The sequence below is a fragment of the Streptomyces sp. NPDC044064 genome (assembly GCF_056434245.1).
Window position 1 is genome coordinate 390,585 of sequence record NZ_JBWKFN010000003.1, and the last position, 91,565, is coordinate 482,149.

The window sequence follows — 91,565 nt, forward strand, 5'->3', positions numbered from 1 at the left end:
CGGCGACCACGGCAGGGTTGTCGAGGCGGTGCGGGCGGCGCTGAAGCCGATCCACGACGAGGCGGTGGGACGCGAGCTCGACGCCATCCCCGTCGCCCGGCTGCAGGACGTCACCGAGGGACGGCTGCGGCTGGGCAACGTCGAGAAGAGCGGACTGCGCACGGTCGGGCAGGTCCTGGAAGCAGGCCCGTACCGGTTGCGGCAGATCCCCGGGGTCGGCCAGCGGACCGTCGACCAGATGCTCGCCGCCGCCCGCCGGCTCTCCGACGCCGCACACGAGACCGTCGCCGTCCACATCGACGTGGACCGGCCGGAGCCGAGGACCACCGCCCTCGTCCTGGCTCTGCACGTGCTGGTGGAGGCCGGCCCGGACGCCCGGCGCGCGGTCGACGCGGCCGCGGGACTGTCGAGACGCCTCGGGCCGCTGCTGGCCGACGCCCGGCCCGCCGCCGGACGGTTCCGGATGCTGCTGGCCGGCCGGGACAAGAAGGACCGTGCGCTGGCGGCGGTCGCGGAGATCCGGACGCTGGTACAGGAGGCGGAGCGGGCAGGCCTGCCCGGCCTGTTCGCCCAGGCGTCGGTGGATCTGCTGCGCGGGCCGGCCACCGATGTCGCGGCCTGGGTCGACTTCGAGCTTCGCTCCGCCGAGTACTACAGCCTGCTCGCCGAGATCTCCGGAGGTGTGCCCGACGCGGCGAAGGCCGAGGGGTTCCTGCCGGACGAGATCGCCGAGCACGTCCGGAGCCAGCATCTGGACGACTCCCACCGACGGGTCTCCCTGCGCGGCTACCAGGAGTTCGGCGCGCGGTTCGCCCTCGCCAGGCGCAAGGTGATCCTCGGCGACGAGATGGGCCTGGGCAAGACGATTCAGGCGATAGCCGTGCTGACGCACCTGGCCGCCGAGGGCCACAGCCATTTCATGGTGGTGTGCCCGGCCAGCGTCCTGGTGAACTGGACACGGGAGATCGAGGCCCGCAGCACCCTGCGCGGCACGCTGCTCCACGGACCCGACCGGCACGACGCGTTCGCCGACTGGAAGGGGCGGGGCGGGGTCGGTGTGACCACGTTCGACGCGCTGCGTGGCTTCCCCGCGCCGGGCGGCGGCGAAGTCGGGATGCTCGTGGTCGACGAAGCGCACTCCGTGAAGAACCCGAAGGCCAAGCGTTCCCAGGCGGTCGCCGTGTGGGCGGAGCGTTGCGAGCGCGCCCTCTTCATGACCGGTACCCCGATGGAGAACCGGGTCGCCGAGTTCCGCAACCTGGTCGGGATGCTCGACGGCGGCCTCGCTCAGTCCCTCGGCGAACGGGACGCGCTCGCCGGACCGGTCGCTTTCCGCAAGGCCGTCGCCCCGGTGTATCTGCGGCGCAACCAGGAGGACGTGCTGACGGAGCTGCCCAGCCTCCAGCGGATCGACGAGTGGGAGGAACTGAGCGCCTCGGACGAGGAGGCCTACCGCGAAGCCGTCCGCTCGGGCAACTTCATGGCGATGCGCAGGGCCGCGTACCTGCGCCCCGAGAAGTCGGCCAAGCTGAACCGCCTGCGGGAGATCGTCCAGGAGGCCGGCGAGAACGGCCAGAAGACGGTGGTGTTCTCCAACTTCAAGGACGTGCTGGGCGCGGTGCGAGAGGCGCTCGCAGCGGATCCCGGCGGCGCCCCCGTGTTCGGTCCGCTCACGGGGAGCGTCCCGGCCGGGCAACGGCAGCGTGTCGTCGACGACTTCACGGCGGTCACGGGCCCCGCGGTGCTGCTGGCGCAGATCCAGGCCGCGGGCGTCGGCCTCAACATGCAGGCCGCCTCCGTCGTGGTCATCTGCGAGCCCCAGATCAAGCCGACCATCGAGCACCAGGCGGTGGCCCGGGCCCACCGCATGGGCCAGGTCAGGTCGGTCCGGGTGCACCGCCTCCTGGCCACCGGCGGGGTGGACGAACGTCTGGTGAAGATGCTGGAGAACAAGACCCGCCTGTTCGACGCCTACGCCCGCCGCAGCGCCGTGGCGGAAGCCACCCCGGACGCGGTCGACGTGTCGGACACCGAGATCGCCCGCCGGATCGTCGAGGAGGAACAGGCCCGCCTGGACACCCATTTCCGGGAGTGAACCCCCGCGCGGCGTGTCGTGGAACTTGCGCCGGGGGTCGGCACGTTCGCACAATGAGTCGAAACGGGGGAGGCCTTGACATGCGAATTCGCATTCCTGAAATGCGTGCTCTCCGCAAGTAAAAGAGGAATCTCAGATTTCGCGGTGACGTAACCGGTAAAAGGTGCGCCCGGTGAAATCGATGAGGGGCAAGTTCACTTTCTCGGGTATTCTCGTCCGTTGGGCCACCTGGCGGGACGTTGGGATGGAAGTTCTGGGGGAACATCCGTGGGCGAGCGGCTCAGGTTCGAGGTACTCGGGCCCGTGACGGTGACGTCACAAGGCCGGAGTCTGCCGATCGGCGGTGCGCGTCAGCGAACGGTGCTCGCTCTGCTGCTGCTCAATTCGGGCCGGATCGTCCCGGTGGACACCCTTGTGGACGCCGTGTGGAACGACCACCCGCCCGCCACCGCCCGCACCCAGATCGCGATCGTGATCGCAGCACTACGCAAGACGTTCAAGAACCAGGGCGCGGCCGAGGACACCATCGTCACCGCCCACCCCGGCTATGTGCTCAGACCCGACGGCCACTCGGTGGACATGCTGGAGTTCACCCGGCTGGTGAAGACCGCCGAGACCGCGGTGCAGCAGGGCCGGCTCCCCGAGGCCGCGGGATCCTACGCCCAGGCCCTCGCGCTGTGGCGGGGTCCCGCCTTCGCCGGTATCTCCAGCTCCCTGGTCGAGGACGAGGCCGCCCGGCTGGAGGGCCACCGGCTCAACGCCTACGACGACGCCACCGCAGTCCAGCTGGAACTGGGCAACCACCACGACCTGGTGCCCGAACTCACCTCCGTGGTCCGTGAACAGCCGCTGCGGGAGCGGACCCGGCACCATCTGATGCTCGCCCAGTACCGGTCCGGCCGGCGCGCCGAGGCGATGGCCACCTTCCGGGAGGCGCGCACCCAGTTCATCGAGGAACTGGGCATGGAGCCGGGCCCGGACCTGCAGGGACTGCACGACGCGATCCTGCGTGACGACCCGTCGCTGGCGCCCGCACCGGCCGTACCGGCGAGCGACGCGCTGCGCGCCGACACCCTCGTCGTCCCCTCCGAACTCCCGCCGGACGTCCCGGGCTTCACCGGACGCCAGGTGGAACTCGCGTTATTGGACGCGCTGGTCGCGAGCCGCGACCGGCAGCACGGGCCGGCCATCGGGCTGATCACCGGTATCGCCGGGGTCGGCAAGACCGGTCTGGCCGTGCGCTGGTCGCACCGCGCCGCCCAGCACTTCCCGGACGGTCGCCTCTTCGCCGACCTGCGCGGCTACGACGAACACCACGAGCCGACCCCGGCCCGTGACGCGATGAGCAGGTTCCTGCGCTCGCTCGGGGTGCCCAGCGACCAGATCCCCACCGAGCCCGAGGACCTCGTCGCGCTCTACCGCAGCGTGCTCGCCGAGCGGCAGGTGCTGCTGGTGCTCGACAACGTCCGCTCCTTCGCCCAGATCCAGCCCCTGCTGCCGGGCAGCGGCGGCTGTGCCGTGCTGGTGACCAGCAGGGAGCAGCTGGAGGAGCTGGTCACCTGGCCGCAGGACGCCCGGGTGCACCTCGGGGTGCTGCCCGGGGACGACGCCGTGGAGCTGCTCGGGCGGATCGTCGGCGAGGAGCGCATCGACTCCGCGCGCGCCGACACCCGGCGTCTCGCCGACCTGTGCGACCGGCTGCCGCTGGCGCTGCGCATCGCCGCAGCCCGGCTCGCCTCCAAACCGCACTGGACCGTACGGCACCTGGTGACCCGGCTGGGCGACGAGCGGCGCCGGCTGGACGAGCTGAGCCAGGGCGCGGCGCAGGTACGGGCCAGCTTCGAGCTGTCGTACCGCTATCTCCCGGACGACACGGCGCGGCTCTACCGGCGCCTCGGCCTGCTGGACGTACCGGACTTCGCCGCCTGGGTGGGCGGCGCACTGCTCGACGTCGACGTGCTGGACGCCGAGCGGCTCATGGAGGATCTGGTCGACGCGCAGTTCCTGGAGGTCGTCGGCGTCGACGCGACCGGCCGGCTGCGCTACCGGCTGCAGAACCTGATGCGGCTGTACGCCCGGGAGCGGGCCCAGGCCGAGGAACCCGGGCCGGAGCAGCGGATCGCCCGGGAGCGGGCCTTCCGCACCTGGCTGGCCCTCGCCGAGGAGGCCCACCGGCGCGAGTACGGCGGCCACTTCAGCGTGGTGCACAGCCCCGCGTCCCGCCGCCCCCTCGACCGTATCCACACCGACGAGCTGCTCTCCTCGCCGCTGGAGTGGCTGGAGGCCGAGCGGCTTTCGCTGGTGGCCGCTGTGACGCAGGCGGCGCAGCTGGAGATGGACGACCTCGCCTGGGACCTGACGGTGTCCGCCGCCGTGCTGTTCGAGACCCGGCACTATCTGGAGGACTGGCGGGAGTGCGCCGAGGTCGCGCTGGAGGCGGCCCGGCGCGGCGGCAACCTGCTCGGCCAGGCGGCGATGCTGCACCAGCTCGGCGGGGTCGCCCAGTCCTACCGGCGGCTGGCGGAGGCGCACGCCCGGTACACCGAGGCGATGGAGCTGTTCGAGGAGGCCGGGGAGCCGCACGGGCAGGCGCTGAACCTGCGGAACCTGTCGATCCTGGAGCGGTTCAGCGGCGATCTCGACCTCGCCATGACCCGGCTGGAGCGCGCGGGCGACATCTTCCGCACGGTCGGCGACGTCTCCTCCGAGGCGCACGCGCTGGACAACATGGCCCAGATCGAGCTGGAGCGGGGCAACACCGAGCTGGCGATGAAGCTGGGGGTCGAGGCCGTGCGGATCATGGAGTCGATCGACCGGGGCAGCAAGCGGGGCGTTGCGCAGACCATCCACCGGCTCGGTCGTGTCCATCTGGCCCGGTCCGATTTCCCGAAAGCAGAAGAAGCGTTTCTGCAGGTGATCGAGCTGGTCCAGGCCAAATCGGATCTGGTCGGTCTCGCCTACGCCCTGCTCGGTCTCGGCGAGGCCCGGCTCGGCGCGGGTGACGTGGACGCCGCCGAGGCGACCCTCTCGGAGGCCCTGGAAGTCGTCGAACGCATCGACAGCCCGCTCGTCGACGGGCAGATCAATCTCGTTCTCGGCGAGGCCCGCAGCCGCCAGGGCCGGCTCGACTCCGCCCGGGAGCGGGCGAGCGCGGCCCACGCCGTGTTCCTGCGCACGGGTTCGCCCCGGTGGCGCGCGCAGGCCGAGCGGCTGCTGTCCCGGCTGGACGAGCAGCCGGGCCGGAGAGCCTCCGGCTGACGGCCGTCCCCCGCACGTCCCGTACCGCGCACCGCAGCACGCCCTGCCCCACAGCACGTCCTGTTCCGCAGCACGCCCTGCCCGACAGCACGTCCCGTACCGCAGCACGTGATGTAGACGCCCAATAATCAGCCGATAAGCGACGTGCCTACTTTCGGCTGGGACAGACGTCAGCCGAAGTGTGGAGTACAAGATGCCGCCCGTTGCCAAGGCGCCTTCCTTCGCGGTGATTTCCGGGGCCCAGGTCCACCGGGTACTCGACGGCCGGTACCAGGAGGTGGTGGGCCTGATCGAGACGGCGTACCGCGTCCACGGCGCCGGTGACACCGTCAATCCGCCGTCCTACTTCCTGCGCTTTCCCGACCGTCCGGCCTCCCGCATCATCGCCCTGCCCGCGTCCATCGGCGGCGAGGTCCGCGTCGACGGGCTGAAGTGGATCTCCAGCTTCCCCGAGAACGTGGCCGCCGGACTGCCGCGCGCCTCCGCCGTGCTGATCCTCAACGACCACGACACCGGCTATCCGCTGGCCTGTCTGGAGAGCTCCATCATCAGCGCGGCCCGTACGGCGGCCTCGGCGGCGCTGGCCGCGGACGCGCTGAGCCGGGGGCGGGGCGAGCGGCCCCGGCGGGTCGGGTTCGTCGGCACCGGACTCATCGCCCGTTACGTCCACCAGTACCTGGCCGGCACCGGCTGGCGGTTCGACGAGATCGGCGTGCACGACCTGTCGGCCGAGCACGCGGCCGGATTCGCCGGCTACCTGGAGGGAGCTGCGGACGGCGGCCGGGTCACCGTGCACGAGAAGGCCGAGGACCTGGTCCGGAGCAGCGACCTGGTCGTCTTCGCCACCATCGTCGGCACCCCCCACATCGCCGACCCCGGCTGGTTCGGCCACCACCCGCTGGTGCTGCACGTGTCGCTGCGCGACCTCGCGCCCGAGGTGATCCTCACCGGCGCCAACTTCGTCGACGACGTCGAGCACTGCCTGAAGGCCGGCACCTCCCCGCACCTGGCCGAACAGCTCACCGGTGGCAGGGACTTCATCGACGGCACCCTCTACGACGTCCTCACCGGCGAGCGGGCCGTACCCGCCGACCGGCCGGTGTTCTTCTCCCCGTTCGGCCTCGGCGTGCTGGACCTCGCGCTCGGCAAGCACGTGTACGACACCCTGCACGCCTCCGGCGAACTCTCCGTCCAGCCCGACTTCTTCCACGAGCTGCGCCGCTACGGCTGAGCGCACTCCTGACCGGACCACCCCGAGGAAGGGGCCCCACCCGTGACCACCCTGCTCGACCCACCGCCCCACGCGGCCGGCGCCCGGCGCCGGCCCGTTGCCGTCCGCGTCGACGAGACCCCGCTGCCCCCGCACGACCCGCTCGCCCTGTACGACACCCTGCGCGCACGCCTCGGTGACGGCGAGGTGTTCCTCCTGGAGAGCCTGGAGGCGCCCGAACAGGAGGGCGGGGACTCCCTCGTCGGCCACGGCCGGCTCGCCGAACTCCAGGTGCACGCCGACCGGGTCACCGTCGAAGGCATCGCCCCGGTCGTGGACGCGCTGCTCGCCGCCGCCGACGCCCTGGACCTCGCCCCGCTGCCGGGCGGGGCCCGGGCGCTCGCCTCCGACGACCAGGTGTGGGAGCTGCTGCGGGCCACCGAGCGCGCCTTCGCCGTCGAGACCGCGGTTCCCGCGGACACCTACGCCTTCGGGTTCCTCGCCACCGTCGGCTACGGTGCCGCCTGGCACATGGAGCGGCTGCCGCGGCGCACCGCCGACGGCGGACCCGACCTCGTGCTCACCCTGTTCCGCGAGGTCGTGCACTACGACGGCGCAGCCGGCACCGTCGCACTGCGCACCGCGCACAGCGAGGACTTCCCGCCCGCCGGTCCCGGCACGGTCGCGGCGGCCGTCGCCCGGCTGCGGCCGGTCCCCGGCGCCGTACCCGAAGCGCCCGCGCCGCACGCGGTGCACGACAGCATCGACGAGGAAACGTTTCTGGAGAACGTCGAACGCTGCCTCGGGCACATCCGGGTCGGGGACATCTACCAGATCCAGATCGGCCACCGCATCGACGTCACCACCGACCTGGCCCCGCTCGACGTCTACCGGCGGCTGAGGCACCGCAACCCGTCCCCGCACATGTACCTCGTGCCGCGCGGCGGGACCACCCTCGTCGGCGCCAGCCCCGAGGTGCTGTTCGCCACCCGCGGCGACCGGATCGTGATGCGGCCCATCGCCGGCACCACCCCGCGCAGCGGCGACCCGGCGGTCGACGGCCCCCGCATCGCCGCCCTGCGGGCCAGCGAGAAGGAGCGCGCCGAGCACGTGATGCTGGTCGACCTGTGCCGCAACGACATCGGCCGGGTGTCCCGGCCGGGCACGCTGGCCGTCGAGCGGCTGATGACGGTCGAGACGTACTCGCACGTCTTCCACCTGGTCTCCAGCGTCGAGGGGCGGCTCGCGCCCGGCGAGGACACCTGGTCCGCGCTGCGCGCCACCTTCCCGGCCGGCACGGTCACCGGCGCGCCGAAGATCCGCGCCATGGAGATCATCGAGGAGCTGGAGAGCGAGCCGCGGCGCATGTACGCCGGTGCCGTCGGCCTGGTCGACGTGCGCGGCTGGTCCCGGCTCGCGCTGTGCATCCGTACCGTCGCCCACGACGGGACGACGTACTCCACGCAGGCGTGCGCGGGCATCGTCGCCGACTCCGACCCGCGCGCGGAGTGGCGCGAGACGCTGCACAAGATGGGCGCCGCCTACTGGGCGCTGACCGGTGAGGAGCTGCTGCCGTGAACGTGCTGCTCGTGGACGCCTACGACAGTTTCACCCACATCATCGACCAGTACCTGCGCACCCTCGGCGCACGCACCGAGGTGGTGCGCTCCGGCACCCGCACGCCGGAGCAGCTGCTGTCCGGGGCGCCCGACGCGGTGGTTCTCGGACCGGGTCCCGGGCATCCGGCCGACTCCGGGCACGTGGAACTCGTGCACGCCTTCGCCGGGCGTGTGCCGCTGCTCGGCATCTGCCTGGGCCACCAGGCCATCGGGCTCGCCTACGGGGCCGAGGTGGCCGTCGCCGAGCGGCTCAAGCACGGCAAGACCAGCCCGGTCACCCATGACGGGGCCGGGGTGTTCACCGGGCTCGGCACCGAGGTCACCGCGACCCGGTACCACTCGCTGATCGTCGCCGAGCCGCTGCCCGAGGAGCTGACGGTGACCGCACGCGCCGTGGACGACGGATATGTCATGGGGCTCAGACACCGGCAACTGCCCGTCGAGGGCGTCCAGTTCCATCCCGAGTCGGTGACCACCCTCGGCGGGCTGCGGCTGCTGGAGAACTTCCTGAGGAGCGCGTCGACGGTGGAGCGGGTCGCTTGACGAGCGGAATTAACGGCACCGCGTGCGGAATTACCCGTACCGGTGCCGATTCCACTTCCGGGGTATCGGAATTTAATGGTCCGTATTCTCGGGGACCGCCTCTGACCTGCATGTATATCGTCGTTATCGCCGGGCGTGCGGGGGCGAAGCTCGGCCGATAATAAAGCGAAGCGGCACCCCCATAGCTTTCTTGCTGTCGGAACGAACCGCAGCAACGAAAACCCAACGGGAGACGAAATGCAGCTCGTCAAGACCGCTCGGAAGAACAAGCTCCAGGCTCTCGTCCTTGCCGCGCTGACCGCGGGCGCCGTTCTCACCGCGGTGGCGGGCGCCGACCACGCCGAGGCGCAGGAGCGGCCGGCCGCGGTCACCACCGCGGACGGGGTTCAGGCCGGCGTCGTGGTCTCCGGTGCCGGGGTCACCGTGACGCTGGGCACCGACGGCGTGGACCCCTGGAGCTAGGCCGGGGCGACGGGCCGAACCACGGACCGAAGGAGAGTACCTGTGAGCACAGGCACCGAGACGGAGCGGACGGAACGCTCCTGGCCCGCACTGCTCGGGTCCGTTCTGAACGGCCGTGACCTGTCCGGCGCGGACACCGCGTGGGTCATGGACCAGGTGATGCGGGGCAAGGCCCCGGACGCCCTGATCGCCGGCTTCCTGGTCGCCCTGCGCGCCAAGGGGGAGACGGTCGGCGAACTGGAAGGGCTCGTACGAGGGATGATGGCGCACGCCGTGCGCATCGACGTGCCGGGGAGGACCGTCGATGTGGTCGGTACCGGGGGAGACGGGGCGAACACCGTCAACATCTCCACCATGGCCGCGATCGTGGCGGCGGGCGCCGGGGTACGGGTCGTCAAGCACGGCAACCGGGCCGCGAGTTCGGCCTCGGGGTCGGCGGACGTACTGGAGCGGCTCGGCGTGAGTCTCAGGATTCCGCCGGGGCAGGTCGCAGCGGTGGCGGAGGAGGCCGGGATCACTTTCTGCTTCGCCCCCGACTTCCATCCGGCGATGCGGCACGCGGCCGGGGCACGGCGGGCGCTGGGTATTCCGACCGTTTTCAACGCCCTGGGGCCGCTGACCAATCCGGCGGCTCCCGCGGCACACGCGGTGGGAGTCTCCGACCCGCGGCTGCTGCCGCTGGTCGCCGGGGTGCTGGCGCGGCGGGGGGCCACCGCGCTGGTGTTCCGGGGCGACGACGGGCTGGACGAGCTGACGGTCACGACCACGTCCACCGTCTTCTCGGTGGCCGGGGGCCAGCTGCGGCAGGAGACCTTCGATCCGCGGGACGTCGGTGTCGCGCTCGCGCCGGTCGAGGCGCTGCGGGGTGGCGACGCCGTGCACAACGCGGAGGTTGCGCTGCGGGTGCTGGACGGTGAGCCCGGTCCCGTGCGGGACGCGGTGCTGCTGTCGGCGGCGGCTGCGCTTGCCGCCTCCGCGGAGGGTGGCGGTCGTACGGTGACCGAACGGATCGGGGCTGCACTGGGCCGGGCTGCCGAGGCTGTGGACTCAGGGGCGGCTCGGGCGACGCTGGAGCGGTGGATCGCGGCCACAGGAGACAGGGCGCTGGCGCCGGCCGCATGAGTGGGCCCCCGGGGTCGGTGTGACCGCCCCGGGGGCTTCGCTCCCAGACCCCCCTGTCGGCCCTGAACGGGCCTCGTCCTCAATCTCCCCCAGAGGGGGCACCCCCAGACGGGCTGGATCGTGCCGGCCGGTGCTGAGGGGCTCGGCCGTCACGCCGAAGGCACCGGCTCCGGCTTGGGGGTCGACTGGGCCGGCACGGGCATGCGACGGAACCAGGTGAGCGCAGGAGAAGTGATCGCCGTGGTGAGGAGGGCCATCAGGACCAGGATCGTGAACAGGGCAGGGCCGATCACGCCCAGCTGGAGGCCGAGGTTGAGGGCCACCAGCTCGGTCAGGCCGCGGCAGTTCATCAGCGCGCCGATGGACATCGCGTCCCGCCAGGTCTCGCCGGCCAGCCGGGCCGCGGCCGTGCTGCCGCCCCACTTGCCGAGAGCGGCCACCGCCAGCACCGCCGCCGCCCACAGCCACTGGGCGGAGTCACCGGTGAGCAGGGCGACGTCGGTCTTCAGGCCCGTGCTCACGAAGAACAGCGGCAGCAGCACCGGGACGGTGAACGCCCGCAGCCGGGCCGCGGAGATCTCGACGGTGCGCGAGCCGCGCGGGGTGACCACGCCGAACAGGAACGCGCCGAACAGGGCGTGGATGCCGATCCGGTCGGTGACGAAGGCCGACAGGCACAGGCCGCTGAACAGCACCACCAGGACGGTGGACTCCACCGCCCGCGAGGCCCGTTCGGCGGCCCTCGCCAGCAGCGGCCGTACGACCAGCAGCATCACCGCGAGGAACACCACCGACCACAGCGCCGTCATGGCCGCGTCCTGCAGGGAGCCGCTCGCGCCGACCGCCGCCACCACCGCCAGCAGGCACCAGGCGGTCACGTCGTCGACGGCCGCGCAGGCCATCGCCAGCGAGCCCAGCCGGGTGGTGTACATGCCGCGGTCGGTGAGGATGCGGGCCAGCACCGGGAACGCGGTGATGCTCATCGACACCGCGATGAACAGGACGAACGGCAGCCGGCCCACGCCCTCGGGGGCGAAGGTCCCGTACATGCCGAGCGCGAGGAGCGAACCGAGCGCCAGCGGCAGCGCGATGCTGGCCTGAGAGACGACCACCGCGGAGCGGCCGTGGCCGCGCAGCGCCGAGAGGTCCAGCTCCAGGCCGACCAGGAACATGAAGGCCAGCAGCCCCAGATTCCCCAGCGCGCCGACGTACGGCAGCACTTCGGGCGGGAAGAGCCAGTGCTGGACCGACGGTGAGAGCCAGCCGAGCAGGGACGGGCCGAGCAGGATGCCCAGCGTGATCTCGCCGATCACCGGGGGCTGGCCCAGCCGCCGGAACAGGCTCGCGCCGGCCCGGCAGGCGGCGATGACCACCGGTACCGCGATCAGCAGGTCCGGCAGCGGGTCAAAGACGGGTGCCGACACGGGCTTCTCCTTCGAGTGGGACCGACACCTCGGCCAGCGGGCTCGTCGCCACCGACCAGCGGGCGTACCGGCGGCGGCCGTACAGCAGGGGCTCGCCCGCGTCCGCGAGCGTGACTCCGGTGACCCGGCCGAAGACGGCCGTGTGGTCGCCGACCTCGACCGCCTGCGTGATCTCGCAGTCCGCGACGGCCAGCGCCGCACCGGTCAGATGGGGGCCGCCGGCGCCCAGGGGCAGCCGCCACTCGGCGCGTTCGAAGCGGTCGGCGTTGCCGGAGCCGAACAGGTCGGAGACGTCGCGGGCCCGCTCGTCCAGGAGGTTGACGGCGAACCGGCCGCTCTCCAGGGCAGCCTGCAGGGTCGGCCCCGCGGTGCGCAGGCAGACCACCAGGGTCGCCGGGTCGAGGGCCACGCTCGCCAGTGAGCTGCAGGTCATCCCGCGCGGGACGGAGTCGGCGCCGAGCGCCGTGACGACGGAGACCCCGGACGGGAAGCAGGACATCAGCGGGCGTATGTCGGTGTTGCCGGACGACGTGCTCAGGGATGTGCTCATGCAGGAGGACTCCTGTCCGTGAGAGGCCGGCGGTGCCGCGCCGCCGGGAGCGACGGGCACCGCCGTGCGGTGCTGGACCTGGGCCTACTTGCCGTGCAGCTGGCGCAGGTAGTCGTAGGTGCTGGGGAGGGTCTGCAGCAGGTGCTCCTGCTGCTGCCGTACCTGCTCGAACAGCGGCTCGGCGCCCGCCACGGACTCCGGCTTGTGGGCGAGGGCCGGCAGCGGGGTGTCGGGTTCCAGGCCGAGGCCGGCGAAGATGCAGTAGTAGCTGCCGTTGGTCCAGAAGTTCCGGAACTCCGCCTCGAAATTGCCGTAGTACGTGGACTCGTCGGCGATGGGCGAATTGATCGGCAGGCCCGCCTTGTAGGCCTCGATCTTCTTCTGGATGTTCTCCGGCAGCGTCAGCTCCTTCTGGGCCCGCCAGAACGGGCTGTCGTTGCGCGGGGCGTAGTAGAAGTGGGCCTGGATGAAGTCGCGGGTGTCGTCGAACATCACCTCGATCTCGTTGTTGAAACTGTCGACGAGCGCCGGGTTGAAGGTGCGGTCCGGGAAATGCTTCGCGAGCTGGTAGATGGCGGCGGTGATGAAGTAGATGCCGGTCGACTCCAGCGGCTCGAGGAAGCAGGAGGCGAGGCCGATGCTCACCACGTTGTTGACCCAGGCGCGACGGTTGCGGCCGACCCGGAAACGGACGTGGTTGAACTTGGTCTCGGCCGGGTCCAGATTCCACATTTCGCAGAATTCCTGGGTCGCCTCGTCCTGCGAGGTGAACTTGCTGGAGTAGACGTAGCCGGAGCCGAAGCGGCCCAGCATCGGGATCTTCCAGGCCCAGCCGGAGGACATCGCGATGGCGGAGGTGTACGGCTCCACGCCGTTCGCCTCGTCGTCGTGCGGGACGGCGGTGGCGACCGCGCTGTCGCACATGAGGTGGTCGCTCATGTCCAGGAACGGCTCGCCCAGGGCCTTGTTGATCAGCAGCCCGCGGAAGCCCGAGCAGTCCACGAACAGGTCCGCGTCCAGCACCCGCCCGGACTTGCAGTGCAGCGCGGTGACGTACCCGCGCTCGTCCTGCTCGACCCGCACCATCTCGTCCTGGACGTGCTCGACGCCCTGCTTGTCGGTGGCGAACCGGCGCAGGAAGTCGGCGACCAGCGCCGCGTCGAAGTGCCAGGCGTAGCGGGTGGAGGGGGTGCCGTCGAGCCACTTCGGGGAGAGATTGGCGTCCATCACCGGGGGTTCGCGGAAGCACGAGTAGTCGAACGGCTCGTCCGTGCGGCCCTCGTGCTTGTTCTTGAACCAGTAGTGCGACAACGGCGTGCTGTCGTGGTCCGGCAGGATGCCGAACGGGTGGTAGAAGTGGTCCGGCCGGCCGTCGTCCAGCGTGCGGGCCCCGGGCTCACCGCGGCCCGGCGTGCGCCAGTTGACGAAGCGCACCGCCATCTTGAAACTGGCGTTGCACTCCCGCATCCACTCCTCCTCGGGTATCCCGAGATAGTCGAAGAGCACGCGGTGCAGATTGGGAACGGTGGCCTCGCCCACGCCGATCCGGGGAATGGCGGGAGCCTCCAGCACCTGGATGTCCACGGTGCCCTGCAGCGCCTTGCCCAGATAGGCAGCGGTCATCCAGCCGGCCGTACCGCCGCCGAGAATGACGACCTTACGGATACGCGAGTCGGTATCGGTCATATGCGGGGCTCTCTCTCCTGGTCGGGTGGGTCGGGAGCACATTCGTCCCGACGCTGTCGAGCGATTCCACGCCAGATTCGGAGGGCCGGCTATGCCACTTCTATAGATGGCTGGAATCTCTGCTTGAGCAGCCTTGTATGGGTGAGGTATAGGCAGCCCGGCGATTGTCGGTTGGCATAGAAAACCGCCCCGCAACTCCCAGCAGAGGATGGCTGCATCAGATGCCGTACGAAGACGGGAATGCCGTTGCCCCGGGGCCGGGCGGACTCCCCGGCACTCCGCCGGCCGGACTCAAGGGAATCCTTTCCGCGGTGGGGGGAACCCCGCTGATCGAGCTGGAACGGCTCGTCCCGGGATTCCCCGGCAGGCTGTTGGCCAAAGCCGAACGGTTCAACCCCGGCGGCAGTGTCAAGGACCGCTCCGCGCTCGGCATGGTGCTGGGCCGGATCCGCTCCGGGGAGCTCGTGCCCGGCCGCTCCACGGTGATCGAGTCCAGCTCCGGCAACCTCGCGATCGGACTCGCCCAGATCTGCGGGTACTTCGGACTGCGCCTCGTCTGCGTGGTCGACGCCCGCACCACCCAGCAGAACATCGCGATCCTGCGCGCCTACGGCGCCGAGGTCGAAGTGGTCCGCGATCCGGACCCGGTCACCGGTGAACTGCTGCCCGCGCGGCTGCGCCGGGTGGCCGAACTGCTGGCCGAAACCCCCGACTCGTACTGGCCCGACCAGTACGCCAACCCCCTCAACCGGCAGGCGCACCTGACCACCATGCGGGAGATCGCCGAGGCGCTCGACGGACAGGTGGACCACCTGGTCCTGGCCGCCGGCACCGGCGGCACCCTGGGCGGCTGCGCCGAATACATCCGGCAGGCGGGACTCGCCACCACCGTGCACGCCGTCGACGCCGTCGGCAGTGTGCTGTTCGGGCCGACCGCGAGCTGCAAGCGGCTGGTGCCCGGGCACGGTGCCTCGGTACGGCCCAAGCTGCTGCGCACCGCGGACGCCGACCACGTCATCCACGTCACCGACCTGGACTGCGTGGTGGGCTGCCGACGGCTGGTGCGGCGCGAGGCGATCCTCGCCGGCGGCTCCTCCGGTGCGGTCGTGGCCGCGCTGGAGAGCGTCCTGCCCCACGTCGAACCGGGCGCGAACGTCGTGCTGATCCTGCCCGACGGCGGCGACCGCTACCTGGACACGATCTACGACGACGCCTGGGTACGGCGTCACTTCGGCGCGGTCTCCCACCTCTGGGACGACGGCACCGTGTTCCCCCAACCCGCCGGGAACACTAGCGAGTTGGCCGATATAGGGCATCGATAGCCGGCCCGCCCAGCATGGTCGGCATCGACCACGGAACCCCCTTTCATCCCGTTTACGGAGGCATCCCATGACCACGCAGATCCCCGCCCTGGACGAGACCGAGCAGAGCCAGATCAAGGACATCGTCTGCGACATCCTCGAGCTGGAGCTCGACGAGGTCACCGACACCAGCCTGTTCAAGGAGGAGCACGACGCCGACTCGCTGCGCACCATCGAGATCCTGGCCTCCCTGGAGCGCACCTTCGGCATCACCCTGAAGCAGTCCGAGCTGAGCCGCATGGTCAACCTCGCCGGCGTCTACGCCGTGGTCGCCGAGGCCAAGGCCCAGTGACCGGCGCCCGGCACCGGGTGGTCGTCACCGGCCTCGGGGTGGTGACCAGCATCGGCACCGGAGTGGACGCGTTCGCCGCGGGCCTGCGGGCCGGGCGCAGCGGCGCGAAGCCCATCACCGCCTTCGACACCACCGGCTTCGCCTACTCCAACGCCTGCGAGATCACCGACTTCGACCCCGAGGCCTGGATCACCGAGCAGTCCCCGGACGACCTCGGCCGCGCCGCCCAGTTCGCGGTCGCCGCGAGCCGGATGGCGGTGGCCGACGCCGGTCTCACCGAGGAGCAGGTGCGCGAGGTCCGGTCGCTGGTCTCCGTCGGCACCACCGACGGCGAGTCCCGCGACCTGGACCACCTCACCGGGCTGCAGGTCAACGGCGGCGACGACGTGCTCGACGCCGTGGTGGCCCGCCGGGTGTGGCCCGGCCGGCTGTCCGCCGGGATCGTGCGCGAACTCGGCCTGGAGGACGTGGAGACGGTCACCGTCCCCACCGCCTGCGCCGCCGGCAACTACGCCGTCGGATACGGCTACGACGCGATCAGCTCCGGCGACGTCGAGATGGCGCTGTGCGGGGGCGCGGACGCGCTGTGCCGCAAGACCTTCACCGGCTTCTACCGCCTCGGCACCATCGCACCCGACGTGTGCCGCCCCTTCGACGCCGACCGGCAGGGCATCCTGACCGGCGAGGGCGCCGGCATCCTGCTCATGGAGTCGCTGGAGTCCGCGCTGGCCCGCGGTGCCCGCATCTACGCCGAGGTGCTCGGCTACGGGCTGTCCTGCGACGCCAGCCACCCCGTCGCCCCGGACCGCGACTCGATCGCCCGCTGCATCACGGCCGCGCACCGCAACGCCGGAATCGAGGCGGCCGACGTCGACTTCATCTCGGCGCACGGCACCGGCACCAAGGCCAACGACGTCACCGAGGTCGGCGCGATCCGGCAGGTGTTCGGCGCGGAACTGCCGCGCACCGTCTCCATCAAGTCGATGATCGGGCACACCATGGGCGCCGCCAGCGCCCTCGCCTCGGCGGCCTGTGCACTCGCCCTGCGCGACGGCTTCATCCCGCCCACCGTCAACCACCGCACCACCGACCCCGAGTGCGCGGTCGACTGCGTGCCCAACGAGGCCGTAGCGGCGGACCTGAGGGTCGTGCAGAACAACGGCCTCGCCTTCGGCGGCAACAACGCGGTGCTGGTGCTCGGCCGGTGGGACACACCCGCGCCGGCCGCGGCCTGAGACGGACGGTCCGAGACAGACCTCCGGAGACAGACGGGCTGAGACAGACCGCCTGAGACAGACCGCCTGAGACAGACGCAGCACACCGACACACGACGACAGAGGGGAGTGGGACGCCATGGCAGCCGAAACGGGCGCGCCGCCGGCGGAGCTGGTGATATCGGGCTGGGCCGTGTCCTCGCCGTACGGACTGGGCAGGACCGCCTTCGCCGGGGGCCTCGCGTCCGGACGGCGTGCGATCGCCCCGCTGGACGGCGCCGACTGGCCGGTGCCGTACGAGGAGGCCGGGCTGATCCCCGGCTTCGACATCAAGGCGGTACTGGGCCGCAAGGGCACCCGTTCCATGGACCGGGTCACCGGCATCGCGGCCGCCACGGTCGGGATGCTCCTCGCGGAGTACGGGACCGGGCTCGCCGCCGACCCGGAGTCGACCGGGCTGGTCCTCGGCACCTCCGGCAGCGTGCAGTCGATCATGGACTTCACGCGGGACGCCCTCACCGGTGACAAGCCCTACCTCGTCGACCCGGCACGCTTCCCCAACACCGTCATGAACTGCCCCACCGGGCAGAGCGCCATCCGGCACACCCTCAAGGGCCCCAACGTCACCGTCTCCGGCGGCGCGGCGACCGCGCTGCTCTCGCTGCAGTACGCCTCCCGGCTGCTGCGCGGCGGGCACGGCAGGGCGCTGCTGGCGGGCGCGGCCGAGGAGTTCTCCGTGCAGCGCGCCCGCCTGGAGCGGGTCGCCGACCACGGGGGCGCCGCACCGCAGCCGCTCGGCGAGGGCGCCGCGCTGTTCCTGCTGGAGGACGCGGCGGACGCCCGGGAGTCCGGCCGTCCGGTCCTCGCCGCCGTCCTCGGCTCCCGCTTCCGCGCCTTCCAGGACACCTCGCGGGCCGGTACGGCACTGGAGCGCTGTGTCGCCGACGTGCTGGCCGCCGCGGGCGCCGCCCCGGACGACGTGGAGCTGATCGCGCCCGGCACCCCGCCCGGACTGCTCGGCAAGCAGGAGGAGTCCGCCCTGGACGGCCTCACCGGCAACCGGCTGCCCGTCCGCTCCCTGGTCGGTGACGCCGGCGCCGCCTCCGCCGCCTTCCAGCTCGCCGCCGTCCTCGCCGAGGCGGAGGCCGACCCGCGCCTGGTGGACCGGCTGACGCTGGTCACCGCCGTCGACCGCGACGGCACCGCGGGCGCGGTGCTGCTGCGCCTGGCCTGACGGCCGTAACCCCCGGCACTTCCGTAACCAACGGTCCGAACTTCCTAGGAGAGAGGCAAGTCCATGTCCGACACACCGAGGCCGGTGGCGCTCGTCACCGGTGGATCGCGCGGTATCGGGCGGGCCGTCGTGGAGACGCTGGCCCGGGACGGCTACGACGTGGCGCTGTGTTTCCAGTCCAACGAACAGGCGGGCGAGCTGGCCGCGAAGGCGGCCGAAGCGCACGGCGCGCGGACCCTGGCGCGCCGGGTCGACGTGACCGACCGGGCCGCCGTGGCGGACTTCGTGCAGCAGACCGAGGACCGGCTCGGCCCGGTCGACGTCCTGGTCACCGCGGCCGGCATCGTCCGGGACGGCCATCTGGCGATGATGGCCGACGAGGACTGGGACGCCGTCCTGCGCACCAACCTCGACGGCACGTACCACTTCGTCAAGGCGCTCGCCTTCCCCATGATGAAGCGCCGCCGCGGCACGGTGATCACGCTCTCCTCGGTCGCGGCGGAGGGCCATGCCACCCAGGCCAACTACTCCGCGTCCAAGGCCGGGATCATCGGCCTCACCAAGGCCTTCGCCAAGGAGGCCGGCCGGTCCGGCATCCGCGCCAACGTGGTCGCCCCCGGCTTCATCGGCACCGACATGACCGGCGGGCTCTCCGAGAAACACGTCAAGGAGATGACCCGCCGCATCCCGCTGGGCCGCTTCGGCGAGCCGCAGGAGGTCGCCGAACTGGTGTCGTTCCTGGCGGGCGAGCGCGCCTCGTACATCACCGGACAGGTCTTCGCCATCGACGGCGGCCTGGTCGTCTGACCACGGCACCACGGAAGGAATCAGCCATGCCACGCGCCGCCCGGCCGCCGCGGTTCTACTTCAACCTGCGCAGCCCCTACAACTTCTTCGCCCTGCGCGCGCTGCGCGCCCACCGCCCCGACCTGCTCGACCGGCTGGAGTGGCGGCCCTTCTGGGAGCCCGACGAGACCAGCCAGAAGCTGCTCGCCGAGGCCGGGGCCGAGTTCCCGTACACGCCCATGTCCCGGGCCAAGCAGTTCTACATCCTGCGTGACGTGCGCCGCCTGGCCACCGCGCGCGGACTGGAGCTGACCTGGCCGGTGGACGCCGAGCCGTGGTGGGAGCCCGCGCACCTGACCTGGTTCGTCGCCGAGCGGCACGGCCTCGGCCAGGCCTGGGTCGAGCGGGCCGGCCGGGCCCGCTGGCTGGAGGGCCGCGACCTGTGCGACCCGGCCACGGTCGCCGAACTCGCCGCCGAACTCGGCTTCGAGGCCGCCGACACCGACGACCCCGAGCTGCGCGCCCAGGGCGCCGAGGCGCTGCTGGACGTCGTACGCGACGGCGTGTTCGGGGTGCCGTACTTCATCAACGGCTCGGAGCCCTACTGGGGTCTGGACCGGGTGGCCGACTTCGTCGCCTCCTTCGACCGGCCGGGGGAGGAGACCGACCCCGACGCCGCCGACCTGTCCGTCGTCGCGGGCCGCGCCTCCGACCTGAGCCACGCGGGAGGCTGCGGATGAGCACCGCCGTACGCGCGCTGCCGCTCACCACGATCCAGGAGTCGATGTGGACGGCGTACCGCATCGCCCCGGACAGCGCCGCCTACAACATCGTGATGCCGCTCAGGCTGCGCGGCCGGGTCGACCCCGCCGCCATGGACGCGGCCGTCGCCTCGGTCGGCGAGCGGCAGGAACTGCTGCGCTCCGTCTTCGCCGAGCAGGACGGCCGCCCGGTCCGGGTCGTCGCCGAACAGCCCATGATCCGGCTGGAGTTCCGTGACCTGGAGGGCGCCGACGAGACCCTGCTGTTCCAGGCCGCCGAGGAGGCCGGAGCCCGCCCCTTCCGGCTGGAGGCGGGCACCTTCCGGGTCGTCCTGCTGCGGCGCACCGACGACGACTGGGCGCTGGTCACCTCCGCCCACCACATCGTCAGCGACTTCACCTCGCGCTGGCTGCTGGTCCGTGACGTGCTGGACGCCTACGCGGCGCACGCCACCGGCACCGCACCCGCCTGGCGCCCGCTGACCTCCTCCTACAGCGAGTACGCGGCCGAGGAACTGCGCTTCACCGCCTCCGAAGCGGGCGTGCGGGCCGCCGAGGAGTGGCGGGCCGCGGTGAGCGGTTCGGCCCCCGCCGAACTGCCCCTGGACCGGCCCCGGCCGCGGGTGCGGTCCCTGCGCGGCGGCACGGTCGTACGACGGCTCGCGCCGGAGTCGGCCGACGGGCTCGGCCCGGCCGCCAACGCGGCGGGCGTGACCCCGTTCGCGTATCTGCTCTCCGTGTTCCAGGCCCTCACCCACCGCTGGAGCGGCCAGGACGACTTCCTGCTCGGCGTGCCCGCCTCGGCGCGCTCCGGACGTGGTCAGCGGGACCTGATCGGCTGCTTCCTCAACACCATGCCGGTGCGGGCCGAGTTCGGCCCCGACACCACGTTCCGGTCCGCGGCCGGGCAGGCGGGGGAGCGGATCATGCGGGGCATGCTCGGGGTGCGCTACCCCTGCGGGCTCGCCTTCCCGGACACGGTGCTGTTCCGGGCCGCGCTGTTCCTGGTCCAGATGGACCGCATGCAGCCGCCCGTGCCCAACGTCCCGCCGGGCGAGGCCGTCGGCCCGGCCATCTCCTGCGCAGGCCTCGACATCGCCCTCATCGACGTACCGCAGCAGGAGGGCCAGCTCGACCTGCTGCTGCGCATCGAGCAGACCCCCGACGGCGTCACCGTCGTCTTCTCCTACGACACCGACGTGCTGGACCGGACGAGCGTGGAGCGGCTCGCGGACGGCTACGAGCGGCTGCTCGCGGCCGCCGTGCAGGACCCGGACACGCGGATCTCGGACGTGGAACTGGCCGGCGCCGCCGACCTGGACGCCCTCCTCGCGCTGGGCGACTCCGGCACCTACGACGACTTCGCCTTCGACGAGTCGTACGACTCCTTCGACTCCTTCGACTCCTTCGAGAACGCCTGGGACCACCGATGATGACGACCACCACGATCGCGGTGACCGGTGCCGGAATCGGCGGACTCGCCGCCGCCGCGGCCCTGCACCAGCGGGGCATCGACGTGCACGTCTACGAGCGCGGCGACACCCTGCGCGAGCAGGGCGTCGGCATGCACCTGGGACCCAACGGCACCCGGCTGCTGCACCGGCTCGGACTGGCCGGTGAACTGGAGCGGGCCGCGGTACGGCCCGAGGCACTTCAGGTGCGGGCCTTCCACGACGGCTCCGTCGTGGCCCGGCAGGAGATGGGCGCGGCCTGGGAGCGTGCGTTCGGCGCGCCCTATCTCACCGTGCACCGCGGCGACCTGCACCGGATGCTGGCCTCCCTGCTGCCCGCCTCGCGGGTGCACACCGGGCGCGAGCTGGTGGCGTACGAGGAGAGCCGCAAGGGCGTCACCCTGCGCTTCGCCGACGGCACCGCGACCCGGGCCTCCGCGCTGGTGGGCGCGGACGGGGTGCACTCGGTGGTGCGGCGCTCGCTCGCCGGGGACGAACAGCCCCTCTACTCGGGCAACAGCGCGCTGCGCGGTCTGGTGGACGCGGCCGACGTGCCCGGGCTCGACCCCACGCAGATGTACATGTTCGCGGGGCCGACGGCACGCGTGCTGGTCTACCCGGTCGGCGGCGGGCGGCAGTTCACCTACGTCGTGGTCGCGCCGGCACCGGAGGGCCACGCCGAGTCCTGGACCAGCGCAGCGGAGCGCGCCGACCTCGACGCCGCGCTCGCCGGATGGGCGCCGCAGGTGCGCGGGATCGTCGCGGCGGCACGGGACGTGCGGCGCTGGGCGCTGTACGACCGGGAGCCGCTGCGGCGCTGGAGCACCGCCCGCACCACGCTCCTCGGCGACGCGGCCCACCCGATGCTGCCGCACCACGGGCAGGGCGCCAACCAGGCCGTGGAGGACGGCGTCGCGCTCGCCGTCTGCCTCGCCGAGGCGGAGCCCGGCGGCGACGGGATCGCCGCCGCGCTGGCCCGCTACGAGGCCGTGCGCCGTCCGCACACCACCCGCGTGCAACTGGGCTCGCGGGACGGTGCGGGACGCGGCCCCGGCAAGGGCGTGCGGGACCAGGCCGCCGACGTGTCCTGGATCCTGGCGCACGACGTGGAGCGGAGCCTGTACGAGGAGGTGTCCGGGGAGAACGCCGCCTGACTGTTCCTCTTCAGGACGTGTCGCCGCTCGTCACCTGAGAGCAGGAGGCCCCGTCCGTCTGCCACGCGGGAAGCAGACGGACGGGGCCGCTTGCGGATGGGGCAACGGGGCGGTGGATCGGCGGGACGGTCACCGCTCTTGGATGCAGATCGGCAGCTGCCGCGCGAGCGACGACGCCCGGCCGCGAGAGGCTGATCGGCCAGAATCATCTGCTATCCGGCCATCAAAACAGATGGCGACTGGGCTACAGGTTGCCTCGGATATCTTCTCGGCGAGGGTCCGTACGCGAGGAGGTCTGATGGCTGAGCAGGTCGGGCGACTGGTTGTGCCGGTGCGCGTAGAGTTCTACGGTTGGGCGCTTCAAGACTGGGACGACGATTACGTACCCGACACTTTCCCGGACGGATTTGACGCCGGTGAGTTCCTCGTGGCCCGTCCAGGACGTCTGGATTTCACGAGTGCCGGCCACACCCACAAGGCGGATGTCACTGTCGAGGAGTGGGATGCTGAGCCTCCTGCCCCAAGTTCCCCCGCACCATCCGGTGAATGGGACGAGGTTGCCGAGGCTACGATCCGGTGCGAATCCGGGAAACTTCGCGCCTGGAGCATGGGCGGCCCGATGATCGACGACGATGAAATCGAGTTGTCGAAGAAGCCTGTCACCTGGGCGGTTCGAGCCGCGTGCGCGGGCCGCAAAGAAGTGGCTGAGCTCGCGCAACACAGCGTTCCGCATGACGTCGAGCGCTACGTCATCCAGTTCTGGCCGGTGGCGCCCTAGAGCCGTGGAGGATCCCTCTACGACGTGATCTTGACCATGAACCCGTCGTCAGGGCCATCGATGATGCGGTTCAACTTGTAGTACTGGCTGAGAAGGATGCCGGCGGCGCCGTTACTGTCCCTTGGGACTGGCATGACGCTGAAGTTGAGTGGATCCTGGCGTGGGTTGTACACGGATCCGGCTGCACCCTCGTACGTGGACGCGAAGGGGAACTCGTCGCATTCCTTCTTCCCGCCCTGAGAGTAGTTCCGCCCCCAGTACTTGGTGCAGTTGTAGACCGCTCGGTTGCGGTTCTTCTCCCGTCGCTTGTCATCCCAGTAGAGACGGGTCAGAGGGGCGCTGGGCGTCTCCCCGGGGAGCTTCTTCCTGCTGAACGGGGGTTTGGTCTGTCCGGGCTTCGTGTAGGCCTTCTTGATGTGCGAGGCAACTTCTCGTTCGGGAGCACTCCTGGCAGTGCTGTACTTCAGCGACGTGAGCACGCTGAATACAGCTGCGCCGGATGACTTCGGCAGGTAGGTGGCCTGGTCCCAGCGGGGCGGCAGCATGAAGATGTCGCCGCCGGCGCCAGGGCTGATGACCCATCCGGGCGGGGCCGCCAGCTTGATGTTGGGCTGGTAGACGGCCGTGATCATCCGGGTCTTGGGGCCCAGCGTCCCCGCCTGTCCGGAAGGAACGTTGACTGTCTGGTGGTTCGTCCGCCCGTCCAGCAGCTGCTGCCACGTCTGCGCTTTGGGGAAACGGTCACCCCCCTTGGTGATCCGAACCCTGGACGGCCAGGTCTTGGGTATCGACGCGTTGGTGGTGATACCCAGCCCCCGCGCATCGTTCACACCCGCAGCCACGAAACCGGCGTAGTAGTACGTAGCGGTCATGGCTCGGCTGTCCTTGGGGATGGTGCCGACCACGTACACGGTGAACTGGCTGGTCCCTGCTGGATCCCCGTCCACGATCCACACCTGGTTGAACGTGTGGCCCGAGCAGACGGCGAACCGGGACTTGACGTAGAACGGCGACGCGCCCAGGTGGCTGATGCACTCCTGCAGCCCCATGCTGTGGGAAGGCTCCGGGAGGGAGGCGGCGGATGTTTTCCCGCGCCCGGTGTCCGCCGGCTGAGCAGATTCCACTTTTGCTCGCGGCGCGAAGGATCGAGCCTTGCCGATCGTCTCGCGCGGAAGAACTGGAAGCGAGGACTCCTTGTGCTGTACAGCCTGAAGTCGACGCATTCCATCGGGACCCTGCAGCTGGGAGAGTGTCAGGGGTGCAGTCCCGACGGGCTGTACGTATGTTTCCATTCGCTGGGTGTGCTGACCCTCCTCCGCTTGTGCAGAAGATAGAGGGGTCAGCAGTGATATGGCCGCTGCGACTGAAAGGCCCGTCGCCATACGGCGTTTCGAACCCAGGGTGAACCGTCTCACGCAAAAGCCCCCGCTTCATTTGGATCCGGATGTCGCCTGGTCGAGGCCAGGACTACCTGTATGAGCATCGTCAAGGCAATGCTCGAACACCTGAACTGGCGAATCAGTGACGGAGTTTGGCCAGGAATCTGCTTTGTCGGGCTTCTGTCGGTTTGCGCCTCACTGAACCCGATATGCGAGTCTTCGCCGTTGCATTGAATTGAGATCTTCAACGGTTGGAGGCCGAAGCCTGCCGCGACCGGTTCGCCGACATCCGGGGCGCCCGAATGTGCCGTAGGGCTTTCGCGTTGTCGAGGTCTCGGGCAACGACAGCGCCGACGGGCCCGGAGGGGGTGCGGCGGGGGACGCCGATCCAGTCCGCCCAGCAGTGGTCGTCCCTGGTGAGCGTCTCGCCGATGTCGAACGCGATGGTCTCGATCAGTGGGGAAGCCTACGGCTCTCGAGGGCGGGCACCAGTGGCTGCTCAACCCCGGAAGGGGACGTGCCGGGTCGCATATAGACGCTCAATACGCCCCTGATAGCGCCGAGTTCAACCATGGGCCACACCTGACGACACAGAAGGGACGTCCCATGGCCGAACAGACGACCGACGACGCCGTGTACCGCGTGGTGCTCAACGACGAGGAGCAGTACTCGATCTGGTGGGCCGACCGTCCGCTGCCGGCCGGCTGGCACGCCGAGGGCACCGAGGGCTCCCGTGAGGAGTGCCTGGCGCGCATCGACACCGTGTGGACCGACATGCGCCCCCTGAGCCTGCGCCGCCGTATGGCCGAGGCCGAGTCGACGGCGGCCTGAGCCGCCGCACTCCACGCCGAGCCCCTTCCGGTGCCGACCCCGAAGATCCCGATGGAGGAGAGATCGTGAACGAGCCTGCGAAGTCGGGACGTGTCCCCGGCCGTCTGCTGCTCCCCGCACTGTTCGCGGCCCAGGCCGCGCGCACGCCGGATGCGCCCGCCGTTCTGCGCGCCGATGGAAGCGCCGTCCGTTACGCCGAACTTGCCGAGCTGGCCGGGCGCGTCGCCGCCCGGCTGCGGACGGCCGGGGTGCGGCCCGGCGACTTCGTCGGCGTGTGCCTGCGGCGCGGCCCGGAGCTGCTCGCCGCGCTGCTCGGGGTGTGGCAGGCGGGCGGCGCGTACGTGCCGCTGGACCCGCAGCACCCGGCGGCCCGACTGGAGGCCGTGCTGGAGGACACCGCCCACCCGGTCGTGCTCACCGAGCGCGCCACCGAGGACCGGCTGCCCGCCTCCGCCCGGCACCGGATCTCCGTGGAGTCCGTGGACCGCGAAGCGCCCTACGAGAGCGTGGAGTTCGCCGCCGACGGCGACCGGCCCGCCTATGTGCTGCACACTTCAGGCTCCACCGGCCGGCCCAAGGGCGTTCTGGTGCCGCACGGCGGTATCGCCAACCGGGTGCGCTGGCTGGCCCACCGGCACAAGCTGGGTGCCGGCGACCGGATGCTGCTGAAGACCACGATCGGATTCGACGCGGCCGGACTTGAGCTGTACGCCCCGCTCGTCTCCGGCGGTGCGGTCGTGCTCGCCTCCGAGGGCGCCGAGCGCGACCCGGCGGCGCTGCTGCGGACGGTGGCCGACAGGGGCGTAACGATCCTGCAGGGGGTGCCGTCCCTGTACCGGCGGCTCGTCGAGGAGCCGGGCTGGGAACGGGCCGGCAGCCTGCGCCTGCTGTTCAGCGCGGGTGAGCCGCTGCACGCCGAGCTGTGCCGGGCGATCGCCGAGCGGGCCCCCGGCGCCGAGATCTGGAACACCTACGGACCCACCGAGGCGTCCGTCGACATCACCGAGCACCGCTGGGACCAGGCTCAGGACACCGGCGCGGTGCCGATCGGGCGGCCCATCGGCAACATGCGGGTGGTCGTGCTCGACCCGGCGGGCCGTCCCGTCCCGGTCGGCGTCCCCGGCGAGCTGCACGCCGGTGGCGTCGGCCTCGCCCTCGGCTACCTCGGCCGCCCCGGCCAGAGCGCCGAACGCTTCGTGCCCGACCCGCACCGCCCCGGCGAGCGCCTCTACCGCACCGGCGACCGGGTGCGCTGGCGGGCCGACGGCACGCTGGAGTACCTCGGGCGCCTCGACCACCAGGTCAAGGTCAACGGCGTGCGCATCGAGCCCGGCGAGGTCGAGGCCGCGCTCGCCGCCCACCCCTGGGTGCGGGCCGCCGTCGCCGCCGCAGTGCCGGACGGCACCGGCGGCCACCGGCTCGTCGCCTGGGTGCAGTCCCGAGGCGAGGCGCTGCGCCCGCAGGAGCTGCGCGCCTTCCTGCGCGGCTCGCTGCCCGACCCGCTGGTGCCGACCGCCTACGTCCCGGTCACCGAGTTCCCGCTCACCCCCAACGGCAAGGTCGACCGGTCCGCGCTGCCCGACCCCGCCGACACCCCCGCCGACACCGCGCACGTGCCGGTGCGCAACCCCGCCGAGCGGGCGGTGGCCGAGGAGTGGGCGCGGCTGATCGGCACCCCGGCCGACGAGATCGGCGCGCTGCACGACTTCTTCCAGCTCGGCGGCTCCTCGCTGATGCTCAACAAGCTCGCTGCCGGACTCTCCCAGGCCGCGGGCCGCACCATCCCGGCGACGGCCCTGCTCACCGCGACCACCGTGGAGCAGCAGGCCGGCCTGCTCACGGCCCGTTCCGAGGGCGCGGCACCGGCCGCCGACGAGCCCGTGGGACCCGTGCCGCGCGACCCGCAGGGGCTGCCGCTCTCCCCGGGTCAGCAGGGCATGTGGCTGCTGGACCGGCTCCGCCCGGGCAGCGCCGAGTGGAACGCGCCCGTCTTCCTCACCCTGCCCGCCGTCTACGACGACAGCACCCTGAGCAGGGCGCTGACCGCCCTCGCCGAGCGGCACGAGATCCTGCGCACCCGGTACGCCCTGCGCGGCGCCGAGCCGGTGCAGATCGCCGACCTGCCCGCCGAGTGGGAGCTGCGCACCGTCCGCGCCGACACCCCCGAGGAACTGAACGCCCTGGTCGCCGAGGAGTTCACGCTCCCCTTCGACCTCGCCCGCGGACCGGTGCGCCGGGCCCTCGCGGTGCGCGGGCGCGGCACCCTCGCCGTCGTCCTGAGCATCCACCACATCGCCTGCGACGGCTGGTCCTCCGTCGTCCTGGAACGCGACCTCAGAGCGCTCGCCGAGGCCGCCCACACCGGCACCGACGCCCGGCTGCCCGAGCTGCCCGTGCAGTACGCCGACCACGCCGTGCACCGGCGCCGCCGCCTCACCGAGGACTTCGTCGCCGCCGAACTGGATTACTGGAAGGACCGGTTGGACGGCATCCTGCCGGTCGAGCTGCCCACCGACCGGCCCCGCCCGGCCACCCGGGACGCGGCGGGCAGAGCCCACGTGTTCACCGTGCCCGCCCTGCTCGCCGAGCGGGCCGCCGCCCTCGGCCGCAGCTGCGGGGCCACCCTGCAGCAGACGCTGCTCACCGCCTTCGCCGCGCTGGTCGCCCGGTACACCGGCAGCTGGGACATCCCGGTCGGGGTGCCCGTCGCCGGCCGGAGCGGCCCCGAGGTCGCCGACGTGGCCGGCTACTTCCTCAACACGCTGGTGCTGCGCTGCGACGCGGACGCCGACACACCGTTCCGGGACGCGCTGGTGCGGGTGCGGGACACCGCCCGGGAGGCCTTCGCCCACTCGGAGCTGCCCTTCGACCGGCTCGTGGAGGAACTCGACGACACCCGCGACCCGGCCCGCACCCCGCTCTACCAGGTGATGTTCGACCTGCACGAGGAGGGCCGCACCGGCACCGCCGTCGGTGCCGCCGACGCCGAGGCCTTCCGCGGAGCCTGGAGCACCGCGCGCACCGACCTCACCCTGGTGCTCCAGCGCCAGGCCGACGGTTCGCTGCTCGGCCTCGCCGAGTACGCCACCTCGCTGTTCGACGCTGCCACGGTCGAGCGCCTCACGGACTGCTGGGTCCGGCTGCTGGAGTCCGTCACGGACGACCCGGCGCGCCGCCTGCGCGAGGCCGACATCCTGCCGGCGCCGCTGCGCGCCGAACTGCTCGCGAGCGGCCGCGGCAGGCCGGAACCCGGCGCGGACACCGTCGCCGGCACCACCGTGCACGCGGCGATCGCCGCCTCGGCCCGCCGGGCGCCCCAGGACACCGCGCTGGTGTGCGGCGGCGAGAGCTGGACGTACGCGCGACTGGAGCGCCGAGCGGAGGAGTTCGCCGCCCGGCTGCGGGGGCTGGGTGGCGGACCCGACACGGTCGTCGCCGTCATGCTGGGCCGCAGCCCGGACCTGGTGGCCGCGTTCCTGGGCGCCTGGAAGGCGGGCGCCGCCTACGTCCCGCTGGACCCGGCCGCCCCCGACGAGCGCACCCTCCACGTCCTCGCCGACTCCGGCGCACAGGTGCTCGTCACCGACGCCGCGGGCGCGGAGCGGCTGGCGGGGCGCCACGAGGTGGCCGTACTCGCCGTGGACGTGGGTTTCGCCGACGCCGCCGTGGCCGCCGTACCCGAGGCGTACGACGACCCCGACCGCCTCGCCTACGTCATGTACACCTCGGGCTCCACCGGCCGCCCCAAGGGCGTCGCCGTCGCCCACCGCTCGCTGCTCGCCATGCTGCGCGCCTCCCAGGCCCACCTCGACTTCGGGCAGGGGCCGGACGACGCCTGGCTGGCGCTCGCCCAGGTGACCTTCGACATCTCCTGCACCGAGCTGTTCATGCCGCTGGTCGCCGGCGGCCGGGTCGTCCTGGCCCGGGAGCGGGAGCAGCAGGACCACGCGGCCCAGCTGCGGCTCATGGACCGGCACGAGGTCAGCCACCTCCAGGTGGCCCCGCCGCACTGGCAGATGCTGATCGACGCGGGCCTCGGCCACCGCCCGGTCGTGGGCCAGACCGGCGGCGAGCCCTGCCCGCCCGTGCTCGCCCGCGAGCTGTCCCGCCGTCTGATGCGGTTCATCAACGAGTACGGGCTCACCGAGACCACCATCGCCGCGACCCGCTGGGACGCCGACGACACCGCCACCGCGGTCCCCGTCGGCCACCCCTACCCGCATGTCACCGCCCGCGTCCTGGACGCGGACCTGCGGCCCGTGCCGTACGGCGTCACCGGCGAACTGTGCGTCGGCGGCACCGGACTGGCCCTCGGCTACCACGCCCGGCCCGCACTGACCGCGGCCGCTTTCGTGCCCGACCCGTACGGCGCACCCGGCGCGCGCCTCTACCGCACCGGCGACCGGGCGCGGATGCGGCCCGACGGCACCCTGGAGTTCGCCGGCCGCGCCGACGGCCAGGTCAAGATCCGCGGCCGGCGGGTGGAGACCGGAGAGGTGCAGGCGGTGCTCGCCGAGCACCCGGCCGTCGCCCAGGCCTTTGTCACCGTCCACACCGGTGGCTCCGAGGCGGCGCTGGTCGGCTACTTCACGCCCGCCCCCGGCACCGGGGCGCCCGCCGAGAGCGAGCTGCTCGACCACTGCGCGCTGCGGCTGCCCGACTACATGCTGCCCGCGCTGCTGGTCCGCATGGAGCGGCTGCCGCTCACCCGCCACAACAAGGTGGACACCGCCGCGCTGCCCGTGCCGGACCTGGCCGCGGCCCTCGCCGACGAGCCCTACAGCCCGCCCGAGGGCCCGGTCGAGGAGGCGCTCGCCGAGATCTGGGCCGAGGAGCTGTACGGGCCCGGCTCCACCCGCCGGGTCGGCGCCCGCCAGGGCTTCTTCCGGATCGGCGGCAACTCCGTGAAGGCGGCCCGGGTCATCGCCCGCATCCAGGAGGAGTTCGACGTGGAGCTGCCCCTGCGGGCCGTGTTCGAGCGGCCCACCGTACAAGGCCTCGCCACCGCCGTCGAAGAGGCCGTACGCGCCGAGATCGAATCGCTCACCGAGGCCGAACTGGCCCACGCCCACCGGGAGTTCCAGCCGTGACCGCACCCACCGCGCCCACCCAGGAAGAGCTGCGGGCCGAACTGCTGCGCCGCCGGCTCGCCGCCCGCAGGGGCACCGCCCGGCCGCAGCAGGCCGCGATCCCGCCCGCCGACCGCACCCGCCCGCTCGCCCTGTCCGCGGGCCAGCGCCAGCTGTGGTTCCTGCACCAGCTCGACCCGGACAGCCCGGAGTACCTGCTCCCCATGGCGTACCGGCTGCGCGGCACCCTCGACGCGGACGCCCTGCGCCGCGCCGTCGACGCCCTCGCCGCCCGCCACGAGATCCTCCGCACCCGCTACGCCCTCGACGGCACAGAGCCCTGCCAGGTGATCGACCCGGCGGGTCCGGCGGACTTCGCCGTGACCGAGGCGGGCGGCGCCGACCCCGACGCGGCGGCCGTCGCCTTCACCGAGGCCGAGGCGGCGCGGCCCATCGACCTCGCCACCGAACACCCCCTGCGGGTACGGCTGCTGCGGCTCGCCGCGGACGACCACGTGCTGGTCGCGGTCGTCCACCACATCGCCTGCGACGCGATGACCCGTCCGCTGCTGCTGGCGGACCTGTCGGCCCTGTACACGGCCGCCGCGGCCGGGCGCGACCCCGGCGCCGAGCTGCCCGCGCCGCCCGTGCAGTACGCCGACTACGCGGCCTGGCTGGCCGGACGGCACTCCGGGGCCGCCGCCGAGCGCGGCCTGGACTGGTGGCGGGAGCGGCTGGCCGGCACCGGCCCGCTCGGGCTGCCCACCGACCGGCCCCGGCCCGCCGTACGGGACGGGGGCGGCGCCGCCGTCGGCTTCGACGTCGACGCCGCCGTCGCCGACCGGGTGCGGGCCCTGGCCCGGGAGACCGGCGCGACCCCCTTCATGGCCCTGCTCGGCGCCTGGCAGCTGCTCCTCGGCCGGTACGCCGGGAAGAGCGACGTGTGCGTCGGCAGCGCGGCCAGCGCCCGCACCCGGCCCGAGCTGCGGCGGATGGCCGGATACGCCTACAACACCCTGGCCCTGCGGGCGAGCTGGCGTCCCGAGGTGCCGTTCCGGGACTTCCTCACCGCCGGCCGCGGTGCCGTCCTGGACGCCTTCGACCACCAGGACACCCCGTTCGACCGGATCGCCGACGCGCTGGAGCCCGACCGGGACCTGTCCACCACCCCCGTCTTCCAGGTGATGTTCGACCTGGTCGACGGAGAGGGCGCCGACGGTCCCGAACTGCCCGGCGTGGTCACGGCCCCCGTCCCGGCATCCGGCCGGATCGCCCGCTTCGACCTCACCCTGCACCTGGCCGAGCGCGCCGACGGCTCCCTGCACGGCAGCCTGGAGTACGCCACCGCCCTCTTTGACACCGCCACCGCCGAGCGCATCACCGCCCACTACGGCGCGCTGCTCGCCGCGATCGCCGAGGCCCCCGACACCCCGGTGGCCGACCTGGACTTCCTCTCCGCCGCAGAGCGCGCCCTGCTCCTCGACGGCCCGGCCGAGCCCGTCGGCACCGGCCGGCCCCTCGACCTCACCGGCCTGCGCTCCGTGATCGAGACCATCGGCGACCAGATGGCGGCCACCCCGGACGCGGTGGCGATCCGGTACGCGGACACCGTCGTCGGCTACGCCGAACTCGACGCCCGCGCCGACCGGTTCGCCCGCCGGCTGGCCGCGCTCGGCGCCGGCCCCGAGGCCACCGTCGGCGTCCTGCTCGACCGCGGCCCCGACCTGGTCGCCGTGCTCCTCGGCATCTGGCGGGCCGGAGCGGCCTATGTGCCGATCGACCCGGCGTACCCGGACGACCGCATCGCCTACATGCTCGACCAGACCGCCGGCACGCTCGTGGTCACCGAGTCCCGGTACGCCGACCGCTTCCAGGGCGTGCGCCGGATCGTCGTCGACGACCCCGCCGAGCGGGCCGCGATCGAGACCGCCGACGCCGAACTCCCCGCCTCCCACGACCTCGACCGGCTCGCCTACGTCATCTACACCTCCGGCTCCACCGGCAGACCCAAGGGCGTGCAGATCACCCACCGCGGGCTCGCCAACTACCTGGGCTGGACCGTGCAGGCCTACGCGAGCGCCGGCACCGGGGGAGCACCGCTGTTCTCCTCGGTCGCCTTCGACCTCGGCGTGCCCGACCTGTACGCGCCGCTGATGACCGGGCAGTCCGTCCACCTGCTGCCGCAGGACCTCGACACCGCCGACCTCGGCGCCGCGCTCGCGGCGGGCGGCCCGTACGCCTTCATCAAGCTCACCCCGGGCCATCTGCACCTGCTCACCCAGCAGTTGACCGACGAGCAGATCGAGGCGCTGGCCGGTCTCGTCATCGCGGCCGGCGACTCCTTCACCGCACGGCTCGCCGAGCGGTGGGCGCAGGCCGCCGGACCGCACGGCACCCGGCTCGGTGCCGAGTACGGGCCCACCGAGATCACCGTCGGCAACTCGGCGTACTTCCTCGACGGACCCGTGGCCACCGAACTGGTCTCCATCGGGCGCGCCATCCCGCACACCACCATGTACGTCCTCGACGAGCGGCTGCGCCCGCTGCCGGTCGGCGTGCCCGGCGAGGTGTGGATCGGCGGCGTCGGGCTCGCCCGTGGCTACGCGGGCCGCCCCGGCCTCACCGCCGAGCGCTTCCTGCCCGACCCCTACGGCCCGCCCGGCGCCCGCCTCTACCGCACCGGCGACGTCGCCCGGGTGCTGCCCGACGGCAACCTCGACTTCCTCGCCCGCGTCGACCACCAGGTCAAGCTGCGCGGCTACCGCATCGAACTCGGCGAGATCGAGACCGCCCTCACCGCGCACCCCGCCGTCGCCGAGGCCGTCGCCCTGGTCCGCGAGGACACCCCGGGCGACCAGCAGCTCGTCGCCTACCTGGTGCCCGCCGAGGACGCCGACGAGGAGGCGCTCGCCCCGGCAGCGCTGCGCGACCGGCTCGGCGAGACCCTGCCGCCCTACATGGCGCCCACCGCCTACCTGCGGCTGGACGCGCTGCCGCTGACCGGCAACGGCAAGCTCGACCGGCGCGCCCTGCCCGCCCCGGGCCGGGCCGCGACCGCCGTCGGCGAACACGTCGAGGCCCGCGACGCCGACGAGCGGGCGATGGCCGCCGTCTGGGCCGAGGTGCTCGGCCTCGACACGGTCGGGGTGCACGACAACTTCTTCGACCTCGGCGGGGACTCGCTGCGCGCGGTCGCCCTGGTCGGGGCGCTCCGGGCGGCCGGCTGGGAGACCAGCGTGCGGGACGTCTTCGAGCACCGCACCGTGGCCCGGCTGCGTGCCGCGGTGCCCCGCGACGGCTCCGCCGGCCAGGGCGGCTTCGTGCCCGTCGAGCCGTTCGCGATGACCGGCGCCGCCGACCGGGCCGCGCTGCCCGCCGACGTCACCGACGCCTATCCGATCTCCCGCATCCAGGCCGGCATGCTGATCGAGATGCACGGCGGCAGCGGCGAGAACCGCTACCACAACATCACCTCCTTCCGGATCCGCGACGACCTGCCCTTCGACCCGGACGCCTTCCGCCGCGCCACCGATCTGATCACCGGGCGGCACGAGGTGATGCGCACCTCCTTCGCCCTGTCCGGCTACTCCGAGCCCCTCCAACTGGTGCACGCCGCCGCGACCATGCCGGTCGTCCACGAGGACCTGCGCCACCTGCCCGAGCAGCAACGCCAGACCGCGCTCTGGGAGTTCGCCGACCGCGACCGGGCCGAGCTGTTCGACCTGGCCCGGGCGCCGCTGATGCGGATGGCGGTGCACCTGCTCGACGACGAGAGCTGGTGGCTGTCGATCACCGAGTGCCACCCCGTCATCGAGGGCTGGAGCTACCACTCCCAGCTGATGGAACTCCTGCGCGCCTACAACGAACTGCGCCAGGGCCGCGAACCCGCCCCGGCGCCGCCGAGGCCGGCCGTCCGCTACGCCGACTTCATCGCCGCCGAGCTGCACTCCCTCTCCGACCCCGCCGACCAGGAGCACTGGCGCGGGATCGTCGAGGGGTACGAGAAGTTCACCGTGCCCGCGGGCTGGGCCGGCGACCCCGAGGGCCCCGACGAGCGCTACCGCCTCGACCTGCCGCTCGACGAACTGGAGCCGGGACTGCGGGCGCTGGCGACCGCGGCCGAGGTGCCGTACAAGAGCGTGCTGCACGCCGCGCACAGCAAGGTGCTGTCGCTGCTCACGCCCGCCCGGGCGTTCCGCGGCGGCATGGTCGCCGACGCCCGGCCCGAACAGGCAGGCGCCGAGACGGTCTCCGGCATGTACCTCAACTCGGTGCCCTTCCCGTACGAGCGGGGCGCCCGCAGCTGGGGCGAACTGGCCCGGCAGGTGTTCGCGCACGAGGTGGCGCTGTGGCCGCACCGGCGGTTCCCGATGCCCGCGATGCGGGTGCCCGGCGGTGAACGGCACCTGATCGACGTGCTCTTCCACTACCTGGACTTCCACCAGGTCGACACCGAGCTGATCGACATCATGGCCAGCCGCGACGACAGCCCCAACGAGTTCCCCGTCGTCGTCGGCACCCCGGTGCGCGGCCACCTCTCCCTCGCCTCCCGCACCCGCACCCTCTCCCGCGCCGCCGCCGACCGGCTGCTGAGGCTGTACCAGGCCGTGCTCACCGAGATGGCCCGGGCGGGCGCCGACGGCGACAGCACCGGCGCCTTCCCGGACGCCCACGAGCGCGCCCGCCTCAAGGCGCCCGCGCTGCCCCACCCCGACACCCCGGCGGACACCCTGGCCGCCTTCGAGGCGCAGGCCGCCCGCACCCCCTGGGCGACCGCCCTGCACGGCACCGGGTTCACGGTCTCCTACGACGACCTCGACGCCCGCGCCAACCGTGTCGCCCGCCGGCTGCGCGCCCTCGGCGCCCGCGCGGAGACCCGCGTCGCGGTGCTCCTGGACCGCGGCCCCGACCTGGTCGCCGCGCTGCTCGGGGTGTGGAAGGCGGGCGCCGTCCAGGTGCCGGTCGACCCGTGCACCCCCGACGCGCGCATCGCGACGGCCCGCATCGAACTCGCCGTCACCCAGGCCTCGTACGCGGACCGGCTGCCCGCCTGTGACCTGGTGCTCGCCGAGGAGGCGGCGTACGACGGCGACGGCTCGCCGCTCGGCCTGCGGCACGACCCGGACCGGCTCGCCTACGTCCTGCACACCTCCGGCTCCACCGGCACCCCCAAGGGCGTCGAGGTGTCCCACCGGGCGCTCGCCCACTACCTCGACTGGGCCGTGCGCGAGTACGCGGCCGCCGGGAGCGGGGGAGCACCCTGGTTCACCCCGGTCGGCTTCGACCTCGGGATGCCCGCGCTGTACGCGCCGCTGATGACCGGGCAGCCGGTGCACGTGCTGCCGCAGCTGTACGAGACGGCCGACTTCGGGCCGCTGCTGCTGAGCCGGGCACCGTACTCCTTCGTCGGCCTGACCCCCGGCCATCTGGCCCTGCTGGAGCACCAGTTGGGCGACCGCGAGCTGGCCGGCCTGGCCGCGCTCGCGGTGTGCGCGGGCGACGCCTACCCGACGGCCCAGGCCGACCGGGTGGCCGCGCGGATCCGCACCGCCGCCGGGCCGGACGAAGGACACGGCATGGAGCTGGCCGCCGAGTACGGGCCCACCGAGGCCACCGTCGCGGCGACCTTCGGCCGGGTACGGGCCCGGTCCGGGCGCACGCTCGTACCGCTCGGCTCGGCGCTGCCCGGCGTCCTGGTCCGCGTCCTCGACGCCGGCCTCAGGCCCGTGCCCCACGGCGTCACCGGCGAGGTCTGGCTCGGCGGCGACGGGCTCGCCCGCGGCTACACCGGCCGCCCCGGCCTCACCGCCCTGGCCTTCGTGCCCGACCCCTACGGCCTGCCCGGCACCCGCCTGTACCGCACCGGAGACCTGGCCCGCCGGCTCGCCGACGGCACCCTGGAGTTCGCCGGACGCGCCGACCAGCAGGTCAAGATCCGCGGCCACCGGGTCGAGCCCGGCGAGGCCGAGGCGGCCCTGACCGCCGACCCCGCCGTCCGGGACGCACTCGTCAGCGCGGTACCGGCGGCCGACGGCGGCCGGCGCCTCGCCGCCTGGGTGGTGCCCGCGGACGGGCACCCGGTGGAGACGGCGGCGCTCCGCGACCGGCTGCGCACGGTCCTGCCCGCGGCGCTGGTCCCGGCCACCGTCACGGTCGTCGACACCCTCCCGCTCACCACGCACGGCAAGCGCGACCGCGGCCCCCTGGCCGAACGCGCGGCCACCGCGGCCGCCGTCCACCCCTACGCCCCGCCGCGCACCCCGACCGAGCAGCGGCTCGCCGCGGTGTGGGCCGAGGTGCTCGGTCTCGAACAGGTCGGCGTCCAGGACGACTTCCGCGACCTGGGCGGGGACTCGCTGCTCGTGCCGCCGCTGCTGGTGGCGGCGCGGCGGGCGGGACTCGCGCTGGATCTGCCCATGGCACTGCGCCACCACACCATCGCCCGGTTGGCCGCCGCGCTGGACGAGCGCGCCAACGACTCGAACAGGGAAGGCTGATCCTCATGGACGTCCGCACGGACGGGCGCCGCGTGCGCCATCTCGTCTCCATCGACGACCTCACCGACCCGGAGCTGCACCACGTCGTGGAGCGCGGCGCCGAGTTCTCCGCCGGGCTCGCAGGCCCGGTCCGACCGCTGGCCGGGCTGGTGGCCGGCGTCTACTTCGCCAAGACCTCCACCCGCACCCGGACCGCCTTCTCCTCGGGCGCGCTGCGGCTCGGCGCCTCCCTCATCGCCTACGGCCCCGGCGACCTGCAGCTCAACACCGGCGAGACCACCGAGGACACCGGCCGCGTGCTCTCCGGCATGCTCGACGTACTGGTCGCCCGCACCGCGGGACCGGAGGCCGAGCTGCGCGGGTGGGCGAGCCAGCACCGGATGGCCGTGGTCAACGCCATGAGCGCCGAGGAACACCCCACCCAGGCACTCACCGACCTGACCACGCTGCTGCGGCACTTCGGCCGCATCGAGGGCCTGCGCGTCCTGTACGTCGGCGAGGGCAACAACACCGCGGCCGCCCTGGCCCTCGCGCTCACCCGGTACCCGGCCGTCGACTTCGAGGTGCGCACCCCGCGCGGCTACGGCCTCACCCCCTCGATCCTGGAGCGGGCGCGGGCGAACGCGGCCCGCACCGGCGCGCGGATCACCGAGCGGCACGACATGGCGGCGCTGGAGGGGGCGTACGACGTCGTCTACACCACCCGCTGGCAGACCACCGGCACCAGCAAGCCGGACGCGAACTGGCGGGAGATCTTCGCCCCGTTCCAGGTCACCCAGGACCTGTGGCGGACCAGCCCGCGCGCCGTCTTCATGCACGACCTGCCCGCGCACCGCGGCGAGGAGGTCACCGCCGACGTCCTGGACGGCCCGATGAGCATCGCCTTCGCCCAGGCCACCAACAAGATGCACAGCGCCATGGCGGTCCTGGAACACGTCCACGCCCCGGCGCAGGTCCCGCTGGCCGTCCGATGAGCGGGACCGCACGACGGACAGCCGTCGATCCGGCGGAAGTGCCTTGGCTGATGGCGGAGGAGAGGCAGGAGAGGCAGGAGAGGCAGGAGGGAGAGGCGGGGGGAGCTGAGAGCACCATGACGGTGACCGACGAGATCTCCGCCGGACCCGCCCCTCTGCCCCTGCGGCAGAACCGGGACTTCCGGCTGCTGTGGGGCGGCGCCGGGCTCTCGCTGCTGGCCGGGCGGGCCACCGCCGTGGCCTATCCGCTGACCGTGCTGTGGGCGACCGGGTCGCCGGGCGACGCCGGGCTCGTCGGCACCGCGCTGCTGCTGCCGCAGCTGGTGATGCAGCTGCCGGGCGGCGCGCTCGTGGACCGCTGGGACCGGCGGCGGGTCATGGTGGCCGCCGGACTCGGACAGGCCCTGGTCACGGGGCTGGTCATGGCGCTGCTGCTCAGCGGGCGCACCTGGCTGTGGGCGCTGCTCGTCGCCGCTTTCGCCGAAGGGACGCTCGGGGTGCTGCACCAGCTCGCCGAGCGGGCCGCCGTACCGAGCGTGGTCCCCGCCGAACAGCTGCCGGCCGCACTGACCGGCAACGAGGCCCGCACGCGCGGGGCCGCGATCGCCGGGCAGCCGCTGGGCAGCGGACTGGTCGGACTGGGTGCGTCCCTGCCGTACGCGGCCGCCGCCGTCGCCCAACTCGCCTCGGTGCTCTGCCTGTTCGGCATCCGTGGGCGGCTCCAGCAGGAGCGGGCCGCACCGCCGGCGAAGATCGGCACCGAGATCCGCGAGGGCCTGGTGTGGATGTGGCGGCAGCCCTTCCTGCGGGCCGTGATGACCGCGGTCGCCGTCACCAACGTCCTGTTCCAGGGCCTCAACCTGGCCGTGATGACCGGCATCCAGGACCACCACGGCACCCAGTTCGAGGTGGGCCTGGTGCTCTCGCTGAGCGGCGCCGGGGGACTGGTCGGAGCCCTCACCGGCGGCTGGTGGCAGCACCGGCTGCGGCTGCGCACCCTCGTCCTCGGCGGACTGCTCGCCTGGACCGCGCTCATGGCCCCGGTCGCCGCGGCACTGCACACGCCCGTGCTGCTCGGCGCGCTGTTCGCGGCCAGCGGCTACGTCGGCGGGGTCTTCAACGTGGCGGGCGGCGTCCTGCTGGTGCGGGCCGCCCCCGACCGGATGCGCGGCCGCGCCAACTCCCTCGCCAACCTGGTCGGTTCGGGCGCCATGGCGGCGGGACCGGTCGCCGCCGGCTTCCTGCTGGAGGCCACCGGCCCGGTCCGCTCGGTGCTGGCGCTCAGCGCGGTCATGGCTTTCACGGCCGTCTGCGCCCTGCTCTCCCCGGGCCTGCGCAAGGCCCCCTACCCCGAGTCCGACAGCCCCTCCTGACCTGCGGATTCCCGGTATAGGCCGCCGATAGGGCGGACCTGGAAAGTCGTACCAAGGAAACCTTCGGCCCTCGCCGACGAAACGCTTCGCCCCTCGTAAGGAGAACCCATGTCGCTCAACACCCTGGACCGGAGGGGCGCGCTGCGGGCCGCCCTCGGCGTGGCGGGCGCGGCCGCCGCCGCGACGCTGATCGGCGCGGCGCCGGCCTCGGCCGCTCCCAAGCGCTGCCACCCGTCCCTGCCGGACGTGCCGGGCATGGTCGGCGACCGCTGGGCCAACGAGTTCTGGTACCAGTACGACGAAATGTCCTACTACACCCCCTCGCAGGAGATGAAGGACGCCGTCACCGCCATCACCACCCCGTTCGGCGGCTTCACCAAGACCTACGACGCCTGGCTCGCCACCCGCAAGGGCGGCCGCTATCCGCGCAGCTTCCTCGAGCTGATCCAGCCCAACAAGGACGCCTTCGAGGTCCTGTCGCGCAACCAGCTCGCGGTCTACGACCAGTTCTACGGCCGTGACCCGCGCGGACTGGTCTTCGCCTTCCAGGAGTTCGGCCAGGGCACGCTGTTCGACCCGCGCCGCCCGGTCGGCCAGAAGGTCCACATGATGAACTACACGCCGCCGGAGCCCACGCACGCCTACCACCGCTGGCACCCCTTCCTCGCCGGCTTCGCGCTGCTCGGCATCGAGCGCCACTGGTGGACCCACGTCAACCGGCTCGCGGGCGCCGCCTGGGAGCTGCAGTCGCTGGCCCAGCCGATCACGGACCACACCGACAACCCGCACCTGCCGAAGCACACCGTGCGCCACATCACCGCCAAGTGGCTGCGCCGGGACCGCGACGAGCTGGACGCGGCCTTCGACATCTCCCCGTTCCCGGCCGACCTCGGCAAGTAGCCCTCGTTCCGTACGGCACCACCAGCAGGAGGCAAGCTCACCATGCAGGACACTGACCGCTCCCCCGGAACCTCCCCCCGCGTCGGCGTCTGGCTGGTCGGCGCCCGTGGCTCGGTCGCGACCACCGTGGTCGCCGGCACAGCCGCGATCGCCGCTGATCTGGCCTCCGCGACCGGATGCGTCACCGAGTCCCCCGTCTTCCGTGGCGCATCCCTGCCGGCCCTCGCCGACCTCGTGTTCGGCGGCCACGACATCGTCGACGTGCCGCTGTCGGCGAGGGCCGGCCTCCTGGCCGACGCGGGCGTACTGCCCGCCCGCGTCGTCGCCGCCGTACGGCCCGCCCTGGAAGCGGCCGACCGGGAGATCCGGGACGGCTCCCCGCGCGCGGGCGAACCCCAGTACACGACCGCCCGCAGGCTCGCCGCGGACATCGCCGACTTCCGTACCCGCCACGGACTTGCGCAGGTGGTGGTCGTGAACGTCTCCTCCACCGAGCCGCTGCCCGACCCCGACCCCGCCTTCCTCGATCTGGCCGACCTCGACAAGGCGCTGGCCACCAGCACCACCCTGCTGCCGCCCAGCTCCCTGTACGCGTACGCCGCCTTCCACGCCGGCTGCGCCTACGTCAACTTCACCCCGTCCGCCGGTGCCGTGCTGCCCGCCCTTGAGGAGCTGGCCCGGCTGCGCGGGGTGCCGCACGCGGGGCGGGACGGCAAGACCGGCGAGACGCTGGTCAAGAGCGCCCTCGCCCCGATGTTCGCGCAGCGCGCGCTGCACGTGCGCTCCTGGTCCGGCACCAACCTGCTCGGCGGCGGTGACGGCGCGACCCTCGCCGACCCGGCGGCGGCGCGCAGCAAGACCGAGTCCAAGCAGCGGGCCCTGGAGGAGACCGTGGGGCACGCGGTCGAGGGCCAGGTGCACATCGACAACGTGCCCGAGATGGGCGAGTGGAAGACCGCCTGGGACCACATCTCCTTCGAGGGCTTCCTCGGCGTCCGGATGTCGCTGCAGTTCACCTGGCAGGGCTGTGACTCGGCCCTCGCAGCGCCCCTGGTCCTGGACCTCGTCCGCCTCTCGGCCCTGGCCCACCGCCGCGGCGAGAGCGGCGCCCTGCCCGCCCTCGGCTTCTTCTTCAAGGACCCGGTGGCCTCGACGGAGCACAACCTGACCCTCCAGTACGGCGACCTCGTCACCTGGGCCGGTTCCGCCGAGCGGACCCGCTTGCCCGAGGGGGCACGGTGAGCACGACCCGGTTGTCCGGCCTGGGGCGGGCTGCGGTCACCGCGGTGACCGTGGCAGCCCTGGGCCGGGCCGTGGTGAGCACGGTGACGGCGGCCCGCCCGGCCCGCCCGGCCGGCTCCGGGGCCGCACCGTCCAGGCCCACGGCCCGGGAGGCCTCCTCGCCCCGGGCGCCCGGGCCCCGCGGCCCGCTCACCGACCTGGCCCGTGCGGCCAGGGAGGCGGCGCGGGCGGCGGGAAGCGCGTTCCGCGCGGCCCGCGGGGAAGCGGCGGCGCAGTCCGGTGTCTTCGGCGCCGGTGCCGCTGCCACCGCCCCTGACCGGGCGGGCGCCGATGCCACCGCCGGAACGGCCGCTCCCCGCCCGGGCCGGCCGTACGACACCGGATACCGCCCCCGCTCGGTCGCCCTGCGGCAACACGCCCGCGACGTAGCCGAGTTGGTGCGGGCGCCCGCCGCGCTGACCGTGCCCGGCGACGTGCTCGCCGGAGCGCTGGCCGTGGGGCGTCCCGCGGGCGGGCGGACGCTGCTGCTGGCCGCGTCCTCCGTCAGCCTGTACTGGGCCGGCATGGCACTCAACGACTGGGCGGACCGGGAGGAGGACGCGACGGAGCGCCCGGAGCGCCCCGTGCCGTCCGGCCGGATCGGCGCCGGGACCGCGCTCGGCATCGCCGCGGGACTCACCGCGGCGGGCCTCGGCCTGGGCGCGCTGGCCGGCGGGCGGCGGGTCCTGCTGCGCCGCACCCTGCCGCTCGCGGCCAGTGTCTGGGCGTACGACCTCGGCCTGAAGCGGACCCCGTTCGGTCCCCTGGCCATGGCGGCGGCACGCTTCCTCGACGTACTGCACGGCACGGGTCCCGCCCCGGCCGCCCCTGCCCTGCGCGCCGCGGCCACGGTGGGCCTGCACACCTGGGCGGTGACACGTCTCAGCCGCCACGAGGTGGACGGCGGGGCCGGCCACGAGCCGCTGGTGTCACTGGCGGTCACGACGGCGACGGTGCTGGGCGCGAGCGGTGCGGCCGCAGCGGTGCTCGGCTCACGCGGTGCGGCCGGTGCGGTCCGCGGACAGCCGGCGGCGCTTCGGATGCCGTCGGACGGCCCGGCAGCCCCGGCGACGCTCCGGCGGGGTTCCCCGCCGGTCGCGCACGCCGTCACCGCGGCCACCCTCCGCACCCGGCTCCCCTCGCTGCGCGCCCTGACGGCCCCCAGTACCTCCGTGCCCCTCCTCGCCTCCGCCGCCTACGCCACGACCTGCGCCCGCTCCCAGTGGGCCGCTCTGCGCACCCCGCAGGACCCCGCACGCGTCAGGGCCGCGGTCGGCGCCGGGATCCACGCGCTGCTGCCCCTGCAGTCGGCGCTGGTCGCGCGGGCCGGCGCTCCCCGGCTCGCCGTGGTCCTCGCCGCCGGCCTCCCGCAGGCGGCCCGACTCGCCAGGAAGGTGTCCCCGACATGACCGCCGGAGGCCTCCGATTCGGTTACGGCACCAACGGCTTCGCCGACCACCGGCTCTCCGACGCCCTCTCCGTCCTGGCCGGGCTCGGCTACGACGGTGTGGCCCTGACCCTCGACCACCAGCACCTCGACCCCTACGCCCCCGGCCTCGCACCCCGGGTCCGCCGCGTCGGCCGGGACTTGCGCCGCACCGGACTCGCCGTCGTCGTGGAAACGGGCGCGCGCTACCTGCTCGACCCGCTGCGCAAGCACCGCCCCACCCTGGTCAGCGCCGAACCCGAAGGACGTGCCGCGCGCCTGGAGCTGCTGCGCCGGGCCATCCGCGTCGGAGCCGAACTCGGGGCGGAGGCCGTGCACTTCTGGAGCGGTACGCCCGACCCCGGCACCACCCGGGAGCAGGCCTGGCAACGGCTGGAGGAGGGCTGTGCGCAGGCCCTCGCCGAGGCCGAGCGGGCCGGTGTCGACCTGGCCTTCGAGCCGGAGCCCGGCATGCTCGTCGAGGACCTCGCCGGCTACCGCCGCCTGCTGCGCGCCCTCGGTGGCCACGAGCGGTTCCGGCTCACCCTGGACATCGGGCACTGCCGCTGTCTGGAGCCCTGGCCCGAGGCCCGCTGCGTGGAGCTGGCCGCGGACCGGCTGGCCCACGTACAGATCGAGGACATGCGCCGCGGGGTGCACGAGCACCTGCCCTTCGGCGAGGGCGAGATGGACTTCCCGCCGATCCTCCAGGCTCTGCGCGCCGCCCGCTACACGGGCCTGGTCTCGGTGGAACTGCCCCGCCACAGCCACGCCGCGGCGACGACGGCCCGCCGAAGCATCGAGTTCCTGCACCGCACGGCCACGACGATCCATGCGTCCACACGCACCCCGAAGGAGGTAGCCGCATGACCGCCCCCACCCTCGCCCAAGCCCCCGCGCCCGTCCACGACGCCCTGACCGCCCGCACCCTGAAGGAGTCCCTCCTCTCCGTCCTGACGGAGCCGCAGCGCCGACGCCTCACCGAGGACACCGCGGCGGTCGGGGAGCAGGGCCCCACAGCCCTGAACCCCCGCTTCCCCGCGGCCGGCCGCCACTACGGCCGGGGGCCCCTCCCGGGCTGGGCCGACTGGCACGTGGAGGACGGCATCCGCGCCCTCTTCCTCATCGGTCTCCCGCTCGGCGGCGAGGAGCTGGCACAGGAGGCCGCGGCCCGCTACTGGGGCGGCGACGCGGCCGAGCGGCGCGGAGTGCTCCGTGCCCTCCCGTTCCTCCCGATCGGCGCCGCAGGCCTGCCCCTCACCGACGACGCCCTGCGCACCAACGACACCCGGCTCATCGCCGCCGCCCTCGGCCCCTACGCCCGTACCCACCTCGATCAGTACCGCTGGCGCCAGGCCGTCCTGAAGTGCCTGTTCACCGGCATCCCCCTGCGCACGGTCGCCGGCCTGCGCGACCGCCGGGACGCCGAACTCGCCCGCATGGCCCTGGGCTTCGCCGCCGAGCGCCGCGCGGCGTCCCGCACCGTGCCCGCCGACCTCTGGCTCATCGCCACCCCCGACAACTGACCGCACCCCCAACCCGGAATCCACTCCCGAGCGGAAAGCCCCGGCCATGCGCATCTTCGATCCACACATCCACATGACGTCCCGCACGACGGACGACTACAAGGCGATGCACGCCGCGGGCGTCCGCGCCCTGGTCGAGCCGGCGTTCTGGCTCGGCCAGCCACGTACCTCCCCGGCCAGCTTCACCGACTACTTCGACTCCCTGCTCGGCTGGGAGCCCTACCGCGCCGCCCAGTTCGGCATCCGCCACCACTGCACCATCGGCCTCAACCCCAAGGAGGCGAACGACCCGCGCTGCACCCCCGTCCTCGACGAGCTGCCCCGCTACCTCGCCAAGGACGGTGTCGTGGCGGTCGGCGAGATCGGCTACGACACCGTCACCGAGGCCGAGGACCACGCCTTCGCCGCACAGCTCGCCCTCGCCGTGGAGTTCGGGCTGCCCGCCCTGGTCCACACCCCGCACCGCGACAAGGCAGGCGGCACCCTCCGCTCCCTGGACGTGATCCGCGAGTCCGGCATCGACCCGGCGCACGTGGTCCTGGACCACCTCAACGAGGTCACCGTCGACGAGGTGGCCGGCACCGGCTGCTGGATGGGCTTCTCCATCTACCCCGACACCAAGATGACCCCCGAGCGCATGGTCGCCGTCCTTCGGCGCCACGGCACCGAGCGCATGCTGGTCAACTCGGCGGCCGACTGGGGCCACAGCGACCCGCTGCTGACCCGGGCCACCGCCGAGGCCATGCTCGCCGCCGGGTTCGACGAGGACGACGTGGACCGCGTGCTGTGGCGCAACCCGGTCGCGTTCTACGGCCAGTCCGGCCGGCTCGACCTCGACGGCTACAACGACACCCAGGCCGCAGGCCTGTTCGCGGGCAACTCCATCGCCCGCGGCGGGAGCTGAGGAGCAGTCATGCGTGTGCGACACCCCGACGGCAGCACCGTCCATCTGGCGTACTGCACCAACGTGCACCCCGCCGAGACCCTCGACGGCATCATCGGCCAGCTGGCCGCCTACGCCGAACCGGTGCGGGTCGCGGCCGGAGCCGACCGGATCGGCGTCGGCCTGTGGCTGCCCGCCGAGACCGCGGGCCGGCTCGCCGCAGACCCGACGGCGGTGGCCCGGCTGCGCCGCGAGCTGACCGCGCGCGGCCTGGAGACGGTCACCCTCAACGGCTTCCCCTACCGCGGCTTCCACGCCCGGGTCGTGAAACGGGCCGTGTACTACCCGGACTGGTCGGAACCGGCCCGCCTGGAGTACACGCTGGACCTCGCGCGGGTGCTGGCCGGGCTGCTGCCGGAGGGGGCCCGCGGGTCCATCTCCACCCTGCCGCTGGCCTGGCGCACCGTGTGGACGTCGGCCCAGCGTGCCATGGCAGCCCGTCAGCTGGACGCGCTCGCCGAGGGGCTGAAGCAGATCGCCGCGGACACCGGCCGCACGGTCCGGGTCGGTATCGAGCCGGAGCCCGGCTGCGTCGTGGAACGCACCGAACAGGCCGTGGACGCGCTGGCCGGCACCGACTCCGAGTGGATCGGCGTGTGCCTGGACGCCTGCCACCTGGCGGTCGCCCACGAGGACCCGGCCGAGTCGCTGGCCCTGCTGCGCGAGGCCGGCATCCCGGTCGTCAAGCTCCAGGCGGCCACCGCGCTGGAGGTCGCCGACCCCGCCGACCCGGCCGTACGGGAGCTGCTCACCGACTTCGCCGAACCCCGCTTCCTGCACCAGACCCGGGAGCCGTCCGGCGGCGGCCGGCTGCTGGGCACGGACGACCTCGGCCCCGCGCTCTCCGGCGCGCTGCCCGGCAGCCGGCCCTGGCGCATCCATTACCACGTGCCCCTGCACGAGGACCCGCGTCCGCCGCTGGCCAGCACCCGGCCCGTGCTGCGCGAGACCCTGCGGGCACTGCTGGCGGGGGAGCGGGCGGTCACCGACCACATCGAGATCGAGACGTACACCTGGTCCGTGCTCCCCGACCGCGGCGACGAGAGCCTCGCCCACGGCCTGGCCGCCGAACTGACCTGGCTGCGGGATGAGTTGGCGGCCATCGGGCTGCGGCAGGAGACGTCATGAGCGGCGATCGTACGACGGCGCAGACGGTCGTGCTGTGCACGGTCGGCCTCACCCCGCGGCTGCTGGAGCACATGCCGCACGTGAAGGCGGTCGGCGAGCAGGGCTTCACCGCGCGCCTGGACACGGTGTTCCCGGCCGTCACGGCCACCGTGCAGGCCACCCTGACCACCGGGCTGCTGCCGCGCGAGCACGGGGCGGTGGCCAACGGCTGGTACCACCGCGACCACGGCGAGGTCATGATGTGGCGCCAGCACAACGCCCTGGTGCGGGGCGAGAAGGTGTGGCAGGCGGCCCGCCGCCGCGACCCGGACCACTCGACCGCCTACCTGTGCTGGTGGTGGGCGATGGGCGCCGACGTGGACACGATCCTCACGCCGCGCCCGGTCTACCACCACGACGGACGCAAGTCCCCCGACTGCTACACCGTGCCCGCCGGACTGCGCGACGAACTAACCGCCGCTCAGGGCGAGTTCCCGCTGTTCCAGTACTGGGGTCCGACGGCGTCGATCGCCTCCACCCGGTGGATCGCCGGCGCCGCCCGCTACGTCGTCGACCGCCGCCGCCCCGACCTGACCTTCGTCTACGTGCCGCACCTCGACTACGACCTGCAGCGCTACGGCCCCGACAGCCCGCAGGCGGTCCGCGCGGCTCGGGAGACGGACGCCGCGCTCGCGCCGCTGCTCGCGGACCTGCGCGACCGGGGCACGACGGTGGTGGCGCTCAGCGAGTACGGCATCACACCGGTGAGCCGGCCCGTCGACGTCAACCGCGCACTGCGCCGCGCGGGACTGCTGGAGGTCTACACCCAGCGCGGCATGGAGTACCTCGACCCGTACACCTCCCGGGCGTTCGCCGTCGCCGACCACCAGGCCGCGCACGTGTACGTCGCCGACCCCGTCGACATCCCGCGGGTGCGGGACGTCCTGAAGGCGGTGGACGGCGTCGACGAGATCTGGGACCGCACCGAGCAGGCGGCGTACGGCATCGACCATCCCGACGCCGGCGAACTGGTCCTCGTGTCGGAACCGGACGCCTGGTTCACGTACTACTACTGGCTCGACGACGACCGCGCACCCGACTTCGCGCGCGGCGTCGAGATCCACCGCAAGCCGGGCTACGACCCCGCCGAGCTGTTCTTCGACCCGTCGATCCCGGCGGTGAAGGCCAAGGCGGCGTGGACCGTGCTGCGCAAGAAGGCCGGGATGCGCGCACCGCTGACCGTGGTGCCGCTCGACCCCGGCCTGGTCAGGGGCAGCCATGGACGGCTGCCGTCGGAGGACCGGGACGGGCCGCTGCTGCTGTGCTCGGACCCGGCCCAGGAACGGGACCGCTACCACGCCACCGAGGTCAAGGAGCTGCTCCTGCGCCTCAACGGACTGGCCTGAGACCGGCCGTGACGAGAGAGAGGAGGACGGATGACCACGCGACCGGCCACGGCCGCCGCGCACATCGACCACGCGGCGGACGTCGGCGAGGTGTACGTACCCGAGACGGCACGCGCGGTGGTGGCGCGGCTGAGGGAGAGCGGAGCGGCCCACGTGTGGTGGTGGCCGCTCGGCGAGGCGACCGATCCGGCGGACTTCGTGCTGCTGGACGAGCAGGAACGGGCCCGCATGCGGCGCTTCCACGCGCCACGGGACGCGGCGGCGTTCACGACGACCCGCGCGGGGGCGCGGCGCGCGGTGGCCGGGCTGCTGGGCGTACCGGCCCACACCGTGCGCTTCGGCCGGCGCATCTGCCCGGGCTGCGGCGACGCGGACCACGGCCCGCCCGCCGTGGTCCGGCCCCCGGTCCCGCTGGCCGTCAGCCTCTCCCGCACCGACGGGTGCGGGGTGCTGGCGGTCCGGGCGGGCGACTGGGTGGGCGTGGACGTGGAGGCCTACCGCCCGATGGAGTCGGAGGCCCTGGCCCAGCTCGTCCTGACCCCGGACGAGACCGACCGGATCCTCTCGCTCCCCGAGGGCCCCGGCCGTACGTCCCTGTTCCACCGTGCCTGGACCCGTAAGGAGGCGGTGGTGAAGGCGGTGGGCCTCGGTCTGCTGGGCATGCCCCTGAACACCCTGGACGTGGCTCCGGGGCAGGAAGGCCCGCTGACGGTGACCCACATCCACGAGGGCCGGACGACCACCTGGCACGTGGAGGACCTGGACCTGAACGGCCCGTGGTCGGCGTCCCTGGCCCGTCCCTCGACGTCGGCCACCCCGCTGGGCCCGGTCCACCTCCACCCCCCGGCCGTCTGACGGCCCTCTCCAGACCTCGGAGCCGATCCCCCCTCGGCGACCGAGAGACGCGGTTCCCGGCCCCCGGCCCTCCCCGGCGGAGGCCGGGAACCGCCCCGTTTCCGGCCCCGCACAGCACTCCACAGCCCTCCACAGCCAGGGAGCACACATGAGCCGACCCACGTACGGAACCGTGGCGACCCCCGAGGCCGAAGCCCCCGCCCCCGTCACGGGTGAGACAGCCGCCGTCGAGACCTCGCCCGTCGTGCCCGCGGTGCGGACCGGGCCGCCGCACACCCCGCCGCCCCGGCCCGCCGCCGTGACCGCCGGGCTCGCCCTGGCCGGGGCCGTGCTCGTGGGCGGCGGGCTGGCGGGCGGCGCGCTGCGGGGGTTCCTCGACCGGATGGCCGGCGTCGTGGCGCTGGTCGCGCTGTCGCTGGCGGTGATGCTGGGACTGGCGACCGCGCTGCGCGGTGTGCTGCCGCCCCGCCCGCGGACCGTGGTCCAGCACCTGCACCGGGCCTTCGGCGTGCTCGGCGTCGGATTCCTGCTGCTGCACATCGGAGTGAAGGTGGCCGGCGGCCGGGTCGCCGCGACGGCCGCGGCGCTCGGCTGGGGCAGCGGTGACGCGCTGGTCGGTCTCGGCACCCTGGCCTGCTATCTGTTCCTCCTCGCCGTGGCCACCGGCGTCTGGCGCGGCGTCTTCGCCACCCGCCGCTGGATCCGCCCGTTCCGCATCCTGCACGGCGCGTCCTACGCCGGCTGGCTGACCGCGGTGATCCACGGCCTCACCGCGGGCCGCGCCCCAGCCGCATGGGTCGTCACCGCCTACGCCCTCTGCCTAACGGCAACCGCCGCAACCCTCGCCATCCGCCACTTCCGAAATCACTCCGAGGGGGCGAGCCGTCACGGTCGCAGCCGGTCAGCGGGTGGCGCGGATCATCACTGTGAGGACCGGCGAGGCCGGTGACGGCTGGCTCTGTCCGATGTCCTCGTACCCCCATGACCGGTAGAGCGCATGGACCTTCCCGTCACCAGCGGCCGGGTTGACCATGAGTGTCACGTACGGCTCGTCGCGCGTGGCGAGGAGGGCGTCATGGATACGGCGAGCGGTTCCCGTGCCGCGCCACGCGGGGCGTACGCCGATCTCCTTCAGGGCCATGGCCGGATGCTCGGTGTACTCATCCTTCGGTTCCGGAGTGGTGCGCTGCCAGTACCGGTCCCCGTGCTCGATGGTGTTGCCGTAGGCGTAGCCGATCGGATGCCCGTCCGTGTACGCGAGGACGGCTGTGAAACCGGGTTCCCCGCTGTGCCGGTCCAGGCGTTCACCGAACGCGGTGACGGCGTAGTTCGGCAGGTGGAGCAGCGGGGCGCGCACGTCGGCGTACACGTCGATCAGGTCACCGCGAACGGCGTCGAGCGCGGTGAACGTGCGGAGTTCGATGGCGGGTGCCGAGGTCATGCGGGAGTCCTCCAGGCGGCGGCGCGCTCGGTCCAGGTCTGCACGGTGGAGCTGCCCGGCGCGGTGACGCGCAGCGCAGCCCCGAACTCTTGCAGCATGCGGGACACTCGGGCGTGTTGGGTAGCGGCGTCGGCGGGGACCTTCATCGCGGTGGCCGTGGCGGCGTCGGCGTCACCCTGCGCGAGCTGGGCGTGCGCGAGCCGGGTCGTGGTGATGGCCTGGGACCGGACCATGTGGGGCCGCAGGGCGGACAGACAGCGATGAGCGTGGCACTCGGCCGTCTGGTAGTCACCCAGCGACAGGTACGCCGACAGGGCCAAGGAGTCCAGCTCGGCCTGGTCGTAGAACGCGAGCATCCACACCGGCCGGTAGGCGTCGGGGGCGGCGCGCAGCATGGCGTCTTGCGCCTGGTCGAACGCGCGGCGGGTGCCAGTGCGGTCCTGCGCTGCGCCGTGGATGGCCGCCTGCCGGGCCAGACCGAGGGACGCGAACATGGGGTCTCGGCGCGTGATGTGCAGGTTGCGGGCGACGTCGTTCGCGGCGAACGCATCGGCGGGGCGGCCCATGTGCCGGTACATGGTCCCCGCGTGGCTCCAGATGCGGAATTTGATCGCCTGGTCACCGGACATCTCGGCGAGGGCTTGGGCCTCGCGCATGTGCTCCTTCGCGTCGTCGTAGCGGCGGCCGTCGATGGCGGCCCACATCGCCGAGGAGCGGAACGCGGCGGCGGAGGCGTAGAGGTTGCTGCGTACGCGCTGGCTGGCGTTGCCGGCGCTCTGGAGATTCAGTGCCTCGTCGGCGAGTGCAGCGGCCCGCTGCTCGATGTCGAGCTGTCCGCCGTGGCGGTGATCGCTGACGATGATCTCGGCGAATCGGTGCTGTAGGCGGTCGACGTCGCTCATGCCGATAGGGCGGGGTGCTGCGGTCCCGGGGGCGGCTGCTGCGACGGCGGCAGCGGCGATGCCGCCGACGAGGGTACGGCGCTTCATGGCGGGGTCCTCCTGCGGTGCGGCTGGGGTGGACGGAGTCCTGCCCCGTGGCACGAACCCTAAGGCGGTCGCGGGTAGGCCGGTGACGTCCTCAAGGGCCCGGCGGGTTGCGGATTTGGGCCATCGGACCCGGCCCGCTTTCCAAGCCCGGACCGATGATCCGTCCAGGCCGCCCATCCGCCCGGTAAGCCGCTCAACAGCCATGTTCACGGCGTCAGCCAGGCTGTTGGAGCTGTATCCGTGCTCGCTCATCCACGCCTCAAGAGTCGTATTGCGCGTGGTGTTCATGCACGCACCGTAGCCTCACAACCTCCCTCCGTCATGTAAGCGGGAGTTCAAATCACCCTAGGGCGTTCTTTTGGATGCCCGCCGGAACGCCCTAACTGGTCTGCAACGACTCGGAGTTGTCTGGTCAGTAGTCGCTCGCCTCAGGTTGCGGGCGGCTGTTGACGGCCCGGCCCGCGCCTGATCCCGCCAATGGGGGCAAGCCGGGCGCCGCGACAACGACGAAGGCTCCCCCATGACGAGTCTCAGTACGCCAGTTCAGGTCGGTTCCATCGGCCACCCCGTCTACAGCCAGACGTTCGCGTGCAAGCCGGAGACGGCCGAGATAGGCCGCAAGCTCGTCCGTGACGTACTCGCTGTATGGCACCTCGGTGAACTCACCGACCCCGCCGCGCTGATCATCTCGGAGCTGATCGCGAACGCCGCCAGGCACACCTCATGCCACTCGATCCGCCTGGTTGTCGGGCGGCCGAGCACGACACGGGTACGCATCGGGGTCGTGGACCGGGCGCCTTCGCGCCTGCCAGTACTCGGCCCGGCCGATGATGACGACGAGTCAGGCCGTGGCCTGGCCCTGGTCGATGCCGTCGCCGACCGCTGGGGCTACGACCTGCGCGGCACCGGCAGGCGCCCATGGGACAAAGAGGTCTGGGCCGAACTCCTCACAAAGGGTGTCCAGTGACCAGCCCGCCCACGGCGGGCCCGTCGCTGCCGGACGTCGCCCGCCTGCACCCGCGCCAGCAGATGGCAACGGACTGCGCCTTGTGCAACGCCCGCTTGGGCGCCTCCGGCCGCATCCTCGGCGACGTACGCCATCGCGGGTTGCTGTTCCGTCTGTGGGCCTGCGCCCCAGCCTGCACGCCCTACTCCAGGGGCCCGCAGTTACCCGCCTCCACACTGCCGCCCTCTCGGGGCTGACCAACACACCAGAACCCGACGCACGCTCTGCGAAAGGAGCAGGCCTTGACCGTTCCGCTCCCGAAAACCCACGTGGATTGGACCGCGCTGCGGAACTTCTCCGCGCTGCGCGGACAGCTCAGGGTCTCACTGACCCCCGTCTGCAACCTGAAGTGCTGGTTCTGCCACAACGAGGGTGACGTCCCGCCCCCGTTCACTCACCTGCACCGGGACGCCAAGCCCCGCGCCCGTGAACTCACTGCCGACGATTACGTGAACGTCCTGCGCGAGCTGATCGGCGCCGGCCTGAAGCGGGTGTACTTCACCGGCGGTGAGCCGCTGGTGTCGAAGTTGGCGCAACCGGTCCTCACCCAGCTCCCCGTCCACGGCCCGGATGTGTCCTACACGCTGATCACGAACGGCATGCTGGTGCGCACGCATCAGGACTGGCTCGCCACGACCGGCCTGGACAAGGTGAAGGTCTCCCTGCACTACTTCTCCGACGAGTCCTTCCGGGCCATCGCCCAGACCCGCTCCAGCGTCGCGACCGTCCTGGACGGCATCGAGGTTGCCCGCGAGATGTTCGAGCGGGTCGAGCTGAACACGCTCATCCAGCGCGAGAACGAGCACGAGCTGCGAGACATCCTCGTCTTCGCCCTCGACCGCAGGCTGCCGGTGCAGTTCATCGAACTCGTCGACACCGACTTCAACGCCGACCGGAAGTCCTCGGCCATCGGAGCCCGGGGCATCATCGATCACCTGCGCACCCTGACCGGCGAGGAGGAGGTAGAGGTCTCCGGCACGGGCCAGGGAAGGCGGATCTTCCGCATCGACGGCATCGAGATCGACGTCATCCAACGCGAACTGGGCCGCCACCACGTCGGCCAGTGCGGCACCTGCCCGGTGAAGGCCAAATGCGTGGAGGGTTTCTGGGCCCTGCGCATGGACCACGCCGGCGGAATCCAGCCCTGCCTTCTGCGGGAGGACTTGCGCATGGACATCCGGCGACTGCTGGGTGATCCGGAACAGATCCCCGCGGCCCTGGCCCGGCATGTCGCCGCCTTCACCGAGGGCACCCTGTGAGCCCCCTGAACGCCCCGTACACGCCCGGGACAGATGACGTACGCCAGGGGCCGTTCGTGGTACTGGAAGGCGTCTCAGGGGTCGGGAAGTCCACGCTCAGCCGCCTGTTGGCCAAGAGGCTCGGAGGCACGGCGATCCACACCCTCACCGATCCGCACACCGGCTGGTCCGACGTGATCAACCGGGAGCTTCGGCCGCTGCCGCAGTTCGCCTTCTACCTCTCCGGCCTCCTGCACGCCTCCGACGTCGTACGGCAGGCCCTCAGCGTGGGGCCGGTGGTCGCGGACCGGTACGCCTCTTCGGTCGTGGCCTGCCACGCCGCCGTCAACCGCAGCGGCCTGGACCAGGTGCGAGAACTGATCATCCCATTCCGGTCCTACCTCGTGGCACCGGACGCCACCTTCTACCTGGTCAGCTCCGATCACACCTTGAAGGAGCGGATGGGCACCAAGGCGGACGTGAAGCAGGACGACACCGACCTGTTCGACGTCCCTGGCCGCCTTGCCCGGCTGCGGGAGAACTTCCAGGCCGTCGCTGACGAGGACCCCACCGCAGTCGTGCTCCCCACCGACAGCCGCAGCCCCCGCGACCTGGCCGACACCATCATCAAGCACTTGGAGGACGGGCGTGCTTAACCCGATCGACGCCGACGCTGTCATCCGTGACGGCCGCATCTCCGGCGCGTTCCCGGGCGAGATCCACGAGGGCGTGGCCTGGTGGGTCGGCTCCTGCTTCGTCGTGCTCAGCCAGGCCGGACAGATGGCCGTGGCCCACGACGGTCACCCCACCACGGCCGAGTTCCACCAGAGGTTCTGCCTCGGGGCCATCAATGCCCAGCACTTCGGCTGCCAGGTCTCCAGCCTGGGCAAGGCCGACGAAGCCCAGCTCCTACACGCAATGAAGGAACTCGGGGGCGTCCCCGGCACCCTGCTGACCACGGCCGACGGCGGCGGGCTGCAGACCGTCACGATCCGCCTCTACGACGCGGACGGCCAGCTGGTCACCAAGGACACCGGTTTGGCCAGGCTGCGGGAGATGATCGCCTCCGACCGGATTCCCATCCCTGTGAATGACAAGTCCAAGGGCAGCATCACCGAACGTCGCGACCTGGTGGAGGCGCTGTGATCGACGCGGCCGAGGTCATCCGAAGCGAGACCAGCATCCTGTTCGTCACCCTGGACTCCCTGCGCTACGACGTCGCCCGCGCGGCCCTGCACGCCGGTCAGACCCCGAACCTGGCCAAGATCCTGCCGGGCGGGGTGTGGGAGGAACGCCGTACCCCCGGTACCTTCACCCTCCCCGCGCACATCGCATTCTTTTCCGGCTTCCTGCCCAAGCTCCCGCAGCCCGTGCAGCCGCCGCGGCTGTGGGAGTGCCGCCCGCCCACATTCAAGACCGTCGATGCGGGCACGTTCGTCTTCGACGCACCGAACCTCCTTGCCGGTCTCGCGCAGTACGGTTACCGCACTGTGTGCATTGGCGGCGTGACGTACTTCTCGCGGGAGACCCCGCTCGGGTCGGTGCTGCCCGACATGTTCTACGAGGACCACTGGCGGCCCGAGTTCTGCTCCCCGGAGCCCGACTCCACGCGTCACCAGGTTGACCACGCCCTCACCGTCGCGAGCAAGTACGGGGACCGACCGCTGTTCCTGTTCGTCAACGTCTCCGCCACCCACGTCCCCCACGGCCACTACATTGGCGACAGCGGCGACTCCTGGCACTCCCAGGCCGCCGCGCTCGCCTACGCCGACGAACACCTCGGCCGCCTGGTCAACGGGCTGACCGGCAAGAAAAGATGGCTGATCATCATGTGTGCCGACCACGGCGACGCCTTTGGCGAGGACGGCTACCACGGCCGTGGTATCGCTCACCCGACCGTGCTGAACGTGCCGTTCGCGGCTCTGCTGTCAAAGTAGGCGGCTACGCTCCCGGGCCATGACCGCAGCAACCGAGCGGGGGGCGCGGAGCGACGCCTCCGTCGTCGTGGCCCGAGACGTAGACGGCAAGGTCGCCGTCCTGACCGCCGAGTTCCCCCGGCATGGCGGCGAGTACCTGTTCCTGCCCGGAGGGCGCCGGGAGGAGGGCGAGACACCGGAAGAGTGCGCGTGGCGCGAGCTGCGCGAGGAAGCCGGTGTCACCGCTGAGTCCTGGCGCCCGCTCGGCTCGTACGCCATCACCCTCGACTCCGTCGCCCGCATCCATCTCTTCCTGGCCGAAGGTCTCACCTGCGGCCCGCAGCAACTCACTCCCAGCGAAGCAGACTTCAAGCTCATGTGGTGGCCGATGGCCGATGCGATCCAGGCCGCCACTGACGGACGCTTCCTGCTCCAGGGTGGCCCGCTGGCACTACTGCTGGCCCGGCAGGTCACCGCAGCCTGACAGGAAGGCGTATGCCTGGGCGGGGAACCGGCCACGGACGAATGAGACACCGGCGCCCGTGAGGGCACCGCAGAGCATGGCAGCGGCCGGTCGGCTCCCTCAGGGACCGGCGGTCGGACCGATCGCATCTGTCGGCGCCCACAGGGAAAGTCGCACCGACCGGCATGTAAGCCCGTCAGGCCCCGCAGGGAAGTCGCCCGGTCGGGGTGCATCCCTCAACCGCCACGAGGACAGACTGCGGCCGAGAAATGTCCGTCAACTCCCAGGCAAATCCGCGATCATAGCCCCGATATAGATCCCCCGGACACGTTCGTCCCGATGCCCCTTCGCAGCCGGCGGAGGTCAGCTGGCGACCCCCACGACGATGGATGGAGAGGACTGGTCACGCATGAGGACCGAGAGGACCAACACACAGCCGCGCAGCGGCACGGGAGCCCGGAGCCACGCCCTGCGTCTGGAGGAGGTCACCAAGGTCTACGGCCGCGGCGGCCGGGGTGTCCGGGCCCTCGACGGTGTCTCCGTGGACATCGCCCGTGGCTCCTTCACCGCCGTCATGGGGCCCTCCGGCTCCGGCAAGTCGACCTTCCTGCACTGCGCGGCCGGTCTGGACAAGCCGACCTCCGGCCGGGCCTTCATCGGCGACACCGAGCTGGGCGCCATGAACGAGACCCAGCTCACCAAGCTCCGCCGCGAACGCATCGGCTTCGTCTTCCAGGCGTTCAACCTGGTACCCGCCCTGTCCGTCCGGCAGAACGTGGAGCTCCCGCTCCGCCTGGCCGGCTCCCGGCTGGACGGCCAGTGGCTGGAGGACATCCTGCTGCGCGTCGGCCTCGGCGGCCGCGCGGCCCACCGCCCGTCCGAACTCTCCGGCGGCCAGCAGCAGCGCGTGGCGATCGCCCGCGCCCTGATCACCCGCCCCGACGTCATCTTCGGCGACGAGCCCACCGGCGCCCTCGACACCGTCACCGCCAAGGAGATCCTCTCGCTGCTGCGCAACTGCGTGGACGAGACCGGCCAGACCGTCGTCATGGTCACCCACGACCCGGTCGCCGCCTCCTACGCGGACACCGTCCTGTTCCTGGCCGACGGCCGCATCGCCGACCGCATGCACGCCCCGACCGCCGAGCGCGTCGCCGACCGTATGACGCACCTGGGAGCGTGGGCCTGATGCTGCGCTACGCCTTCCAGACCCTCAAGGCCCGCAAGGGCGGCTTCATCGGCGCGTTCCTCGCGCTGATGTGCGCCGCCGCCCTGGTCACCGCGTGCGGCATCCTCCTGGAGACCGGCCTGCGCGGCACCATCGGCACCGAGCGGTACGCCGCCGCGCCGGTCATCGTCGGCGGCGACCAGAACGTCCACCAGACCACCGTCAAGCACAAGAAGGGCAAGACCAAGGTCAAGCACAAGGCCAAGCCGCTCGGCGAGCGCGTGTGGCTGTCCGCCGGCACGGTCGACAAGCTGCGCTCCGTGCCCGGCGCCCGGTCCGTGGTGCCCGAAGTCACCTTTCCCGCCTACGCGGTGAGCCCCAAGGGACAGGTCGTCCCCGGCGTCGACGGCAAGCCCTCCTACGGGCATGCCTGGACCTCCGCCGCCCTCACCCCGTTCAAGCTCGTCGCCGGCCGCGCCCCCAGCGCCGCCGGTGATGTCGTCGTGGACCGCGAACTCGCCTCCCGCACCGGACTCAAGCCCGGTGCGAAGCTCACCGTGCAGGCCACCGACGCCCCGCACAGTTACACCGTGAGCGGCATCGCGGCCCCGGCCGACGGCGACCTCAAGCAGCAGACCTCGCTGTTCTTCTCCGCCGACGAGGCGCGGCGGCTGTCCGGCCGGGACGGACAGGTGGCCGCGATCGGCGTGCTGCCCAAGCCGGGCGTGTCCACCGGCGAACTCGCCGACCAGGTCCGCAAGGCGCTCTCCGGCACCACCGCCCAGGTGGCCACCGGCGGCGACCGCGGCCCGGTCGAGTTCCTGGACGCGGCCAAGGCGCGGGTGAAGCTGGTCTCCATGGGCGGCGCCATCGGCGGCACCTCGCTGCTCGTGGCGATCCTCGTGGTCGTGGGCACCTTCGCCCTGTCGATCCAGCAGCGCTACCGGGAACTCGCGCTGCTGCGCGCCATCGCCGCCACGCCCAAGCAGGTGCGGCAGCTGATCGGCCGGGAGGCGCTGATCGTCGGCCTGCTCGCGGGTCTCACCGGCTCGCTGCTGGGCCTGCCCATCGCCTACTGGCTGCACCGGAAGTTCGTCGACTTCAAGGCGATCCCGGACACCCTGCAGGTGACCTTCAGCGTCTTCCCGTTCTTCGCCGCCGTCGGCGCCGCCCTGCTGGGCGCCTGGGCCGCGGCCCGGATCTCCGCCCGCCGCACCGCCCGGATCCGCCCCGCCGAGGCGCTCGCCGAGTCCGCGGTCGAGCGGGCCGGGTTCGCCTGGGGCCGGACGCTGGCCGGGATCCTCACGCTGGCCGGCGGGATCGTGCTGCTCGTGGTGCTCAGCGTGCTGGACACCGAGCCCGCGTCCACGCCGGTGACGTTCCTGTCGGTCGTGGTCCTCGCGGTCGCGGTGTCGCTGCTCGGCCCGCTCATCGCCCGGGTCGCCGTCGCCCTGCTCGGTGTCCCGCTGCGCGCCTCGCGCGTGGCCGGCCACCTCGCCACCGCCAATGTCCGCGCCAACACCAAGCGGATGGCCTCCGCGATCACCCCGCTGGCGCTGCTGATCGGCATGGCCTGCACGGTGTTCTTCGTGCAGACCACGATGGGCGACGCCGCCACCGCCCAGGCCCGTGAGGGCAACAAGGCGGACTGGGTGGTGGCCTCCGCCGGCCCCGGCGTACCGGAGCAGGCGACCGAGGCGCTGCGGCAGACCCCCGGCGTCACGGCCGTCACCGAGGTCGTACGCAGCTCCGTGCGGATCGGCCTGGACAAGTACCCGGCGCAGGGCCTCTCCACCCAGGGGCTGCGTGAGACCTGGGACCCGGACGTGCAGAAGGGCACGCTGAACGGCTTTGGCGACGGCAGTGTCGCGATGAGCGAGGTCGCAGCCGACCACCTCGGCAAGAAGCCCGGCGACACCCTGAAGGTGACCCTCGGCGACGGCACCGTCGTCAACCTGAGGGTCGCCGCCGTCTACTCCCGCGGCCTCGGCTTCGGTGACCTCACCATGAGCCACGCGCTGGTCTCCCGGCACGTCGACAACCCGCTCGCCTCCTCCGTCCTGGTCCGCACCAGCGGTGACGGCAAGGCGGGACGCGAGCAGCTGCAGAAGGCCGTCGGGCAGTTCCCCGGCATCGGGGTGCTCGACCGCGCCCAGGTCGAGGACCTGCAGGCCGAGGTGCAGCAGAACAACGCCGAGGTCAACTACGTCGCCATGGGCCTGATCATCGCGTTCACGGCGATCGCCGTCGTCAACACGCTCGCCATGTCGGTCTCCGACCGGCTCCGCGAGTTCGCGCTGCTGCGCCTGGTCGGCACCACCCGCCGCCAGGTCATGGGCATGCTGCGCATCGAGGCCGGCATCGTCGTCCTCGTCGCGGCCGCGCTCGGCACCGGCATCGCCTACGCCGTGCTCACCGCGTTCAGCATCGGCATGACCGGCTCGGCGGCGCCCTCGGTGGCACCGGGGACCTATCTCGCCGTCCTCGGCTTCGGCGGACTGCTGGCCCTGCTGGCCACCGTGGTGCCGGGCCGGCTGGCGCTGACCGGACGTCCCGCGGACGTCATCGGCTCCCGGCAGTGACCGGTGACCATGCCTGAAGGGCCGGCCCCTCGTGGGGGCCGGCCCTTCAACCGGTCTGCGGCGGAACTCAGTTGAGGACGGCGCCGCCGCCCAGCCGGTCCACCCGGCTGCGCCGGTTGTCCAGGTGGGCGTACACCCGCTCCAGCCAGCGGTCCTCGCCGTCGTAGCTCGGGGTGAAGGAGGTACGGCCGTGCACCGCGACCCGGTTGTCCACCACGGCCAGGTCACCGACGCGCAGCCGGTGCGCCGCCATGGTCCGGACGAACGCCTCCCGCAGCTCGGCCATCGCCGCCTTCGCCCGCTCGTCCAGCGGGTGCGTGGCGGCGAAGTCCACCAGGACGTTGGGGTCGTCCAGGTCGCCCTGCAGCACCGGGTGCGCCGGGCGGACCCCGTCCAGCGCACCGAAGGACGGCGGCGGCTCGGTCAGGAACCGCGGCTCGGCCAGCACCCGCCGGGTCGCCTCGGACAGCAGCGGCAGCGCACGGCGGATGGACGAGGTGCACAGCTTGGCGTCGCCGGTCGGGTCCTCACGCATGCACAACAGGCCGACATAGTCGGGACGGTTGTCGTGGAAGGCGTTCTCGACATGCAGTTCCAGCAGCACGGAACCGGCGTTGCTCTGGGATTCCTCCTTTCCGGGAACCGGCACCACGTTCTGCACCAGGGCACCGCTCTTCTCGTTCCGGAAGGCGATGACCTCGCCCAGTTGCAGCATGACCGAGACGATGACGGCGGCGGCCGTGGTGGGAACACGCTCGACGGAATTCGGCACGCCCGGCGTCGGCGGCAGCGGATCGCCCGCGGTCACCGGCAGGTTGCGCAGCAGGAGCACCCCGTCCGCGCCCGGGTCGTGCCGGAACGCGCGCAGGGTGCCGAGAAGTTGCCGGGGCAGCAGCGAGGTCGCCTCGCGGGCCGCGCCCAGCCAGTCGGGGGAGTCGATGAGTGGTTGCTCCGGACCGGTCAGCCGGCCGGCCAGTGTGATCAGGCCGGTTTTCTCCGCCGCGGTGAGTTCGCGTGCGGCCACCGTGCTCTCCACGGCCGGAGCCAGAATCTCTGTCTGCGTCACAGCGTCTTCCTCTGGTCGACGGCATTGCTCGGAAAAGCTTCCGGGCAGCGCCTATCGCGGCCCTATGGAAAAGGGCCGTAAACGCTGTATAGGGCGGAAATAGCGGACGGTCGGAACCTGGCCCCGGATAAGTCCGCCAAAAAGTCCGGACGTTGTGTGTCCGACGTCTCTGAAGAAACGCGGGAGTGGTGCTGATGCGTCAAGGAGGCGAGGAAAGGGTCTATCCCGAGGTGGACCGGCTCATCGCCCGGGGTGAGGCTCATGTGTGGTGGTGGCGCTCGCCCGGCCGGGTCGACCCGGACGATCTGCGGCTGCTGGCCACGGCGGAGTTCCGGCGTGCGCTCGGCATGCTGTCCGAGCGGGACGCGGCCGAGTTCGTGCACACCCGGGCCGGTGCCCGGCGCGCGCTCGGTCAGCTCCTCGGCACCGCCGCCGCCGATGTCGACCTGGGCCGCCGGCGCTGCCCGGGCTGCGGCTCGGACGGCCATGGGCCGCCGCAGGTGCTGCACCCGGCCGTGCCGCTCGCGATCAGCCTGAGCCGGACCGCCGGCTGGGGAGTCTTCGCGGTCGGCGCGGGCACCGCCATCGGCGTCGACGCAGAGGCGCTGCGGCCGGTGCGGGAGGCACTGCTGTCCGACACCGTGCTCACCGCGGCCGAGCGCGGCCACCTGCGGGACGTCCCGGAGGGTACGGCCCGGCAGCGGGCGTTCCACCGGGTGTGGACCCGCAAGGAGGCCGTCGTCAAGGCGGTCGGCGTGGGTCTGGCCGGCACCGAACTGGGCCGCCTGGAAACCCTGCCGGAGCGGACCGGACCGGTCCGCGTCACCCACGACGCCGACGGCAGTGCCACCGCCTGGACCGTCGAGGACCTGCGGCTCTCCGACCGCCTCGCGGTCGCCCTGGCCCGCCCCGCGGGACCGGCGGCCCGGGGACCGGTGCACCTGCACCCGCCCGTCTGAGCGCGCCCCCGGCGGCGTTCTCGCGTCAACTCACCGACCAGGAAAGGAAGCAGCCCACCATGACCGTACAGACCGTCGCCGCCCCCGTCGCGGCACCCCTGCTCACGTCCGGTGACCTGATCGCCTACTTCGACACCCTCACCGAGGCCGTCGACCGCATCGACCCCGGCCCCTCCGCCCCGGGCGGCTGGGAGGCCCGCGAACGGCTCCGGATGGGAACCTGGGTCCGCCAGGCCTACGAACACCCCCTGTCGTCGCGGGTGTTCGCGCACCCCGACGCCGCTGTCGCCCGTGGTGTGCGCGACGCGATGGCGGCCGCGCTCGGCCTGCGCCTCGAGGTCTGCGGCAACGGCATCCGCCCGGCCCGCCCCACCGTGGACGTCCGCGCGACCGCCGCCGTCGCCGCGGTCTGGGCCGTCACCGCCCAGGCCATGGCCCAGTTCCCCCGCCCACCGCGTGAACGCGTCGTGTCCGACGCCTGGGCGGTGGCCCAGGAAATCATCGCCCCGGCCCGCCAGGGCTACGTCCGCGCCCGCGGCTCCTGGTGACCCGCCCGGCCCGGCCTCCGCAAGCCCTGACAGACACGCCCGAAGCCCAGAAGCAGCCACCGCCGAACGGGAGGCCCGCCCCGGCAGGACCTCCGCACGTCCTGGCACGCCCGGCCGGCGCCCCGGATCAGTCCCCGGCTCCGCCGCGTGCCGTTCAGCGGCCCGCGCACAGGGCTGTTGGGCTCCGTCCGTCGGGCTCGCCGCCGATCGGGATGTCCGCACCGGCAAGGCTTCCGTACGTCCTGGCACGCCCGGCCGGCGCCCCGGAGCAGTCGCCGTCACGGCCGAGCAGCGTGCCGGCTCCGCCGCGTGCCGTTCAGCGGCCCGGGCGCAGGGCTGTTGGGCTCCGTCCGTCGGGCTCGCCGCCGATCGGGATGTCCGCACCGGCGGAGCCTCCGTACGTCCTGGCACGGACAGCCGGCGCCCCGAAGCAGTCACCGTCACCGCCGAACGGCGTGCCGGCTTCGGTGCGTGCCGTTCAGCGGCCCGGGCACAGGGCCCGTGGGCCCCGTGCGTCCAGGTCGCTGGTGAGCGGGATGTCCGCACCGGCACGCCTCCCTCACCGGCCCGCGCGGACGGTCGGCCGGTCCGAGAGGCCGAGGGTGGCGGCGAGCAGGCGTACCAGTTCGTGGCAGTGGTACAGCGGACGGCCCTGGTCGTCCAGGCCGGACAGGTCCAGCAGGGCGGTGTCGACGAGGGCCTCCAGCGCGTTCTCCGCCGCGTCCTCCGTCAGGCCGAGCCGGTCCGCCGCCCACTGGGCGCAGAACGGCTCGCCGCCCAGCCCGGGATCCGCGAGACCGGCCAGGACGTCGTGCACCGCGGGCGGCAGCGGCTCGACGGAGGAGCGCAGGACCCGGCTCAGATCCAGGTCGCCGAAGGAGAGTTCGGCGAGCCGCACGGCGGGGTCGGCGAGCCGGGCCGCGAGCCGCCCCGCGGTCCAGTGCGGGCGGGCGGCGAGGCGGGCGCCGGCGATGGACAGCGCGAGCGGCAGCCCGCCGCAGTACGCCACCAGGTCGTCGGCCGCGTCCGGGTCGTCGTCCAGCCGCTGCCGGCCCGCCCGGGCGGCGAGCAGCTCCAGCGAGGCCTCGTCGTCCAGCAGCGACAGGGCCAGCGTGTCCCCGCCGGCCACCCGCGCCAGCCGGCTCCGGCTGGTGATCAGGACCGCCGAGTCACCGGCCGGCAGCAGCGGCGCGAGCTGCCGGTCGCCGCTGACGTTGTCGAGCACCAGCAGCAGCCGCCGTTCGGCCGTGCGCGCCCGGTACAGCCGCACCAGCTCGTCCAGATCGCCGGCCGGCAGCGCGTGGTCGCTCTCGCCGAGCGCACGCAGCAGCTGGGCGAGGACCGCGCGCGGGGCCCGCGGTGCGCCGTCGAGACCGCACAGCTCGGCGAAGAGCAGCCCGTCGGGGAAGAGCCCGCCGCTCTCGGCCGCCGCCCGCACCGCGAGCGCCGTCTTGCCGAGGCCGGCCATACCGGTCACCAGGATGCGCCGCGGCGCGCCGCCGCCCTGGCCGAGACGCCCCCGCAGCGCCTCGAGTTCGCGCTCCCGGCCGACGAGTTCGCCGTCCGTGGCGGGCAGCATCGACGGCACGGGCCGCGTGGCCGGCTGCCGGTCGCCGCGCTGCGGCCCCAGCCCCAACTCGCCGCCCAGCACCGCCTGGTACGTGGAGCCCAGCGCCTCGCCGGGGTCGATGCCGAGCTGTTCGGCCAGCACCTGGCGGCCCTCGTAGTAGGTGTGCAGCGCGTCGGCCTGCCGGCCGCAGCGGTACAGCGCGGTCATCAGCTGCGCCCGCAGCCGCTCCCGCACCGGGAACTCGGCGACCAGAGCGGTCAGTTCGGCCATCACCTGCTCGTGCCGACCCAGCTCCAGGTCCGCCTCGAGGCGGGACTCCAGGGCGAGCATCCGCTCCTCCTCGAGCGGCGCCAGCTCGGCGTCCAGCATGTGCTCGGTGACGTTCGCCAGCGCGGCCCCCCGCCACTGCCCGAGCGCCTCGCGCAGCAGGTCGGCGGCCTCCTCGAAGCGCCGTTCCGCCAGCGCCCGCCGCCCGTCCCGCTCCCGCCTGCGGAACTCCACGAGGTCCACGACGGCACCAGGGGCGCGCAGCACGTACCCGGGGGGCCGCCGGACGATCTCGACCTCCTCGCCGAGCTGCTTGCGCAGCCGCGACATGTACGTGTAGATCTGCGCGCTCGCCGTCGCCGGCGGTTCCCACCCCCACAGCAGCGCGCTCAGGCGGCTGTCGGACACCACCCGTTCCTGCGCGAGCAGCATCGTCGCCAGCACCGTGTGCATCTTCGAACCGGAGAGAGCAACCCGCTCACCCCCTCGCCACGCCTCCACTGGCCCAAGGACCCGGAACTCCATGGGACACCACCCCCTTCTGGTGCGGCCAGCCATCTCTACGGTTCCCGAAGTTAGAGAGGGGCGTTATTGGCGGGTTATCGCCGGGGGGCCGGCCGCACGGGGAACGCCGTGGTGAGGGTGCGCAGCGGAGAAATATAGGCAGGCCCGGCACGGTGAGAGCGCCGCCCGTTCTTCACAGAGAGGCCTCACCGTGCCCCGCGACCTCGATCTGTTGCCCCCGGACACCTCCCACCGTCTGCTCTCGCTGCTGGACGACGCCCGCGTCGCGTACCGCCTGATACCGCACGCACCGGAGGGCCGTACGGACCTCGCGTCCGAGCTGCGCGGCCATCCGCTGGGCCAGGCCGCCAAGTGCCTGGTGGTGCGGGTGAGCACCGGCCGCCGCAGCCGCCGCTACGTCCTGGCCGTCGTACCCGGCGACCGCCGTCTGGACATGACCCGGGTGCGCGAGCTGTACGACGGCACGGACGCCGCCTTCGCCGCACGCGAGGTGGCCGAAAGACTGTCGGGCTGTGTGAGCGGCTGCGTCGTGCCGTTCACGTTCCACCCGGACCTGGAACTGGTCGTCGACACCGCCCTGCTGGACAACGACTGGATCTACTTCAACGCGGCCCGCCTCGACCTGTCGATCGCCCTGCCGGTGCCCGCGTACGTCACCCTGGCCCGCCCGCGCACGGCCCCGCTGACCACCCCGCCGCTGGCGGGCGTCCTCGGTCCCGCCGTGGACGCCCCGCGGGAACAGCGCTCCTAGGGCCTGTCCGGCCCTAGCGGCCCATGGCCGGATACGGCGCCGGATCCGTCACCCAGCCGGCCATCAGTACCAGCCGGGACTCGCGGTCGACCGCGAGGAAACCGAAGGGGCGGTCGAAGGCCACCCGCACGACCGTCGTCTCGTAGCGGTACTGCGGGACGCCGGCGCCGTATCTCGGCATGACCGCCGTCACCGCCGCCGCCCGGAAGCCGAGCGCGCCGAACCGGGCGAGGGCGGACTGGCGGGCGTCCTGGACCGCGAGGGGCATGACGCTGACGCCCGGGAAGTGACCCTGCCCGGCGTCCTGGGCCGTGGTGAGCCCGAACAGGGCGTGCAGCGCCAGCAGATCGTGGTCGGCGCGCACCTCGTACGCCACCGTCCGCACGTCCAGCGTGATCGGCTCCGGCGCGAGCGCGGGCTGCTGTTCCACGTGCAGGCCGGGGCCGACATGCCCGAGCGGCAGCTGCCCGCCACCGGTGACCGCGAGCGTGCGGTCCACGACCCCGACCCCGGCCGTGAGCACCTGGGCCGGTGTCATCCGCTCCTCACCGAGCACCAGATGGACGTCGACGCCGTTGTCGCCGGGCACCGTCAGCGCGGTCACGAAGCCGTCCGGCGTGCTCGTCACGCCGACCCGGTCCGGCCGCACGCTCCTGCGGTGCAGCCCGAGCAGCGAACGGCCCTGCCAGGGACCGGATTCCGGGCGCAGCATCGTCTCGGTGAACGGCTGCCGCCAGTCCGTGCGCAGCGTGAGCGCACTGGCCAGCACCATCCGTGCTTCCCGGGTCAGTGTCACCGGCATGCGCTCGACCAGCCCGCCGGTCCGCTCGGCCGCCCAGGCGTCCAGCCGCTCCTGCGCGGTGACGAGGTCCTCCCCGAACACCCCGTACGTCCCGGCCGGCAGCCCGGCCCGCCACTCCTCGCGCAGCTGCAGCATCTCGTGCGTCCACAGGCCGAGCGCCGCGTCCAGGCCGGACACCGACTGCAGCCCGGCCAGCAACTCCCGTGCGGCGGCGGCCGCCCGGTCGGCGGGCACGCCGAGCGCCCCGGCCAGTTCGGCCCGTGCGGCGCCCGTCGCGCCGTCCGCCAGGAAGGCCAGCAGGGGCCAGACCCCGGCCGCCGAGAAAGCGGTACCCCCCGGTGCCGCTGCCGCCGCCCACCGCGCGGTGAGCCCGTTCACCGCGCCCACGGTGGTGTTCCCCGCCCGGCTGTCCACCCGGGTTTCCACCCTCATTCCGCCCCCACTCGTGCCCCGCTTACCATGCGCCAAGTCGCACGTCGGTCCAGTCGTCGGCCCCAGGGCCCGTCTGACCGTTCCCACCGCCCGACCCAGGAGCACGGTACCGGTGTCCATACCCCCGCCCCCCGGCCCCCACCAGCCCCAAGGGCCGTATCAGCCACCCCAGCAGCACCCGCAGGGGCCGTACGGGCCGCCGGCGTACCCGCAGCAGCAGGGCCCGCAGAGCCCCTACGGGCCGTACCAGCCCTGGGCGCAGGGCTACAGCCCCTACAACCAGCCGGCGCCCGTCAACGGACTCGCCATCACCTCGCTCGTGTTCGGTGTGCTGTGCTGTCTGCCGGGTGTGGGGCTGCTGCTCGGGCTGATCGCGCTGCGGCAGATCGGCCGGCGGGGCGAGCGCGGCAAGGGGCTGGCGATCGCCGGCTCGGTGCTGTCCGGGCTCGGGCTCGCGCTGTGGGTGCTGATGCTCGCCACGGGCGGTGCGTCCTCCTTCTGGGAGGGCGTCAAGGAGGGCGCACGCCACGGCGCGAGCAGCTCGCTGGTCAAGGGCGAGTGCTTCGACGCGCCCGGCGGAAGCCTCGGCGGTGAGACCTACGACGTCGACAGGGTCTCCTGCTCCGGCGAGCACGACGGCGAGGTGTTCGCCTCCTTCCTGCTGAAGGACGGGGACTACCCCGGCGACGACTCGGTCGGCGGCACCGCCGACAAGCGCTGCTACGGCCTCCAGGACGCCTACGCGATGGACGGCTGGGCCGTGCCCGACGACGTCGACGTCTACTACCTGACGCCCACCGAGGACAGTTGGTCCGCCGGGGACCGGGAGGTCACCTGTGTGTTCGGCAGTGCGACCGAGGGCGGGAACCTCACCGGCTCGCTGCGCAACGACGAGACCGTCCTGGACCCCGATCAGGTCGCCTATCTGAAGGCGGCTCACGTCCTCAACGCGGCCCTCGCCACCGCCCCCGACACGGAGTACGTCGAGGACGACCTGCCGGGGCACAAGCAGTGGGCGGGCCGGGTGTCGGCCGCGCTGGCCGAACAGGCCCGGATGCTGCGCGGGAACGAGTGGTCCGCCGGCACCGTGGGGAAGATCACGGCCCTGGCGCGCGACCTGGACAAGGCCCGGGCGGAGTGGGCGAAGGCCGCCGGGGCGAAGGACCTGGACGCCTTCTACCGGCACTACGACGCCGGGCTCGGGCTGCTCGACCCGAAGAAGGCGGTCCCCGCGCGGGGGGCCCTGGGCCTGGAGACCACTCCGCCCGCCGACGAGAAGGGTGACGGCGGCTCGGACGGCTCGGGGAGCGGGAGCGGGGGCGCGGTGGCGGTGTGATCGCGCCGGGGCGTGATCACAGAGAGGTGTGACCGCGGCTATAGCGGGGAGAAAGTGCCTGGGTAAAGCCCTCCCCGGCCACATGTCATCACATCGAGTGATTCTCTGGCCTTTGCTTGCATGGCACAACCCACGGTTGCCAGGCTGTTGCTGTCTGTACAACCTGATGGGAGCGGCCAGTGACTTTCGGTGAGCAGCCGGCGTATCTGCGTGTCGCGGGTGATCTCCGCAAGAAGATCGCCGACGGTTCGCTGCCGCCCCACACCCGGCTCCCCTCCCAGGCCCGCATCCGCGAGGAGTACGGCGTCTCGGACACGGTCGCGCTGGAGGCCCGCAAGGTGCTGATGGCCGAGGGCCTGGTCGAGGGCCGCTCCGGCTCCGGGACGTATGTGCGTGAGCGCCCGGTGCCCCGGCGCGTGGCCCGCTCGGGTTTCCGGCCGCCCTCCGGCGCCACGCCCTTCCGGCAGGAGCAGGCCGACGCCACGGTGCGTGGCACCTGGGAGTCCAGCAGCCAGCAGGCCGAGGCCGGGGCCGTCATCGCCGAGCGGCTCGGCCTCAAGCCCGGCGAGCGGGTCATGCGCACCAGGTACCTGTTCCGGGACGCGGGGGAGCCGATGATGCTCTCCACCTCCTGGGAGCCCCTCGCCGTCACCGGCCGCACGCCCGTGATGCTGCCCGAGGAGGGCCCGCTCGGCGGCATGGGTGTCGTCGAGCGCATGCGGGCCATCGACGTCATCGTGGACAACGTCACCGAGGAGGTCGGTGCCCGCCCCGGCCTCGCCGAGGAACTGCACGTGCTCGGTGGTGTCCCCGGGCATGTGGTCCTCGTCGTCCAGCGCACCTACTACGCCTCCGGCCGCCCCGTGGAGACCGCCGACGTCGTGATCCCCGCCGACCGCTACCGGGTCGCGTACCACCTGCCGGTGAAGTAGCGCACACCTCCGCACGCTCCCGACGTGGGTGTCCCCGCCCGGCGATCCGGCCCCCGGCCCCCGCGGCCCACTGCAATTCGGCCGTTTTCCCAGGTGATCCAGGGTCCGCCCGATATGCCCCCGACGCACGACAGAGGTGGGTAGGACGGCGCGTTCGCCACCGTGCGCCCCCTACGTTCTGGCTGGTTGCGTACCTCTTTGTGAAAAGGCGTATTCGCTCCGTGAAGGTAGGGCGTACGCTCGGGCATATGCGGATTGCGGTTTCCTTAGGCGGGGTGCGGCGGGGACCCGGAACGGGACGGGGGTCCCCCCGCAGTGGGGGTCCCTCCCGTGCGAGCGAATTCGAGCGTGGGGGAGCAGCCGGGACCGGGGGAGGGCGGGGCGGTGCGAGAAGGAACGGTGGGGGCGATGAATGAGGGCACGGTCTCCCTGCCCTGGATCGTCATAAGGCAGGACGACAACGGCAATCGCTACCGCGTGGGACGGTACGCGACCCGGGCCGAGGCCCAGAAGATCGCCGACAGTCTCGACGACCGTGGCCACAAGCAGCTCTACTGGGTCGAACGCATCGGCCAGAACGGCGACGGCGCCCACAACTGACCTCTGCGCGCTCAACTGACCACTGACGCGCTCCCGTAGGCTCCGCCCCATGACCGAACGGATCGTGGTGGTGGGAGCCGCCCTGCTCGACGCCGGCCGGCTGCTGGCAGCGCGGCGCAGCGCGCCTCCCGAGCTGGCCGGACGCTGGGAGCTGCCCGGCGGCAAGGTCGAGTCCGGTGAGCGGCCCGAGGACGCCCTGGTGCGCGAACTGCGCGAGGAACTCGGCATCGACACCGAGGCGGTCGAGCGCGTACCGGGGGAGTGGCCCCTGCGTTCCCCGTACGTCCTCCAGGTGTGGACCGCGCGTCTGCGCCCCGGCTCCGCCGGCCCTCGCGCCCTCCAGGACCACGACGACGTGCGCTGGCTGACTCCGGACGAGATCTGGGACGTGAACTGGCTCGACCAGGACGTCCCTGCGATCGGGGAAGTGGCCGCCCGCTTGAGTCCGCGGCGAAGCCCCCGATGAAAGGGGCGCGGGGCCGCATCAATCTGCGGCTCCGCCGCGGGGCGTGACAAGCCGCGGCAATCCCGCAGGCGCCCGACAGCCGTACCGCGCGAGTTCTCAGGCGTACTCGGTCCCATGCGGCGCGCACGCGGCGCGTACGCCGTTCGTGCCACCATGCGCCCTTCCGCGCGGTAGTGCTTCCCGGATACCGGGTATGTCCCCATTAACCCCATGAAACCGGACATGGGTAGGCTCGTTGGCCTGGGAAGTGATCGGCGTGATCGACACCGAAGGCGACTGCGCCGAGTGGACCTTTCCCGCGGAACCAGGCGCCGTGCGCACCGCCCGCGCCGCGGTCCGGGGCCGGTTGTGCGGCTGGGGTCTCGACTGTCTCGCCGATCTGGCCGCGCTGCTGGTCAGTGAGCTGGTGACGAACTCCCTGCGGCATGCGACCGGGCCGATCGGCGTACGGCTGGTGCGCCCCGCCGGACTCGGCGACACGCTGCTGGTCGAGGTCTCCGACCCGCTCCCGGACCCGCCGCGCGAGCGCGTCGCCCACCCCGAGGACGAGAGCGGCCGCGGTCTGCAACTGGTCGCCGACTCCTCGCGCCGCTGGGGCACCAGGCCCGGCGACACCGGAAAGACCGTCTGGTTCGAACTGGCGGTGCCCGGGTGAGCCTGGTGTGCAGGCCGCCGTGCGCCGCCCATGCTGCGATGCGCGCCCGACACAGGGGTGGGACTGCGTGATTCGAGGGCGTGTTCCCTGGTTAGAAGACTGGTTGTGTTCTCGCAGTCAGGTCCGAAAAGCACCTGGACCGAGCTGTGATCGTGAACACCGTGTCGTGCGGCGCCGTAGTGCTGGATACTGCGGGCAGCCGCCCCCGGTGACCGGTGCCGGGCGCGGTGAGCTGGAGGGGACGGTTCGCGTGAGCGAGATACCAGCGAAGGCCACGGAGTCCGAGGACCCGTCGGGCGGCGCGAGGAACCAGGCCGCACAGACCGCGGTGCCCGGCGACGCCATGTGGCAGAGCAGTCCGCCCGGCTCGATCTACGACTACATCAGGGTCGCGTCCTTCGCCATCGGTCCCGGCGGGGTGGTCGACCAGTGGAGCCTGCGCGCCGAGCAGCTCTTCGGGATCCCCGCCGAACGCGCCGTGGGCATGGACCCCATCGAGGCCTTCATCGATCCCGACCTGCGCGAGCACGGTCAGCGGAAGATGGCCGAAATCCTCGATGGGCGGGAGTGGACCGGGGTGGTCCCCTTCCGGATGCCGGACCGGCCGGACGGGGCGCGCGGCGAGGAGGGGCTCGCCGAGGTCTACGTCATGCCCACCCGGACCGCCGAGGGTGAAAAGGCCGCCGTCTGCATAGTGGTGGACGTCCGCACCCTGCGCAGCATCGAGACCGACCTCGCCGCTTCGCAGGCGATTTTCGGTCAATCCCCGTTCGGCTTCCTGCTGATCGACATAGACCTCAGGGTGCGCCGCGCCAACATGCGCTTCGCCTCCATCTTCGGCGGAAGCCCGGACGACCACCGTGGCAAGGGAGTTCACGACTACCTCCCGCGCGCCGAGGCCGAGCGGGTTTCGGCCACCCTGCGCCGGGTGCTGGAGACCGGCGACTCCATCACCGACATGCATGTCACGGGCTTCGTCCCGGGCTCCGAGGAGCGTCGGCACTGGTCCGTCAACCTCTACCGCGTGCACAGCGGCAGCGGCCGCCCCATCGGCATCGCCTGGCTCGGCACCGACATCACCGCCCGCCGTGCCGCAGCCCGCGAGGCGGCCGCGGCGCGGCGCAATCTCGCCCTGCTCAACGAGGCCGGCGCGCGCATAGGCAACTCCCTGGACCTGGAGACCACGGCCCGCGAACTCCTCGATGTCGTCGTCCCCGGGTTCTGCGACCTCGCCACCGTCGACCTCTACCAGGGCCTGCTCGCCGGTGACGAGACCCCGCCCGGCCTCGCCGACGGCAGCGCGGCGCTGCGCCGTGTCGCCTTCGCCAGTGCCGTCTCGGACGCGCCGTTCAGCGGCTCGGGCGAGCCCGTCGCGGTCGGCGCGGTCCACCACTTCCCGTTCAACTCGCCCTGCGCGGACGCCCTGCGCACCGCCCGTCCGCAGCGTGTCCCCGCCGAGGACGGCGGTCTCGTGCAGTCCATGCTGGTGGTGCCGATGGTCGCCCACGACACCGTCGTGGGGCTCGCCCAGTTCGCCCGCACGAAGGGCAGTGAGCCGTTCGGCGACCGCGACCGGGATCTGGCGGTGGAGCTGGCCGCGCGGGCCGCCGTCTGCATCGACAACGCCCGCCTGTACCGCCGGGAGCACGAACGCGCGCTGATACTGCAGCGGTCCCTGCTCCCGCCCGGCGACCCCGAGGCGTCCGGCCTCGACATCGCGTGCCGCTACCTGCCCGGCAACGCGGCGACGGAGGTCGGCGGCGACTGGTTCGACGTGATCGAACTGCCCGGCCACCGCACGGCCCTGGTGGTCGGGGACGTCATGGGCCGCGGTCTGCGCGCCGCGGTCGCGATGGGCGAACTCCGCACGGCCGTCCGCACGCTGGCCCTGCTCGACCTCGAACCGGCCGAAGTCCTCTCGGCGTTGGACGAGATCGCTCGCGGCCTCGGCACCCCCGGCGGCGTCCAGCAGGCCACCCGCGCCGCCCGCCAGCCCCGCGACGCCGACCTCTCCGAGGTCTACCTCGCCACCTGCGTGTACGCGGTCTACGACTCGGTGACCAGACGCTGCACGTTCGCCAACGCCGGCCACCTTCCCCCGGTGCTGGTGGAACCCGGCGAGGCGGCCCTGATGCTCGACGTGCCGCCGGGCATGCCGCTGGGCGTGGGCGGCGAGCCCTTCGAGGAGGTGGAGGTCGAACTCCCGGAGGGCGCCCTGCTCGCCCTCTACACGGACGGCCTGGTCGAATCCCGCGACCACCCCCTGGACGAGGGCCTCCAGGCCTTCGTCGGCGCGCTGACCGACCCCGCCCACCCGTCACCCGACCACCACCCCTCGACGACGGCGCTGCGCGCCGACACCCATCGAAACCTGGAGGACGTCTGCGACCACGTCCTCAACACCCTCGACACCCACCACGGCGAGGACGACATCGCCCTGCTGATGGCCCGGGTCCAGGGCCTGCCCGCCGACTCCGTCGGCGACTGGACGCTGCCGCGCGAGCCCCGCAGTGTGGGGCGGGCCCGTGAGTTCGCCCGCGCACAGCTGCTCAGCTGGGACATGGAGCCGCTGGTCGACACCACGGAACTCCTGGTCAGCGAGCTGGTCACCAACGCGCTGCGCTACGGCGAGGGCGAGATCAGGCTGCGGTTGCTGCTGGACCGCACCCTGGTCTGCGAGGTCTGGGACTCCGGCCTGGTCCAGCCGCGCCGCCGCCGCGCCCGCGACACCGACGAGGGGGGCCGGGGCCTGCAACTGGTCGGCCTGCTCAGCGCGGCATGGGGCTCGCGGCGTACCCCGCGCGGCAAGACCGTCTGGTTCGAACTCCCGCTCCCCGGCGGCGAGAGCAGTCTGACGGACCCGGCGGAGGCGCTGCTCAGCCTCTTCTGACGAGCCGGTCAGGGGGGCTCAGCCTCCCGGACCCCCGTGTCCCGCCCGACTCGCCCGGCCGCGGCTAGCGGAGAGGCCGGCGCGCCCGCGTCTCCGGGCCGCCGAAGCCGGCCGGGGGACCGCCGTCCGGCTCCTCGGCCAGCAGGATTCCGCCGAGGACGGCGCCGGCGAGACCGGTGGCGTGGCCGTCGGCGTACGGGTTCCCGTGGGTCCGCACATCGCGTTCGGCCAGATCGCGGGCCTCTCGGGCGAGTACGTCCGCGTCGGCACCCGAGCCGAGGGCCCGTTCCGCCTCCGCCAGCCGTGCCCGCGCCTCCGCGCCCACCGCCCCCCGGTGCACCGCGATGAAGTCCTCGGCCCCGCCGGCCGCGCTGCGTGACACGAGCCGCGCGGCCGCCCCCAGCACCCCGGACCGCCCCACCTCCAGCCGCTCCACCGCCCGGGCGATGCGCCGCAGTGCGTCCAGCGGGTCGTACGGGCCGGCGGTCAGCTCCGTGCGTACGGCGGCCAGCACCCCGTCGGCATGGGCGATCCGCGCGTGCAGCTCGCCGGGGGCCACCAGGGCCCGCCCGCCGTTCCGCCGTGCCTCGGCGATCTCCGCCTCCCCGCCGGTCAGCGCGGCCGGCACCAGCGCGGCCGCCTCCCGCAGCTGTACCGCGAGCAGCTCGACCCCGCCGACGAGAACACCGGCCTGGGCGACGCCCCCTTCGGCCGCGCGCAGCCGGCGAACCGCCCGCTGCCCGTCCCCCGAATCGGCCGCCTGACGCGACTCGTTGAGCTGCGACGTGGCGAACACCAGCCGGTCCTTGGCCTGTTCGACATAGCCGGTGACGGGAGCGCCGGCCGAGGGCGCGTACCGCCGGTGCAGCTCCGCCGCCGTTGCCTGGGCCGCCGCCGTCCGCGCGGCCAGCTCCCGGAACCGCCCCTCGGCGACCTCCAGCGCCGCACCCACCCCCTGCTCCAGCCCCCGCAGCCGGTCCAGCCCCTCCGCCTCGGCATCCAGTCGCCGCCCCGCCTCGGCGCACCGCCCGATCACCCCCACCAGCGCCTGCCGCCGGGCACTCTCGTCCCCCGGAACCCCCTCCTCGTAGCGCCGCCATATCGCGAACGCGGCCGACAGCTCGGTCTCCGCGGCCCGCAGGGCGTGCCCGAACGGCTCGACCGCCTTGCTCCCGAACAGCTCCTCGACGAAGGGAAGTTCCTCCCTGCTGCCGCGTACGCAGTCGTCGGCCAGCACCAGCGCGGCACGCGCCTGCCGCTCGTTCTCGAGCGCGGTGGGCACGGGCGGCACCGCCGACACCACACCCGGCGTCGTCCGGGTCCGGGCCCGCCGGGTGCGCCGCAGATAGCCGTATCCGGCCAGCGCTCCGGCCGCACCGACGGCCACCAGGGGCATGAGGAGATCGGTGACGGACGTCCCGCCCTGCTGCGCCGCGGCGGCGCTCGCGACCGGCCCGGCCGGGGAGACGGGAACCGGATCGTGCTCGCCGGCCGTCATCACCGGCAACACCAGCCACCCGGCCCCCACGAACGCACCCAGCACGGCATGCGTCACCCGCACCGGTATGTGCGCCTTGGCACGCCGGGGCCGGCCCCGGATCAGGGAGGACCTCACATTTTGGAGCGTATGGGCAGGTAGGCGGCTTCGCGAGTGGGGCGGATACGGCTGGGGGACGAGACGGACCAGGGGGCAGGATTGAACGAGGAGAAGACCGGAGAAGCGGCGGGCCCGGAGGCCGCCGACGGAGAGACCCTCCCGCAGGTGCCACGGTCACGCCGTCGGCGCCGCCGCGTCGTCATCGTCGTCACCACCGCACTGCTCCTCCTGATCCTGCCCGTCCTCGCCGCGGAGACGGCCCTCCGCCTCAACTACAGCGGCGACCCCGCCAAGGGCACCCGTACCCGGAGCCGCGACGCCCTCTGGCTCGGCCACGCCTGGGTCGACGGCCGCAAGACCGACCAGGACGTCGAAGCCCTCGCCCACCGCCTGCAGGGCACCGGCATCCGCGACCTGTACGTCCACTCGGGCCCGCTGGAACACGACGGCACCCTGCCCGAGTCGGCCTACCCGAAGGCGCGTTGGCTGATCAGAGCCGTTCACCGGGAGATGCCCGGCATCCGTGTCCAGGCCTGGCTGGGCGACAAGCTGGCCGGTGAGACCCCGGACGGTCTGCACCTGGAGCGGGCCGCCACCCGCACCGCCGTCGTCGCCTCGACCCGCCGCATCCTGGCCGCCGGCTTCGAGGGCGCCCACTTCGACCTGGAGCCCCTGCACTCCGGCGACAGCGACTACCTCTCCCTCCTGGACGACCTCCGCGCGCTCACCCACGCCCACCACGCGCTGCTGTCCGTCGCGGCCCACCAGATAGACCCGCTGCCGGCGTTCCACTCCTTCTGGGGCGCGACCACCGGCCACCCCAAGTGGTGGTCACAAGCCTACTTCGGGCAGGTGGCCCGCCGAGTGGACCAGATCGCCGTGATGTCGTACGACACGATGCAGCCGCTGGAGAGCCTGTACGGCGGCTACGTGGCCCAGCAGACCAGCCTCGCCCTGGAGGTCACCCCGGACACCACCGACCTCCTGATGGGCCTGCCCTTCTACCACGAGAACCGCTTCGGCCACCGGGCCCGCGCGGAGACCGTCCCGGCCGCCGTACGCGGTGTCCGCCTGGGCCTGTCCCGCACCGACGCCGACCGGGCCCGCTTCGGCGTCGCCCTGTACGTCGACTTCGCGGCGACCGAGGGGGACTGGCGGGCGTACCGCAAGGACTGGGCCGGATGACTACCGAGGCGGGCATTCCGGTGGAACGATGATCGTCATGCACATGTACTTGGTGGTGGCGGCATGGCTGGCCGTGGCGCTGTTCGCGGCGGCCGGCATCGCGTCCGTCGTGGCGGACTGGGTGCCGTGGCCCGCCCGCCGCCGGGTGGTACGGCCGCGGCTGTGGGGGTACGGCACCCTGGTCACGACCCTCGGGCTGAGCCTGCTCCTGCTGGTGGAGCCGTCCGACGCCGCCGGGTTCGGCGACGTCGCGTTCTTCGGCTATATCGCGCTCTTCCTGGCCGGATTCATCATCCAGGTCCGCGCCCAGAGCCCCGGCCGGGACACTACGAAGACCTCCTCCTGATCTTCGACCCCAGCCAGACCAGCGGGTCGTACTTGCGGTCCACCGCGCGCTCCTTCAGCGGGATCAGCGCGTTGTCCGTGATCTTGATGCCCTCCGGGCAGACCTCCGTGCAGCACTTGGTGATGTTGCAGTAGCCGAGGCCGTGCTCGTCCTGGGCGGTGCCCTTGCGGTCCAGGCCGGTCTCCTCCGCCGCGTCCAGCGGGTGCATGTCCAGCTCCGCGACCCGCATGAGGAAGCGCGGCCCGGCGAACGCCTGCTTGTTCTCCTCGTGGTCGCGGACGACGTGGCAGGTGTTCTGGCACAGGAAGCACTCGATGCACTTGCGGAACTCCTGCGAGCGGTCCACGTCCTCCTGGAACATGCGGTACTCGCCCGGGCCCACTCCGGCGGGGGGCACGAAGGACGGAACCTCCCTGGCCTTCTGGTAGTTGAAGCCGACGTCGGTCACCAGGTCCCGGATCACCGGGAAGGCGCGCAGCGGCGTGACGGTGATCGTCTCGTCCCGGGTGAACACCGACATGCGCGTCATGCACATCAGCCGGGGGCGCCCGTTGATCTCCGCCGAGCACGAACCGCACTTGCCCGCCTTGCAGTTCCAGCGCACGGCGAGGTCGGGCGCCTGGGTCGCCTGGAGCCGGTGGATGATGTCCAGCACCACCTCCCCGTCGTGGACCTCGACCCCGAAGTCCTCCAGGCCGCCGCCCTCGTCGTCACCCCGCCACACCTTGAAGCGGGCCTCGTAGCTGCTCACTCGTACAGCTCCTCTTCGGCGAGGTACTTGACCAGCTCCTCCTTCTCGAAGAGGGCGAGCAGGTCCGGGCGGATGGGTTCGGTGCTCTCCCGGGTAAGCCGGATCTGGCCGCGCGCGGGATCGGTCGCCGCGAGACCCGCGGCGGGGTCGGCGAGCGAGCACAGCAGGTTCGCGTTGCGCCAGGCGCGGTCCATCGTCGGATGGTCCTCGCGGGTGTGGCCGCCGCGCGACTCGGTGCGCTCCAGCGCGGCCCGTGCCACGCACTCGCTGACCAGCAGCATGTTTCGCAGGTCGAGGGCGAGATGCCAGCCCGGGTTGAACTGGCGGTGCCCCTCGACACCGGCCCGCCGGGCTCGTACGCGCAGCTCGGCCAGCTTCCGCAGGGCCTGCTCCATCTCGCCCTCGCGGCGGATGATGCCGACCAGGTCGTTCATGGTCTGCTGGAGTTCCTGGTGCAGGGTGTACGGGTTCTCGGGCGGGCCCGCCTCCTCCTGGGGCCGGGCGGAGAAGGGCCGCAGGGCCTCCGCGGCCGCCGTGTCGACCTGGGCGTCGGCGACGCGGGGGCGCTCGGCCGCGCCCGCCGCGTACTCGGCCGCGTGCCAGCCGGCCCGGCGCCCGAACACCAGCAGGTCGGAGAGCGAGTTGCCGCCCAGCCGGTTGGAGCCGTGCATACCGCCCGCGACCTCACCCGCCGCGAACAGCCCCGGCACCCCGCGGGCCGCCGCCGTCTCGGAGTCGACCGCGATGCCGCCCATCACGTAGTGGCAGGTCGGCCCGACCTCCATCGGCTCCGCCGTGATGTCGACGTCCGCCAGCTCCTTGAACTGGTGGTACATGGAGGGCAGCCGGCGCTTGATCACCTCGGCCGGCATACGCGTCGACACGTCCAGGAAGACCCCGCCGTGCGGGGAGCCGCGGCCCGCCTTCACCTCGGAGTTGATCGCCCGGGCCACCTCGTCGCGGGGGAGCAGCTCCGGGGGACGCCGGTTGTGGTCCGGGTCGTCGTACCAGCGGTCGCCCTCCTCCTCCGACTCGGCGTACTTCTCCTTGAAGACGTCGGGGATGTAGTCGAACATGAACCGCTTGCCCTCGGAGTTGCGCAGCACCCCGCCGTCGCCGCGCACCGACTCGGTGACGAGGATGCCCTTCACCGACGGCGGCCAGACCATGCCGGTCGGATGGAACTGCACGAACTCCATGTTCAGCAGCGGCGCCCCGGCGAGCAGCGCCAGCGCGTGCCCGTCGCCCGTGTACTCCCACGAGTTGGACGTCACCTTGAAGGACTTGCCGATCCCGCCGGTCGCCACGACCACCGCGGGCGCCTCGAGGACGAAGAAGCGGCCGGACTCGCGGTCGTACGCGAAGACCCCGGAGATCCGCTCGCCGTCCTTCAGGACCCTGGTGACCGTGCACTCCTGGAAGACCTTCAGCCGGGACTCGTAGTCCCCGGTCTCCCTCCGGTCCTCCTGCTGCAGCGCGACGATCTTCTGCTGGAGGGTGCGGATCAGCTCCAGACCCGTACGGTCGCCCACGTGCGCGAGCCGCGGGTACTCGTGGCCGCCGAAGTTGCGCTGCGAGATCTTCCCGTCCTTCGTACGGTCGAACAGCGCGCCCCAGGTCTCCAGTTCCCACACCCGGTCCGGGGCCTCCTGCGCGTGCAGTTCGGCCATCCGCCACTGGTTGAGGAACTTGCCGCCACGCAGGGTGTCGCGGAAGTGGACCTGCCAGTTGTCGTGCTCGTTGACGTTGGCCATGGCCGCCGCGATGCCGCCCTCGGCCATCACCGTGTGCGCCTTGCCGAACAGCGACTTGCAGATCACCGCCGTACGGGCGCCCCGCTCCCGCGCCTCGATCGCGGCCCGCAGCCCGGCGCCGCCGGCACCGACCACGACGACGTCCCACTCCTGCCGGTCCACCACGGACATCAGTCAGTCCCTCACTAGAAGAAGCGCGGATCGTCGAAGACTCCGGACGCGACGAGATAGACGTAGAAGTCGGCGAGCGCCACGCTCAGCAGCGACGCCCAGGCGAGCTGCATGTGCCGGGCGTTGAGCCTTCCGACGAACTGCCACGCCTTGTAGCGCACGGGATGCTTCGAGAAGTGCTTGAGCTTGCCGCCGACGATGTGCCGGCAGGAGTGGCAGGAGATCGTGTACGCCCAGATCAGCACGATGTTGACCAGGAAGACCAGGGTGCCGAGGCCCATGTGGCCCCAGCGGTAGTGCTCGTCGCGGAAGGACAGCACGGTGTCGTAGGTCAGCACGCCGGCGACCAGCAGGGCGGCGAAGAAGAAGTACCGGTGGACGTTCTGCAGGATCAGCGGGAAGCGGCTCTCCCCGGTGTACGTACGGTGCGGCTCGGCCACCGCGCAGGCGGGCGGGGACGCCCAGAAGCTGCGGTAGTAGGCCTTGCGGTAGTAGTAGCAGGTCAGCCGGAAGCCGAGCGGGAAGATCAGGATGATGACGGCGGGGGAGATGGCCCACCAGCTCCCGAAGAGGTCGGCGTTCGGCCCCGCGTGCATGGTCGCGCAGTTCTGCGCCAGGCACGGCGAGTAGAACGGGGAGACGTACGGCGCCGCGTAGTAGTGCGCGTTCGCGAAGGCCCGCCAGGTCGAGTAGACGACGAAGGCGAACAGACCGGCCGCGGTGACGGCGGGCGCCAGCCACCAGCGGTCGGTCCGCAGATGCGGTGCGTCGATCGCGGCGCGCGTACGCGAACGTACGCCGCCGCTGTTCTGTTGGGGTTCCGTACCAGTCGCCAAGGGGGACTCCGGTCGGTTCGGTTCAGGGAGCGTGCCGGTCGCTGGCGCCCAGGCCTTCGTCGTCAGAGTCCGTCCACAGGCTGATGTCGTACGGCGTGTCGGAGATGGTGACGAGGTCGGGCCGGCTCGGGGTGCCCGGGCTGCGGGCTGCGTCCCGCAGCAGTGCCAGGCTCTCGCGCAGATGGTCGGCGTCCATCCGGACCCGGCGCATCTCCAGGCCACCGGTGCCCAGCTGCTTCTCCAGGCGCCCGAGCGACCGGTACAGATCGTCGAGGCTGCGCTGGACGGTTGTCAGTTCGTCGTGCACGGACATGACTTGCCCTCACTTCCACGGGTCCTGCGGGCCCTGGGCGGCAACGTTCATGCGCCTTGGAGTGTTGCGCGTCACACCTGTCGCTGTGAAGACATGTGCATCGATTGGCGGAGTCGCGTGGGTGCATCTCCGGGTGTGTTGCGCCGCACGGGTGGCTTACTTTCCGTCGTCGCCGTGTCGCCCGCTGTTGCCGGATCCTTTCCTCTTCACTGGGCGCATAGATCTGATCAGCTCCATATACGGCCAAAAGTGATCATAACGCCCGCGGCTTCCCGGAGGTAGCAGAGATGTCCCACGACGGCGTCGGCGCTGGGCAGCGCCCCGAAGGGGCGCGGGGCGCCATCGACATGCGGCTCCGCCGCGGGGCACGACCGGCCACCACGGAGCCGCAGACGGCCGACGACGCATCGGGGCCCCGCGACGCAGTCGCACCTCGGCACAGCCAGCGGAGCGTCCTGCGCTCGGCCGCGTTCCTCACCGCGGGGGCCCTCGCGGCGTCCCTGCTCGCCGGCTGCGGCTCCGACGAGCAGCCGAGCCGGCCCCTGGCCGGGCAGGACATCGACCCCGTCGCCCGCGACCAGGTGGCCGAGGGCGGCACTCTGAAGTGGGCCGTGGACGCCGTACCGGAGACCCTGAACTCGTTTCAGGCGGACGCCGACGCGGGCACCAACCGGGTCGCCCAGGCCGTGCTGCCGTCGATGTTCCGCCTCGACGCCACCGGGCGCCCGGTGGCCAACCCCGCCTATCTGGAGTCCGCCAAGGTCATCGAGACCGAGCCGCGCCAGGTCGTGCTGTACAAGCTGAACCAGCAGGCCGTCTGGAGCGACGGCCGGGAGATCGGCGCCGCCGACTTCGTCGCCCAGTGGCGCGCCCTGTCCGGAAAGGACAGCGCCTACTGGACCGCCCGCAACGCCGGCTACGACCGCATCGAGAAGATCGAGCGCGGCGCGAACGACCTCCAGGTCCGCGTCACCTTCTCCCGGCCCTACGCCGACTGGAAGTCGCTGTTCTCCCCGCTGTACCCGAAGGACGTCATGGGCACCCCGGACGCCTTCAACGACGGCGCCCGCCGCAAGCTGAACGTCACCGCGGGCCCCTTCAAGGTCGAGAAGGTCGACACCGCCGCCAAGGACATCGTCCTCACCCGCAACCCGCGCTGGTGGGGCAAGCCCGCCAAGCTCAACGAGATCGTGCTGCACGCCGTGGACCGCGACAAGCGGGCGGCGGCGCTCGCCGACGGAACCGTGGACCTCGCCGACATCGACCCGGCCGAGGCCGAGCGGATCAACCTCGCCTCCCGCCAGGGCGGCACCGGCACCCCGCTGCAGGGGGCCGGCAAGACCTCCGCCAAGAAGCTGCGCTCCTGGGCCCTCGCGCACGGCTTCGACTCCGACGAGGTCAAGGCCGGCAAGAAGAAGCTGAGCCGGGCCATCACCCGGTACCTGGAGCAGCAGGAGAAGCTGCACGCCTTCGACGTCCGCAAGTCGCTGGAGCCCGCCTACACCCAGCTCGCCCTCAACGGTGCCGAGGGCCCCCTCGCCGACGAGCGGGTCCGCCGGGCCGTCGCCCACGCGATCGACCGCGAGGAACTGGCCAAGCTCGTGCTGACCCCGCTCGGCCTGCCGGCCGTCCCGGTCGGCAGTCACCTCGCCCTGTCCGGTCAGGCCGACTACGTCGACAACAGCGGCGCCCTGGGCGGCGTGGACACCAAGGAGGCCGCGGCACTGCTCGCGGACGCCGGCTGGGTGCTCGGCGGACCGGTCAAGGAGGAGAAGAAGACCGAGAAGGCGGCCGGTGCCGAGAGCACGAAGAAGAAGCAGAAGGAGGAGGACGAGTCCGACGGCGGCGACGACGGCCAGTACATCGTCGGCGAGGACGACAAGGGCACGGACGGCAAGGGCAAGCACCACGAGTCGGCCGAGGAGAAGCGGGAGAAGGGCGACGAGGGCGGCAAGCACCTCTCGCAGGACGGCAAGCAGTACAACGGCGGTCAGGGCGGCGCGCCCGGCGCCTACGCCCCGAAGGGTACGGCGGCCCCGGCCGGTGCCATGACCGGTCCGCTGGCCAAGGACGGCAAGGCGCTCGCCCTGCGCTTCGTGCTCCCCTCGGGGCCCGGCTCCGAGACCCTGAACTCCGTCGCCGAGCGGATCGCGGCGATGCTCGACAGGGTGGGCATCCGCACCACGATCATCAAGGTCTCCGACGAGAGCTACTTCAAGGACCACGTCGCCGCGGGCGACTACGACCTCGCCCTGTACTCCTGGCCGTCCTCGGCCTTCCCCGCCACCGACGCCCGGCCGATCTACGCCAAGCCGGTTCCGGCCGCCGACGGCTCGGTGAACGTCGAGCAGAACTTCACCCGGGTCGGCACCGACCAGGTCGACCAGCTCTTCGACCAGGCCGCCTCGGCGCTGGACGAGGACGAGGCGCGGGCCCTGATCCGCAAGGCGGACTCCCGGATCTGGGCGACGGCCGGTTCCATCCCCCTCTACCAGCGCCCGCAGCTGGTCGGAGCCCGAAAGGACCTGGTCAACGCGGGTGCGTTCGGGTTCCAGACACCCGTCTACGAGGACATGGGATTCCTCAAGAAGGGCGCCAAGGTCTCGCCGAGTCCGTCCGGCAGCTGAGACCGCCTTGGCCCTGGGGAGGCCGACCCCCTCAGGGCCACGTAACATGGGGTGAGGCCGTGGCATGTCAAGCCCGGCAGGGCCCGCGTCACACGGACGTACGCAGAGGGCCTTCCTCACACTCCGGGAGTACGTCGCAATATGGCCACGCGCCACGACATCCGCAACGTCGCCATCGTCGCTCACGTCGACCACGGCAAGACGACCATCGTCGACGGCATGCTGAAGCAGGCCGGTGCCTTCGCCGCCCACCAGCTCGAGCAGGTCGACGACCGAGTCATGGACTCGAACGACCTGGAGCGTGAGAAGGGCATCACGATCCTCGCCAAGAACACGGCGGTGAAGTACCACCCCAAGGACGGCGGCGAGCCGATCACCATCAACATCATCGACACCCCCGGCCACGCCGACTTCGGCGGCGAGGTCGAACGCGGCCTGTCGATGGTCGACGGCGTCGTGCTGCTGGTGGACGCCTCCGAGGGCCCGCTGCCGCAGACCCGCTTCGTGCTGCGCAAGGCCCTGCAGCAGCGCCTGCCCGTCATCCTGTGCATCAACAAGACGGACCGCCCGGACTCCCGCATCGACGAGGTCGTCAACGAGACCTACGACCTCTTCCTCGACCTGGACGCGGACGAGGAGCAGATCGAGTTCCCGATCGTCTACGCCTGCGGCCGTGACGGCGTCGCCTCGCTGACCAAGCCGGACAACGGCACGGTCCCGTCGGACTCCACCAGCCTGGAGCCGTTCTTCTCCACGATCCTGGCGCACATCCCGGCCCCGACGTACGACGAGGAAGCCCCGCTCCAGGCCCACGTCACCAACCTGGACGCCGACAACTTCCTCGGCCGTATCGCGCTGCTCCGCGTCGAGCAGGGCGAGCTGCGCAAGGGCCAGACGGTGGCCTGGATCAAGCGCGACGGGTCGATCAGCAACGTCCGGATCACCGAGCTGATGATGACCGAGGCGCTCACCCGCAAGCCGGCGGAGGTGGCCGGTCCGGGTGACATCTGCGCCGTCGCCGGTATCCCGGAGATCATGATCGGCGAGACCCTCGCCGACACCGAGAACCCGGTCCCGCTCCCGCTGATCACGGTCGACGAGCCGGCCATCTCCATGGTCATCGGCACCAACACCTCCCCGCTGGTCGGCCGCGGCGGCACCGGCAAGGGCGCCGACGCGAAGGCGGTGGTCAAGGACCGCAAGGTCACCGCCCGCCAGGTCAAGGACCGCCTGGACCGTGAGCTGATCGGTAACGTCTCGCTCCGCGTGCTCGACACCGAGCGCCCGGACGCCTGGGAGGTCCAGGGCCGTGGTGAGCTGGCGCTCGCCATCCTGGTCGAGCAGATGCGCCGCGAGGGCTTCGAGCTGACCATCGGCAAGCCCCAGGTCGTCACCAAGCAGGTCGACGGCAAGACCTACGAGCCCGTCGAGCGCATGACGATCGACGTGCCCGAGGAGCACATGGGCGCCGTCACGCAGCTCATGGGCGTCCGCAAGGGCCGGATGGACAACATGTCGAACCACGGCTCCGGCTGGGTGCGCATGGAGTTCGTGGTGCCCTCCCGCGGTCTGATCGGCTTCCGTACCGAATTCCTGACCCAGACCCGCGGCACGGGCATCGGCCACTCCATCCACGAGGGCTTCGAGCCCTGGTTCGGCACGCTCCAGACCCGCAACAACGGTTCCCTGGTCGCCGACCGCTCCGGCGCCGTCACCGCGTTCGCGATGACGAACCTCCAGGAGCGCGGCGTCCTGTTCACCGACCCGGGCACCGAGGTGTACGAGGGCATGATCGTCGGTGAGAACTCGCGCTCCGACGACATGGACGTGAACATCACCAAGGAGAAGAAGCTCACGAACATGCGGTCGTCCTCGGCCGACTCGTTCGAGGCCATCGTCCCGCCGCGCAAGCTCTCCCTGGAGCAGTCCCTGGAGTTCTGCCGCGACGACGAGTGCGTGGAGGTCACCCCGGAGGCGGTCCGCATCCGCAAGGTGAACCTGGACGCCCGCGAGCGCGCCCGCGCCGCGAGCCGCGCCAAGCACGGCTGACGCCTCCTGAGACCCCGTAGGACCCGGTCCTCCGCCTACCGGAGGGCCGGGCCTTCGGCGTACCCGCAGGTATGGACGTGCCGCGCGCGGGTATTCATGCGCTGGACCGATCCGGTCAGCGGGGCGATGTGGGGGCGAGTGTTCGCATACCGGGGACCTGCGCGTCAAGTTTCGGACATGTAAACGGGAAAACGGGACAGGTTGTCCGTTTTGCCGGACTGCGTCAGTTCATGTCAAGCGCGTACAGGTGTCGATCTTTGCAATTTTTGCTCAAAATATTGAACGTAGGGACATCCCTATGTCGTCCGCCCTTGACGCGCGTTGAACACATTGGCGAAAGTTCCCCCAAACCGCAGAACTCTCCGGTATCTGCGCTGCGCTCGACTCTCCAACCCCCCGGGGGAAGAACACACATGACCAGTCCCGCCAAGGCTGAAGGCTCCGGGCCGTCGGTTGCCTTGGAGCCCGAACTCGAGACGAAGCCCACTCCTGCCAAGGAGGAGAAGACGCTCGAGGGTCGCTCTCCCGGCCAGTTGATGTGGCAGCGCTTCAAGCGTGACCGTACCGGTGTCATCTGCGCCGCGATAGTGATTTTCTACTTCGTGGTCGCGCTGGCCGCGCCGCTGCTGACCAAGCTCAGCGGGACGGACCCGTACGCGCTGTACGGGCAGGACCCCAGCTACCAGGACACCCCCGTCCTGGACGACTTCGGTCTGCCGCTCGGTTACTTCGGCGGTCTGTCCGGAACGCACTGGTTCGGCGTCGAGCCGCAGTACGGCCGCGACATCTTCGCGATGCTGGTGTACGGCATGCGCACCTCGCTGTTCATGGCGCTCGGCGTGACCGTCCTGATGATGGTCACGGGCATCATCCTCGGACTGATCGGCGGCTACTTCGGGGGCAGGACCGACTACTGGATCGGCCGGGTCACCGACTTCTTCCTCGCCTTCCCGCAGCAGCTCTTCTTCATCGCCTTCATGCCCGTGGTGACCGCGTTCTTCGTGGACCCGCGGGAGGAGACCCCGACGTACTTCCGCGCTGTGGCGATGCTGATCGTGCTCTGGGTGCTCGGCTGGATGGGTATGGCCCGACTGGTCCGCTCGACCGTGCTGTCCCTGCGCGAGCGTGAGTTCGTGGAGGCCGCCAAGGTCTCCGGTGCCTCGCCCTGGCGGATCGTCCGCAAGGAGATCCTGCCGAACGTGGTGACGCCGATCCTGGTGCAGTTCACGTACAACCTGCCCAGCACCATCCTCACCATTGCCTTCCTCTCCTTCGCGGGCGTCGGCTTCGTCGAGCCGACCCCGGACTGGGGACGGCTGTTCGCCAACGGCGCCAAGTACGCCGAGCAGGACCCGTCGTTCATCTTCTTCCCGGGTGTGGCGCTGGTGATCTTCGTCCTGGCCTTCAATCTCCTCGGAGACTCGGTGCGGGACGCGTTCGACCCCAAGTCCGGGCGGTAGTTCGTCCGCTGGAGGGGGGATGACTGCCACCCCCGAGTCGGCCTACCAGCCGCGTCAGGCAGTACTCATGGATAACAACCGACAGGTAGGTGCATTCGCCTCATGAAGTCGTTCAGCTCGCGCAGAGCGCAGGCCATCGTCGTCGCCATCGCGGCCGGTTCCCTCGCGCTCACCGGGTGCTCCGAGAACAAGGGCACCAACACCGGCGCGAACTCCAAGAAGGACCAGAAGGAAGCCTCGGTCCAGTCGAAGGCGGTCAAGTACGTCGACGCTGCCGGCTCCACCGGTCCGGCCGCGGAGATCGCCGGTGCCCAGAGCGGCGGCACCATCACGGTCTACCAGGAGGCGGGCCTCTCGCACCTGGACCCGGGCCAGACCTACGTCTCCGACGCCGGCCAGGTCGCCAACCTGCTCTTCCGTCGCCTGACCCAGTTCCAGGAGGACGACAAGGGCAACATCTCGGTCGCGGGTGACCTGGCGACCGACTCCGGCAAGATGTCGGACGGCGGCAAGACCTGGACGTTCACCCTCAAGGACGGCATCAAGGACGCCAAGGGCAACGTCATCACGTCCGCCGACGTCCGCCACTCCGTCGAGCGTCTGTACGCGAAGTTCATCTTCGACGGCCCGACCTACCTGCAGACCTGGCTGAGCGGCGCCGACTACCGCAAGGCGCTGCCGGACGGTGGCTTCGGCAAGAAGCACCTGCCGAAGTCGGTCCTGGACACGCCGGACGACAAGACGGTCGTCTTCCACTTCGACCAGCCGCGTCCGGACCTGCCGCAGACCCTGGCCATGGCCGGCTACGCCATCGTCCCGGCGAAGGACGACACCAAGGAGAAGTACGACAAGACCCCGGTCGCCACCGGTCCGTACAAGATCCAGTCGTACAAGAACGGCAAGTCCCTGGTGCTCGTCAAGAACAGCAACTGGGACCCGAAGACCGACTCCGTGCGCCACCAGTACGTGGACGGCTTCAACTTCCAGTTCGGCGTCACCGAGTCGACCCAGACCAAGCGTCTGATCGCCGACCAGGGCGACGACAAGAACGCCATCCAGCTCACCGGCGGCGTCGAGGCCACGCAGATCCAGGACGTCATCAAGAACCCGGCCGTCAACAAGCGCACGGTCAAGGGCTACCAGCCCTACGTGATGCAGCTGACGTTCAACCTGGACCGCGTGAAGAACCTCAAGGTCCGTCAGGCCATCTCCTACGCGGTGAACTCCAAGTCGCTCATCGCCGGTGAGGGCGGTGTCTACGGCGGCGACGTGGCCCCGAACTACTTCGCGCCGACCCTGCCGGGCTACGAGGCCAAGTACGACCCGTACGGCCGTCTGGCGACGCCGCAGGGCAACATCGCCAAGGCCAAGGAGCTCCTCAAGAGCGTCCCGGCGGCCGAGAAGAAGGTCGTCTTCGCCTACGGCAACAGCGAGAACGGCCAGAAGCGCAAGGTCGCCATCGAGGACGCGCTGACCAAGGCCGGCTTCGACGTCGTCTCCAAGGAGGTCGACGCCGCCAGCTACTACGAGCAGATCGGCAAGCTGAACAACCCGTACGACATGTACATCACGGGCTGGGGCCAGGACTACCCGACCCCGTCCACCGTGGTCACGCCGGTCTACGACGGCTCCCAGGTCGCCGACGGTGCGCCGAACTACTCGCACGTCAAGGACCCGAAGGTCGACGCCCTCATCAAGAAGGCGCTGACCCAGCAGCCGGCCGCGGCCGCGAAGACCTGGAAGGAAGCCCAGCACTACCTGATGGAGAAGGTCCTGCCGGCCGCTCCGCTGTGGTACACCAAGCAGTTCCAGCTCTCCGGGTCCAACGTGGGCGGCGCCCGCTACGGGTCGGTGTCGAGCCTCATCGACATCAACCACCTGTTCCTGAAGAAGTCGTAACTCTCTACGGCTGATCGCGGGGACGCGCACCAGGCGGAGCGCGTCCCCGCACCTCCGTGAAACCTCCCACTCGTCTCCGCAGAGAGCAGCCCTCCCGCCATGCTTCAGTTCATCATCCGGCGCACGGTCGGTGCCCTGGTCACCCTGTTCCTCATTTCCGCCGCGACGTTCTTCCTGTTTGTCGCCGCACCTTCCGATTACGCCTCCCTGGCCTGTGGCAAGGACTGCTCTCCTCAGAGACTGGAGGACATCCGCCAGGCCCTCGGTCTCAACCTGCCCATCGTCCAGCAGTTCTGGGACTTCATGACCGGCATCGTGATGGGCCGTGACTTCCCGACCGGACACTGCAGCGCCCCGTGCCTCGGGCAGTCGTTCTACTCGGGCGACATGGTCTGGGGCACGATCATGGACCGCTTCCCGACGACGCTGACCCTCACCCTCGGTGGTGCGGTCGTCTTCCTCGTGGTCGGTGTGGGCGCCGGCATGATCGCCGCCTTCCGGCGAGGCTCGATGGTGGACAAGATCGCCACGGGCGCGTCGATGGTGCTCAGCTCGTTCCAGATCTACTTCCTGGGTCCGATCGTCCTGATCATCTTCGTCTACAGCACGGGCTGGATGGAGAACCCCCAGTACGTGCCGATCACCCAGGACCCGTGGGGCTGGTTCACCGGCATGCTGCTGCCCACGCTGGTGATGGCCACCATCTTCACCGCGCAGTACACCCGTATGGCACGTTCCTCGATGATCGAGCAGCTCGCCGAGGAGCACGTCCGCACCGCCCGCGCGAAGGGCATGTCGCGCAAGTACGTCTTCTTCCGTTACGCCTGGCGCGGCTCGATGATCCCGATCGTCACCGTGCTCGGTATCGACCTCAGCAGCATGCTCGGCGGTGCCGTCGTCACCGAGATCACCTTCTCCCTCCAGGGAATCGGTCGGCTCGCGGTGGACGGCGCGGTCCACAAGGACCTCCCGCTGACCATGGGCGTCATGTTGTTCGGTGCCTTCTTCATCCTGCTCTTCAACATCCTCACCGACATCGCGTACGCCTGGATCGACCCGCGCGTCCGGCTCTCCTAGGAAGAACGAACCACCGTGACCACACTGACCAAGACCGAGGGCACTCCGGCCCCGACCGGTGCGGAGAGCTTCCTGTCGGTCCGCGATCTGAAGGTGCAGTTCTCCACCGAGGACGGCATCGTCAGGGCCGTCGACGGCCTCTCCTTCGACGTCGAGCGCGGCAAGACCCTGGGCATCGTGGGCGAGTCCGGCTCCGGCAAGTCCGTCACCAACCTGACGATCCTGGGCCTGCACAACCCCCGCACCTCGACCGTCGACGGCGAGATCGTCCTCGACGGCAAGGAACTCGTCACCGCCAAAGAGAAGGAGCTCGAGCAGCTCCGCGGCAACAAGATGGCGATGATCTTCCAGGACCCGCTGACCGCGCTGTCGCCGTTCTACACGGTGGGCCGCCAGCTGTCCGAGCCGTTCATGAAGCACCGCGGCGCCTCCAAGAAGGAGGCGAAGGACCGGGCCATCCAGATGCTGGAGAAGGTCGGCATCCCGCAGCCCAAGGTCCGCTTCGACGACTACCCGCACCAGTTCTCCGGCGGTATGCGCCAGCGCGCGATGATCGCCATGGCGCTGATGTGCGACCCCGACCTGCTGATCGCCGACGAGCCGACCACCGCGCTCGACGTGACCGTGCAGGCGCAGATCCTGGACCTGCTCAAGGACCTGCAGCAGGAGTTCGGCTCCGCGATCATCTTCATCACCCACGACCTGGGCGTCATCTCCCACATGGCCGACGACCTGCTGGTGATGTACGCCGGCCGGGCCGTGGAGCGCGGCAGCGTCCGCGAGGTGCTGCACGAGCCGAAGCACCCCTACACCTGGGGCCTGCTCAGCTCGATGCCGCGCCTGGACGGCGACCTGCACGAGAAGCTGTCGCCGATCCCCGGCAGCCCGCCCTCGCTGCTCAACCCGCCGTCGGGCTGCCGCTTCCACCCGCGCTGCGCGTTCAAGGACGAGGTGCAGGGCAGCCTCTGCTCGGACACCCGTCCGGCGCTGGCCGACGGACGCGCCGCCGCGTGCCACCTCACGGCCGAGCAGAAGCAGACCATCTTCATCGACCAGATCCAGCCCCGGCTGCGCTAGGGAGAACCGAGACATGAGCGACAACCTCACCCTCCCCGAGCAGCAGGGTTCCACCACGACCTCGTCGGAGACCCTCCTCGAGGTCAAGGGCCTGACCAAGCACTTCCCGATCTACGGCGGCTTTCCGATCAAGCGGAAGGTCGGCGCGGTGCAGGCCGTCGACGGCATCGACCTGACGGTCGGCGTCGGCGAGAGCGTCGGTCTGGTCGGCGAGTCCGGCTGCGGCAAGTCGACCACGGGCCGGCTCATCACCCGCCTGCTGGAGCCGACCGGCGGCAGCATCACCTACGCCGGGCAGGACATCACCCGGGCCTCGCGCCGTCAGCTGGCGCCCGTGCGGTCCGAGATCCAGATGATCTTCCAGGACCCGTACTCCTCGCTGAACCCGCGCCAGACCGTCGGCACGATCATCAAGTCGCCGATGGAGGTCAACGGGATCGAGCCCGCGGGCGGCCGGGAGAAGAAGGTCCGGGAGCTGCTGGAGCTCGTCGGCCTGAACCCGGAGCACTACAACCGCTTCCCGCACGAGTTCTCCGGCGGCCAGCGTCAGCGCATCGGCGTCGCCCGTGCCCTGGCGCTGAACCCGAAGCTGATCGTGGCGGACGAGCCGGTCTCCGCGCTCGACGTGTCCATCCAGGCGCAGGTGGTGAACCTGCTCCAGGAGGTCCAGAAGGAACTGGGCATCGCGTTCCTGTTCATCGCCCACGACCTCGCCATCGTGCGGCACTTCTCGCAGCGCGTCGCAGTGATGTACCTCGGCAAGGTGGTCGAGGTCGGCGACCGGGAGGCGATCTACAACCGCCCCCGCCACCCGTACACGCACGCCCTGCTGTCGGCCGTCCCCGAGGTCGGGGTCGAGGACGAGGACCGCGAGCGGATCCGGCTCTCCGGTGACGTCCCGTCGCCGATCTCCCCGCCGTCCGGCTGCCGCTTCCGCACCCGCTGCTGGAAGGCCCAGGACAAGTGCGCGAGCGAGGAGCCGCCGCTGGTCCAGATCTCCGGGAACCGGGACGGCCACCTGACGGCCTGCCACTTCCCGGAGGAGCCGACCACTCACCGTGACGAGGACGTCGTCCTCGACCCGGCGCTGAAGTCGCTGGAGGAGCACGCCTCCGAGGACTGATCCGCGGCCGTTGCCACGGTGATGATCTCGGGACTGGGGGGGGGGGGGGGGGGGGGGGGGGGGGGGGAGGAGGCCCGGCGGGGGGTGGGGGCGGGGGGCGAGTCGGCGGGGGCGGTGCACAGCTCGCGTGC

The 91,565-nt window shown here is 72.1% G+C and carries 71 protein-coding genes (1 of these 71 only partly in view); 57 read left to right on the forward strand and 14 right to left on the reverse strand.

Annotation, left to right across the window (positions count from 1 at the left end; translation table 11 throughout):
* The 7 genes from AC07DS_RS07280 to trpD all read left to right on the forward strand — a co-directional run.
* A protein-coding gene (locus AC07DS_RS07280) for a DEAD/DEAH box helicase (protein WP_479143439.1) crosses the window boundary here: on the forward strand, positions 1 to 2,095 show its 3' portion. The gene continues 68 nt to the left of window position 1, outside the view; only the last 2,095 of its 2,163 coding nucleotides appear in the window; its start codon lies off the left edge, out of view; it ends in the stop codon at positions 2,093 to 2,095.
* A gap of 267 nt (positions 2,096 to 2,362) precedes the next feature.
* The gene (locus AC07DS_RS07285) at positions 2,363 to 5,353 is read left to right on the forward strand and encodes an AfsR/SARP family transcriptional regulator (RefSeq protein ID WP_479143441.1); all 2,991 of its coding nucleotides are present in this window, start codon (positions 2,363 to 2,365) and stop codon (positions 5,351 to 5,353) included.
* 193 nt (positions 5,354 to 5,546) lie between these two features.
* Positions 5,547 to 6,584: a 2,3-diaminopropionate biosynthesis protein SbnB gene (sbnB, locus tag AC07DS_RS07290; RefSeq protein WP_479143443.1), complete on the forward strand. Its 1,038-nt coding sequence runs from the start codon at positions 5,547 to 5,549 to the stop codon at positions 6,582 to 6,584.
* A gap of 42 nt (positions 6,585 to 6,626) precedes the next feature.
* A complete protein-coding gene (locus tag AC07DS_RS07295) occupies positions 6,627 to 8,141 on the forward strand; it encodes an anthranilate synthase component I family protein (RefSeq protein ID WP_479143445.1) in 1,515 nt (504 codons plus the stop codon).
* Positions 8,138 to 8,725, forward strand: a complete 588-nt coding sequence (locus tag AC07DS_RS07300) for an anthranilate synthase component II (protein WP_479143447.1) — start codon at positions 8,138 to 8,140, stop codon at positions 8,723 to 8,725. The genes AC07DS_RS07295 and AC07DS_RS07300 overlap by 4 nt, the downstream gene beginning before the upstream one ends.
* 237 nt (positions 8,726 to 8,962) lie before the next feature.
* Positions 8,963 to 9,187, forward strand: coding sequence for a hypothetical protein (locus AC07DS_RS07305; protein WP_479143449.1), 225 nt, complete (start codon positions 8,963 to 8,965; stop codon positions 9,185 to 9,187).
* 42 nt (positions 9,188 to 9,229) lie between these two features.
* The gene (gene trpD, locus AC07DS_RS07310; protein ID WP_479143450.1) at positions 9,230 to 10,309 is read left to right on the forward strand and encodes an anthranilate phosphoribosyltransferase; all 1,080 of its coding nucleotides are present in this window, start codon (positions 9,230 to 9,232) and stop codon (positions 10,307 to 10,309) included.
* Positions 10,310 to 10,458: 149 nt separating this feature from the next.
* Here trpD and AC07DS_RS07315 read toward each other — a convergent pair whose 3' ends face one another.
* From AC07DS_RS07315 to AC07DS_RS07325, 3 genes are all read right to left on the reverse strand, one after another.
* A complete protein-coding gene (locus AC07DS_RS07315; protein ID WP_479143452.1) occupies positions 10,459 to 11,733 on the reverse strand; it encodes a cation:proton antiporter in 1,275 nt (424 codons plus the stop codon).
* Complete coding sequence (locus tag AC07DS_RS07320) at positions 11,714 to 12,283, reverse strand: flavin reductase family protein (RefSeq protein ID WP_479143453.1); 570 nt, start codon at positions 12,281 to 12,283, stop codon at positions 11,714 to 11,716. The genes AC07DS_RS07315 and AC07DS_RS07320 overlap by 20 nt, the downstream gene beginning before the upstream one ends.
* Positions 12,284 to 12,367: 84 nt before the next feature.
* Complete coding sequence (locus AC07DS_RS07325) at positions 12,368 to 13,969, reverse strand: tryptophan halogenase family protein (RefSeq protein WP_479143455.1); 1,602 nt, start codon at positions 13,967 to 13,969, stop codon at positions 12,368 to 12,370.
* A 311-nt stretch (positions 13,970 to 14,280) separates the two neighbouring features.
* Between AC07DS_RS07325 and sbnA the strand changes: the two genes are divergently transcribed.
* The 9 genes from sbnA to AC07DS_RS07370 all read left to right on the forward strand — a co-directional run bounded on the left by sbnA (position 14,281) and on the right by AC07DS_RS07370 (position 23,000).
* Positions 14,281 to 15,291: a 2,3-diaminopropionate biosynthesis protein SbnA gene (gene sbnA / locus AC07DS_RS07330; protein ID WP_479143456.1), complete on the forward strand. Its 1,011-nt coding sequence runs from the start codon at positions 14,281 to 14,283 to the stop codon at positions 15,289 to 15,291.
* A gap of 67 nt (positions 15,292 to 15,358) precedes the next feature.
* Positions 15,359 to 15,622 carry an acyl carrier protein gene (locus AC07DS_RS07335; RefSeq protein WP_097252620.1) on the forward strand — a complete coding sequence of 88 codons (264 nt, stop codon included), beginning with the start codon at positions 15,359 to 15,361 and terminating at the stop codon, positions 15,620 to 15,622.
* Positions 15,619 to 16,857, forward strand: coding sequence for a beta-ketoacyl-[acyl-carrier-protein] synthase family protein (locus AC07DS_RS07340; RefSeq protein WP_479143457.1), 1,239 nt, complete (start codon positions 15,619 to 15,621; stop codon positions 16,855 to 16,857). The genes AC07DS_RS07335 and AC07DS_RS07340 overlap by 4 nt, the downstream gene beginning before the upstream one ends.
* 118 nt (positions 16,858 to 16,975) lie before the next feature.
* Positions 16,976 to 18,070: a beta-ketoacyl synthase N-terminal-like domain-containing protein gene (locus AC07DS_RS07345; RefSeq protein WP_479143459.1), complete on the forward strand. Its 1,095-nt coding sequence runs from the start codon at positions 16,976 to 16,978 to the stop codon at positions 18,068 to 18,070.
* Positions 18,071 to 18,133: 63 nt separating this feature from the next.
* Positions 18,134 to 18,877 carry a 3-oxoacyl-ACP reductase FabG gene (fabG, locus tag AC07DS_RS07350; protein WP_145884397.1) on the forward strand — a complete coding sequence of 248 codons (744 nt, stop codon included), beginning with the start codon at positions 18,134 to 18,136 and terminating at the stop codon, positions 18,875 to 18,877.
* Positions 18,878 to 18,903: 26 nt separating this feature from the next.
* A complete protein-coding gene (locus tag AC07DS_RS07355; RefSeq protein WP_479143461.1) occupies positions 18,904 to 19,596 on the forward strand; it encodes a DsbA family protein in 693 nt (230 codons plus the stop codon).
* Positions 19,593 to 21,050: a condensation domain-containing protein gene (locus tag AC07DS_RS07360; RefSeq protein WP_479143462.1), complete on the forward strand. Its 1,458-nt coding sequence runs from the start codon at positions 19,593 to 19,595 to the stop codon at positions 21,048 to 21,050. The genes AC07DS_RS07355 and AC07DS_RS07360 overlap by 4 nt, the downstream gene beginning before the upstream one ends.
* Positions 21,047 to 22,222, forward strand: coding sequence for an FAD-dependent monooxygenase (locus AC07DS_RS07365; protein WP_479143464.1), 1,176 nt, complete (start codon positions 21,047 to 21,049; stop codon positions 22,220 to 22,222). Before AC07DS_RS07360 ends, AC07DS_RS07365 begins: the two co-directional genes overlap by 4 nt.
* Positions 22,223 to 22,520: 298 nt before the next feature.
* Positions 22,521 to 23,000: a hypothetical protein gene (locus AC07DS_RS07370; RefSeq protein WP_479143466.1), complete on the forward strand. Its 480-nt coding sequence runs from the start codon at positions 22,521 to 22,523 to the stop codon at positions 22,998 to 23,000.
* Between the two features lie 17 nt (positions 23,001 to 23,017).
* Here the strand turns inward: AC07DS_RS07370 and AC07DS_RS07375 are convergent, their stop codons facing one another.
* Positions 23,018 to 24,049, reverse strand: coding sequence for a NucA/NucB deoxyribonuclease domain-containing protein (locus AC07DS_RS07375; protein ID WP_479143467.1), 1,032 nt, complete (start codon positions 24,047 to 24,049; stop codon positions 23,018 to 23,020).
* A 936-nt stretch (positions 24,050 to 24,985) separates the two neighbouring features.
* Between AC07DS_RS07375 and AC07DS_RS07380 the strand changes: the two genes are divergently transcribed.
* The 15 genes from AC07DS_RS07380 to AC07DS_RS07450 all read left to right on the forward strand — a co-directional run bounded on the left by AC07DS_RS07380 (position 24,986) and on the right by AC07DS_RS07450 (position 49,516).
* The gene (locus AC07DS_RS07380) at positions 24,986 to 25,210 is read left to right on the forward strand and encodes an MbtH family protein (protein WP_393468553.1); all 225 of its coding nucleotides are present in this window, start codon (positions 24,986 to 24,988) and stop codon (positions 25,208 to 25,210) included.
* Between the two features lie 65 nt (positions 25,211 to 25,275).
* A complete protein-coding gene (locus AC07DS_RS07385; RefSeq protein ID WP_479143470.1) occupies positions 25,276 to 30,300 on the forward strand; it encodes an amino acid adenylation domain-containing protein in 5,025 nt (1,674 codons plus the stop codon).
* Entirely contained in the window at positions 30,297 to 36,776 is a 6,480-nt protein-coding gene (locus AC07DS_RS07390) for an amino acid adenylation domain-containing protein (protein WP_479143472.1), read from the forward strand. Before AC07DS_RS07385 ends, AC07DS_RS07390 begins: the two co-directional genes overlap by 4 nt.
* A gap of 5 nt (positions 36,777 to 36,781) precedes the next feature.
* Entirely contained in the window at positions 36,782 to 37,750 is a 969-nt protein-coding gene (locus AC07DS_RS07395) for an ornithine carbamoyltransferase (protein ID WP_145884408.1), read from the forward strand.
* Between the two features lie 50 nt (positions 37,751 to 37,800).
* Entirely contained in the window at positions 37,801 to 39,123 is a 1,323-nt protein-coding gene (locus tag AC07DS_RS07400; RefSeq protein ID WP_479143474.1) for an MFS transporter, read from the forward strand.
* 108 nt (positions 39,124 to 39,231) lie between these two features.
* The gene (locus AC07DS_RS07405) at positions 39,232 to 40,023 is read left to right on the forward strand and encodes a Tat pathway signal sequence domain protein (protein WP_479143475.1); all 792 of its coding nucleotides are present in this window, start codon (positions 39,232 to 39,234) and stop codon (positions 40,021 to 40,023) included.
* A 42-nt stretch (positions 40,024 to 40,065) separates the two neighbouring features.
* On the forward strand, positions 40,066 to 41,265 hold the full coding sequence (locus tag AC07DS_RS07410) for an inositol-3-phosphate synthase (RefSeq protein ID WP_479143477.1): 1,200 nt from the start codon (positions 40,066 to 40,068) through the stop codon (positions 41,263 to 41,265).
* On the forward strand, positions 41,262 to 42,713 hold the full coding sequence (locus AC07DS_RS07415; protein WP_479143478.1) for an SCO3242 family prenyltransferase: 1,452 nt from the start codon (positions 41,262 to 41,264) through the stop codon (positions 42,711 to 42,713). The genes AC07DS_RS07410 and AC07DS_RS07415 overlap by 4 nt, the downstream gene beginning before the upstream one ends.
* Positions 42,710 to 43,600, forward strand: a complete 891-nt coding sequence (locus tag AC07DS_RS07420) for a sugar phosphate isomerase/epimerase family protein (protein ID WP_479143479.1) — start codon at positions 42,710 to 42,712, stop codon at positions 43,598 to 43,600. The genes AC07DS_RS07415 and AC07DS_RS07420 overlap by 4 nt, the downstream gene beginning before the upstream one ends.
* A complete protein-coding gene (locus AC07DS_RS07425; protein WP_479143481.1) occupies positions 43,597 to 44,256 on the forward strand; it encodes an EboA domain-containing protein in 660 nt (219 codons plus the stop codon). Before AC07DS_RS07420 ends, AC07DS_RS07425 begins: the two co-directional genes overlap by 4 nt.
* Positions 44,257 to 44,302: 46 nt before the next feature.
* Positions 44,303 to 45,160: a TatD family hydrolase gene (locus AC07DS_RS07430; RefSeq protein WP_479143483.1), complete on the forward strand. Its 858-nt coding sequence runs from the start codon at positions 44,303 to 44,305 to the stop codon at positions 45,158 to 45,160.
* A gap of 9 nt (positions 45,161 to 45,169) precedes the next feature.
* Positions 45,170 to 46,327: a metabolite traffic protein EboE gene (eboE, locus tag AC07DS_RS07435; protein WP_479143485.1), complete on the forward strand. Its 1,158-nt coding sequence runs from the start codon at positions 45,170 to 45,172 to the stop codon at positions 46,325 to 46,327.
* Positions 46,324 to 47,712 carry an alkaline phosphatase family protein gene (locus AC07DS_RS07440; RefSeq protein ID WP_479143486.1) on the forward strand — a complete coding sequence of 463 codons (1,389 nt, stop codon included), beginning with the start codon at positions 46,324 to 46,326 and terminating at the stop codon, positions 47,710 to 47,712. The genes eboE and AC07DS_RS07440 overlap by 4 nt, the downstream gene beginning before the upstream one ends.
* A 30-nt stretch (positions 47,713 to 47,742) precedes the next feature.
* Positions 47,743 to 48,567, forward strand: coding sequence for a 4'-phosphopantetheinyl transferase family protein (locus AC07DS_RS07445; RefSeq protein ID WP_479143488.1), 825 nt, complete (start codon positions 47,743 to 47,745; stop codon positions 48,565 to 48,567).
* 148 nt (positions 48,568 to 48,715) lie between these two features.
* Complete coding sequence (locus AC07DS_RS07450) at positions 48,716 to 49,516, forward strand: hypothetical protein (RefSeq protein ID WP_479143489.1); 801 nt, start codon at positions 48,716 to 48,718, stop codon at positions 49,514 to 49,516.
* Here the strand turns inward: AC07DS_RS07450 and AC07DS_RS07455 are convergent.
* On the reverse strand, positions 49,469 to 50,008 hold the full coding sequence (locus AC07DS_RS07455) for an N-acetyltransferase family protein (RefSeq protein WP_479143491.1): 540 nt from the start codon (positions 50,006 to 50,008) through the stop codon (positions 49,469 to 49,471). The two genes, AC07DS_RS07450 and AC07DS_RS07455, sit on opposite strands and share 48 nt — an antisense overlap.
* Entirely contained in the window at positions 50,005 to 51,285 is a 1,281-nt protein-coding gene (locus AC07DS_RS07460) for an XRE family transcriptional regulator (RefSeq protein ID WP_479143492.1), read from the reverse strand. Before AC07DS_RS07460 ends, AC07DS_RS07455 begins: the two co-directional genes overlap by 4 nt.
* 232 nt (positions 51,286 to 51,517) lie before the next feature.
* On the opposite strand from AC07DS_RS07460, the gene AC07DS_RS07465 reads away from it, so the two are divergent.
* The 8 genes from AC07DS_RS07465 (at position 51,518) to AC07DS_RS07500 (ending at position 59,370) form a co-directional block, all read left to right on the forward strand.
* Positions 51,518 to 51,964, forward strand: a complete 447-nt coding sequence (locus tag AC07DS_RS07465) for an ATP-binding protein (RefSeq protein ID WP_479143494.1) — start codon at positions 51,518 to 51,520, stop codon at positions 51,962 to 51,964.
* Between the two features lie 281 nt (positions 51,965 to 52,245).
* Positions 52,246 to 53,262 carry a radical SAM protein gene (locus AC07DS_RS07470; protein ID WP_479143496.1) on the forward strand — a complete coding sequence of 339 codons (1,017 nt, stop codon included), beginning with the start codon at positions 52,246 to 52,248 and terminating at the stop codon, positions 53,260 to 53,262.
* A 56-nt stretch (positions 53,263 to 53,318) separates the two neighbouring features.
* The gene (locus AC07DS_RS07475; RefSeq protein WP_479143573.1) at positions 53,319 to 53,897 is read left to right on the forward strand and encodes a dTMP kinase; all 579 of its coding nucleotides are present in this window, start codon (positions 53,319 to 53,321) and stop codon (positions 53,895 to 53,897) included.
* On the forward strand, positions 53,890 to 54,387 hold the full coding sequence (locus AC07DS_RS07480; protein WP_479143497.1) for a hypothetical protein: 498 nt from the start codon (positions 53,890 to 53,892) through the stop codon (positions 54,385 to 54,387). Before AC07DS_RS07475 ends, AC07DS_RS07480 begins: the two co-directional genes overlap by 8 nt.
* Positions 54,384 to 55,178 (forward strand): STM4013/SEN3800 family hydrolase, encoded by a 795-nt coding sequence (locus AC07DS_RS07485; protein ID WP_479143498.1) that lies wholly within the window; start codon positions 54,384 to 54,386, stop codon positions 55,176 to 55,178. Before AC07DS_RS07480 ends, AC07DS_RS07485 begins: the two co-directional genes overlap by 4 nt.
* Before the next feature lie 19 nt (positions 55,179 to 55,197).
* On the forward strand, positions 55,198 to 55,641 hold the full coding sequence (locus tag AC07DS_RS07490) for an NUDIX hydrolase (RefSeq protein ID WP_479143499.1): 444 nt from the start codon (positions 55,198 to 55,200) through the stop codon (positions 55,639 to 55,641).
* Between the two features lie 388 nt (positions 55,642 to 56,029).
* Positions 56,030 to 56,809, forward strand: a complete 780-nt coding sequence (locus AC07DS_RS07495) for an ABC transporter ATP-binding protein (protein WP_479143500.1) — start codon at positions 56,030 to 56,032, stop codon at positions 56,807 to 56,809.
* Positions 56,809 to 59,370 (forward strand): FtsX-like permease family protein, encoded by a 2,562-nt coding sequence (locus AC07DS_RS07500; RefSeq protein WP_479143502.1) that lies wholly within the window; start codon positions 56,809 to 56,811, stop codon positions 59,368 to 59,370. Before AC07DS_RS07495 ends, AC07DS_RS07500 begins: the two co-directional genes overlap by 1 nt.
* A 67-nt stretch (positions 59,371 to 59,437) precedes the next feature.
* Here AC07DS_RS07500 and AC07DS_RS07505 read toward each other — a convergent pair whose 3' ends face one another.
* On the reverse strand, positions 59,438 to 60,394 hold the full coding sequence (locus AC07DS_RS07505) for a TauD/TfdA family dioxygenase (protein ID WP_385164642.1): 957 nt from the start codon (positions 60,392 to 60,394) through the stop codon (positions 59,438 to 59,440).
* A 236-nt stretch (positions 60,395 to 60,630) separates the two neighbouring features.
* Between AC07DS_RS07505 and AC07DS_RS07510 the strand changes: the two genes are divergently transcribed.
* Both AC07DS_RS07510 and AC07DS_RS07515 read left to right on the forward strand, forming a co-directional pair.
* Positions 60,631 to 61,395: a 4'-phosphopantetheinyl transferase family protein gene (locus AC07DS_RS07510; protein WP_479143504.1), complete on the forward strand. Its 765-nt coding sequence runs from the start codon at positions 60,631 to 60,633 to the stop codon at positions 61,393 to 61,395.
* 59 nt (positions 61,396 to 61,454) lie between these two features.
* Positions 61,455 to 61,943 (forward strand): hypothetical protein, encoded by a 489-nt coding sequence (locus AC07DS_RS07515; RefSeq protein ID WP_479143505.1) that lies wholly within the window; start codon positions 61,455 to 61,457, stop codon positions 61,941 to 61,943.
* Positions 61,944 to 62,502: 559 nt separating this feature from the next.
* Here AC07DS_RS07515 and AC07DS_RS07520 read toward each other — a convergent pair.
* Positions 62,503 to 64,233 carry an AfsR/SARP family transcriptional regulator gene (locus AC07DS_RS07520; protein ID WP_479143506.1) on the reverse strand — a complete coding sequence of 577 codons (1,731 nt, stop codon included), beginning with the start codon at positions 64,231 to 64,233 and terminating at the stop codon, positions 62,503 to 62,505.
* A gap of 262 nt (positions 64,234 to 64,495) precedes the next feature.
* Between AC07DS_RS07520 and AC07DS_RS07525 the strand changes: the two genes are divergently transcribed.
* A complete protein-coding gene (locus AC07DS_RS07525; RefSeq protein WP_479143508.1) occupies positions 64,496 to 65,056 on the forward strand; it encodes a YbaK/EbsC family protein in 561 nt (186 codons plus the stop codon).
* Between the two features lie 13 nt (positions 65,057 to 65,069).
* Here the strand turns inward: AC07DS_RS07525 and AC07DS_RS07530 are convergent, their stop codons facing one another.
* On the reverse strand, positions 65,070 to 66,290 hold the full coding sequence (locus tag AC07DS_RS07530) for a serpin family protein (RefSeq protein ID WP_479143509.1): 1,221 nt from the start codon (positions 66,288 to 66,290) through the stop codon (positions 65,070 to 65,072).
* A gap of 112 nt (positions 66,291 to 66,402) precedes the next feature.
* Between AC07DS_RS07530 and AC07DS_RS07535 the strand changes: the two genes are divergently transcribed.
* The 6 genes from AC07DS_RS07535 (at position 66,403) to AC07DS_RS07560 (ending at position 73,169) form a co-directional block, all read left to right on the forward strand.
* Positions 66,403 to 67,626 (forward strand): DUF4190 domain-containing protein, encoded by a 1,224-nt coding sequence (locus AC07DS_RS07535; RefSeq protein WP_479143510.1) that lies wholly within the window; start codon positions 66,403 to 66,405, stop codon positions 67,624 to 67,626.
* Between the two features lie 179 nt (positions 67,627 to 67,805).
* The gene (locus AC07DS_RS07540) at positions 67,806 to 68,558 is read left to right on the forward strand and encodes a GntR family transcriptional regulator (RefSeq protein ID WP_479143512.1); all 753 of its coding nucleotides are present in this window, start codon (positions 67,806 to 67,808) and stop codon (positions 68,556 to 68,558) included.
* A 408-nt stretch (positions 68,559 to 68,966) separates the two neighbouring features.
* Positions 68,967 to 69,158, forward strand: coding sequence for an SPOR domain-containing protein (locus AC07DS_RS07545; RefSeq protein WP_145884426.1), 192 nt, complete (start codon positions 68,967 to 68,969; stop codon positions 69,156 to 69,158).
* 49 nt (positions 69,159 to 69,207) lie between these two features.
* Positions 69,208 to 69,624: a (deoxy)nucleoside triphosphate pyrophosphohydrolase gene (locus AC07DS_RS07550; protein WP_479143514.1), complete on the forward strand. Its 417-nt coding sequence runs from the start codon at positions 69,208 to 69,210 to the stop codon at positions 69,622 to 69,624.
* Positions 69,625 to 69,871: 247 nt separating this feature from the next.
* The gene (locus AC07DS_RS07555; protein WP_186581811.1) at positions 69,872 to 70,279 is read left to right on the forward strand and encodes an ATP-binding protein; all 408 of its coding nucleotides are present in this window, start codon (positions 69,872 to 69,874) and stop codon (positions 70,277 to 70,279) included.
* A gap of 250 nt (positions 70,280 to 70,529) precedes the next feature.
* Positions 70,530 to 73,169, forward strand: coding sequence for a SpoIIE family protein phosphatase (locus AC07DS_RS07560; RefSeq protein ID WP_479143516.1), 2,640 nt, complete (start codon positions 70,530 to 70,532; stop codon positions 73,167 to 73,169).
* A 64-nt stretch (positions 73,170 to 73,233) separates the two neighbouring features.
* Here the strand turns inward: AC07DS_RS07560 and AC07DS_RS07565 are convergent, their stop codons facing one another.
* Positions 73,234 to 74,784 (reverse strand): hypothetical protein, encoded by a 1,551-nt coding sequence (locus AC07DS_RS07565; RefSeq protein ID WP_479143518.1) that lies wholly within the window; start codon positions 74,782 to 74,784, stop codon positions 73,234 to 73,236.
* Between the two features lie 81 nt (positions 74,785 to 74,865).
* Between AC07DS_RS07565 and AC07DS_RS07570 the strand changes: the two genes are divergently transcribed.
* Together AC07DS_RS07570 and AC07DS_RS07575 are read left to right on the forward strand one after the other, a co-directional pair.
* Entirely contained in the window at positions 74,866 to 75,951 is a 1,086-nt protein-coding gene (locus tag AC07DS_RS07570; RefSeq protein ID WP_479143520.1) for a glycoside hydrolase family 18 protein, read from the forward strand.
* A gap of 37 nt (positions 75,952 to 75,988) precedes the next feature.
* A complete protein-coding gene (locus AC07DS_RS07575; RefSeq protein ID WP_479143522.1) occupies positions 75,989 to 76,297 on the forward strand; it encodes a hypothetical protein in 309 nt (102 codons plus the stop codon).
* Here the strand turns inward: AC07DS_RS07575 and AC07DS_RS07580 are convergent.
* The 4 genes from AC07DS_RS07580 to AC07DS_RS07595 are packed head-to-tail and all read right to left on the reverse strand — an operon-like array spanning position 76,278 to position 80,122.
* A complete protein-coding gene (locus AC07DS_RS07580) occupies positions 76,278 to 77,048 on the reverse strand; it encodes a succinate dehydrogenase/fumarate reductase iron-sulfur subunit (RefSeq protein WP_479143523.1) in 771 nt (256 codons plus the stop codon). The genes AC07DS_RS07575 and AC07DS_RS07580 overlap by 20 nt on opposite strands.
* Complete coding sequence (locus AC07DS_RS07585; RefSeq protein ID WP_479143525.1) at positions 77,045 to 78,973, reverse strand: fumarate reductase/succinate dehydrogenase flavoprotein subunit; 1,929 nt, start codon at positions 78,971 to 78,973, stop codon at positions 77,045 to 77,047. Before AC07DS_RS07585 ends, AC07DS_RS07580 begins: the two co-directional genes overlap by 4 nt.
* A gap of 14 nt (positions 78,974 to 78,987) precedes the next feature.
* Complete coding sequence (locus tag AC07DS_RS07590; protein ID WP_479143527.1) at positions 78,988 to 79,809, reverse strand: hypothetical protein; 822 nt, start codon at positions 79,807 to 79,809, stop codon at positions 78,988 to 78,990.
* A gap of 22 nt (positions 79,810 to 79,831) precedes the next feature.
* Positions 79,832 to 80,122, reverse strand: coding sequence for a hypothetical protein (locus tag AC07DS_RS07595; protein ID WP_479143528.1), 291 nt, complete (start codon positions 80,120 to 80,122; stop codon positions 79,832 to 79,834).
* A 287-nt stretch (positions 80,123 to 80,409) separates the two neighbouring features.
* On the opposite strand from AC07DS_RS07595, the gene AC07DS_RS07600 reads away from it, so the two are divergent.
* The 7 genes from AC07DS_RS07600 (at position 80,410) to AC07DS_RS07630 (ending at position 91,434) form a co-directional block, all read left to right on the forward strand.
* Positions 80,410 to 82,749, forward strand: coding sequence for an ABC transporter family substrate-binding protein (locus tag AC07DS_RS07600; protein ID WP_479143530.1), 2,340 nt, complete (start codon positions 80,410 to 80,412; stop codon positions 82,747 to 82,749).
* 141 nt (positions 82,750 to 82,890) lie between these two features.
* On the forward strand, positions 82,891 to 84,798 hold the full coding sequence (typA, locus tag AC07DS_RS07605) for a translational GTPase TypA (protein ID WP_479143532.1): 1,908 nt from the start codon (positions 82,891 to 82,893) through the stop codon (positions 84,796 to 84,798).
* A 413-nt stretch (positions 84,799 to 85,211) separates the two neighbouring features.
* The gene (locus AC07DS_RS07610; RefSeq protein WP_479143535.1) at positions 85,212 to 86,258 is read left to right on the forward strand and encodes an ABC transporter permease; all 1,047 of its coding nucleotides are present in this window, start codon (positions 85,212 to 85,214) and stop codon (positions 86,256 to 86,258) included.
* A gap of 102 nt (positions 86,259 to 86,360) precedes the next feature.
* Positions 86,361 to 88,157, forward strand: a complete 1,797-nt coding sequence (locus AC07DS_RS07615; protein ID WP_479143537.1) for an ABC transporter substrate-binding protein — start codon at positions 86,361 to 86,363, stop codon at positions 88,155 to 88,157.
* A 99-nt stretch (positions 88,158 to 88,256) separates the two neighbouring features.
* The gene (locus AC07DS_RS07620) at positions 88,257 to 89,234 is read left to right on the forward strand and encodes an ABC transporter permease (RefSeq protein ID WP_479143539.1); all 978 of its coding nucleotides are present in this window, start codon (positions 88,257 to 88,259) and stop codon (positions 89,232 to 89,234) included.
* 15 nt (positions 89,235 to 89,249) lie between these two features.
* Positions 89,250 to 90,311: an ABC transporter ATP-binding protein gene (locus tag AC07DS_RS07625; protein ID WP_479143541.1), complete on the forward strand. Its 1,062-nt coding sequence runs from the start codon at positions 89,250 to 89,252 to the stop codon at positions 90,309 to 90,311.
* Positions 90,312 to 90,324: 13 nt separating this feature from the next.
* The gene (locus AC07DS_RS07630; RefSeq protein ID WP_479143543.1) at positions 90,325 to 91,434 is read left to right on the forward strand and encodes an ABC transporter ATP-binding protein; all 1,110 of its coding nucleotides are present in this window, start codon (positions 90,325 to 90,327) and stop codon (positions 91,432 to 91,434) included.
* The last annotated feature ends 131 nt before the right edge of the window (positions 91,435 to 91,565 follow it).

Bases quoted from the DNA above. Each gene is read 5' to 3' on its own strand.
- sbnB (WP_479143443.1), top strand. From the start codon at position 5,547: ATGCCGCCCGTTGCCAAGGCGCCTTCCTTCGCGGTGATTTCCGGGGCC.
- AC07DS_RS07305 (WP_479143449.1), top strand. From the start codon at position 8,963: ATGCAGCTCGTCAAGACCGCTCGGAAGAACAAGCTCCAGGCTCTCGTC.
- AC07DS_RS07320 (WP_479143453.1), bottom strand. From the start codon at position 12,283: ATGAGCACATCCCTGAGCACGTCGTCCGGCAACACCGACATACGCCCG.
- AC07DS_RS07325 (WP_479143455.1), bottom strand. From the start codon at position 13,969: ATGACCGATACCGACTCGCGTATCCGTAAGGTCGTCATTCTCGGCGGC.
- AC07DS_RS07335 (WP_097252620.1), top strand. From the start codon at position 15,359: ATGACCACGCAGATCCCCGCCCTGGACGAGACCGAGCAGAGCCAGATC.
- AC07DS_RS07345 (WP_479143459.1), top strand. From the start codon at position 16,976: ATGGCAGCCGAAACGGGCGCGCCGCCGGCGGAGCTGGTGATATCGGGC.
- fabG (WP_145884397.1), top strand. From the start codon at position 18,134: ATGTCCGACACACCGAGGCCGGTGGCGCTCGTCACCGGTGGATCGCGC.
- AC07DS_RS07355 (WP_479143461.1), top strand. From the start codon at position 18,904: ATGCCACGCGCCGCCCGGCCGCCGCGGTTCTACTTCAACCTGCGCAGC.
- AC07DS_RS07360 (WP_479143462.1), top strand. From the start codon at position 19,593: ATGAGCACCGCCGTACGCGCGCTGCCGCTCACCACGATCCAGGAGTCG.
- AC07DS_RS07365 (WP_479143464.1), top strand. From the start codon at position 21,047: ATGATGACGACCACCACGATCGCGGTGACCGGTGCCGGAATCGGCGGA.
- AC07DS_RS07370 (WP_479143466.1), top strand. From the start codon at position 22,521: ATGGCTGAGCAGGTCGGGCGACTGGTTGTGCCGGTGCGCGTAGAGTTC.
- AC07DS_RS07375 (WP_479143467.1), bottom strand. From the start codon at position 24,049: ATGGGGCTGCAGGAGTGCATCAGCCACCTGGGCGCGTCGCCGTTCTAC.
- AC07DS_RS07380 (WP_393468553.1), top strand. From the start codon at position 24,986: ATGGCCGAACAGACGACCGACGACGCCGTGTACCGCGTGGTGCTCAAC.
- AC07DS_RS07395 (WP_145884408.1), top strand. From the start codon at position 36,782: ATGGACGTCCGCACGGACGGGCGCCGCGTGCGCCATCTCGTCTCCATC.
- AC07DS_RS07400 (WP_479143474.1), top strand. From the start codon at position 37,801: ATGGCGGAGGAGAGGCAGGAGAGGCAGGAGAGGCAGGAGGGAGAGGCG.
- AC07DS_RS07405 (WP_479143475.1), top strand. From the start codon at position 39,232: ATGTCGCTCAACACCCTGGACCGGAGGGGCGCGCTGCGGGCCGCCCTC.
- AC07DS_RS07410 (WP_479143477.1), top strand. From the start codon at position 40,066: ATGCAGGACACTGACCGCTCCCCCGGAACCTCCCCCCGCGTCGGCGTC.
- AC07DS_RS07420 (WP_479143479.1), top strand. From the start codon at position 42,710: ATGACCGCCGGAGGCCTCCGATTCGGTTACGGCACCAACGGCTTCGCC.
- AC07DS_RS07425 (WP_479143481.1), top strand. From the start codon at position 43,597: ATGACCGCCCCCACCCTCGCCCAAGCCCCCGCGCCCGTCCACGACGCC.
- AC07DS_RS07430 (WP_479143483.1), top strand. From the start codon at position 44,303: ATGCGCATCTTCGATCCACACATCCACATGACGTCCCGCACGACGGAC.
- eboE (WP_479143485.1), top strand. From the start codon at position 45,170: ATGCGTGTGCGACACCCCGACGGCAGCACCGTCCATCTGGCGTACTGC.
- AC07DS_RS07440 (WP_479143486.1), top strand. From the start codon at position 46,324: ATGAGCGGCGATCGTACGACGGCGCAGACGGTCGTGCTGTGCACGGTC.
- AC07DS_RS07445 (WP_479143488.1), top strand. From the start codon at position 47,743: ATGACCACGCGACCGGCCACGGCCGCCGCGCACATCGACCACGCGGCG.
- AC07DS_RS07450 (WP_479143489.1), top strand. From the start codon at position 48,716: ATGAGCCGACCCACGTACGGAACCGTGGCGACCCCCGAGGCCGAAGCC.
- AC07DS_RS07455 (WP_479143491.1), bottom strand. From the start codon at position 50,008: ATGACCTCGGCACCCGCCATCGAACTCCGCACGTTCACCGCGCTCGAC.
- AC07DS_RS07460 (WP_479143492.1), bottom strand. From the start codon at position 51,285: ATGAACACCACGCGCAATACGACTCTTGAGGCGTGGATGAGCGAGCAC.
- AC07DS_RS07465 (WP_479143494.1), top strand. From the start codon at position 51,518: ATGACGAGTCTCAGTACGCCAGTTCAGGTCGGTTCCATCGGCCACCCC.
- AC07DS_RS07490 (WP_479143499.1), top strand. From the start codon at position 55,198: ATGACCGCAGCAACCGAGCGGGGGGCGCGGAGCGACGCCTCCGTCGTC.
- AC07DS_RS07495 (WP_479143500.1), top strand. From the start codon at position 56,030: ATGAGGACCGAGAGGACCAACACACAGCCGCGCAGCGGCACGGGAGCC.
- AC07DS_RS07500 (WP_479143502.1), top strand. From the start codon at position 56,809: ATGCTGCGCTACGCCTTCCAGACCCTCAAGGCCCGCAAGGGCGGCTTC.
- AC07DS_RS07510 (WP_479143504.1), top strand. From the start codon at position 60,631: ATGCGTCAAGGAGGCGAGGAAAGGGTCTATCCCGAGGTGGACCGGCTC.
- AC07DS_RS07515 (WP_479143505.1), top strand. From the start codon at position 61,455: ATGACCGTACAGACCGTCGCCGCCCCCGTCGCGGCACCCCTGCTCACG.
- AC07DS_RS07520 (WP_479143506.1), bottom strand. From the start codon at position 64,233: ATGCACACGGTGCTGGCGACGATGCTGCTCGCGCAGGAACGGGTGGTG.
- AC07DS_RS07530 (WP_479143509.1), bottom strand. From the start codon at position 66,290: ATGAGGGTGGAAACCCGGGTGGACAGCCGGGCGGGGAACACCACCGTG.
- AC07DS_RS07545 (WP_145884426.1), top strand. From the start codon at position 68,967: ATGAATGAGGGCACGGTCTCCCTGCCCTGGATCGTCATAAGGCAGGAC.
- AC07DS_RS07550 (WP_479143514.1), top strand. From the start codon at position 69,208: ATGACCGAACGGATCGTGGTGGTGGGAGCCGCCCTGCTCGACGCCGGC.
- AC07DS_RS07575 (WP_479143522.1), top strand. From the start codon at position 75,989: ATGCACATGTACTTGGTGGTGGCGGCATGGCTGGCCGTGGCGCTGTTC.
- AC07DS_RS07585 (WP_479143525.1), bottom strand. From the start codon at position 78,973: ATGTCCGTGGTGGACCGGCAGGAGTGGGACGTCGTCGTGGTCGGTGCC.
- AC07DS_RS07595 (WP_479143528.1), bottom strand. From the start codon at position 80,122: ATGTCCGTGCACGACGAACTGACAACCGTCCAGCGCAGCCTCGACGAT.
- AC07DS_RS07600 (WP_479143530.1), top strand. From the start codon at position 80,410: ATGTCCCACGACGGCGTCGGCGCTGGGCAGCGCCCCGAAGGGGCGCGG.
- typA (WP_479143532.1), top strand. From the start codon at position 82,891: ATGGCCACGCGCCACGACATCCGCAACGTCGCCATCGTCGCTCACGTC.
- AC07DS_RS07610 (WP_479143535.1), top strand. From the start codon at position 85,212: ATGACCAGTCCCGCCAAGGCTGAAGGCTCCGGGCCGTCGGTTGCCTTG.
- AC07DS_RS07615 (WP_479143537.1), top strand. From the start codon at position 86,361: ATGAAGTCGTTCAGCTCGCGCAGAGCGCAGGCCATCGTCGTCGCCATC.
- AC07DS_RS07620 (WP_479143539.1), top strand. From the start codon at position 88,257: ATGCTTCAGTTCATCATCCGGCGCACGGTCGGTGCCCTGGTCACCCTG.
- AC07DS_RS07630 (WP_479143543.1), top strand. From the start codon at position 90,325: ATGAGCGACAACCTCACCCTCCCCGAGCAGCAGGGTTCCACCACGACC.